Source organism: Saccharothrix sp. BKS2 (assembly GCF_047689505.1).
Taxonomy (GTDB): domain Bacteria; phylum Actinomycetota; class Actinomycetes; order Mycobacteriales; family Pseudonocardiaceae; genus Actinosynnema; species Actinosynnema lopnurensis.
In genome coordinates, this window is sequence record NZ_JAUQOL010000006.1 from 56,658 (window position 1) to 170,125 (window position 113,468).

Annotated in this window: 107 protein-coding genes (1 of these 107 only partly in view); 42 read left to right on the forward strand and 65 right to left on the reverse strand. The window is 73.6% G+C overall.

Annotated features, from left to right (window positions below; all coding sequences use genetic code 11):
- Nucleotides 1-51: 51 nt before the first annotated feature.
- The gene (locus tag Q5530_RS13785) at nt 52-891 is read right to left on the reverse strand and encodes a sulfurtransferase (RefSeq protein WP_415362581.1); all 840 of its coding nucleotides are present in this window, start codon (nt 889-891) and stop codon (nt 52-54) included.
- 62 nt (nt 892-953) lie between these two features.
- Here Q5530_RS13785 and Q5530_RS13790 point away from each other — a divergent pair, with 62 nt between their 5' ends.
- Genes Q5530_RS13790 through Q5530_RS13805 form a run of 4 tightly spaced genes read left to right on the forward strand, consistent with a single transcriptional unit; the run spans nt 954 to nt 5,839 of the window.
- Nucleotides 954-1,646, forward strand: coding sequence for a metal-dependent transcriptional regulator (locus Q5530_RS13790; RefSeq protein ID WP_380636393.1), 693 nt, complete (start codon nt 954-956; stop codon nt 1,644-1,646).
- On the forward strand, nt 1,643-2,812 hold the full coding sequence (galK, locus tag Q5530_RS13795) for a galactokinase (protein ID WP_415362582.1): 1,170 nt from the start codon (nt 1,643-1,645) through the stop codon (nt 2,810-2,812). The genes Q5530_RS13790 and galK overlap by 4 nt, the downstream gene beginning before the upstream one ends.
- A gap of 19 nt (nt 2,813-2,831) precedes the next feature.
- Complete coding sequence (gene galE, locus Q5530_RS13800) at nt 2,832-3,794, forward strand: UDP-glucose 4-epimerase GalE (protein WP_415362583.1); 963 nt, start codon at nt 2,832-2,834, stop codon at nt 3,792-3,794.
- Complete coding sequence (locus Q5530_RS13805; protein ID WP_415362584.1) at nt 3,794-5,839, forward strand: prolyl oligopeptidase family serine peptidase; 2,046 nt, start codon at nt 3,794-3,796, stop codon at nt 5,837-5,839. Before galE ends, Q5530_RS13805 begins: the two co-directional genes overlap by 1 nt.
- A gap of 400 nt (nt 5,840-6,239) precedes the next feature.
- Here the strand turns inward: Q5530_RS13805 and Q5530_RS13810 are convergent, their stop codons facing one another.
- From Q5530_RS13810 to Q5530_RS13820, 3 genes are all read right to left on the reverse strand, one after another.
- Entirely contained in the window at nt 6,240-7,253 is a 1,014-nt protein-coding gene (locus tag Q5530_RS13810) for a DUF4192 domain-containing protein (RefSeq protein WP_415362585.1), read from the reverse strand.
- A 115-nt stretch (nt 7,254-7,368) separates the two neighbouring features.
- Nucleotides 7,369-8,139, reverse strand: a complete 771-nt coding sequence (locus tag Q5530_RS13815) for a peptidoglycan DD-metalloendopeptidase family protein (RefSeq protein ID WP_415362586.1) — start codon at nt 8,137-8,139, stop codon at nt 7,369-7,371.
- 91 nt (nt 8,140-8,230) lie between these two features.
- Complete coding sequence (locus Q5530_RS13820) at nt 8,231-10,075, reverse strand: Xaa-Pro dipeptidyl-peptidase (RefSeq protein ID WP_415362587.1); 1,845 nt, start codon at nt 10,073-10,075, stop codon at nt 8,231-8,233.
- 257 nt (nt 10,076-10,332) lie between these two features.
- On the opposite strand from Q5530_RS13820, the gene Q5530_RS13825 reads away from it, so the two are divergent.
- A complete protein-coding gene (locus tag Q5530_RS13825) occupies nt 10,333-11,565 on the forward strand; it encodes a 6-phospho-beta-glucosidase (RefSeq protein WP_415362588.1) in 1,233 nt (410 codons plus the stop codon).
- On the opposite strand, the gene Q5530_RS13830 is transcribed toward Q5530_RS13825, so the two are convergent.
- From Q5530_RS13830 to Q5530_RS13840, 3 genes are all read right to left on the reverse strand, one after another.
- Nucleotides 11,553-12,185, reverse strand: a complete 633-nt coding sequence (locus tag Q5530_RS13830; RefSeq protein WP_380636380.1) for an endonuclease V — start codon at nt 12,183-12,185, stop codon at nt 11,553-11,555. The genes Q5530_RS13825 and Q5530_RS13830 overlap by 13 nt on opposite strands.
- Complete coding sequence (locus Q5530_RS13835) at nt 12,182-13,117, reverse strand: DUF3500 domain-containing protein (protein WP_415362589.1); 936 nt, start codon at nt 13,115-13,117, stop codon at nt 12,182-12,184. Before Q5530_RS13835 ends, Q5530_RS13830 begins: the two co-directional genes overlap by 4 nt.
- Nucleotides 13,118-13,205: 88 nt before the next feature.
- Complete coding sequence (locus tag Q5530_RS13840) at nt 13,206-13,871, reverse strand: maleylpyruvate isomerase family mycothiol-dependent enzyme (RefSeq protein ID WP_415362590.1); 666 nt, start codon at nt 13,869-13,871, stop codon at nt 13,206-13,208.
- A 63-nt stretch (nt 13,872-13,934) separates the two neighbouring features.
- Between Q5530_RS13840 and Q5530_RS13845 the strand changes: the two genes are divergently transcribed.
- Complete coding sequence (locus tag Q5530_RS13845) at nt 13,935-14,462, forward strand: CGNR zinc finger domain-containing protein (RefSeq protein WP_415362591.1); 528 nt, start codon at nt 13,935-13,937, stop codon at nt 14,460-14,462.
- Here the strand turns inward: Q5530_RS13845 and Q5530_RS13850 are convergent.
- The 5 genes from Q5530_RS13850 to Q5530_RS13870 form a co-directional block, all read right to left on the reverse strand.
- Nucleotides 14,459-15,184 (reverse strand): ATP-binding cassette domain-containing protein, encoded by a 726-nt coding sequence (locus tag Q5530_RS13850; RefSeq protein WP_415362592.1) that lies wholly within the window; start codon nt 15,182-15,184, stop codon nt 14,459-14,461. The genes Q5530_RS13845 and Q5530_RS13850 overlap by 4 nt on opposite strands.
- 25 nt (nt 15,185-15,209) lie before the next feature.
- The gene (locus Q5530_RS13855) at nt 15,210-15,638 is read right to left on the reverse strand and encodes a CBS domain-containing protein (protein ID WP_415362593.1); all 429 of its coding nucleotides are present in this window, start codon (nt 15,636-15,638) and stop codon (nt 15,210-15,212) included.
- A gap of 325 nt (nt 15,639-15,963) precedes the next feature.
- Nucleotides 15,964-16,173 carry a hypothetical protein gene (locus Q5530_RS13860; RefSeq protein ID WP_415362594.1) on the reverse strand — a complete coding sequence of 70 codons (210 nt, stop codon included), beginning with the start codon at nt 16,171-16,173 and terminating at the stop codon, nt 15,964-15,966.
- Nucleotides 16,174-16,206: 33 nt separating this feature from the next.
- A complete protein-coding gene (locus Q5530_RS13865; RefSeq protein ID WP_415362595.1) occupies nt 16,207-16,359 on the reverse strand; it encodes a hypothetical protein in 153 nt (50 codons plus the stop codon).
- A 221-nt stretch (nt 16,360-16,580) separates the two neighbouring features.
- Nucleotides 16,581-17,279, reverse strand: coding sequence for an EcsC family protein (locus Q5530_RS13870; RefSeq protein WP_415362596.1), 699 nt, complete (start codon nt 17,277-17,279; stop codon nt 16,581-16,583).
- A 48-nt stretch (nt 17,280-17,327) separates the two neighbouring features.
- On the opposite strand from Q5530_RS13870, the gene Q5530_RS13875 reads away from it, so the two are divergent.
- Complete coding sequence (locus Q5530_RS13875; RefSeq protein WP_415362597.1) at nt 17,328-18,425, forward strand: Vms1/Ankzf1 family peptidyl-tRNA hydrolase; 1,098 nt, start codon at nt 17,328-17,330, stop codon at nt 18,423-18,425.
- 81 nt (nt 18,426-18,506) lie between these two features.
- On the opposite strand, the gene Q5530_RS13880 is transcribed toward Q5530_RS13875, so the two are convergent.
- The 4 genes from Q5530_RS13880 to Q5530_RS13895 form a co-directional block, all read right to left on the reverse strand.
- Nucleotides 18,507-19,376 carry an amino acid ABC transporter permease gene (locus Q5530_RS13880; protein ID WP_415362598.1) on the reverse strand — a complete coding sequence of 290 codons (870 nt, stop codon included), beginning with the start codon at nt 19,374-19,376 and terminating at the stop codon, nt 18,507-18,509.
- On the reverse strand, nt 19,373-20,020 hold the full coding sequence (locus Q5530_RS13885; RefSeq protein ID WP_380636360.1) for an amino acid ABC transporter permease: 648 nt from the start codon (nt 20,018-20,020) through the stop codon (nt 19,373-19,375). The genes Q5530_RS13880 and Q5530_RS13885 overlap by 4 nt, the downstream gene beginning before the upstream one ends.
- An 83-nt stretch (nt 20,021-20,103) precedes the next feature.
- Entirely contained in the window at nt 20,104-20,991 is an 888-nt protein-coding gene (locus Q5530_RS13890; protein ID WP_415362599.1) for a glutamate ABC transporter substrate-binding protein, read from the reverse strand.
- A 63-nt stretch (nt 20,992-21,054) separates the two neighbouring features.
- A complete protein-coding gene (locus Q5530_RS13895; protein ID WP_415363054.1) occupies nt 21,055-21,783 on the reverse strand; it encodes an amino acid ABC transporter ATP-binding protein in 729 nt (242 codons plus the stop codon).
- Between the two features lie 160 nt (nt 21,784-21,943).
- Here Q5530_RS13895 and Q5530_RS13900 point away from each other — a divergent pair, with 160 nt between their 5' ends.
- Nucleotides 21,944-22,615: a response regulator transcription factor gene (locus Q5530_RS13900; RefSeq protein ID WP_380636356.1), complete on the forward strand. Its 672-nt coding sequence runs from the start codon at nt 21,944-21,946 to the stop codon at nt 22,613-22,615.
- Complete coding sequence (locus Q5530_RS13905; protein WP_415362600.1) at nt 22,616-23,992, forward strand: sensor histidine kinase; 1,377 nt, start codon at nt 22,616-22,618, stop codon at nt 23,990-23,992.
- A gap of 15 nt (nt 23,993-24,007) precedes the next feature.
- Here the strand turns inward: Q5530_RS13905 and Q5530_RS13910 are convergent, their stop codons facing one another.
- From Q5530_RS13910 to Q5530_RS13925, 4 genes are all read right to left on the reverse strand, one after another.
- A complete protein-coding gene (locus Q5530_RS13910; protein ID WP_415362601.1) occupies nt 24,008-24,175 on the reverse strand; it encodes a hypothetical protein in 168 nt (55 codons plus the stop codon).
- A 103-nt stretch (nt 24,176-24,278) separates the two neighbouring features.
- Nucleotides 24,279-25,175, reverse strand: coding sequence for a hypothetical protein (locus tag Q5530_RS13915; protein WP_415362602.1), 897 nt, complete (start codon nt 25,173-25,175; stop codon nt 24,279-24,281).
- 43 nt (nt 25,176-25,218) lie between these two features.
- A complete protein-coding gene (locus tag Q5530_RS13920) occupies nt 25,219-25,533 on the reverse strand; it encodes a hypothetical protein (protein ID WP_415362603.1) in 315 nt (104 codons plus the stop codon).
- 103 nt (nt 25,534-25,636) lie between these two features.
- On the reverse strand, nt 25,637-26,602 hold the full coding sequence (locus tag Q5530_RS13925) for a TAXI family TRAP transporter solute-binding subunit (protein WP_415362604.1): 966 nt from the start codon (nt 26,600-26,602) through the stop codon (nt 25,637-25,639).
- Nucleotides 26,603-26,660: 58 nt separating this feature from the next.
- Between Q5530_RS13925 and miaB the strand changes: the two genes are divergently transcribed.
- Nucleotides 26,661-28,130, forward strand: coding sequence for a tRNA (N6-isopentenyl adenosine(37)-C2)-methylthiotransferase MiaB (gene miaB, locus Q5530_RS13930; RefSeq protein WP_415362605.1), 1,470 nt, complete (start codon nt 26,661-26,663; stop codon nt 28,128-28,130).
- Entirely contained in the window at nt 28,127-28,600 is a 474-nt protein-coding gene (locus tag Q5530_RS13935) for a hypothetical protein (protein WP_415362606.1), read from the forward strand. Before miaB ends, Q5530_RS13935 begins: the two co-directional genes overlap by 4 nt.
- Nucleotides 28,601-28,853: 253 nt before the next feature.
- Here Q5530_RS13935 and Q5530_RS13940 read toward each other — a convergent pair whose 3' ends face one another.
- Complete coding sequence (locus Q5530_RS13940; RefSeq protein ID WP_415362607.1) at nt 28,854-30,188, reverse strand: DUF349 domain-containing protein; 1,335 nt, start codon at nt 30,186-30,188, stop codon at nt 28,854-28,856.
- A gap of 187 nt (nt 30,189-30,375) precedes the next feature.
- On the opposite strand from Q5530_RS13940, the gene Q5530_RS13945 reads away from it, so the two are divergent.
- Genes Q5530_RS13945 through dapF form a run of 3 tightly spaced genes read left to right on the forward strand, consistent with a single transcriptional unit; the run spans nt 30,376 to nt 32,825 of the window.
- Nucleotides 30,376-31,092: a class III extradiol dioxygenase subunit B-like domain-containing protein gene (locus Q5530_RS13945; protein ID WP_415362608.1), complete on the forward strand. Its 717-nt coding sequence runs from the start codon at nt 30,376-30,378 to the stop codon at nt 31,090-31,092.
- 4 nt (nt 31,093-31,096) lie between these two features.
- Nucleotides 31,097-31,999, forward strand: coding sequence for a tRNA (adenosine(37)-N6)-dimethylallyltransferase MiaA (gene miaA, locus Q5530_RS13950; protein WP_415362609.1), 903 nt, complete (start codon nt 31,097-31,099; stop codon nt 31,997-31,999).
- A complete protein-coding gene (dapF, locus tag Q5530_RS13955) occupies nt 31,974-32,825 on the forward strand; it encodes a diaminopimelate epimerase (protein ID WP_415362610.1) in 852 nt (283 codons plus the stop codon). Before miaA ends, dapF begins: the two co-directional genes overlap by 26 nt.
- A gap of 4 nt (nt 32,826-32,829) precedes the next feature.
- Here the strand turns inward: dapF and Q5530_RS13960 are convergent, their stop codons facing one another.
- Together Q5530_RS13960 and Q5530_RS13965 are read right to left on the reverse strand one after the other, a co-directional pair.
- Nucleotides 32,830-33,687 (reverse strand): SMP-30/gluconolactonase/LRE family protein, encoded by an 858-nt coding sequence (locus Q5530_RS13960; RefSeq protein ID WP_415362611.1) that lies wholly within the window; start codon nt 33,685-33,687, stop codon nt 32,830-32,832.
- Nucleotides 33,680-34,921, reverse strand: coding sequence for an MFS transporter (locus Q5530_RS13965; RefSeq protein WP_415362612.1), 1,242 nt, complete (start codon nt 34,919-34,921; stop codon nt 33,680-33,682). Before Q5530_RS13965 ends, Q5530_RS13960 begins: the two co-directional genes overlap by 8 nt.
- Nucleotides 34,922-34,975: 54 nt before the next feature.
- Between Q5530_RS13965 and Q5530_RS13970 the strand changes: the two genes are divergently transcribed.
- Genes Q5530_RS13970 through Q5530_RS13980 form a run of 3 tightly spaced genes read left to right on the forward strand, consistent with a single transcriptional unit; the run spans nt 34,976 to nt 37,992 of the window.
- Nucleotides 34,976-35,464 carry an ArsR/SmtB family transcription factor gene (locus Q5530_RS13970; protein WP_415362613.1) on the forward strand — a complete coding sequence of 163 codons (489 nt, stop codon included), beginning with the start codon at nt 34,976-34,978 and terminating at the stop codon, nt 35,462-35,464.
- A 43-nt stretch (nt 35,465-35,507) separates the two neighbouring features.
- Nucleotides 35,508-36,953 carry a GTPase HflX gene (hflX, locus tag Q5530_RS13975; protein WP_415362614.1) on the forward strand — a complete coding sequence of 482 codons (1,446 nt, stop codon included), beginning with the start codon at nt 35,508-35,510 and terminating at the stop codon, nt 36,951-36,953.
- Nucleotides 36,954-36,957: 4 nt separating this feature from the next.
- Nucleotides 36,958-37,992, forward strand: coding sequence for a hypothetical protein (locus Q5530_RS13980; RefSeq protein WP_415362615.1), 1,035 nt, complete (start codon nt 36,958-36,960; stop codon nt 37,990-37,992).
- 72 nt (nt 37,993-38,064) lie between these two features.
- Here Q5530_RS13980 and lexA read toward each other — a convergent pair whose 3' ends face one another.
- A complete protein-coding gene (gene lexA / locus Q5530_RS13985; protein ID WP_380636327.1) occupies nt 38,065-38,766 on the reverse strand; it encodes a transcriptional repressor LexA in 702 nt (233 codons plus the stop codon).
- Nucleotides 38,767-38,985: 219 nt separating this feature from the next.
- On the opposite strand from lexA, the gene Q5530_RS13990 reads away from it, so the two are divergent.
- From Q5530_RS13990 to Q5530_RS14000, 3 genes are all read left to right on the forward strand, one after another.
- On the forward strand, nt 38,986-39,471 hold the full coding sequence (locus Q5530_RS13990; protein ID WP_415362616.1) for a LysM peptidoglycan-binding domain-containing protein: 486 nt from the start codon (nt 38,986-38,988) through the stop codon (nt 39,469-39,471).
- A gap of 516 nt (nt 39,472-39,987) precedes the next feature.
- The gene (gene nrdR, locus Q5530_RS13995) at nt 39,988-40,443 is read left to right on the forward strand and encodes a transcriptional regulator NrdR (protein WP_344039795.1); all 456 of its coding nucleotides are present in this window, start codon (nt 39,988-39,990) and stop codon (nt 40,441-40,443) included.
- 130 nt (nt 40,444-40,573) lie between these two features.
- Nucleotides 40,574-43,426 (forward strand): vitamin B12-dependent ribonucleotide reductase, encoded by a 2,853-nt coding sequence (locus tag Q5530_RS14000; RefSeq protein ID WP_415362617.1) that lies wholly within the window; start codon nt 40,574-40,576, stop codon nt 43,424-43,426.
- 199 nt (nt 43,427-43,625) lie between these two features.
- On the opposite strand, the gene Q5530_RS14005 is transcribed toward Q5530_RS14000, so the two are convergent.
- The 5 genes from Q5530_RS14005 to Q5530_RS14025 form a co-directional block, all read right to left on the reverse strand.
- The gene (locus Q5530_RS14005; protein WP_415362618.1) at nt 43,626-44,435 is read right to left on the reverse strand and encodes a ComF family protein; all 810 of its coding nucleotides are present in this window, start codon (nt 44,433-44,435) and stop codon (nt 43,626-43,628) included.
- Between the two features lie 126 nt (nt 44,436-44,561).
- Entirely contained in the window at nt 44,562-45,311 is a 750-nt protein-coding gene (locus tag Q5530_RS14010) for a succinate dehydrogenase/fumarate reductase iron-sulfur subunit (RefSeq protein WP_415363055.1), read from the reverse strand.
- Between the two features lie 2 nt (nt 45,312-45,313).
- Nucleotides 45,314-47,185 (reverse strand): fumarate reductase/succinate dehydrogenase flavoprotein subunit, encoded by a 1,872-nt coding sequence (locus tag Q5530_RS14015; RefSeq protein WP_380636320.1) that lies wholly within the window; start codon nt 47,183-47,185, stop codon nt 45,314-45,316.
- A gap of 9 nt (nt 47,186-47,194) precedes the next feature.
- Entirely contained in the window at nt 47,195-47,956 is a 762-nt protein-coding gene (locus tag Q5530_RS14020) for a hypothetical protein (RefSeq protein WP_415362619.1), read from the reverse strand.
- A gap of 126 nt (nt 47,957-48,082) precedes the next feature.
- A complete protein-coding gene (locus tag Q5530_RS14025) occupies nt 48,083-48,379 on the reverse strand; it encodes a hypothetical protein (protein WP_380636317.1) in 297 nt (98 codons plus the stop codon).
- Nucleotides 48,380-48,596: 217 nt separating this feature from the next.
- On the opposite strand from Q5530_RS14025, the gene edd reads away from it, so the two are divergent.
- On the forward strand, nt 48,597-50,462 hold the full coding sequence (gene edd / locus Q5530_RS14030; RefSeq protein WP_415362621.1) for a phosphogluconate dehydratase: 1,866 nt from the start codon (nt 48,597-48,599) through the stop codon (nt 50,460-50,462).
- Nucleotides 50,459-51,082 carry a bifunctional 4-hydroxy-2-oxoglutarate aldolase/2-dehydro-3-deoxy-phosphogluconate aldolase gene (gene eda / locus Q5530_RS14035; protein WP_415362622.1) on the forward strand — a complete coding sequence of 208 codons (624 nt, stop codon included), beginning with the start codon at nt 50,459-50,461 and terminating at the stop codon, nt 51,080-51,082. Before edd ends, eda begins: the two co-directional genes overlap by 4 nt.
- 319 nt (nt 51,083-51,401) lie before the next feature.
- Here eda and Q5530_RS14040 read toward each other — a convergent pair whose 3' ends face one another.
- Nucleotides 51,402-52,043: an HAD family hydrolase gene (locus Q5530_RS14040; protein WP_415362623.1), complete on the reverse strand. Its 642-nt coding sequence runs from the start codon at nt 52,041-52,043 to the stop codon at nt 51,402-51,404.
- A 55-nt stretch (nt 52,044-52,098) separates the two neighbouring features.
- Between Q5530_RS14040 and Q5530_RS14045 the strand changes: the two genes are divergently transcribed.
- Entirely contained in the window at nt 52,099-52,788 is a 690-nt protein-coding gene (locus Q5530_RS14045) for a hypothetical protein (RefSeq protein WP_415362624.1), read from the forward strand.
- A gap of 131 nt (nt 52,789-52,919) precedes the next feature.
- Here the strand turns inward: Q5530_RS14045 and Q5530_RS14050 are convergent, their stop codons facing one another.
- From Q5530_RS14050 to Q5530_RS14060, 3 genes are all read right to left on the reverse strand, one after another.
- Nucleotides 52,920-53,423 carry a regulatory protein RecX gene (locus tag Q5530_RS14050; protein ID WP_415363056.1) on the reverse strand — a complete coding sequence of 168 codons (504 nt, stop codon included), beginning with the start codon at nt 53,421-53,423 and terminating at the stop codon, nt 52,920-52,922.
- Nucleotides 53,424-53,543: 120 nt separating this feature from the next.
- Nucleotides 53,544-54,587: a recombinase RecA gene (gene recA / locus Q5530_RS14055; protein ID WP_415362625.1), complete on the reverse strand. Its 1,044-nt coding sequence runs from the start codon at nt 54,585-54,587 to the stop codon at nt 53,544-53,546.
- Between the two features lie 170 nt (nt 54,588-54,757).
- Nucleotides 54,758-54,952, reverse strand: coding sequence for a DUF3046 domain-containing protein (locus Q5530_RS14060; protein ID WP_380636308.1), 195 nt, complete (start codon nt 54,950-54,952; stop codon nt 54,758-54,760).
- A gap of 185 nt (nt 54,953-55,137) precedes the next feature.
- Here Q5530_RS14060 and Q5530_RS14065 point away from each other — a divergent pair, with 185 nt between their 5' ends.
- Nucleotides 55,138-55,263 carry a hypothetical protein gene (locus Q5530_RS14065; protein WP_380636306.1) on the forward strand — a complete coding sequence of 42 codons (126 nt, stop codon included), beginning with the start codon at nt 55,138-55,140 and terminating at the stop codon, nt 55,261-55,263.
- A 3-nt stretch (nt 55,264-55,266) separates the two neighbouring features.
- On the opposite strand, the gene Q5530_RS14070 is transcribed toward Q5530_RS14065, so the two are convergent.
- Nucleotides 55,267-56,505, reverse strand: a complete 1,239-nt coding sequence (locus Q5530_RS14070; RefSeq protein ID WP_415362626.1) for an MFS transporter — start codon at nt 56,503-56,505, stop codon at nt 55,267-55,269.
- A 113-nt stretch (nt 56,506-56,618) separates the two neighbouring features.
- A complete protein-coding gene (locus Q5530_RS14075; RefSeq protein ID WP_415362627.1) occupies nt 56,619-58,511 on the reverse strand; it encodes an Hsp70 family protein in 1,893 nt (630 codons plus the stop codon).
- Nucleotides 58,512-58,587: 76 nt separating this feature from the next.
- Here Q5530_RS14075 and Q5530_RS14080 point away from each other — a divergent pair, with 76 nt between their 5' ends.
- Nucleotides 58,588-63,234 (forward strand): ATP-dependent helicase, encoded by a 4,647-nt coding sequence (locus Q5530_RS14080; RefSeq protein WP_415362628.1) that lies wholly within the window; start codon nt 58,588-58,590, stop codon nt 63,232-63,234.
- A 247-nt stretch (nt 63,235-63,481) separates the two neighbouring features.
- Here the strand turns inward: Q5530_RS14080 and Q5530_RS14085 are convergent, their stop codons facing one another.
- Both Q5530_RS14085 and Q5530_RS14090 read right to left on the reverse strand, forming a co-directional pair.
- The gene (locus Q5530_RS14085; RefSeq protein ID WP_415362629.1) at nt 63,482-64,477 is read right to left on the reverse strand and encodes a 1-aminocyclopropane-1-carboxylate deaminase; all 996 of its coding nucleotides are present in this window, start codon (nt 64,475-64,477) and stop codon (nt 63,482-63,484) included.
- 1 nt (nt 64,478) lies between these two features.
- Complete coding sequence (locus Q5530_RS14090) at nt 64,479-65,117, reverse strand: GntR family transcriptional regulator (protein ID WP_415362630.1); 639 nt, start codon at nt 65,115-65,117, stop codon at nt 64,479-64,481.
- Nucleotides 65,118-65,478: 361 nt separating this feature from the next.
- Here Q5530_RS14090 and Q5530_RS14095 point away from each other — a divergent pair, with 361 nt between their 5' ends.
- On the forward strand, nt 65,479-65,928 hold the full coding sequence (locus tag Q5530_RS14095) for a hypothetical protein (RefSeq protein ID WP_415362631.1): 450 nt from the start codon (nt 65,479-65,481) through the stop codon (nt 65,926-65,928).
- 280 nt (nt 65,929-66,208) lie between these two features.
- On the opposite strand, the gene Q5530_RS14100 is transcribed toward Q5530_RS14095, so the two are convergent.
- Entirely contained in the window at nt 66,209-66,919 is a 711-nt protein-coding gene (locus tag Q5530_RS14100) for a VOC family protein (protein ID WP_415362632.1), read from the reverse strand.
- A 23-nt stretch (nt 66,920-66,942) separates the two neighbouring features.
- On the opposite strand from Q5530_RS14100, the gene Q5530_RS14105 reads away from it, so the two are divergent.
- Nucleotides 66,943-68,526: an alkaline phosphatase D family protein gene (locus Q5530_RS14105; RefSeq protein WP_415362633.1), complete on the forward strand. Its 1,584-nt coding sequence runs from the start codon at nt 66,943-66,945 to the stop codon at nt 68,524-68,526.
- A gap of 77 nt (nt 68,527-68,603) precedes the next feature.
- Nucleotides 68,604-69,458: a hypothetical protein gene (locus tag Q5530_RS14110; protein ID WP_415362634.1), complete on the forward strand. Its 855-nt coding sequence runs from the start codon at nt 68,604-68,606 to the stop codon at nt 69,456-69,458.
- A gap of 5 nt (nt 69,459-69,463) precedes the next feature.
- On the opposite strand, the gene Q5530_RS14115 is transcribed toward Q5530_RS14110, so the two are convergent.
- Together Q5530_RS14115 and Q5530_RS14120 are read right to left on the reverse strand one after the other, a co-directional pair.
- Nucleotides 69,464-70,600 (reverse strand): hypothetical protein, encoded by a 1,137-nt coding sequence (locus Q5530_RS14115; RefSeq protein ID WP_415362635.1) that lies wholly within the window; start codon nt 70,598-70,600, stop codon nt 69,464-69,466.
- 84 nt (nt 70,601-70,684) lie between these two features.
- Complete coding sequence (locus tag Q5530_RS14120; protein ID WP_415362636.1) at nt 70,685-71,449, reverse strand: maleylpyruvate isomerase family mycothiol-dependent enzyme; 765 nt, start codon at nt 71,447-71,449, stop codon at nt 70,685-70,687.
- A 361-nt stretch (nt 71,450-71,810) separates the two neighbouring features.
- Between Q5530_RS14120 and Q5530_RS14125 the strand changes: the two genes are divergently transcribed.
- Nucleotides 71,811-72,311, forward strand: coding sequence for a YbaK/EbsC family protein (locus Q5530_RS14125; RefSeq protein WP_415362637.1), 501 nt, complete (start codon nt 71,811-71,813; stop codon nt 72,309-72,311).
- On the forward strand, nt 72,308-72,868 hold the full coding sequence (locus Q5530_RS14130; RefSeq protein ID WP_380636288.1) for a GNAT family N-acetyltransferase: 561 nt from the start codon (nt 72,308-72,310) through the stop codon (nt 72,866-72,868). The genes Q5530_RS14125 and Q5530_RS14130 overlap by 4 nt, the downstream gene beginning before the upstream one ends.
- Before the next feature lie 50 nt (nt 72,869-72,918).
- Here Q5530_RS14130 and Q5530_RS14135 read toward each other — a convergent pair whose 3' ends face one another.
- A complete protein-coding gene (locus Q5530_RS14135) occupies nt 72,919-73,545 on the reverse strand; it encodes a CHAP domain-containing protein (RefSeq protein WP_380636286.1) in 627 nt (208 codons plus the stop codon).
- 85 nt (nt 73,546-73,630) lie between these two features.
- The gene (locus Q5530_RS14140; RefSeq protein WP_415362638.1) at nt 73,631-75,310 is read right to left on the reverse strand and encodes a DUF885 domain-containing protein; all 1,680 of its coding nucleotides are present in this window, start codon (nt 75,308-75,310) and stop codon (nt 73,631-73,633) included.
- Between the two features lie 105 nt (nt 75,311-75,415).
- On the opposite strand from Q5530_RS14140, the gene Q5530_RS14145 reads away from it, so the two are divergent.
- Together Q5530_RS14145 and Q5530_RS14150 are read left to right on the forward strand one after the other, a co-directional pair.
- Nucleotides 75,416-76,066, forward strand: a complete 651-nt coding sequence (locus Q5530_RS14145) for an LppM family (lipo)protein (RefSeq protein ID WP_415362639.1) — start codon at nt 75,416-75,418, stop codon at nt 76,064-76,066.
- Between the two features lie 40 nt (nt 76,067-76,106).
- Nucleotides 76,107-76,550, forward strand: a complete 444-nt coding sequence (locus Q5530_RS14150) for a carboxymuconolactone decarboxylase family protein (protein ID WP_415362640.1) — start codon at nt 76,107-76,109, stop codon at nt 76,548-76,550.
- Nucleotides 76,551-76,601: 51 nt separating this feature from the next.
- On the opposite strand, the gene Q5530_RS14155 is transcribed toward Q5530_RS14150, so the two are convergent.
- A complete protein-coding gene (locus Q5530_RS14155; RefSeq protein WP_380636278.1) occupies nt 76,602-77,492 on the reverse strand; it encodes a methylenetetrahydrofolate reductase in 891 nt (296 codons plus the stop codon).
- Nucleotides 77,493-77,595: 103 nt separating this feature from the next.
- Between Q5530_RS14155 and Q5530_RS14160 the strand changes: the two genes are divergently transcribed.
- The gene (locus Q5530_RS14160; RefSeq protein WP_415362641.1) at nt 77,596-78,663 is read left to right on the forward strand and encodes a polyprenyl synthetase family protein; all 1,068 of its coding nucleotides are present in this window, start codon (nt 77,596-77,598) and stop codon (nt 78,661-78,663) included.
- 2 nt (nt 78,664-78,665) lie between these two features.
- On the forward strand, nt 78,666-80,150 hold the full coding sequence (crtI, locus tag Q5530_RS14165; protein WP_415362642.1) for a phytoene desaturase family protein: 1,485 nt from the start codon (nt 78,666-78,668) through the stop codon (nt 80,148-80,150).
- A gap of 116 nt (nt 80,151-80,266) precedes the next feature.
- On the opposite strand, the gene Q5530_RS14170 is transcribed toward crtI, so the two are convergent.
- Nucleotides 80,267-80,632, reverse strand: coding sequence for an Rv2175c family DNA-binding protein (locus Q5530_RS14170; protein WP_380636271.1), 366 nt, complete (start codon nt 80,630-80,632; stop codon nt 80,267-80,269).
- Nucleotides 80,633-80,817: 185 nt separating this feature from the next.
- Here Q5530_RS14170 and Q5530_RS14175 point away from each other — a divergent pair, with 185 nt between their 5' ends.
- Nucleotides 80,818-83,175: a PASTA domain-containing protein gene (locus Q5530_RS14175; RefSeq protein WP_415362643.1), complete on the forward strand. Its 2,358-nt coding sequence runs from the start codon at nt 80,818-80,820 to the stop codon at nt 83,173-83,175.
- Nucleotides 83,176-83,245: 70 nt separating this feature from the next.
- Here the strand turns inward: Q5530_RS14175 and Q5530_RS14180 are convergent, their stop codons facing one another.
- Entirely contained in the window at nt 83,246-84,634 is a 1,389-nt protein-coding gene (locus Q5530_RS14180; RefSeq protein ID WP_380636266.1) for a class II 3-deoxy-7-phosphoheptulonate synthase, read from the reverse strand.
- A 63-nt stretch (nt 84,635-84,697) separates the two neighbouring features.
- On the opposite strand from Q5530_RS14180, the gene Q5530_RS14185 reads away from it, so the two are divergent.
- Entirely contained in the window at nt 84,698-85,708 is a 1,011-nt protein-coding gene (locus tag Q5530_RS14185; RefSeq protein WP_415362644.1) for a DUF2891 domain-containing protein, read from the forward strand.
- A 225-nt stretch (nt 85,709-85,933) separates the two neighbouring features.
- On the opposite strand, the gene Q5530_RS14190 is transcribed toward Q5530_RS14185, so the two are convergent.
- From Q5530_RS14190 to Q5530_RS14200, 3 genes are all read right to left on the reverse strand, one after another.
- Complete coding sequence (locus Q5530_RS14190; RefSeq protein WP_415362645.1) at nt 85,934-86,959, reverse strand: 6-phosphofructokinase; 1,026 nt, start codon at nt 86,957-86,959, stop codon at nt 85,934-85,936.
- Between the two features lie 157 nt (nt 86,960-87,116).
- On the reverse strand, nt 87,117-87,629 hold the full coding sequence (locus Q5530_RS14195) for a polyadenylate-specific 3'-exoribonuclease AS (protein ID WP_380636260.1): 513 nt from the start codon (nt 87,627-87,629) through the stop codon (nt 87,117-87,119).
- A 20-nt stretch (nt 87,630-87,649) separates the two neighbouring features.
- On the reverse strand, nt 87,650-88,381 hold the full coding sequence (locus Q5530_RS14200) for a lysophospholipid acyltransferase family protein (RefSeq protein WP_415362646.1): 732 nt from the start codon (nt 88,379-88,381) through the stop codon (nt 87,650-87,652).
- A 197-nt stretch (nt 88,382-88,578) separates the two neighbouring features.
- Here Q5530_RS14200 and Q5530_RS14205 point away from each other — a divergent pair, with 197 nt between their 5' ends.
- Complete coding sequence (locus Q5530_RS14205; protein WP_415362647.1) at nt 88,579-89,064, forward strand: hypothetical protein; 486 nt, start codon at nt 88,579-88,581, stop codon at nt 89,062-89,064.
- A gap of 164 nt (nt 89,065-89,228) precedes the next feature.
- Here the strand turns inward: Q5530_RS14205 and Q5530_RS14210 are convergent, their stop codons facing one another.
- The 8 genes from Q5530_RS14210 to Q5530_RS14245 are packed head-to-tail and all read right to left on the reverse strand — an operon-like array spanning nt 89,229 to nt 95,201.
- A complete protein-coding gene (locus Q5530_RS14210) occupies nt 89,229-90,158 on the reverse strand; it encodes an anti-sigma factor RsbA family regulatory protein (RefSeq protein ID WP_415362648.1) in 930 nt (309 codons plus the stop codon).
- Nucleotides 90,155-90,976 carry an MEDS domain-containing protein gene (locus Q5530_RS14215; RefSeq protein ID WP_415362649.1) on the reverse strand — a complete coding sequence of 274 codons (822 nt, stop codon included), beginning with the start codon at nt 90,974-90,976 and terminating at the stop codon, nt 90,155-90,157. The genes Q5530_RS14210 and Q5530_RS14215 overlap by 4 nt, the downstream gene beginning before the upstream one ends.
- Nucleotides 90,977-91,003: 27 nt before the next feature.
- Nucleotides 91,004-91,975 carry an ROK family glucokinase gene (locus tag Q5530_RS14220; protein WP_415362650.1) on the reverse strand — a complete coding sequence of 324 codons (972 nt, stop codon included), beginning with the start codon at nt 91,973-91,975 and terminating at the stop codon, nt 91,004-91,006.
- A gap of 23 nt (nt 91,976-91,998) precedes the next feature.
- On the reverse strand, nt 91,999-92,355 hold the full coding sequence (locus Q5530_RS14225; RefSeq protein ID WP_415362651.1) for a hypothetical protein: 357 nt from the start codon (nt 92,353-92,355) through the stop codon (nt 91,999-92,001).
- Nucleotides 92,352-93,560, reverse strand: a complete 1,209-nt coding sequence (locus Q5530_RS14230) for an ArsA family ATPase (protein ID WP_415362652.1) — start codon at nt 93,558-93,560, stop codon at nt 92,352-92,354. The genes Q5530_RS14225 and Q5530_RS14230 overlap by 4 nt, the downstream gene beginning before the upstream one ends.
- Nucleotides 93,557-93,994, reverse strand: a complete 438-nt coding sequence (locus tag Q5530_RS14235; protein WP_415362653.1) for an SRPBCC family protein — start codon at nt 93,992-93,994, stop codon at nt 93,557-93,559. Before Q5530_RS14235 ends, Q5530_RS14230 begins: the two co-directional genes overlap by 4 nt.
- Before the next feature lie 26 nt (nt 93,995-94,020).
- The gene (locus Q5530_RS14240) at nt 94,021-94,809 is read right to left on the reverse strand and encodes a metallophosphoesterase family protein (RefSeq protein WP_380636243.1); all 789 of its coding nucleotides are present in this window, start codon (nt 94,807-94,809) and stop codon (nt 94,021-94,023) included.
- Between the two features lie 11 nt (nt 94,810-94,820).
- On the reverse strand, nt 94,821-95,201 hold the full coding sequence (locus tag Q5530_RS14245; RefSeq protein WP_415362654.1) for a polyketide cyclase / dehydrase and lipid transport: 381 nt from the start codon (nt 95,199-95,201) through the stop codon (nt 94,821-94,823).
- Nucleotides 95,202-95,312: 111 nt separating this feature from the next.
- Here Q5530_RS14245 and Q5530_RS14250 point away from each other — a divergent pair, with 111 nt between their 5' ends.
- Nucleotides 95,313-97,121 carry an AMP-dependent synthetase/ligase gene (locus Q5530_RS14250; protein WP_415362655.1) on the forward strand — a complete coding sequence of 603 codons (1,809 nt, stop codon included), beginning with the start codon at nt 95,313-95,315 and terminating at the stop codon, nt 97,119-97,121.
- Nucleotides 97,122-97,594: 473 nt separating this feature from the next.
- Nucleotides 97,595-100,534: a BTAD domain-containing putative transcriptional regulator gene (locus tag Q5530_RS14255; protein WP_415362656.1), complete on the forward strand. Its 2,940-nt coding sequence runs from the start codon at nt 97,595-97,597 to the stop codon at nt 100,532-100,534.
- A 169-nt stretch (nt 100,535-100,703) separates the two neighbouring features.
- On the opposite strand, the gene Q5530_RS14260 is transcribed toward Q5530_RS14255, so the two are convergent.
- From Q5530_RS14260 to Q5530_RS14280, 5 genes are all read right to left on the reverse strand, one after another.
- Nucleotides 100,704-100,910, reverse strand: coding sequence for a hypothetical protein (locus Q5530_RS14260; RefSeq protein WP_415362657.1), 207 nt, complete (start codon nt 100,908-100,910; stop codon nt 100,704-100,706).
- Between the two features lie 115 nt (nt 100,911-101,025).
- Nucleotides 101,026-102,156: a glycosyltransferase family 4 protein gene (locus Q5530_RS14265; protein ID WP_380636236.1), complete on the reverse strand. Its 1,131-nt coding sequence runs from the start codon at nt 102,154-102,156 to the stop codon at nt 101,026-101,028.
- 9 nt (nt 102,157-102,165) lie between these two features.
- Nucleotides 102,166-103,425 carry a hypothetical protein gene (locus Q5530_RS14270; protein ID WP_415362658.1) on the reverse strand — a complete coding sequence of 420 codons (1,260 nt, stop codon included), beginning with the start codon at nt 103,423-103,425 and terminating at the stop codon, nt 102,166-102,168.
- A 62-nt stretch (nt 103,426-103,487) separates the two neighbouring features.
- Nucleotides 103,488-104,528: an NlpC/P60 family protein gene (locus tag Q5530_RS14275; protein WP_415362659.1), complete on the reverse strand. Its 1,041-nt coding sequence runs from the start codon at nt 104,526-104,528 to the stop codon at nt 103,488-103,490.
- 296 nt (nt 104,529-104,824) lie between these two features.
- On the reverse strand, nt 104,825-106,174 hold the full coding sequence (locus Q5530_RS14280; RefSeq protein ID WP_415362660.1) for an NYN domain-containing protein: 1,350 nt from the start codon (nt 106,172-106,174) through the stop codon (nt 104,825-104,827).
- A gap of 209 nt (nt 106,175-106,383) precedes the next feature.
- Here Q5530_RS14280 and Q5530_RS14285 point away from each other — a divergent pair, with 209 nt between their 5' ends.
- Entirely contained in the window at nt 106,384-108,087 is a 1,704-nt protein-coding gene (locus Q5530_RS14285) for a DEDD exonuclease domain-containing protein (RefSeq protein ID WP_415362661.1), read from the forward strand.
- 39 nt (nt 108,088-108,126) lie between these two features.
- The gene (locus tag Q5530_RS14290; protein WP_380636229.1) at nt 108,127-108,411 is read left to right on the forward strand and encodes an Lrp/AsnC family transcriptional regulator; all 285 of its coding nucleotides are present in this window, start codon (nt 108,127-108,129) and stop codon (nt 108,409-108,411) included.
- Between the two features lie 333 nt (nt 108,412-108,744).
- Here the strand turns inward: Q5530_RS14290 and Q5530_RS14295 are convergent, their stop codons facing one another.
- From Q5530_RS14295 to Q5530_RS14310, 4 genes are read right to left on the reverse strand one after another with little or no spacing between them, the layout of a single operon-like run.
- Entirely contained in the window at nt 108,745-110,418 is a 1,674-nt protein-coding gene (locus Q5530_RS14295) for a cytochrome b (RefSeq protein WP_415362662.1), read from the reverse strand.
- Nucleotides 110,415-111,539 (reverse strand): ubiquinol-cytochrome c reductase iron-sulfur subunit, encoded by a 1,125-nt coding sequence (locus Q5530_RS14300; protein WP_415362663.1) that lies wholly within the window; start codon nt 111,537-111,539, stop codon nt 110,415-110,417. The genes Q5530_RS14295 and Q5530_RS14300 overlap by 4 nt, the downstream gene beginning before the upstream one ends.
- Nucleotides 111,536-112,345, reverse strand: coding sequence for a c-type cytochrome (locus Q5530_RS14305; protein WP_415362664.1), 810 nt, complete (start codon nt 112,343-112,345; stop codon nt 111,536-111,538). The genes Q5530_RS14300 and Q5530_RS14305 overlap by 4 nt, the downstream gene beginning before the upstream one ends.
- A gap of 44 nt (nt 112,346-112,389) precedes the next feature.
- Nucleotides 112,390-112,998: a heme-copper oxidase subunit III gene (locus Q5530_RS14310; protein ID WP_380636223.1), complete on the reverse strand. Its 609-nt coding sequence runs from the start codon at nt 112,996-112,998 to the stop codon at nt 112,390-112,392.
- A gap of 82 nt (nt 112,999-113,080) precedes the next feature.
- On the opposite strand from Q5530_RS14310, the gene Q5530_RS14315 reads away from it, so the two are divergent.
- On the forward strand, nt 113,081-113,468 hold the 5' portion of the coding sequence (locus Q5530_RS14315; protein ID WP_380636221.1) for a hypothetical protein. Its footprint extends 20 nt past the window's final position; 388 of the gene's 408 nt are visible here — the first part of the coding sequence; it begins with the start codon at nt 113,081-113,083; its stop codon lies beyond the right edge, outside the window.

Genomic DNA, 113,468 nt, shown 5'->3' on the forward strand with positions numbered 1-113,468 from the left:
GGGGTCTTGAGCGTTCGACACGGTGGTCCCGAGTGTTCGACTCGCGGGGTCCTAGGGGGTGGGGCCCGTGGTGGCGGGGCGGGTCGGGTCGCCGGACCACTGGGACCAGGAGCCCGGGTAGAGGGGGGCCGGGGCGGTGGGGGACGTGATGCCGGCCACCTCCAGGGCCAGGACCACCGAGCCGGCCGTGACGCCCGAGCCGCAGTAGGCGGCCACCGGGCGGTCGCGGTCCACGCCGATCGCCGCGAAGCGCTCCGCCAGGGCGGTGGCGGGCAGCCAGCGGCCCGCCTCGGTGTGGCCGGCGGTGGGCGCGTTCAGGGCGCCGGGGATGTGGCCGGCGCGCGGGTCGACCGGCTCGGTCTCGCCGCGGTAGCGCTCGGGGGCCCGCGCGTCCAGCAGGGCGCCGGGGAAGGCGGCCGCCTCGTCGGCGGTGATGGTCGGCATCGCGCCGGGGTGGACGGTGATGTTGCCGGGCGCCGGGGCGGGGACGTCGGTGGTGACCGGGCGGCCCTCGGCGGTCCAGGCGGCGAAACCGCCGTCCAGCACCGCCACCTCCGGGTGGCCCGCCCAGCGCAGGAGCCACCAGGCGCGGGCGGCGATGGACCCGTCGGCGTGGTCGTACGCCACGACCGGGTGAGATTCTCGGACGCCCGCGGCGCGCAGCACGGCCTGGAGGGCGGCCGGGTCGGGCAGCGGGTGGCGACCGCCGGCCCCCGGCGGCGCGGACAGGTCCGCGTCGAGGTCGAGGTAGACCGCGCCGGGGACGTGCCCCACCTCGTAGTCTTGGTGCCCCGGGGGCCCGCCCAACCGCCAGCGGACGTCGAGCACGACCGGGGGTTGCGCGCCGTCCAGGGCCGAGGCCAGGGCGTCGGTGCTGATCAGTGGATGCACGGCACCATCCTGCACCCGCAGCCGGCCGACTAGCATTGACGCCATACGTAAGGGGAACGGGTGTGAACGACCTCATCGACACCACGGAGATGTACCTCCGCACTATTTACGAGCTCGAAGAAGAAGGTGTGGTGCCCCTGCGCGCCCGGATCGCCGAGCGGCTGAACCAGAGCGGCCCGACGGTGAGCCAGACGGTCGGCCGCATGGAGCGCGACGGGCTCGTCGTCGTCGCCGACGACCGCCACCTGGAGCTGACCGAGCAGGGCCGCAACCTGGCCATCGCGGTCATGCGCAAGCACCGGCTCGCCGAGCGGCTGCTGGTCGACATCATCGGCCTGGAGTGGGAGCACGTGCACAGCGAGGCGTGCCGCTGGGAGCACGTCATGAGCGAGGCGGTCGAGCGCAAGCTCGTGAAGCTGCTCGGCAACCCCACCACCTCGCCCTACGGCAACCCCATCCCCGGTCTGGACAAGCTGGGCGACGGCGAGCCCGCGCCGCCCGCCGAGGCCGACCTGCTGCGCCTGGACGAGGTCGCGCGACGCGGCGGCGGTCGCGTCGAGGTGCGCCGGATCGCCGAGCACGTGCAGCTCGACCCGGACCTGATGGCGGACCTGAAGGCGGCGGGCGTGGTGCCGGGCGGCACGGTGGAGATCAACGCGATGGCCGGGGCCAGGGTCGTGCGGGTGCGCGGCAACGGCACCACCGCCGAGCTCGACCCGGCGGTCGCGCACGCCGTGCTGGTGCAGGCGCGGTGAGGCCCGCGCGGCGCGCGGCCGCCGCGTTCGCCCGGCTGCACGGCGCCGCGCCGGCCGGTGTGTGGTCCGCTCCCGGTCGGGTGAACCTGATCGGGGAGCACACGGACTACAACGACGGTTTCGTGCTGCCGTTCGCGCTGCCGCACCGGACCGCGGTGGCCGCCTCGCCGCGGGACGACGGCCTGCTGCGCGTGGCGACGCTGGGTGACGACGGCGCGGTGCGCCACGCCGAGCCGATCGCGGTCGCGGACCTGGAGCCCGGTGCGGTGCGCGGCTGGGCCGCCTACCCGGCCGGGGTGGCGTGGGTGCTGCGCGACCAGGGCGTGACGGGCGGTGCGGACCTGGTGATCGCCGGTGACGTGCCGGCCGGCGCGGGGCTGTCCTCGTCGCACGCGCTGGAGTGCGCGGTGGCGCTGGCGCTGCTGGGCCTGGCGAAGCACCCGGTGGACGACCTGCCCACCGTGGCGCGGTGGGTGCAGCGGGCGGAGAACGACTTCGTGGGCGCGCCGACGGGTCTGCTGGACCAGACCGCGTCGCTGTGCTGCGCCGAGGCGCACGTGCTGTTCCTGGACGTGCGGTCCTTCGAGTCCGAGCAGGTGCCGTTCGACGCGGCCGCGCAGGACCTAGAGGTGCTCGTCGTCGACACCCGGGCGAGCCACTCGCACACCGACGGCGGCTACGGCGCGCGGCGGTCCGGGTGCGAGGAGGCGGCCGGGCTGCTGGGCGTGCCGGCGCTGCGGGACGTCGGGGTGGACGGGCTGGACGACGCGCTGGGGCGGCTGCCCGCCGGGCTGCGCCCGCTGGTGCGGCACGTGGTGACCGAGAACGCGCGCGTGCTCGCGGCCGTGGAGCTGCTGCGCGCGAACGCGCTGGCCGAGCTCGGGCCGCTGCTGGACGCCTCGCACGCGTCGCTGCGCGACGACTACCGGGTGTCCGCGCCCGAGCTGGACGTGGCGGTCGACGCGGCGCGGTCGGCGGGCGCGCTGGGCGCCCGGATGGTCGGCGGCGGTTTCGGCGGGTCCGCGATCGCGCTGGTGCCGGTGGCCGAGCACGACGGAGTGGTGCGGCGGGTGCTGGAGGCGTTCGCCGAACGCGGCTGGCAGGCGCCGAGGACGTTCACGGCGGTGCCCTCGGCGGGCGCCGGCCGGGATGAACCGGAAAACTGACGAAAGCGGGGAACTGAAGGTGAAGCTGCTCGTCACGGGCGGTGCCGGCTACGTGGGCAGTGTCTGCGCGGCCAGGATGGTGGAGTCCGGCCACGAGGTGGTCGTGCTGGACGACCTGTCCACCGGGCACGCGGACGCGGTTCCCGAGGGGGCCCGGCTGGTCGAGGCGGGCATCGACGAGGCGATCGGCGGGCTGCTCGCGGAGGGCTTCGACGGCGTGCTGCACTTCGCCGCCAAGTCCCTGGTGGGCGAGTCCATGACCGACCCCGCCAAGTACTGGCACGGCAACGTGGTCACCTCGCTGCGGCTGCTCGACGCCATGCGCGAGCACGGCACCCCGCGCCTGGTGTTCTCCTCCACGGCGGCGACCTACGGCGAGCCGGAGCGGGTGCCGATCCCCGAGACCTCGCCGACGCGGCCGACCAACACCTACGGGGCGACCAAGCTGGCGATCGACCACGCGATCACCTCCTACGCGGCCGCGCACGGCATCGCGGCGGTGTCGCTGCGCTACTTCAACGTCGCCGGCGCGTACGGGCGCTTCGGCGAGCGGCACGGCGTGGAGACGCACCTGATCCCCCTGGTGCTCCAGGTCGCGCTCGGGGAGCGCGAGCGGATCATGGTCTACGGCGAGGACTGGCCGACCGAGGACGGCACCTGCGTGCGCGACTACATCCACGTCGCGGACCTGGCGGACGCCCACCTGCTGGCCGTGGAGCACGCGACGGCGGGCGAGCACCGGATCTACAACCTGGGCAACGGTTTCGGCTTCTCCGTCAAGCAGGTCGTCGACGCCTGCCGCGAGGTGACCGGCCACCCGGTCCCCGCCGCCGTGGCCCCGCGCCGCGCCGGCGACCCGGCGGTGCTGGTGGCCTCCAGCGAGAAGGCCCGCACCGAACTGGGGTGGAAGCCCGAGCGGGTCGACCTGGTCGGGATCGTGCGCGATGCGTGGGAGTTCACCCGGTCGCTGCGGGAGGCGTGATGACGGGCACGATCACCGGGGCCGGGTTCGGGGACCTCACCGCGTTCACCGGGATGCCCCGGCTCTCGTCGCTGGCGCTGTCGCCCGACGGCACGCGGCTGGTGACGGCGGTGTCCACGCCGTCACCGGACGGCAAGACGTGGCAGGCGGCGCTGTGGGAGGTCGACCCCGCCGGCGAGCGCCCGGCGCGGCGGCTGACGCGCGGCGCGAAGGCCGAGGGCTCGCCCGCGTTCACGCCGGACGGCGCGCTGCTGTTCGTCTCGGCACGGCCCGACGCGGAGGCCGGGCCCGGCAAGGACGGGCCGAAGGACCAAGCCGCGCTGTGGCTGCTGCCGCCGGCCGGTGAGGCGCGCGAGCTGTTCCGGCCCGCCGGCGGCGTGTCGGGCTTCGCGGTGGCGCGGGACGCGGGCAGGGTGCTGCTCGTGTCGGGCGCCCACTCGACGGCCGAGTTCGGCGAGCGGGACGAGGAGGTGCGCAAGGCCCGCGAGGACGCCGGGGTGACCGCGATCCTGCACGAGTCCTACCCGATCCGGTACTGGGACGCCGACCTGGGCCCGAGCTACCCGCGCGTGCTGGCCACCACCGACCCGGTCGACGTGGACGCCCCGCGCCTGGGCGCGGCGGACCTGGTCGACCTGACGCCGGGCGCGAACGCGCGCCTGAGCGACTCCCCCGCCATCAGCCCGGACGGGCGGTGGGTGGCGCGCACCCAGGGCGTCGAGGTCAGCGCGGCGTACGGGACGCGGGTGCGCCTGCGGCTCGCCGCCGCCGACGGGTCCGACGACCGCGTGCTGGCCGACCGCGAGGGCCACTCGTTCTCCCAGCCGGTGTTCCTGCCGGACTCGTCCGGCCTGGTCGCGGTGCGGACCGTCGACTCGACGCCGGACCGCCCGTGGCGCAACGGCCTGGTGCGGATCTCGCTCGACGGCGAGGTCACCGACCTGGCGCCGGACTTCCCGGAGGAGCCGGAGCACCCGGTCGTCGCCCCGGACGGCTCGGCGGTGTACTTCACCAGCAGCCACCGGGGGCACCAGCCGGTGTGGAGGCTCGACCTGGCCTCCGGCGAGGTGGTCAAGCTGACCGCCACCGGCTCGTACAACGAGGTCCGGGTCAGCCCGGACGGCACGACCGTGTACGCGCTGCGCAGCGCGTGGGACCACCCGCCGCAGCCGGTGCGCCTGTCGGCCACCGGGGTCGACCAGGACGCGGTGCCGCTGCCCGCGCCCGGCGCGGTCGAGTCCCTGCCCGGGACGCTGACCGAGATCGACGTGGTGGTCGAGGACGGACGCACCGTCCGGGCGTGGCTGGTGCTGCCGACCGGCGCCTCGGCCGAGCGGCCCGCGCCGCTGCTGCTGTGGGTGCACGGCGGCCCGGTGATGAGCTGGAGCGGGTGGAGCTGGCGCTGGAACCCGTGGCTCATGGCCGCGCGGGGGTACGCGGTGCTGCTGCCCGACCCGGCCCTGTCCACCGGCTACGGGCACGACTTCGTGCGCGCCGGCTGGGCCGCGTGGGGCGGCAAGCCGTACACCGACCTGATGGCCGTCACCGACGTCGCGGAGCGGCGCGACGACATCGACGAGTCGCGCACGGCCGCCATGGGCGGGTCGTTCGGCGGGTACATGGCGAACTGGATCGCCACCCGGACCGACCGCTTCAAGGCGATCGTGACGCACGCGTCGCTGTGGCACCTGGACGCGTTCACCGGCACCACGGACGACTCGTACTACTGGATCCGCGAGATGGGCGACCCGCTGCTCCAGCAGGAGCGGCTGGCGGCGAACTCCCCGCACCTGCGGGTCGCCGACATCACGACGCCGATGCTCGTGATCCACGGTGACAAGGACTACCGCGTGCCGATCGGCGAGGGGCAGCGGCTGTACTTCGACCTCCTGCGCCACGGCGTGCCGGCGAAGTTCCTGTACTTCCCGAGCGAGAACCACTGGATCCTGACGCCGGGCAACGCGAAGGTCTGGTACGAGACGGTGTTCGCCTTCCTGGCCGAGCACGTCCTGGGCGAGCCCTGGCGGCGACCGGACCTGGTCTGAGGTGTTCTTCGTTGAGGGCCTCCTGGGGTGCGCTGAGCCGCGCTGGGGTCGTGGTTGGGACGTGATCGGGTTCCGGTCGGACTGTGGCCGGGCCGTGGTCGGGTCGGGTCGTGGTCGGGCCGGCTCGGCTTGGGATCGGGTCCGGTCCGGTCTGGTCGCAGGGTCCGGGTCCTGGTCGAGGTCGGGTCGCAGGGTCTTGGTCTAGGGCCTGGACCCCGGCTTTCGGCGGTCGGTCAGGCCGGGTCGTTCAGGTCGAGCCGAGCCGGGCCGGTCGGATCGAGTCGGTCAGGCCGAGTCAAGCCGGCCGAGCCGAGCCGAGCCGAGCCGGGCCGGTCAAGCCGGCCGAGCCGGGCCGGTCAGGCGGGTCGGGTCGGGTCGGCCAGGCCAGGTCGGGCCGTGGTCAGGTGCCCCCTTCCGGTGGCCGGGACCACTCGGCCCGGCCCGCCTGCTCGGCCAGCAGGCGCAGCTGGTCCGGGGGCAGGCCCGTGTCCAGGGCCTCCCTCAGCAGCTCGCTGAGGCGGTGGCCCGGGTGGGCCTCGGCCGCCCGCTCCAGCGCCAGCGACGCCAGGCTGCCCATCCCCCGCAGGTACGCCGAGAACGCCAGCAGGGTGGCGGGTTCGGCCCGTTCCGGCGCGGGGGACGCCCTGGTCAGCTCCGTCCACAGCACCTCGGCGCCGATGGCGTGGTCCCCCACGCAGTACCCCAGCGACGCGTCGCGGACCAGGGGGTCGGCCAGGGCGTGCGCCAGCTCCGCCACCTCCTCGTCGGTCAGCGGGCGCTTGCGGGTCGCGGCCCGGAGCACCTCCGACCGGATCAGGTCGTGCCGGCGGGCCGGCGGCCCCTCCGGCCCCGTCATCCGGCGGTGCAGCAGGGCGGCCCGGCGGCCCAGGACCTCCGGTGGGTCGGGCCTCAGCACCTCGGCCATCGCCTCGCGGCTGGGGTAGGTGACGTGGCCGTGGGCGGCCGTGGCGGCGGCCAGGGGTGTGCTCGCCGGGTCCGGCGTGGCGCCGCCGGTGCCCGCGTCGTGGTAGTCGAACCACGGCTCGCCCCGGGCGGTGGCCCGGACCCAGACGGCCAGCACCAGGGGGATGTCCAGGGCCATCAGGGCGTCGTCGAGCTCGTCGACCAGGGTGTCGTGCGGCAGGTCCTCCGGCGGGTCGCCCGAGCCGCCGCCGACCACGACGACCGCGGCGGTGGCGCCGCGGTGGCGCGCGGCGGGCAGCAGCAGCCGCTCGACCGGACCGCCCGGGTGGTCGGGCGGCGGGAGGTCGGCGCGCATGGTCAGGGCCACCGCGTGCCGGTCGATCACGAGCAGCACCGCGGAGTCGGTCGGGTGGAAGCCCAGCAGGTGGGGCACGGCGGCGATCAGGTCGCCCGGGTCGTGGAGCCGGGGCGAGGGCAGGAGCTTCGTCATGGCTTCGACTGTGGCCGGGGGCGGCGGTGGGCGCCAGGGCGGGGTCGTCGCCTGTGGACAACTCGGGGACGGCCGCTCCCGACGGGGTCGGGAGCGGCCGTCGACCTGGGGAAACTCAGCAGTTCGGGGCCACCTGGCCGTCCGAACCTGTGTACACGTACGCGTCGGAGATGTAGCCGGAGCCGATCTGGTCCCACAGGGTGGTGGTGCCGTACTTGCCGGTGACGCTCTGGCCGCGCACCTGGCAGCGGATCGTCACCGAGGCGCCGTCGGCCACCGAGCCGACCGCCGCGTACTGGGTGCCGGGCCCGGAGCGCACGGTCACCGAGGCGCCGCTGTCGGTGCCGACCGTGCCGGTCGTGCCGCTGGTCCCGCAGGAGTTCCGGCTGGTGTAGCTGCGGCTGCCCCAGTAGAGGATCTGCGCGCCGTTGAAGTTGATCTTCTGGTCGGCGCCGTTGAGCCGCTGCTCGTAGTGCAGGTGCGGCCCGCTGGACCCGCCGGTCGTGCCGACGCTGCCGATCCGCTGCCCGATGCGCACCGACTGGCCCACCGACACCGCCTGCGCGGACAGGTGCGCGTACCGGGTGCGCCAGCCACCGCCGTGGTCGATCTCGACCCACCGCCCGTAGCTGGTGCTGCCCTCGTTCGCGACCCTGCTCACGGTGCCGCCGGCGGACGCGACGACCGGGTCGCCGTCGTCGTTCGCGCGGTTGAAGTCCACCGAGTTGGCGGGACTGTGGTTGGTGCGCGTCTGCCCCTCCCACACCTGCCCGCACGGGAACGGGAGTTGGAAGTTCGGCGCCGCCGCGGCCTCGCCCTGGGTGAGGGCGAGGCCGACGAGCGGGGCCACCAGGGCCGTGACGAACACGCGCCTGGCTCGGCTCATCTGCCACCTCCTTGACGACTGGGTGGGCATCCGATCACGACCGGCCGCCGAAGTGGAAGACTTACCAGGTTGTCACTTCGTGAATTACTTCCTAACCAACCGAACGGCGCAACGCCCGCGTTCCGCCGACCACGGGCAGCTCCACCACGGTGGAGGTCAGGTCGATGGACAGCCCGGCGCCCGGCTTGGGCCTCAGCGTGTAGTCGTAGTCGCTGGAGATCAGCACGAACTCCACCGAGTGCCCGGCCTCGACCACGTAGTCGGTCGGCTCCAGCTCGACGTCGACCTGGTACCGCTCACCCGGCTCGATCGGCCTGGTGCGGTCGGGCGAGGTCCGGTTCTGCGGGTCGGTCCAGCCACGCGTGATCACGTGCGACGTGCCGTCCGGCGCGCGGTCGACCAGCAGCGCCGTCACGTTGGCCGCCCGCCGGTCGAACGAGATCGCCAGCCGCACCCGCGCCGTCCCGGAGAACCGCAGGTCGGCGGACGTGGCCCCGGTCGCGTAGGACAGGCGGTTGCCCGAGCTCGGCAGGTCGACCAGGTCCTCCGCGAGCACCGACGAGTCGTCCCGCAGGGACTCGACCACCGGCCGGCCGGGCACCGCGGAGGTCCGCAGCGCGCCCTTGGTCGCACCGCCGGCCCACGGGTGCACGCGCGCCTTGGCCGTGCCCGGCGCGGGCCACTCGGCCTCGTCCACCCACGTGCGGTCCTCGCGCTGGACGGTGGACTTCGGCTCGTCCTCGACGCCGTTGTCCACGCCGTACAGGTAGTGGCTGAACCACCGGTTGAGCGTGCGCCGCCACTCGGCCGACCGCAGCGTGTCGGGGTCGGTGTGCGCGGCCTGGTGCAGCCAGATCTTGTGCTCCACGCCGTGCTGCTTGAGCGCCTCGTACCACTGCGCGACGTGCTTGAGCTTGACGTTCCAGTCGCTCAGCCCGTGCACGGCCAGCACCGCGGCCCGCACCCGGCCGGCGTCCTTGACGTAGTTCCGCTCGTCCCAGAAGGCGTTGTAGTCGCCGGTCACGCGGTCCTGCCGGGCCGTCAGCTCGGCGATCACCGGCTTGCAGATCTCCTGGTCGGCACGGGTGTAGACGTACTCGGCCAGCACGTCGGTGTCCTCACCCTGGTACGTGCCGGGCGCGACGACCGCGCCATCCGCCCGGTAGTAGTCGTACCAGCTGGAGATGGCCGCGATCGGCACGATGGCCTCCAGGCCCTCCACGCCGGTGGCGGCCACCGCGTTGGGCAGGGTGCCGTTGTAGGACACACCCATCATGGCGACCTTGCCGGTGGTCCAGTCGGCCTCGACCTCGGCGCCCGCCGCGTCGCGCGCGGTGGCGCGGCCGTTGAGCCAGTCGACCACGGACTTCGAGCCGGTGGTCTCGTTGCGCCCGCCGGAGGTGGGGCAGCCGGTGGACTTGCCGGTGCCCAGCGACTCCGCGTAGACCACGGCGAAGCCGCGCGAGACGAAGTACGCCTCGTAGCGGCCCGAGGTGATCGGACCGGCGTGGGGGCCGACGGCCGCCGCGATCCGCTCGTCCGCCTCGGCCTTGAGCGCCGCCCCGTCGCGCCGCTGGTGGCCGCCGCGCCCGTCGGGCACGTGCAGCTCCACGTCGACGTCGTGGTTGGCCACGTCGTTGCCGCCGGAGAAGTACGGGCTGTTGAAGAACACCACGGGCACCTTCAGCCCGCGGTCGGTGGCCGCCTGGCGCACCACCTCGGTGTAGACCTCGTCGTCGCGCCCGTCGCGGTCGCTGTCGACCGGGGCGCGCACCCACACGCTCTCGCGCACGACGTCCGCGGCGTTGAAGACGGGTTGCGCCTCGCCGTCCCTGAACACCGGGCCCTCGGCGGCCGCGCCCGCCACCACGGGCGGAAGCCCCAGCGGCAGCGCGACCAGAGCCGCGAGCACGGCGGCTCTCCGTGCACCCTTCACGACCGAACCCCCATCATGTGTAGGACAGGTTTCGGGCAGACCCTCCCCCCGCGGCACACCCCTGTCAAGTCCAATGTAGACAGTCCAAGACCCGACGATCGGCCCCTTGACCAGCGCCGGAGACCTGTGCAGGCGCCCTCGGCCGAGGGGGACGCACCGGCGCCGCGCCGGCGCCACGGCGGCGACGAAAGACCTGGTCACGGAGCCGGACCGGCACCGACGCGCCCGCGCGCCGACCGCCGGGCAGGATGGACGGCATGAGGCTGGTCATCCTGGGCGGCGGCGGGTTCCGCGTGCCCCTCGTGCACCGGGCGCTCGACGACCGCGTCACCCGACTCGTGCTGCACGACGTGGACGCGCACCGCCTGGAGGCGATCCGCGGCGTGCTGGGCGGCGACCCGCGCGTCACCGCCACGACCGACCTGGACGAGGCCCTGCGCGGCGCGGACTTCGTGTTCTCCGCGATCCGGGTCGGCGGCCTGGCCGGCCGGGCGATCGACGAGGAGGTGGCCCACCGGCACGGCGTGCTGGGCCAGGAGACGGTCGGCGCGGGCGGCGTCGCCTACGGCCTGCGCACCGCCCCGGTGGCCGAGCGGATCGCGCGCCGCGTCGCCGAACTCGCCCCCGGCGCGTGGGTCGTCAACTTCACCAACCCCGCCGGGCTGATCACCGAGGCGATGTCCCGCCACCTGGGCGACCGGGTGATCGGCATCTGCGACTCCCCGCTGGGCCTGTGCCGCCGGGCCGCCCGCGCGCTGCGCCTGGACCCGGGCGCGCCGGAGTTCGACTACGCGGGCCTCAACCACCTGGGCTGGCTCCAGGGCGTGCGCGTGGGCGGCCGGGACCTGCTGCCCGACCTGCTGGCCGACGACGCGGCGCTGACCTCGTTCGAGGAGGGCCGCCTGTTCGGACCCGAGTGGCTGCGCGCGCTCGGCGTGCTCCCCAACGAGTACCTCCACTACTACTACTCGACCAGGGAGGCGCTGGGCGCCGACCGGGGCGCGTTCCTGCTCGCCCAGCAGCAGCGGTTCTACGACGGCGCGGTGGACTGGGAGACCACCCGGCTGGAGCGCGAGGCCACCTACATGGCGCACGACCGGGAGGGCGAGCGCGACTCGCTGGAGGGCGGCGGCTACGAGCACGTCGCCGCGGCCCTGATGCGCGCCCTCTCCGGCGGCGGGAAGACCACGCTCATCCTCAACGTGCCCAACCGCGACACGCTGTCCGCGGTGGACCACGGGGCGGTGGTGGAGGTGCCGTGCGAGGTGGACGCGACCGGCGCGCGGCCGCTGCCGGTGAGCCCGCTGCCCGACCACGCGGCGGGCCTGGTCACCTCGGTCAAGGCGGTGGACCGGCTGGTCCTGGAGGGCACCCGGGCCGCCGCGCTGAAGGCGTTCGCGCTGCACCCCCTGGTCGACTCGGTGGCCACCGCCCGGAGCCTGCTCGACACCTACGCGCGGCGGCACCCGGAACTGGCTCACCTCAGCTGAGCCCGGCCCAGCGAGTCCGCGCGCCGCGTGGTCTCCGGCAGCCGGGTCACGCACAGCCGCAGCACCTCGGCGCACGCCCGGTCCAGGTCGATCCGGTGCCCCACCGACACGAACACCGGCTTGACCCCCTCGCGGGTGCGCAGCGCCCGCCCGACCACCTCGCCGCCGTCCAGCAGGTCGCTGTGCGCGCCGCGCGCCGCGCCCGGCGGCGTGAACCGGCCCATCGGCGTCTTGGCCACGCCCAGGCTGGGCAGGCCGGTCACCACGCCGACGTGGCAGGCCAGCCCGAACCGGCGCGGGTGCGCCAGGCCCTGCCCGTCGCAGACCAGCAGGTCCGGCGGCACGGTCAGCTTCCCCAGGGCGGTCAGCAGCGACGGCAGCTCGCGGAACGCGAACAGCCCCGGCACGTACGGGAAGTCGGCCCGGCCGGGCACCACGACCTCGTCCACGGTCTCCAGCGACGCCGCGTCCAGCACCACGACCGCCGCGGCCAGCCGGTCGTCCTCGGCGTACGACACGTCCAGCCCCGCCACGTGCCGCACCACCAGGCCGGGGTCGGCGCGCGGCACCACCAGCGGCCGCAGCCGCTCCTGCTCCGCGACGGCCTCCTCCGGCGTCACGCGTGCCCCACCGCGGCCCGGTGCGCGGCGAGCAGGTCCTCGCCGAAGTCGCCGGACCGCCGCCGCCACACCGAGTGGGCGTGGTTGGCGTCGTTGGCCGTGTTGTCGTACTCGATCAGCAGCTCCGGCCCCTGGACGCGGTAGTAGTGGCCCTCGCCGCGCCGGGTCGAGCCCTCCCAGGCGAAGTGCAGCCGGCCGAGGTCCAGGGCGTCGAACTCCTCGTCGGCGAGGTCGCCGGTCAGCCGGTCGAGGTAGTAGCGCACGAGCCCCACCAGCAGCTCGCGCGAGCCCCGGTCGAGCTGCCCGACGGCCACGCCCGCGGGCTCGACGTCGCCGACGCGGGGCGAGTTGCCGGTCCTCAGGTCGGGCGGCGGGGTGTCCGCGACCACGGCCAGCCCGCGCGCCGTGCGGCCCATGCGGTCCAGCAGCTCGCGGGCCAGCTCCTCCTCCAGCCGCAGCGGCTGGGACACCGCGCGGCCCCGGTAGGTGGTGCGGGCCGGGTTCGCGCCCAGGAAGAACGGGGTGGCCGAGACGCGGCCCTCGGCCACCACCACGCTCACCGACAGGTGGTGGCCCTCGACCCGCCACCCGTACGGCTCGTCGCCCGGCTCCCCCAGCAGCACGGTCCAGTAGTCGCCCTGGTGGCGGTCGCGCCCGCCGCCCTCGCGGTCGTCGAGCACGTCCTCCAGCGCCATCACCGCGGTGACCTGCGCGTAGGCGTGCGGGCTGAGCACGCGGGCCAGCAGCCGGTGCACGGCCTTGCGCTGGGCGCGGTCCAGGTCGCCGTAGCGGACGCCGGGCCGCGGACCGGGCGTGTAGGCCCACCGCCGGCGCAGGTCGTCGTCGGAGACGGGGCGCACGGCCGCGGCCCGGAGGTCCTCGTCCAGGGTTCCCAGGAAGCCGCGGGTGACCTCGGCGATCTCGTGCAGCACCACCCGAACCTAGCCGCCGGGACGCGGCCGGGTCACCCGAACAGGGTCACCTGAACCGGATCACCTGAACCGGATCACCTGAACCGGATCACCTGGGCAGGGCCGAGGGCCACGGTCCCAGCTCGGGCCGCGGGCCGACGACCTCGCCCGCCAGCTCGCGGCCGGCCAGCCACGCGGTGAGGTCGGCGGGCGACCCGGTGAGCCGGAACTCCTCCCCCTCCCCGAGCACCCACTCCCGGCCGCCGCCGGACAGCACCAGCCGCACGCCGTCGGGCACGCGCGCGGCCAGGAAGCCGATGGTGTGGTCGCAGAACTCCGGCGACCACTCGACGGCGCCCAGGTCCAGGTCGCGGGCGTGGACCTCGACCTCCCGCCACACCGCCGAGGCGGTGTCGACCAGGGTGCCGCCGCGGTACCGGACCGGGGCGCCCCAGTCGCGCACGCCGGCCCACGCCGCGGCCAACCGGTCGACGGCCGCCGCGATCGCGGCCCGGTGCCGGTCGGCCGAGCGGCCCGCGCCCGCCTCGATCGCGCCGTCGCGGGCGGCCTGCCCGCCGGGGTAGACCTCGACCCCGGTCCCCTCGTGCTCGGCCTGCCGGGCCATGGCCACCGTGACGCCCTCGACGTGCGCCAGCACGTGACCGCGCGTCCAGCCCGGCAGCGCCGACGGCTCCGCCACCCCCGCGTCGGTCAGGTCCCCGATGAGCACGGCCAACCTCGCGTGGGCCGCCAGCGCGGCCTCCTGGATCGCCATGAACTCCCCCTAATGGTCACTGAGATCAAACCCGTTAGGAAACCTAGCACTAGGATCGCCCTGGTGGGACTGGCCCTGGAGTTCGCGAGCACGGTTCGGCACGACGGGCACGGCGGGCTCGTCGACGACCTGGCCACCCCCGAGGGGTTCGCCGCGTGGACCGGGGCCGAGCCGGACGAGCGGCTGCGGCAGCGCGTGGTCGAGCTGCGCTGGGCCGCGCGCACCCTCTACGCGCACGCCGCCCACGCCGGCGAACGGCTCGACGCGCCCCACCTGATGGACCTGGACCGCGCGCTCGCGCTGGTCAACGAGGCCGCCGCGCGCGTGCCCCGGACGCCGCGGCTGGAGTGGGGCGACCCGCCCCGGGTGACCTACCGCGACTCGGCCGGCGCGGGCGACCGGCTGGCCGCCGGGCTGGCGACCGCGGTGATCGAGTTCCTGGGCGGACCGGAGCGGGCGCGGCTGCGGGCCTGTCCGGCGCCCCGGTGCGTCAGGTACTTCGTCAGGGAGCACCCGCGCCAGGAGTGGTGCGGGCCCTCGTGCGGCAACCGCGCCCGGGTCAGCCGGCACTACCACCGGGGCCGCGACTAGCCCTCGTCGAAGAAGCGCCCCGGCGCGTCGAGGAACCGCCGCCACAGGCCGACCAGCTCCAGCCGCTCCCACTCGACCTCCGCCACGCCGTCCTCGTCGAGCTGGAGGACCTGCGCGCCGGGGATCGCGGCGATCACCGGCGAGTGCGTGGAGTAGACGACCTGCGCGTCACCCCGCCGGACCAGGTCGACCAGCCGGTACGCCAGCGACAGCGTGGACTCGAACGACAGCGGTCCCTCGGCCTCGTCGAGCAGGTACAGGCCGGGCTCGGTGAACCGGCCGAAGACCGCCTGGAGGTAGGACTCGCCGTGGCTGACCTCCGCGGCCGGCCGGTCGCCGTACCCCGGCATCCCCATGCCGGTCATGTACTCCAACATCCCGTGCGCGGTCTCCGCGCGCAGGAAGAACCCCTTCGCGTTGCGCCTGGTGAACCCGCTGCCCACGCCCGTGCGGTGCAGCTTCAGGGCCTCGCCCAGCACGCTGCGGCCCAGCGTCGAGCCGTACCTGCGGCCGCCGTGCCCGCCGCGCACGTCCAGCCCGTAGCTCTCCGCGATCGCCTCCAGCAGGGTGGACTTGCCCGTGCCGTTGCCGCCCATCAGCACCGTGATCGGCGAGGTGAAGCGCAGGCCGTGCCGCGCGACGTGCCGGACGGCGGGGACCGTGAACGGCCACCGCCCCGGTTCGTGGGCCGATTCCGGCACGTACACGCCCTCGATCAGCACGGCCGCCAGTCTAGGCAGCCGCGGCTCACCCCTGCGCGATGTAGGCGGTGAGCTGGTCGTGGTCGGTCTGGAGCTGGTCCATGCGGCTCTTGACCACGTCGCCGATGCTGACGATGCCGACCAGCTCGCCACCGTCGAGCACCGGCACGTGCCGGATGCGCCGCTCGGTCATCAGCACGCTGAGGCTGTCCACCGAGTCGCCCGGCGCGCAGGTGAGCACCTCGCCGGTCATGATCTCCGACACGGGGGCGCCCAGCAGGCCGCCGCCGTGCTCGTGCAGCCGGCGCACCACGTCGCGCTCGGACACGATCCCGGCCATGCCGTCCGGCCCGACCACGACCATCGCGCCCACGTTGTGCTCGGCCAGCGCGGCGAGCAGCTCCGCGACCGAGTCCGCCGTCCGCACCGTCGCCACGGTCGACCCCTTGCTCCGCAACACGTCCGCGATCCTCATGGTGCGCCTCCCGATCTCCGCCCGGACCCGGTTCCGCTACCGGGCCCAGGCTAGTTCCCCGGTGGGTCCGGGGGGAGGCCACGCGCCCGATGGGACCACCGGGTGCGCGGTCGGACCAACGCGGTCATCACGCTCGGTGTCACCCGGGTGGAGCAGCGCCGCCACCCACCGGCACCGGGCACTCCACTGTGGACCGGAACTGTCGTCCTCGCCCGGACGGGCGAGGACGACAGCGGCGCGGGGGCCGGCGTGCGCACGCCGACCCCCGCCTCACCGCTCACGGGCACGCCCGTCCCCGATCGACCACCCGACCGGGCGGGGTGCGTCAGCCCGCCTTGCGGCGGAAGACGCGGCGGCCGCCGAAGGTGTTCTGCTGCGGCCTGCCCGACGCCTGGTGCACCGAGCTGGTCTTCTGCGCGTGCCCGCGGCGTTCCCGCCGGTTCGGGACCACGGCCGGCAGGTCCTCGCGCTCGGCCGCGTCGTCCAGGTCCTCGCGCTCGGCCGCGTCGTCCTGGGGGAGTTCTTCGTTGGTCATCGGTCTACCTCCTGGGGTGAGCGGTGTCGCTGGTCAGCGACGCCGCATGGCGTACTGGCGCGGGGTGGCGACGACCCGTCCGCCGCCGAAGCGCGGTTGGGTGGCGCCCGCCCGCCGCGCGCCGCGGCGGGCGGCGCGGTTGGCGGGCACGTCGTCGTTCGGTGGTTCGTCGCGCAGGGTGGGCATGCGTACGCCTCCTCGATGTCGAGGCGTGCGAAAGACAGCGATCCGCCAGAACGGAGGGATCGCTCAAGAGCCGCTGGGGCCACCGGAGAAGAGCGCGGCACGGCCCGTGGCCGCTGCGGCGCTGGAGGAAGAAGTCCTCAGAGGTAGATCTGGAAGAACATGGTCATGACCCTAGCGCGGAACCGCCGCCGTGCCAACCGGGTTGACCGCGGTCGCGCGGCTCACTCCCGGATCTCGACGACCTCGCCGTCGATGACGTCGCCGTCCACCACGGCCGGCGCGTCCTCGCGCTCGGCGAAGAAGCGGGACGCGAAGGCTCCCGCCGCGCGCGTCGTGACCGCGTCGAACGTCCCGCCGATCACGCCGCCCACCAGCGGCACGCCCTTGGCCAGGGTCACCGTCGCCCTGGTCGTGCCGTACTTGGCCAGCAGGGTGAACCCGATGCGCTTGTTGATCTCCCGGATCAGCTGCACCGGGATCTTCTTGATCAGGCTCACGGTGAGCTTCGTGCCCGCCTTGATGCCCGCCTTCTTCAGCACCTCGGTGCCCGCGTTGCCGAGCAGGCAGATCAGGATCGCGGTCTGGACGTCCTCGCCCTCCAGGTCGTGCCCGTGCAGCGCCGCGATCGACGCGATCAGGTGAGTTTGGACCAGGTAGGCGGCGGTCAGGTTCGCGGGCAGCGTGACGGGCAGCGTGATCAGGCCGCCGACGTTCGTCGCGAACCCCTGCACGCCCGCCGCCGCGACGTGCGTCCTGATCAGGTGCTTGACCGCTTCTTCCCTGGTCAGGCCCTTGTCGAGGGACTCCATCGCCATCTGCTCGGCGCCCTTGAACGGCCCGAAGCCGTTGATGCCCACCCGGAGGAGGTGGTCCACCGCGTTCTGCTGCACCCTGCTGATCGCACCCGGTTCCTCCGCCATGCCCCCGAGGTTACGCGGCGCGGCAGCGGGTAAACGTGGCCAATGGACATGTCTTCGTTGGGAGCGCTGGTCAGGGAGCGCGGTCCGTTCGCGTCGGTCTACCTGGACGCCTCGCACGACACCGAGGACGCGGCCAAGGCGCTGGAGCTGCGCTGGCGCGGTGTGCGTGAGGAGCTGGCCCGGCAGGGCGCGGACCAGGCGACGCTGGACGCGCTGGAGGGGCCCGCGCTGGCGCCGGTCGTCGGCAAGGCGGGGCGGGCGCTCATCGCGGCGCACGGGAGGGTGCTGCTGGACCGGGTGCTGCCGCGCCCGCCGGCGCTGGTCACCGCCCGCTGGTCGACGCTGCCGCACGTGCTGCCGCTGGCCGGCTCGCTGGGACCGACCGTGCCGCACGTGGTCGTGCTGGCCGACAAGGTGGGCGCCGACGTCCACGGCTACGCCGGGCAGACCGGCGGCCAGGGCGAGGTCGCGGCCGAGGAGGTGCGGGGCGAGGAGCACCCGGTGCACAAGGTGCGCGGTGGCGGCTGGTCGCACCTGCGGATGCAGCACTCGGTCGAGGAGAACGCCAAGCGCAACGCGGCCCAGGTCGCCGAGGCCGTCGACCGGCTGGTCGGCAAGCTCAACGCGAAGCTGCTCATCCTGGGCGGCGAGGTGCAGGCGCGGACCGCGCTGTGCGAGGAGCTGACCCAGCGGTGCCGGGAGGTGCTGGTCGAGGTCGAGGGCGCGAGCCTGGCCGGCGGGTCGGACGACGAGGCGTTCGACGGCGCCGTGCAGTCGCTGGTGGCCCAGTACCAGTACAACGAGGCCCACGAGGTGGTCGAGCGGTTCACCGCCGAGTACGGCCGCGACGGCGGGCTGGCGGTGCAGGGGTTGGCACCCGTGGTCGAGGCGCTGCGCGAGGCCAACGTGGCCGCGCTGCTGGTCGCCGACCCGGCGCTGGGCGACCGCACGGTGTGGGCGGGCGACCACCCCGCCCAGGTGGCGCTGCGCGAGTCCGAGCTGAGCGGCCTGGGCATCGAGCACGTCGAGCGGCACCGCGCGGACGAGGTGCTGCCCAACGCCGCCGCGGCGACCGGCGCGCAGGTGCTCATCGCCGACGGCACGGACCTGTTCGAGGGCGTCGGCGCGATCCTGCGGCACACCTAGACCACCCGTGCCGGGGGTGAACCCGGACGAAGAGGGGGGAGCGCCACCGGGCGCTCCCCCCTCTTTTCCGCTCGCGCGGACTCAGGCCGACACGTTGGAGAGCACCACGTTCTCCGCCGCGTTGGGACCGTCGCGGTCGATCACCTTCCGGCTGCGCCGGTTGCGCTTCTCCAGCCAGGTCGCCAGCCAGGTCAGCAGCAGGCACATCGCGATGTACATCGCGCCGGCCACGATGGTCATCGGCACCAGCGGGCGACCGAACTGGCCCTGGGTGCCGAGGTACTTCACGTAGTTCAGCAGCTCCTCGTAGTTGATGATGAACCCGAGGGCGGTGTCCTTCAGGAGCACCACGAGCTGGCTGATGATCGTCGGCAGCATGGCGCGCAGCGCCTGCGGCAGCAGCACCTGCACCATGACCTGGGTCTTGCGCATGCCCAGCGCGTACGCCGCCTCGGCCTGGCCGCGCGGCAGCGAGGCCACCCCGGCCCGGAAGACCTCGGCCAGCACCGAGCCGTTGTACAGCGTCAGGCCGACCACGACCGCCATGAACTGCGAGAACCCGAACCCGGCCGAGCCGAGGCCGAAGTACAGCAGGAAGATCATGATCAGCAGCGGGATGGCGCGGAAGATCTCGACGACCACCATCGCGGGCACCCGCAGGGCCGCGTGGTCGGAGAGCCGGCCGGCCGCCAGCACCGCGCCCAGCAGCACCGCGGCGAGCGCGGCCAGGGCGAACGCCTTGAGCGTGTTGCCCAGCCGCTGGAGGAGCTCCACCTGGACCTGCTGGTACTGGACCCACTCCCACATGCGCGGCTCGAACTGGCCGCTGTCGTAGAAGCGGTACAGCACGAAGCCGATCAGCGCGAGCACCGCGGCCCCGCCGAGGACGGCGTACAGCCGGTAGCGCAGCCGGGCGCGCGGTCCGGGGACGTCGAACAGGACCGAGCTCATCGGGCCACGCTCCAGCGCTTCTCGAGGGCGCGTTGCACCAGGGTCAACGGGAACACCAGGACGACGAAGAAGAAGGCCACCCAGGACAGGCCGATGAGCATGTCGGCGCCGTCCTCGGACAGCACGTACGCGATCGAACCCGCGTCCGCCACCGAGAAGCCGGCCGCCACGGTGGTGTTCTTGAGCAGCGCGATCAGGGTGCTGACCAGCGGCGGCACCACCGAGCGCAGCGCCTGCGGCAGCACCACGTCACCCAGCGTCTGCCCGAACGTCAGCCCCAGCGCGCGGGCCGCCTCGGCCTGCCCGACCGGGACCGTGTTGATGCCCGAGCGCACCACCTCGCAGATGAACGCCGAGGTGTAGAGCGTCAGCGCCACGACCGCGCCCTTGAACGGGTCCAGCTGCACGATCCGCAGCAGCGGGTAGGCGAACGCGAAGAAGAAGAACACCAGGGTCAACGGGGTGTTGCGCACCAGTGTCACGTACGTGGCGCCGGCGGCCCGGAACACCGGGACCGGGCTGACCCGCAGCATCGCCAGCACCGTGCCGAGCACCAGCGACCCGACCGCCGAGAACAGGAACAGCTGGATCGTCGTGCCGAACGTTTTCAGGAACAGGTCGTAGTAGTTGGTAAGGACGCTCATCGGGGTTCCTCGCCGGTGGACTTCATAGGGATGGCCGGTGACCCACCCTGCGTGCGCGGGTCACCGGCCACCGTTGGTGGTGCTCAGTAGCGGTCGATCACCGGCTTCTCGGCGGGCGAGCCCGACTTGCCCAGCGTCGCCTCGTAGATCTTGTCCCAGTCGCCACCCGTGATGGCCTCTTCCAGGATGTCGTTCATCTTGTCGCGCAGCGGCTTGTCCTCCTTGGGCAGGCCGATGCCGTAGGGCTCCGCGGAGAACGTCTTGCCGACGACCCTGAACTTGTCCGACTCCTCGGCCGCGTAGCCCTTGAGGATCGCGTCGTCGGTGGTCACGGCGTCGACCGAGCCGTCGGCCAGCTTGCTGACGCACTGCGAGTAGTTCTGGAACTCGGTGATGTTCTCGAGCTCCGTGTAGTTGCCCTCCTTGATCCGCTTGATCGGCGTGGAGCCGGTCACGGAGCAGACCTTCTTGCCCTTGAGGGTCTCGGGGCCGGTGATGGAGGTGTCCTCCTTGCGGACCAGCAGGTCCTGCCCGGCGGTGAAGTACGGGCCCGCGAAGCCGATCTTCTGCTTGCGGTCGTCGTTGATCGTGTAGGTGCCGACGTAGTAGTCGATGTCACCGTTGATGATCGCCTGCTCGCGACCCTGCGAGGCGATCGCCTTGTACTCGATCTTGGTCTCGTCGAAGCCGAGCTTGGCGGCGACCAGGCGGGCGATGTCGATGTCGAACCCGCTGTACTTGCCGGTCGTGGCGTCCTTCTGACCGAGGAAGGGCTGGTCCTCCTTGACGCCGATGATGACCTTGCCGCGGCTCTTCATCCGCTCGAACGTGGTCGAGCCGTCGACCGTCACGTCGGCGGCGGCCTGCTGGGAGGGGGCCGCGCCCGCGTCCGTGTGGCTCCCCTCCTTGCCGCACGCGGTCAGGGCGAGGCCGCCGGCCAGCAGCGCTACCGCAAGGGTGCGAACCCTCATCGTCTTTCTCCTGCTCTTCTTCGGGTCGTGCGGCGCCAGGCTCAGCGCCGCGGTCTGGGGACTTCAGTGGGTCAGGATCTTGCCAAGGAAGTCCTTCGCGCGGTTGGACTTCGGCGCGGAGAAGAAGTTCTCCGGCGTCGAGTCCTCGACGACCTCACCGTCGGCCATGAAGATCACGCGGTCCGCGGCCTTGCGGGCGAAGCCCATCTCGTGGGTCACCACGAGCATGGTCATGCCCTCCTTGGCCAGCGTGGTCATCACGTCCAGCACCTCCTGGACCATCTCCGGGTCCAGGGCGGAGGTGGGCTCGTCGAACAGCATCACCTTGGGCCGCATCGCCAGGGCGCGGGCGATCGCCGCGCGCTGCTGCTGGCCGCCCGACAGCTGGGCGGGGAACTTCTCCGCCTGGTTCGCGATGCCGACCCGCTCCAGCAGCTCCATGCCCTCCTTGCGGGCCTGGGCCGCCGGCACCTTGCGGACCTTCACCGGCGCGAGCACGACGTTGTCGACGATGCTCTTGTGGGCGAACAGGTTGAACGACTGGAAGACCATGCCCACGTCGGCGCGCAGCCGGGCCAGCTCCCTGCCCTCGGCGGGCAGCGGCTGGCCGTCGACCTCGATGGTGCCGGAGTTGATCGGCTCCAAGCGGTTGATCGTGCGGCACAGCGTGGACTTGCCGGAGCCCGACGGACCCAGCACCACGACCACCTGCCCCTTCGGCACCTCCAGGTCGACGCCCTTGAGGACGTGCAGGGGTCCGAAGAACTTGTCCACGCCCACCATCCGGATCATCGGCGGAGCAGGAGTGGCGGCGGTCATCAGTCCTCCAGTTGGGGGTTCCTGAGCGATGGCGGAAACCTAGGTGTGAAGCACCACACCAGTCCAGGCGGTTGAGCAAGACTTAGGGTCTCAACTCTGTCACAGGCCGGCGACATTATCGGGAGGCACCACGGTGCGCGTGCTGTTGGTCGAGGACGACGACCGGGTGGCGGAAGCGCTGGTACCGGCGTTGACCCGACGCGGGTTCACCGTCGATCGCCAGGCGACCGGTCGGGGGACCCTCGATCGACTGGCGGGGGTCGACGTGGTGCTGCTGGACCTGGGCCTGCCCGATGTGGACGGAGTCACCCTGTGCCGGCACATCCGGGCCGCCAGCGACGTGGCGATCATCGTGGTGTCGGCCCGCGGCGAGATCGACGACCGCATCCTGGGCCTGCACGCCGGGGCGGACGACTACCTGGTCAAGCCCTACGACGTGGGCGAGCTGGTGGCGCGGGTGCACGCGGTGCGGCGGCGGCGCGGCGACCCGGTCGGGGTCGGCGGCACGGGCACCCAGGTGTTCGAGGTGGCGGACGTGCGGGTCGACCTGGGCCGGCACGAGGTCACCGTGGCGGGCGAACCCGTGACCCTGTCGCGCAAGGAGTTCCAGGTGTTGGCGCTGGTCATGGCCGCGGGTGGCGCGGTGTGCACGCGGGAGCGCATCCTGGCGGAGGTGTGGGGACGCACCTGGGCGGGGGCCAACCGGACCCTGGACGTGCACGTGGCGACGCTGCGCACCAAGCTCGGGCGTCCGGCGTTGTTGGAGACGGTGCGCGGGGTCGGGTACCGGTTGAGCGGGGGCTGAGTGCGGTCGCGGCTGCTGGGGATCGTGGTGACGCTGGTCGTGCTCGTGCTGCTGGGCATGGGCGTGCCGCTGGGGCGCGGCATCGCCCAGGCCGAGCAGCAGGAGATGTTCCTGGACCGGCTGACGGACACCACGCGGTTCGCGTCGGTGGCGCAGCGGCCGTTCATCGACGACCAGCCCACGGTGCTGCGGGGCGAGCTGGAGCGGTACCAGGAGCTGTACGGCATCCGGGTGGCGCTGCTGGGCCGGGACGGGCGGGTGGTGGCGCAGTCCGGGCCGGTGGACCTGGCCCCGCCCGAGGTCGCGGACCTGGTCAACGGGGCGCTGGCCGGGCGGCAGCCCAGCGCGCCCGAGCTGATCATGCCGTGGGACTCCACCGAGCTGGTGCTCGCCGAGCCGGTGCTGGAGGCGGGCGAGGTGCGCGGGGCCGTGGTGACGTTCTCGCCGACCTGGAAGACCCGCTCCGAGGTGCTGGTGTGGTGGGCGGTGCTGCTGGCGGCCAGCCTGCTGGTGCTCGTCGCGGCGGTGTTCGCGGCGTTGCCGCTGGTCGGGTGGATGCTGCGGCCGGTTCGGCGGCTGGACGACGCCACCGGCGAGCTGCTGTCGGCGGTGGTGTCGGGGCAGCCGGTGGAGCCGGTGGGCTCCTCGTCCGGGCCGCCCGAGCTGCGGCGGCTGTCGCGGTCGTTCGACCAGATGGCGGCCAACGTCGGCGACGTGCTCGCGGCGCAGCGGGCGTTCGTGGCCGACGCCTCCCACCAGCTGCGCAACCCGCTGACCGCGTTGAAGCTGCGCCTGTCGAACCTGGAGGACCACGTGGTCGGCGAGGGCGTGGCGCACCAGGTCGCCGCGCTGGACGAGGCCAACCGGCTGAACCGGATCCTGGACGAGCTGCTGACCATGGCGCGGGCGGGCGCGTCGTCGGTGGACCCGGTGCGGGTGGACGTGGACCGGGTGGTGGCGGGGCGGCTGTCGGCGTGGCAGCCGGCCGCGGCGGCGCGGGAGGTGCACCTGGTGCTCGACGGCGAGCCGGGCGGCGCCGCGCTGGCGCCGCCCAGGGGCGTGGAGACGATCCTGGACGCGCTGCTGGACAACGCGCTGAAGTTCACCTCCGACGGCACGCTGGTGCACGTCGACGTGCGGCGGCGGGACGGCGTGGTGCGGCTGTCGGTGCGCGACGAGGGGCCGGGGCTCGACGCCGAGGAGCTGGAGCGGGCCACCGACCGGTTCTGGCGCAGCCCGGCGCACCAGAACGTGCAGGGCTCCGGGCTGGGGCTGGCGCTGGCGCGGCAGGTCGTGGAGCGGGTGGGCGGCTCGATCCGGCTGGAGTCGCCGGAGGGCGCCGGGCTCACCGTGACGGTCGAGTTCCCCGCCGCGTGAGGCGGTGCCCACCCGTCAGCTGACGAGCAGCGCCACGAGCAGCGCGCCGGCCGCGGCGATGACCACGAGCAGGGCGACGCGCAGCCCCGTGCTGCCCGGGAGCCGGTCCCGGCGCACGATGCCCAGCACGAAGGCCAGGGCGAGGAAGGCCAGGCCGATGAGGATGGCGGTGTTCTGGGACAAGGTCGGTGCTCCTCGGTTCGCGGGGTGGGTGGTGCGGCGGGCGCGGGGTGGTGCGGTCGCGGCCGACCGCACCACCCCGCGCCCGTGAGCGTCGTGCGGGTGATCAGTGGCAGACCTGCTCCACGTTCGTCACGCGGGGCGGCACGTAGCCGATGGTCACCTCCAGGTCGCAGTTGTCCTTGACCGCGTACTCCTTGATGGCCTCGAAGACGATCTCGCCGATCACGGCGCCGCCGATGGCGCACAGCGCCGCGCCCGGACCGGAACCGGAGCAGATCAGCGCGCCCAGCAGACCGCCCGCCGCGACGCCGCCGCCGGACAGGATGATCCGCTGGTCCTTCGGGTTCAGCGTGATCGTGGCGGAGGTCAGGCCGAAGTCGATGCTCGGGTCCGCCACCACCGGGTAGGCCGCGCCGCCGTGCTCCACCCGCTGGACCAGCACGGAGCCCTCCACCCGGTAGCGGGTCGGGACGGCGGCGCCGGTGGCGTCGAACGCCCACGGCTTGTTGATCGACGCCACGACCCGGCCGGCCGGGTCGACCACGTCGACCGACCCGTTCGCCCGCGGCAGCGGCGCCGAGCCCTCGGGCAGGCTCAGGGCGAAGCGGAACTCCTCGGGCGCCCGGCCGTCCTTGAGCACCGTGGTCAGGCGCAGGCCCGAACCGGTGCGCTCCACCCCGGCGTCGGTGGCCGGCAGCGCGTCCCGGAACACCGTCCGCCCGTCGCCGGCGCGCCCCGCCGCCGGGGAGGCGCCGACCAGGGCCGCGCCGATGCTGCGCCCCCGGCGGTCGGTCAGGGTGGTGCGGTCGTCGGCCTCGTCGGCCAGGTCCGCCGTCGCGGTGGTCCACGCGCGCACCCGCTCCGCGCCGGTCACCCGCTCCACGGCCGCCTCGATGACCGCGTTCGGGTCCGGCGCGGCCCCCGCCCCCGCCACCGCCGGCACCGCGCCGGCCACCGCCACGGCGATCAGCACCGCCGCCACCTTCGATTTCACGTTCACCACGAATTCCCCCCTGAAATAGTGGTTCGGAAACGACACCGGACTACGCGCACGGCACCAGGGCGACCAGGTCGGCCAATTGCCGGGCCACCCCGCCGATCTGCCTGACCACTCCCGCGCTCGGGTCGCGTTCGAGTTGCGCCCGCAGGTCCTTCAACTGCGAGACCAGCGCGTCGTAAACGGGCAGCAGGAGCACCGGAACCCCCGTGCGGATCTCCTCCAGCGTCTCGATGACCACGTCGACGCGGTCCTTCACCGCGCCGGGGTCCGAGGTCGCCGCGAGCTCGCGCAGCGACGACTCCAACTCGTCCAGCGCCGCGCACGGCAGCAGTTCCTGGGCCGCGACCTGCGGCGACACCGGTTCTTGGGCGGCCGCGACACCGGCCGGGCCACCCAGCGCGGCCGGCCGAAATTCACACTGGGACGATCAGGTGATACCGGATTTCACCGGCGGGCCGGGCTCAGACCTTGACGTCCCGGTAGTAGCGCATGGCGCCGGGGTGCAGCGGCACGGGCGTGGTCTCGATCGCCGAGCGGACCTCGATCGACCGGGCCACCGGGCTCGCCGAGACCAGCGCCGGCTGGGCCTGGAACAACCCCCTGAGCAGGGCTTCCACCACGTCGTCCGGCACCGTGTCGTTGACCAGCAGGAAGTTGCGCACGACCAGGGTGACCACCGGTCCGCCGTCGAGGAGGTTCCCCGCCGGGTCCCCGTCGAGCCGGTAGGCCGAGGCGGGCAGCGTGGCCGTGCCGTAGACCGGGAACCTCTCGCGCAGGGCGGGCAGGGTGTCGCTCAGGTCGAGCATCCGCATCCGCACCGTCGTGGCGAGGTCGGTCACCGCGTCGGTCGGCACGCCGCCGGACCAGAAGAACGCGTCCAGCGTGCCGTTGCGGATGGCGTCGACGCTGGGCTGGAGACCGAGCGACTGGACCTTCAGCCGGTCCGTCATGCCCGCCTCCGCCAGCAGTCGCCTCGCGATCACCTGCACGCCCGAGTCCGGCGCGCCCAGGCTCACCCGCAGGCCCTCCAGCTGGGCCAGCTCGGTCACCGGCAGGTCGGCCCGCACCAGCAGCTGGAGGTAGTCGTCGTGCATCCTGGCCAGCGCGAACACCCGGTGCCCGGTGTCGCCCCGCTCCAGGTCGGCCGCGTCCGCCGCCGAGAAACCCACCTGGGCCTCGTCGGTGCGCAGCAGCCGGAGGTTGTCCACCGACCCGGAGGTCTTCTCCACCTCGGGCGGCGCGACGCCCGGCGACCTGGTCCACGCCTCGGCCAGGGCCGTGCTCAGCTTGTGGTAGACGCCACCCTCGTTGCCCGCGGCGATGGTCAGCCGGACGTGCCCGAAGTCGTCGGCGCACCCGGTCAGCGCCGTGGCGGCCAGGGCCAAGAGCACCCCGACCGCGCGCAACCTCCGCAGCCCTACCGACACCTGCGCATCGTCGCACGTCCAGGCTCTACCCTGGGAGTCGACGGAAGGACGAGGTGCAGTGACCCGCAGTTACCAGATCCGCACGTTCGGTTGTCAGATGAACGTGCACGACTCCGAGCGCCTGGCCGGCCTGCTGGAGGACGCGGGCTACGCGCCCGCCGAGGGCGAAGCGACGCCGGACGTGGTCGTGTTCAACACCTGCGCGGTCCGGGAGAACGCCGACAACAAGCTCTACGGCACGCTCGGCCACCTCGCGCCCGCCAAGTCCGCGAACCCCGGGATGCAGATCGCGGTCGGCGGCTGCCTGGCCCAGAAGGACCAGGGCGAGATCGTCAAGCGCGCCCCGTGGGTGGACGTGGTGTTCGGCACGCACAACATCGGCTCGCTGCCGGTCCTGCTGGAGCGCGCCCGCCACAACCGCGAGGCCCAGGTCGAGATCCTCGACGCCCTGGAGACCTTCCCCTCGACGCTGCCCGCGCGCCGCGACTCGGCCTACTCGGGCTGGGTGTCGATCTCCGTCGGCTGCAACAACACCTGCACGTTCTGCATCGTCCCGTCGCTGCGCGGCAAGGAGCGCGACCGCCGACCCGGCGACGTGCTGGCCGAGGTCCAGGCCCTGGTGGACGAGGGCGTGCTGGAGGTCACCCTCCTGGGTCAGAACGTCAACTCCTACGGCGTGGAGTTCGGCGACCGGTACGCGTTCGGCAAGCTGCTGCGCGCCACCGGCGCGGTCGACGGCCTGGAGCGCGTCCGGTTCACCTCGCCGCACCCGAAGGACTTCACCTCCGACGTGATCGCGGCGATGGCCGAGACGCCCGCGGTGTGCCACCAGCTGCACATGCCGCTCCAGTCGGGCTCGGACCGCGTGCTCAAGGCGATGCGCCGGTCGTACCGGACCGCGAAGTACCTGTCCATCCTGGACGAGGTGCGCGCGGCCATGCCGGACGCGGCCATCACCACCGACATCATCGTCGGCTTCCCCGGCGAGACCGAGGAGGACTTCCTGGCCACCCTGGACGTCGTCCGGCGGGCCCGCTTCTCCTCCGCGTTCACCTTCCAGTACTCCAAGCGCCCCGGCACGCCCGCCGCCGACCTGCCGGACCAGCTGCCCAAGCAGGTCGTGCAGGAGCGCTACGACCGGCTGGTGGCGCTGGTCAACGAGATCGCCCACGAGGAGAACCTCCGCCAGGTCGGCCGCCGGGTCGAACTGCTGGTCGCGGCCGGCGAGGGCCGCAAGGACAGCGAGACCAACCGGATGACCGGCCGCGCCCGCGACGGCCGCCTGGTGCACTTCACCCCCGGTGCCGCGCGCGTGCGCCCCGGCGACGTGGTGGAGACCACCGTCACCTACGGCGCGCCGCACAACCTCATCGCGGACGGCCCGCTGCTGTCGCACCGGCGCACGAAGGCGGGTGACCGGTCCGAGGCGGGCGTGAAGCCGAAGACCCCGGGCGTGACGCTGGGCCTGCCGTCGTTCGGCGAACCGGCCCCGCTGCCCGCGGCCGTCGGCGGGTGCGCGGTCCGATGAGCGACGAGCACGACGACCTCGCCGGCCTGCGCGAGGAGATCGACGGCGTGGGCCGCACGGCCGCCAAGCGCTTCGACCCGGGCGCGGGCGCCCTCACCATCGCGATCGCGGCCCTGGCCGTCCTGATCTCCCTGGTCCTCCCCTGGACCGAGGGCCGCCAGGGCTTCTCGATCCTCTTCGGCGACGCCCAGGCCCTGCCGAAGTTCTTCTCCTGGGCGGCCGTGCTCACCGGCGTCCTGCTCCCGGCCGTCACCCTGGCGACCCGCCGCTGGACCCTGGCCTGGGTCTGCGCCCTGACCTCGTTCGCCACGAGCATCGCCGGCGTCCTGTCCATCTGGACCACCCAGACCACCACCAGCCACACCCCGGGCCCGGGTCCGGGCTTCGGCCTGGTCGTGGCCGCCATCGCCGCGGTGGTCCTCCTGATCAAGTGGCTCCAGATAGCAGCCTCCCGCCCCCCACTCCCCTAACCCCACGCGAGTCGTACCTCCAGACCCCGCGAGTCGTACCTCCAGAACGCGCGAGTCGTACGTTCAGGACCACCGTGTCGTACGTTCAGGACCCCCGAATTCGTCATTCGCGCACCCCTCGGCCACGGCTCCGGGGTACCTGAACGCTGAACTCGGGGGTCCTGGACGTACGACACGCGAGGTCTGGACGTACGACTCGCGAAGAGGTGAGGGGCGGGCCCTGGTGGGCCCGCCCCTCGTTCGAGCCAGGTGGTCAGCGGCTGGCCACGGCCTGTTCGGCGGCTGCCAGCCACTCGCGCCACTGCTGGGCCTGGGCCTCGGCCTGCTCGGCGCGGCGCTTGTCGCCGGACGAGCGCGCCTTCGCGGCCTGGGCCTCGAACTGCTCCACCCGCTCGCGGAACTGGGCCACGCGGGCCTCGGCCTCGGGGTCGGACCGGCGCCACTGGGCGTCGACCGCGCCGCGGACCCGCTCCTCGATCGTCCGCAGCTTGCCCTCCAGGTCGCGGACCCGCTCGCGCGGCACCTTGCCGATCGCGTCCCACCGCTCCTGGATGCGGTACAGCTGCTGCCGCGCCGTCTCCAGGTCCAGCGACGGGTCGATCCGCTCGGCCTCCGCCAGCAGCTCCTCCTTCAGCTTCGCGTTGGCCGAGAACTCGGCGTCACGCTCGTTGAACGCCTCGGAGCGGCGGGCGAAGAACGCGTCCTGCGCGGCCCGGAACCGCTGCCACAGCGCGTCGTCGGCCTCCTTGGGCGCACGCCCGGCGGCCTTCCACTCGACCATCAGGTCCTTGTACCGACCGGCCGTGGGACCCCAGTCGTCCGACTCGACGAGCTTCTCGGCCTCGTCGACCAGCTCCTGCTTGCGGTTCTTGGCCACGCCCCGCTGCCGGTCCAGGTCCGCGAAGTGCGAGCCCCGCCGCCGGTTGAACGCGTCCCGGGCCTTGGAGAACCGGCGCCACAGCTGCTCGTCGGTCTTGCGGTCCACGCCCCGGATGGTCTTCCACTCGTCCAGGATGGTCCGCAGCCGGTCACCGGCCGACTTCCACTGCGTGGACTCGTTGGCCAGCACCTCGGCCTCCTCGACCAGCGCCTGCTTGCGCGCGGCGGCCGCGGCCCGGGCCTCGTCCTTGGCGATCTTCGCCGCCTCCAGGCCCTGCTCGGCCAGCGCCAGCACGTACTCGACGCGCGTGGCCAGCGCCGCGAGGTCGCCGACCGCCGCCGCCTCGGGCAGGCTCTCCTGGACGTGCTTCGCGCTGGTCATCGCGTGCTTCGGGTCACCGGCACCGGAGGTCAGCCGGGTGACCAGCAGCTCCACCTCGGTGCGGATGTCGTCGAACCTGCGCGCGAAGTGCGCCAGCCCCTCGACGGGCTCACCCGCCTGCCAGGACCCGACGACGCGCTCGCCGTCGGCCGTCTTGACGTAGACGGTGCCGTCCTCGTCCACGCGCCCCCAGCGGTCAGGGTGGTCCGACGCCACGGGGACCGTGGGTGGCGCCGTAACCGGCTTCGATGCCACCTGGGTCTCCTCGACCACCGCCCCCGCCCCACTGTCGCCAGTGGTCCCCGGTGTCGTCTCGTGCTCCGTCATCGCCGGCTTCCTCCTCGCCTGCCCACTTCGTGGTGCCCGTGCCGACCACGGGCGCCCCGCCGATGGCGGGGCCCAGCACCCGGGTGCCGCTCGACCCGTCTCAGGGGTCGCCGGTACCTCGCGCGCATTCAAACAGGTCAAGGCTCGCATCGGTACCGGTGGTGGCCGATGAGTAGCGTGGGTTGCCATGTTCTCGCGACTAGCGGTCGTGCCGCACCCCCCGCTGCTGGTGCCCGAGTTGGTGTCGGGAGCGGTCCCGGAGGCCGAGCAGGTGCGCGCCGAGTGCCTGGCCGCCGCCCGTGACCTGGCCGCGCACGCGCCCGACTGGGTGGCCGTCGGCGTGCACCCGTCCGGTCCGCGCACCCTCGACGGCGTGGCGGGCACCTTCGCCGGCTTCGGGGTGGACGTTCGGGTGGCCCTGACCGAAGACACCGCAGACACCGCAGACACCGGAAAAGCCGTGGACCCCGACCTGCCGCTGCCCGCCCTGGTCGCGGGCTGGCTGCGGCAGCGGGCGGGCGCGCGGCGGGTGCGCGTGCACCTCGTGCCGCCGGACCTGCCGCCCGCCGAGTGCCTCGCGCTGGGCGCCCGGCTGGCCGACGAGGCGCGGCCCGGCCAGGCGCTGCTCGTGCTGGGCGACGGCTCCCACCGGCACGGCGAGCTGGCCGTGGGCAGGCCGGACGAGCGGGCCGGCGCGTTCGACGAGGACGTGCGCCGAGCGCTGGCCGCCGCGGACGTGGACGCGCTGCGCGCGCTCGACCCCGACCTGGCCGCGGAGCTGGGCGCGGACGGGCGGGCCGCGTGGCAGGTCGCGGCGGGGGTGCCGGGCGCGTGGCGGTGCGCGCGGTCGGCGTTCCTGGCGCCCTTCGGCGTCGGCTACCACTGCGCCGTCTGGGAGGCTTGACCCCGTGAACACCCCCGTGGCCGTCGTCGGGCCCACCGCGACCGGCAAGTCCGACCTGGCCGTGCGGCTCGCCCTCGAACTGGGCGGCGAGGTGGTCAACGCCGACGCGATGCAGCTGTACCGGGGCATGGACATCGGCACCGCCAAGATGACCCCCGAGGAGCGGCGGGGCGTGCCGCACCACCTGCTCGACGTGCTGGACGTGACCGAGACCGCCTCCGTGGCCGCCTACCAGCGCGAGGCGCGCGCGGCCGTGGAGAAGGTGCTGGCCGACGGCCGCACGCCGGTCCTGGTCGGCGGCTCCGGCCTGTACGTGCAGGCCGTGCTGGACGACCTGCGCTTCCCCGGCACCGACGAGCGCATCCGGACCCAGCTGGAGCAGGAGCTGGCGGTGTTCGGCGCGGAGACCCTGCACGGGCGGCTGGCGCAGCTCGACCCGGCCGCGGCGCTGGCGATCCTGCCCAGCAACGGCAGGCGGGTGGTGCGCGCGCTGGAGGTCGTCGAGCTGACCGGCGAGCCCTTCTCCGCGACCCTGCCCAGGCCCGGTCCGGCCCGCTACGGCACCGTGCTGGTCGGCCTGGACCGGGAGGTGTCCGAACTGGACGAGCGGGTCGACGCCCGGGTGGCGCGGATGTTCGCGGCGGGTCTGGTGGACGAGGTCCGCGAGCTGGCCGCGCGCGGCCTGCGCGAGGGCCGCACGGCGTCGCGCGCGCTGGGCTACCAGCAGGTCCTGGCCGCGCTGGACGGCGAGCACCCGCTCGCGGACGCGGCGGCGCTGACCGCCCAGGGCACCCGGCGGTTCGTGCGCAGGCAGCGGTCCTGGTTCCGCCGCGACCGGCGGGTCACCTGGTTCGACGCGGGCTCGCCCACCCTGGCCGAGGATGTGCTCGACCTGGTCGCCACGTAGCCTGGTGGTCGTGGGGATCGAGTTCCTGAAGGGCCACGGCACCGAGAACGACTTCATCGTGCTGCCCGACCCGGACGACGTGCTGGACCTGACCGAAGCGCGCGTGCGGGCGCTGTGCGACCGGCGGCGCGGTTTGGGCGCGGACGGCGTGCTGCGGGTCGTGCGCCCCGACCGGGGGCCCTGGTTCATGGACTACCGCAACGCCGACGGGTCGATCGCGGAGATGTGCGGCAACGGCGTGCGCGTGTTCGCCCGCTACCTGGTCGAGGCCGGCCTGGAGCACGAGGGCGGGTTCGTGATCGGCTCGCGGGCGGGCGAGCGCCCGGTCCTGGCCCACCCGGACGGCTCGGTCACCGTCGACATGGGCCCCGCGCTGGTCACCGGCACGGGCACGGCGACGCTGGGCGGTGGTGCGTCCGACGGGGTCGCGTTCGACGGGGTCGCGGTGGACGTGGGCAACCCCCACCTGGCGTGCGTGACCGACGTGCCGGTGGCCGAACTGGACCTGGGCTCCGCGCCCGGCCACGACCCGGCGCTGTTCCCCGACGGGGTGAACGTCGAGTTCGTCAACGTGCTGGGTGACGGCGCCCTGCGGATGCGCGTGCACGAGCGCGGCGTGGGCGAGACCCGCTCGTGCGGCACGGGCACGGTGGCGGCGGTGGCGGCGTGGCTGCACGGGACCGGCCAGCAGGCGGGCAAGGCCACCGTGGACGTCCTCGGCGGGCAGGTGACCGTCGTGGTCGAGGAGGAGACGGCCACGCTGACCGGCCCGGCCGTGCTGCTCGCGCGCGGCGAGCTGGACCGGGACTGGTGGAACTCCCTCTGAAGCCCTAGAGGTCGAACACCTCCAGCTTCCCCAGCCTCGCGCCCGCCACCACCTCGGGCTGCGACGTGGGCGCGGTGCAGCAGACCAGCGTGCCGTCGACCACGGCCACGGCGAAGCACGCCTGGCTGGTTTCCACCTTCCGGGTGATGCGCCCGCCCTCCTCGACGTGGAACGCGAACGGCTGGAGCGCGGGGGCCACCCACAGACCGCCCCCGGGGTCCACCGCGATGCCGTCCGGGGCGATGAGGTGCTCGCGCAGCTCCGCCCACACCCGCCGGCCGGACAGCGCGCCGTCCTCGGCCACGTCGAAGCGGGTCAGCCGGAACGCCAGGGTCTCCGCGACGACCAGCCCGCCGTCGGCGAGCAGCACCGTCCCGTTGGGGAACTTCAGGTCCTCGGCCGCCACGCCGACCGCGCCGTCCGGCCGGACCAGCGCCAGCGGGGTGCCGGGCGCGGTCCAGCCCGGCTCCAGCAGCGCGGCCTCGCCACCGGCCGCGAGCGCGGCGTGCAGGTCGAAGCCGAAGTTGCCGACGTAGGCGCGGCCGTGCGGGTCGACCAGCATGTCGTTGGCGTGGAAGGTGGCGATGCCGCCCAGGTCGGCGTGCTCGACGAGGCCGCCGTCCTCCAGCCGCAGCACCCGCCGGTCGGTCATCGACACCACGAGCAGCCGGCCGTCCGGCAGCCACCCCAGACCGGAGGGCTGTCCGGGCACGGCGCACACCACCTCGTCCTCGCCCGTGGCGAGGTCGATCGCGTGCACCTCGCGGTCGTAGAAGTCGGAGTAGAACAGCCTGCCGTCCGGCGCCCGGCGCGGTCCCTCGCCGAACCGGAGGCCGGCGCGCAGGACCCTGGTGTCAGCCACGACTGCCGACCGTAGTGCCCCCCGGCACGTCCCGCATCGTCCTGAGCGGTGACAGCAGCACCCACAGCACCGCCACGGCCTGGCCGCCCGCCGCCACCCACAGCGTCGGCGTGATGCCGATGCCCCCGCCCAGGGCACCGCCGATCAGGCCGCCCAGCGGCAGCGCGCCCCACACCACGAACCGGATGCTCGCGTTCATCCGGCCGAGCAGCCGGTCCGGGCAGATCGACTGCCGGTAGCTGACCTGCGCGATGTTGTAGACGATCACGCCGTAGGAGGACCCCGCCTGGCCCAGGACCAGCAGCCCGATCCGCCAGTCCGCGCCGCCGAGCGGGACGAGCAGCCCGAACGGGAACGTGACCAGCGCGGACAGCCAGATCGTCCGGACCTGCCCGAACCGCCTGGTCCACCACCCCGTGGTGAGCGCGCCGAGCACGCCGCCGACGCCCGCGGCGCTGAACACCAGGCCCACCACGCCCTCGGACAGGCCCAGCTCGCGGACCAGGAACAGCACCGTGACGGCGGTGCCGAGGCCGCCGAAGAAGTTGGCCGTGCCCGTGCAGCCGACGACGGCGCGCAGCGAGCGGTGCCCGAACACGAACCGCAGGCCCTCGGCGATCTCGCGCCGCAGACCGGGCTCCTCCGGGCGCTCCGGGCGCGGCTCCGGCGTGCGGACGCGCAGCAGGAACAGGGCCGAGACCAGGTAGCCCAGGCCGGTGGCCAGCACGCCGTTGGCCGCGCCGAGCCCCTGCGCCACGCCGCCCGCCACCGCCGGTCCCGACACCTGGGCGACGGCCCGGCTGGACTCCAGCTTCGCGTTGCCCTCGACCAACCGGTCCCGACCGACCAGCGACGGCAGGTAGGACTGGTAGGCGACGTCGAACATGACCGTGGCCGCGCCGACCAGCAGCGCCACCACCACGAGCTGGACCAGCGTGAGCACGCCGAACCACCACGCCACGGGCACCGACAGCATCAGCGCGGCGCGGGCGAAGTCGGCCACGAGCATCACCGGGCGCCTGCTCAGCCGGTCCACCCACACCCCGGCGGGCAGGCCGATGAGCAGGAACGCGGCCGAGCCCGCCGCCGAGAGCACGCCCATCTCGAACGGCGTCGCGGCCAGCGCGCCCGCCGCGAGCAGGGGCAGGACGGTGCGGCCCACCGTCGCGCCGAACTGGCTGGTGGTGTTGCCCACCCAGAGCAGGCGGAAGTCGCGGTGGGACCACAGGGACATGCCCGGGAGTCTCGCGGGAGTGATTGGAAAGTGTCAATCACTTACTCTGCACGGGTGTCCCGACGCCTCGCCACCTCCCTGGAGGTCGCCGCGCTGTCCTCGGACGTGCGGCTGCGCATCATCCGGCTGACCCACGACACCCCGCTGACCAACAAGGAGATCGCCGAGCGGCTCGGCAAGGACCCGGCCACCACCCTCCACCACGTGCGCAAACTCGTCGCCGCGGGCTTCCTGGAGGCCCAGCCGGCGCGCACCGGCAGGCGCGGCGCGCGCGAGCTCCCGTACCTGTCGACGGGCCTGCCCTGGCAGCTCACCGGGAAGGACCGGCCGCCGGCCGCCGAGGAGGCCGTGCTCCAGGCGTTCCTCGGCGAGGTCGCGGACGTGGGCGTGGCCGCGCTGCGGCAGATCAGGCTGGTGGTGCGCACCGATCCCGGGGAACTAAAACGGCGCCTCCAGGCGTTGTTCGATGAGCTGGCAGCAGAGCCGGCCGACCCCGACGACGAGCGGGTGGCGATCTACCTGGCGATGTACCCGGGTGATTAACCACTCGGTCCGGTCGGGGTCACCGTGGGACGATGAAGGGCAAATGACGGAAAACACGTACCGAACCAACGACCGGCTCGACCAAGACGACGAGCTGTCCACCGGCGAACTGGCTCTTGAGGAGCGCGCGGCACTGCGGCGCGTCGCCGGGCTGTCCACCGAACTCGAGGACGTCACCGAGGTCGAGTACCGCCGGCTGCGGCTGGAGCGGGTCGTGCTGGTCGGCGTGTGGACCGAGGGCACGGCGGCCGACTCCGACGCCTCCCTGGCCGAGCTGGCGCTGCTCGCCGAGACCGCGGGCTCCGAGGTGCTCGAAGGTATCGTCCAGCGGCGCGACCGGCCCGACCCGGCCACCTACATCGGCTCGGGCAAGGTCACCGAGTTGCGCGACATCGTGATCTCGACCGGCGCGGACACCGTGATCTGCGACGGCGAGCTCTCCCCCGGCCAGCTGCGGCAGCTGGAGGAGCGGCTCAAGGTCAAGGTCATCGACCGCACCGCGCTGATCCTGGACATCTTCGCCCAGCACGCCTCCACCAAGGAGGGCAAGGCGCAGGTCGAGATGGCCCAGCTCCAGTACCTGATGCCGCGCCTGCGCGGGTGGGGCGAGTCGCTGTCCCGGCAGGCCGGCGGTCGCGCCGGCGGCGGCAACGGCGGCGTGGGCCTGCGCGGTCCCGGTGAGACCAAGCTGGAGACCGACCGCAGGCGCATCCGCGCGCGCATCGCCAAGCTGCGCCGCGAGATCGCCGGGATGAGCGTCGTCCGGGAGACCAAGCGCCACCGCCGCGTCGCCAACGCGGTGCCGAACGTGGCCATCGCGGGGTACACGAACGCGGGCAAGTCCAGCCTGCTCAACGCGCTGACCGGCGCGGGCGTGCTGGTGCAGGACGCCCTGTTCGCGACCCTCGACCCGACCACGAGGCGCACCGAGACGCCCGAGGGCCTGCCCTACACGCTGACCGACACGGTCGGCTTCGTGCGGCACCTGCCGCACCAGCTGGTCGAGGCGTTCCGGTCGACGCTGGAGGAGGTCGCCGACGCGGACCTGCTGGTCCACGTGGTCGACGGGTCCGACGCGATGCCGGAGAAGCAGGTCAAGGCGGTGCGCGAGGTGATCGGCGAGATCACCGAGCGGCGCGACGAGCCCATGCCGCCCGAGCTGCTCGTGGTCAACAAGATCGACGCGGTGGGCGAGCTGGGCCTGGCCCGGTTGCGGCACCTGTTCCCCGGCGCGGTGTTCGTGTCCGCGCACTCCGGCGAGGGGATCCCCGAGCTGCGCGAGCGCATCGCGACCATGACACCCCGACCTGAGGTCGTGGTGGACGCGATGGTGCCGTACGCGCGGGGTGAGCTGGTCGCGCGCGTGCACCGGGAGGGCGAGGTGCTCAAGGAGCGGCACACCGAGGAGGGCACGGAGCTGTCCGCCCGGGTGCGGCCCGACCTGGCCGGCGCGCTGGAGCAGTTCGCCGTGGACGGAAGCCGCGCCTGAGCCGGTGCGCGCCGTCCTGGTGGTGTTCGGCCTGCTGACGGGGGCCGGTTCCGCGATCGCGGAACCGGCCCCCGTCGCCGTGTGCTCGGTGACCGACGAGCGGCTGTCGGAGCTGTCCGGCCTCGCCGCGCGTGGGGACGAGCTGTTCGCGGTGAACGACAGCGACAACGGCCGGCTGGCCGTTCAGGTGATGGACCGGAATTGCGCGATCACCCGGACGACCACCACGTCGATCAACCCGTTCGACGTCGAAGATCTTTCCCTCGCGCCTGACGGAACCCTGTGGGCGGCGGACACCGGCGACAACGGCAAGACCCGCGAGACCGTGGCATTGCACGCGGTGTCCCCCGACGGCACGGCCCGTTTGTACCGCCTCACGTATCCTGACGGAAAGCACGACGCCGAGGCGTTGTTGTTGGACGGCTCGGGAATTCCGCACATCATCACCAAGGAAACGATCGGCTCGGCGTTGGTGTACCGGCCCGTTTCCGGGTTGATCGAGAACGCGCCGACCCCGCTGGAGCAGGTGGCGCGGGTGTCGATCAGGGGCACGGAGACGCCCGGCGGACCGTTGACCAACCCGGTGGTGACGCGGGTGGTGACGGGCGGGGCGATGAGCGCGGACGGCCGGGTGGCCGCGTTGCGCACCTACACCGACGCGTACCTGTTCCCGGTGCCGGACGGCGACCTGGCGAAGGCGCTGGAGGGCGACCCGGTGCGGGTGCCGCTGCCGGACGAGCCGCAGGGCGAGGCCATCGCGTTCGACGGGGACGGCGCGCTGCTGTCGGCCTCGGAGTTCGGCAACGGCGGGGTGTCCTCGCAACTGCGCCGGGTGGAGGGCGCCGTCGCGGCGGCCGTGCCCCCGGAGCCGACCCCGACCACCGCGCCCACCTCGGACGCGGACCAGGCGGCTCCACCGGCCACCGCCGCCCCGGCGTCGCCGGAGCCCACCTCGCCGTGGCCGGTGGTGGGTGGCGGCGCGGTGGCACTGGTGCTGGTGGGGGCGCTGGTGCGCCGCTCACGCCGCCGCAGGGCATGACAGAACGGCGCGGGGCCCCGTTTCCGGGCCACCGCGCCGTTCGCCTTCAGCAGGTTCGCGCCGGGTTCGCCCTCAGAGGCGGCGCAGCACCGCGACGACCTTGCCCAGGATCGACGCCTCGTCACCGAGGATCGGCTGGTAGGCCGGGTTGTGCGGCAGCAGCCACACGTGGTCGTCCCGGCGCTTGAACGTCTTCACCGTGGCCTCGCCGTCGATCATGGCGGCCACCACGTCGCCGTTGTCGGCGGTCGGCTGCTGGCGGACCACCACCCAGTCACCGTCGGTGATGGCGGCGTCCACCATCGAGTCACCCACGACCTTGAGCAGGAACACCTCGCCCTCGCCGACCAGGTCGCGCGGCAGCGGGAACACGTCCTCGATGGCCTCCTCCGCCAGGATCGGCCCGCCGGCGGCGATGCGGCCCAGCATGGGCACGTACGCGGGGGTGGGCCTGGAGGTGGGGGCCAGGCCGGTCACGATCTCGGTCGGCAGCACGCCCACCGCGCGCGGGCGGTTCGGGTCCCGTCGCAGGAAGCCCTTCTTCTCCAGCGCGCGCAACTGGTGGGCGACCGAGGACGTGCTGGTCAGGCCGACCGCCTCACCGATCTCGCGCACGCTCGGGGGGTAGCCGAACCGGTCCAGCCAGTCGCGGATCACGTCGAGCACCTTGCGCTGGCGCAGGGTGAGCCCGGCGTTGCCCGCGATGTCCGTCGGCTCGGGCGTGGAGGGCACCTCCGCAACGATGCTCAGGTCGTCGTTGGTCTTGCGTGCCACGGCGCTTTCCCCTCCTCACCGGCTCCGATTCCCAGGCCGGTTCTGCGTCGATCTTCGGGTGTGGACGGTAGTCGGGTTGCGCGTCCAGATCAAACACCTGTTCGAAGTAAGTATCGGCGTGTCGTGGCGATTATGCGGCACTTAGTGGTAGACATTCGCACGGACGTTCGATCGAACACAGGTTCGATCGTGATCGGATGACCTGCGATGGAGGGCATCATGGCGGTGGTCATTGGCACCCGGAACAGCTTCGAACTGGTCGACGGGGCCGGGGTCGAGGACGTCGCCCTCGGCGCCGGGCTGCGACCGGGACCACGCGTGCTGCGCCGGTTCGACGTGCCGGACCGGGACCGCCGCCCGTCCACCCGCCGCGCCCCCGTCCCGGCCCGCGAGACCCCGCCCGACGCGGCCGCCTGCCGGGTGCGCCCGGAGCGGCACCCGGCCGTCCAGTTCGCGCTCTACGCGCTCGCCATCGCCGCCCTGGCCGCCGCCGTCACCTTCGGCTACCTCTACGCCTCGGGCGCCACCACCGTCCCCGAGCGCACCGCCGTGGTCCACGTCCAGGTCGGCGAAACCCTCCACGACCTGGCCAAGCGCAGCGCCCCCGCCAGCGACCCGGACGCCGTGGCGGCCCGCATCCGCACCCTGAACAACCTCACCACCGACGACCTGACCCCGGGCCAACCCCTGACCGTCCCCCACTAACCTCCGCGCGCCACACCTCCACCCCACGCGAGCCACACGCGCAACCCGCGCGAGTCGTACGCCCAGACCCCGCGAGTCGTACGCCCAGACCCCGCGAGTCGTACGTTCAAGTCGCGCGAGTCGTACGTTCAGACCCACCGTGTCGAACACTCAGGACCCCCGAGTTCAACGTTCAGGTACCCCAAGGCCGTGACCGAGGGGTGCGCGAACGTTGAACTCGGGGGTCCTGAACGTGGGACACGGGGGTCCTGAACGTACGACTCGCGAGGTCTGGAGGTACGACTCGCGAGGTTCGGGGGTGGGGGTAGGGTGCAGGGCCGTTCGGGGGTGGGGGCGGATACAGCCGTACGGGTGACACGCCGAGGGCCTGTCCGAGTTGCGGCTCCGTAGGCCCAGGGCATAGGTTGACCCCTACATCTAGTGGTTGCACCGACGAAGTTAGTCCACAGGTTGGGGTATTCCCCCTCCCGAGGACTAATGCGATGGGTGCTGCGCTCAAGCAGGGGGAGACCAGCCGTGCGATGCCCGTTCTGCCGGAACTCGGACTCGCGCGTGGTCGACTCGCGTGAGGTCGACGAGGGTCAGGTGATCCGCCGCCGGCGGTCCTGCTCCAGCTGCGGCCGCCGGTTCACCACCGTCGAGGAGGCCGTGCTCGCGGTGGTCAAGCGCTCCGGCGTCACCGAGCCCTTCAGCCGTGACAAGGTCGTCAACGGCGTCCGCCGCGCCTGCCAGGGCCGCCCCGTCGACGAGGACGCCCTCCAGCACCTCGCGCACCGCGTGGAGGAGTCGATCCGCTCCGGCGGCGTCGCCGAGATCCCCAGCCACGAGGTGGGCCTGGCGATCCTCGGCCCGCTGCGCGAGCTGGACGAGGTCGCCTACCTCCGCTTCGCCAGCGTCTACCGCTCCTTCTCGTCCGTCGAGGACTTCGAGAAGGAGATCGCCGACCTCCGCGACGCCCAGCGCGACGACTAGCCCCGTCGCCGCGGCGCGGAACAGCGGAGCAGCGGAACACCAGAACGTCACAACACCAGAGCGACCGCCTCGGACGGGGAGCCCGGACGTGGTCGCGCCACCACACCACCTGATCGAGAGGGAAACCCGGATGACCGAGACCGTCGGTGGCTCAGGGAAGAAGACCGCCACCCGCAACGGCGCGGGCGCCAAGAACGCCAAGCTGAAGGTGGAGCGCGTCTACACCACCGAAGGCGTGCACCCGTACGACGAGGTCACCTGGGAGCACCGGGACGTCGTGATGACGAACTGGCGCGACGGCTCGGTGAACTTCGAGCAGCGCGGTGTGGAGTTCCCCGATTTCTGGTCGGTCAACGCGACCAACATCGTGACCAGCAAGTACTTCCGCGGCGCGGTGGGCACGCCGCAGCGCGAGCACAGCCTGCGCCAGCTCATCGACCGCGTGGTGCACGCCTACGTCAAGGCGGGCGTCGAGCACGGCTACTTCGGTGCCGACGGCGACGCCCTGGTGTTCGAGCACGAGCTGACCTGGATGCTGCTGCACCAGGTGTTCAGCTTCAACTCCCCGGTGTGGTTCAACGTCGGCACGACCTCCCCGCAGCAGGTCAGCGCCTGCTTCATCCTGTCGGTCGACGACACGATGGAGTCGATCCTGAACTGGTACCGCGAGGAGGGCCTGATCTTCAAGGGCGGCTCCGGCGCGGGCCTGAACCTCTCGCGCATCCGCTCGTCCAAGGAGCTGCTGTCCTCCGGCGGCACGGCGTCCGGCCCGGTGTCGTTCATGCGCGGCGCCGACGCGTCCGCGGGCACCATCAAGTCCGGTGGCGCGACCCGCCGCGCGGCGAAGATGGTCGTGCTGGACGTGGACCACCCCGACGTCGAGGAGTTCATCGAGACCAAGGCGCGCGAGGAGGACAAGGTCCGCGCGCTGCGCGACGCCGGGTTCGACATGGACCTGGGCGGCAGGGACATCGTGTCCGTGCAGTACCAGAACGCCAACAACTCGATCCGCGTGTCCGACGAGTTCATGCACGCCTACGAGACCGGCGGCCAGTTCGGCCTGCGCGCCCGGATGACCGGCGAGGTCATCGAGCACGTCGACGCGAAGTCCCTGTTCCGCAAGCTGGCGAAGGCCGCGTGGGAGTGCGCCGACCCGGGCATCCAGTACGACGGCACGATCAACGACTGGCACACCACGCCGGAGTCGGGCCGGATCACCGCGTCCAACCCGTGCTCGGAGTACATGCACCTGGACAACTCCAGCTGCAACCTGGCGTCGCTGAACCTGATGAAGTTCATGTCCGACGACGGCTCGTTCAACGCCGAGCTGTTCGCCAAGTCGGTGGAGATCATCATCACCGCGATGGACGTCTCCATCAGCTTCGCGGACTTCCCGACCCCCGCGATCGGCGAGACCACGCGCGACTTCCGCCAGCTGGGCATCGGCTACGCGAACCTGGGCGCGCTGCTCATGGCGACCGGCCACGCCTACGACTCCGAGGGCGGCCGCGCCCTGGCCGCCTCCATCACGTCGCTGATGCAGGCCGTGGCCTACCGGCGGTCCGCGGAGCTGGCGGGCGTCGTCGGCCCGTACGCGGGTTATGCCCGCAACGCCGAGGCGCACCAGCGGGTCGTCCGCAAGCACGCGGCGGCCAACGACACGATCCGCACCCTGCACGCCAACGACGCGGCGGTCCGCTCGCTGGCCACCAGGGAGTGGCAGCGGTGCCAGGAGGTCGGCAACCGCCACGGCTGGCGCAACGCGCAGGCCAGCGTGCTCGCCCCCACCGGCACCATCGGCCTGATGATGGACTGCGACACGACCGGCATCGAGCCGGACCTGGCGCTGGTGAAGTTCAAGAAGCTGGTCGGCGGCGGCTCCATGCAGATCGTCAACCAGACCGTGCCGCGCGCGCTGCGCGTCCTGGGCTACCAGGAGGAGCAGGTCGAGGCGATCGTCGAGTACATCGGCGAGCACGGTCACGTGGTGGACGCGCCGGGCCTGCGGCCCGAGCACTACGAGGTGTTCGACTGCGCGATGGGCGACCGCTCGATCGCGCCGATGGGCCACGTCCGGATGATGGCCGCGGTGCAGCCGTTCCTGTCGGGCGCGATCTCCAAGACGGTCAACATGCCGGAGACGGCGACCGTCGAGGAGGTCGAGGAGATCTACTACGAGGGCTGGAAGCTGGGCCTGAAGGCGCTGGCCATCTACCGCGACAACTGCAAGGTCGGCCAGCCGCTGTCGGCGGGCAAGTCGGCCAAGGCGACCGAGACCAAGGCCGTCGAGCCGGTCGTGGAGTACCGGCCGGTGCGCAAGAGGCTGCCGAAGAAGCGCCCGTCGCAGACGGTGTCGTTCACGGTCGGCGGTGCCGAGGGCTACCTGCACGCGGGCTCCTACCCGGACGACGGCCTCGGCGAGATCTTCGTCAAGCTCGGCAAGCAGGGTTCGACGCTGGCCGGCGTGATGGACGCGTTCTCCATGTCCATCTCGGTGGGGCTCCAGTACGGCATCCCGCTGGAGTTCTACGTCTCGAAGTTCCAGAACCTGCGCTTCGAGCCGGCGGGCATGACCGACGACCCGGACGTGCGGATCGCGACCAGCGTGCTGGACTACCTGTTCCGCCGGCTGGCGCTGGACTACCTGCCGCTGGAGAAGCGGGCCCAGCTGGGCATCTTCACCGCCGACGAGCGCACCGCGCAGGTGGCGTCGGACTACAACGGCGGTGACGTGGACCTGGAGGGCCTGCGCACCTCGGTGGGCTCGGCCGAGCAGGCGGCGCCCGCGAACGCGCCGTCGCCCGCGCCGGAGGCGAAGGCCAAGCCGCAGGACGTGAGGGTCGGCAGCTCCACGGAACTGCTCGAACTGCACCTGGGCAAGGCCGCCGACGCGCCGCTGTGCATGACGTGCGGCACGAAGATGCGCCCGGCCGGCTCCTGCTACCTGTGCGAGGGCTGCGGCTCGACCTCGGGTTGCAGCTGACGGACGAGCGGAACCGCGCTTGACGCGACCGCGGTCGCGTCAAGCGCGGTTCCGCAGACGCTGGTGGGTGGTGGCGAGCAGCGCGTCTCGCCACCACCCGAGCCGTCAGCCCTGCCGGATCCACCTGGAGCCGGCCTGACGCGGTGGTGCGTTCACCGCGACGCCCGAGGTCGAGTACGTCAGGTGCCGCGCGAAGGGGTCAACGCCGCGAGTTGCGCGTGACGGTCAGGCCGAGCACGGTGTCGGCGCCGGCGCGGCGGGCCGCGTTGGCCACGCCCGCCAGGGTGTACCCGGTCCGGTGGGTGTCGTCGACCACCAGCACGGTCCGCCCGCTCAGGTCCTCGTCCACCCGGAACGCGGTGAGCAGGTCCTCCCGCTCGCGCGGCGTCATCTGCCTGGCCGGTTTCCGGACCCGCCGGTCGTCGGCGACCGGGGTGACCTCCAGCCCCAGCTCTTGCCCCAGCGCCAGGCCCAGCAGCACGCTGGTCGCGGGGCGCCCGGGGTCGTGGCCGGGCACCGGCAGCAGGCGGGTGGACCGGACGAACCACTCGTGCCGGAGCACGACCTCCGCCAGCTCGGCGCACAGCCGCCGCCCGGCCCGGTCGATCTCGGCCCGCGTGCCGACACCGTGCTTGACCAGGTGCAGCAGGCCGCCGTGCTCGGTGCGCGCGAGTTCGGACGAGCCCTCGCGGACCGGCCGCGCGTGGTCGTCGAGCGCCACCGCGCCGTCCACGCCGCCCGGTGACCCGACGGGGATGACGACCACCTCGCCGAGCAGCCGCAGGAAGTCCTCCAGCCCGTCGGGCGGCGCGAAGTCCATCCGGACGCGGTGGGGCCACCGGTGGTCGGCGGTGGCGTCGGCCAGCGCCCTGGCCCGGGGCAGCGCGCCGACCACGTGGTCGGCGATCCCCCGCGCGCCGCGGAACCTCAGGAACCAGGACGACCCGGACGGTTCGAGCTTCCACTCCTCCAGCCGGTCGAACCGGCGGTGCGGTGTCGGCGCGGGCAAGCGAGTACCCCCAGGCAGCAGGTGGAACAGGCAGCGTGGCACGGCGGAGGCCCGTCGCGCACGGCATTTTCCGCCGGCCGCGCGGGGGCGGGTGCCCGCCCCGGCGAGGGGGCGGGCACCGCGCGGTCACCCGCGGCGGAACAGCTTGTTGCCCAACCACACGATCGGGTCATAACGCCGGTCCGCCACGCGCTCCTTCATCGGGATCAGCGCGTTGTCGGTGATCTTGATGTGCTCGGGGCACACCTCGGTGCAGCACTTGGTGATGTTGCACAGCCCGAGCCCGTGCTCCGACTGCGCCTGCCCCACCCGGTCCGCCGAGTCCAGCGGGTGCATCTCCAGCTCGGCCACCCGCATCAGGAACCGCGGCCCGGCGAACGCCTCCTTGTTCTCCTCGTGGTCGCGGATCACGTGGCAGGTGTTGTTGCACAGGAAGCACTCGATGCACTTGCGGAACTCCTGCGAGCGCTCCACGTCCACCTGCTGCATCCGGTACTCCCCCGGCGCGACCCCCTCGGGCGGCCGGAACGCCGGGACCTCCCTGGCCTTGCGGTAGTTGTACGACACGTCCGTGACCAGGTCCCGGATCACCGGGAACGTGCGCATCGGCGTCACGGTGACCGTCTCGTCCTCCGCGAACACCGACATCCGCGTCATGCACAGCAGCCGCGGCCTGCCGTTGATCTCGGCCGAGCACGAGCCGCACTTGCCCGCCTTGCAGTTCCACCGCACCGCGAGGTCCGGGGTCTGGGTGGCCTGCAACCGGTGGATCACGTCGAGGACGACCTCGCCCTCGTTGACCTCCACGGTGAAGTCCTCCAGGCCGCCGCCCTCGGCGGACCCGCGCCACACCCGGAAGTGCCCCTGGTAACCCACCGTCACGCCTCCAGTTCGCCCGCGGTCAGGTACTTCTCCAGCTCGGTGCGCTCGAACAGCTCCAGCAGGTCGGCCCGGATCGGCACCTGCGGCTCCTCGACCACCTCCACGTCGTCGCCGGACACCCGGCACACCAGCAGCTTGCGGCGCCACTCGGGGTCCATGCCCGGGTGGTCGTCGCGGGTGTGCCCGCCGCGGCTCTCGGTGCGCAGCAGCGCCGCCCGCGCCACGCACTCGCTGACCAGCAGCATGTTGCGCAGGTCCAGCGCCAGGTGCCAGCCGGGGTTGAACTGCCGGTGCCCCTCGACGACCACGGCCGCCGCCCGACGCTTGAGCTCGTCGAGCCGCTCGACCGCCTGGCCCATCTCCTCGGCCCGCCGGATGATGCCCACCAGGTCGTTCATGGCCTGCTGGAGCTCCATGTGCAGCGTGTACGGGTTCTCGCCGCCCTCGCCGGCGAACGGGGCCACCGCCGTGCGCTCGGCCCCGGCCACCGCCTCGTCGGAGCACACCGGCCGCTCGCCCAGCCCGGCCACGTAGGACGCGGCGCCCGCGCCCGCCCGCTTGCCGAACACCAGCAGGTCCGACAGCGAGTTGCCGCCGAGCCGGTTGGAGCCGTGCATCCCACCGGACACCTCGCCCGCGGCGAACAGGCCCGGCACCGAGGACGCGCCGGTGTCCGGCTCGACCCGCACGCCGCCCATGACGTAGTGGCAGGTCGGCCCGACCTCCATGGGCTGGGCGGTGATGTCGACGTCGGCCAGCTCCTTGAACTGGTGGTGCATCGACGGCAGCCGCCGGATGATCTCCTCGGCGGGCATCCGGGTGGACACGTCCAGGAACACGCCGCCGTGCTCGGACCCGCGACCGGCCTTGACCTCGGAGTTGATCGCCCGCGCCACCTCGTCGCGCGGCAGCAGCTCCGGCGGGCGCCGGTTGGTGTCCGGGTCGGTGTACCAGCGGTCGGCCTCGGCCTCGCTGTCGGCGTACTTGTCCTTGAACACCTCGGGGACGTAGTCGAACATGAACCGCTTGCCGTCGGAGTTGCGCAGCACGCCGCCGTCGCCGCGGACCGACTCGGTGACCAGGATCCCCTTCACCGACGGCGGCCAGACCATCCCGGTCGGGTGGAACTGGACGAACTCCATGTTGATCAGCGACGCGCCGGCGCGCAGGGCCAGCGCGTGACCGTCGCCGGTGTACTCCCACGAGTTCGACGTGACCTTGAACGACTTGCCGATGCCGCCGGTCGCGAGCACCACGGCGGGCGCCTCGAACAGCACGAACCGGCCGGACTCGCGCCAGTAGCCGAACGCGCCGGCCACGCGGCCACCGTCGAGCACCAGGTCCGTGACGGTGAACTCCTGGAACACCCGCAGCCGGGAGTCGTGGTCGCCGGTCTCGGCGAAGTCCTCCTGCTGGAGGGACACGACCTTCTGCTGGAGGCTGCGGATCAGCTCCAGCCCGGTCCGGTCGCCCACGTGCGCGAGCCGCGGGTACTCGTGGCCGCCGAAGTTGCGCTGGCTGATCCGGCCGTCCTTCGTCCGGTCGAACAGCGCGCCGTAGGTCTCCAGCTCCCACACCCGGTCGGGGGCCTCCTTGGCGTGCAGCTCGGCCATCCGCCAGTTGTTGAGGAACTTCCCGCCGCGCATGGTGTCGCGGAAGTGCACCTGCCAGTTGTCGTTGGAGTTCACGTTGCCCATGGCCGCGGCGATGCCGCCCTCGGCCATGACGGTGTGGGCCTTGCCGAACAACGACTTGCACAGCACCGCCGTGCGCATCCCGTGTTCCCTGGCCTCGATCGCGGCGCGCAGCCCGGCGCCGCCGGCACCGATCACGAGCACGTCGAACGAATGCCGTTCCAGCTCGGGCAAAACCACTCCTCAGTTCACGAAGCGCAGGTCGGTGATCGTCCCGGAGGCGACCAGGGCGATGTAGAGGTCCGTGAGGCAGACGAAGATCAGCGACGCCCACGCCAGCTGCATGTGGCGGGCGTTGAGCTTGGAGATCTGCGTCCACGTCCAGTACCGCACCGGGTGCTTGGAGAAGTGCTTGAGCCGTCCGCCCGCGATGTGCCGGCACGAGTGGCACGACAGCGTGTACGCGGCCAGCAGCCCCACGTTCACCAGCAGCACCACGTTGCCCAGGCCCACGCCCGCGCTCAGCGCGTAGAAGGCGTCGTAGACGTTGATCAGCAGGAGCAGCGAGGCGGCGTAGAAGAAGTAGCGGTGCAGGTTCTGCACGACCAGCGGGAAGCGGGTCTCGCCGGTGTACTTGGCGTGCGGCTCGGCGACCGCGCACGCGGGCGGCGACAGCCACGCCGCCCGGTAGTACGCCTTGCGGTAGTAGTAGCAGGTCAGCCGGAAGCCCAGCAGGAACGGGATGATGATCACGGGTGGGGTCAGGAACCCCGGGAACTCGGGCAGCGGCCGGCCGAAGTGGGCCGCACCGGGCACGCACTCCTGGCTCAGGCACGGCGAGTACATGGGCGTCAGGTAGCGGTACTCGTCCACCCAGTAGTGGTCGCCCATGAACGTGCGCACACCCGCGTAGATGGAGATTAAGAGCAGGCCACCGAACGTGACCAGCGGTGGGAGCCACCACCGGTCCGTCCGCAGTGTGCGCCGGGCGATCTGCGCCCTCATACCTCACCTCGTTCCACTTCGTTGTGGTGGGACAGTTCGGGATCGGTCCCGGAACCGGGGTGTTCCGGGAAAACCGAACCGGCCCCCGCGTGGTGTTGGTTCACGCGGGGGCCGGTCGGGGGTCGGTCAGGTCCGGTGGCTGCGGTAGCCGCCGAGCCCTTCGTCGTCTGCGTCGTGCCAGAGCTGCGGGTCGTAGGGCGTGTCGGGCACGACCACGACCTCGCGCTCGACCCGGGGCGCTTCCCGCTGCCGGGGCGTGCGGTCCAGGTCGACCAGCTCGGTCGCGTCGATGTCCATGCGCTCGACGTCGTTGGCCAGCCTCTGCACCGCGGCCACGTCGCCGTACCGCGCGCGCAGGCCGCCGACGCACTGGCGCAGCTGGCCGAGCGCCCGGCGCAGCGCCACGATCTCGGAAGACGTCATGGTCAGCACCTCCTTGGGTCCGGTGCCGACTCTGCCAACTCAACGCCCTTGTGACAAGAACCACAGGCACCGACGGCGCGTCTCAGCAGCTGAATCGTTTTTGTAATGATCATGAGTCGTGACATAGTGTGCGGGTTGTCACGTCCTTCGTGCGACGCCAGCGCTGCCGTCCCACCGGGCCACACGGCCCGTGATCACCACCGGAGACAGCGAAACCATGAGCGTGCATCCCGTCGTCGCCCGAGTGACGACTCGAATCGCCGCCCGCAGCGCCGCCGGTCGGGCCGCCTACCTGGAGCGGATCGCCGAGGCCCACCAGGAGGGGCCCGCCCGCCGCGACATGGCGTGCAGCAACCTCGCGCACGGCTTCGCCGGCATCACCGGCGGCGACAAGGACCTCCTTCGGGCGATGCGTCGCCCGAACGTGGCAATCGTGTCCTCCTACAACGACATGCTGTCGGCGCACCAGCCCATGCAGGAGTACCCCGCGTGGATCAAGGACGCGGCGCGCGCGGTGGGCGGCGTGGCCCAGTTCGCGGGCGGCGTGCCCGCCATGTGCGACGGCATCACCCAGGGTCGCGCGGGCATGGAGCTGTCGCTGTTCAGCCGGGACGTGATCGCGATGTCGACCGCCATCGCGCTGTCCCACGAGATGTTCGACGCCGCGCTGCTGCTCGGCGTGTGCGACAAGATCGTGCCGGGCCTGCTGATCGGCGCGCTGTCGTTCGGGCACCTGCCCGCGGTCCTGGTGCCTGCGGGCCCCATGCACTCCGGCCTGCCGAACTCGGAGAAGTCGCGGGTGCGGCAGCTGTACGCGGAGGGCAGGGCGACCCGCGAGGACCTGCTGGAGGCCGAGTCCGCCTCCTACCACAGCCCCGGGACCTGCACCTTCTACGGCACCGCGAACTCCAACCAGCTGGTCGTGGAGGTCATGGGCCTGCACCTGCCGGGCGCGAGCTTCGTGCCGCCGGGCACCAGGCTGCGCCGGGCGCTGACAGAGGAGGCCGCGCGCCGGGCCGTGGAGATCAGCCGCGGCGCGGACTACACCCCGGTCGGGCACGTGGTGGACGAGAAGTCCGTGGTCAACGGCCTGGTCGCACTGCTGGCCACCGGCGGCTCGACCAACCACACCATGCACCTGGTGGCCATCGCCTCGGCCGCGGGCATCGAGCTGAGCTGGGACGACTTCGCCGAGCTGTCCTCGGTGGCGCCGCTGCTGGCCCGCGTCTACCCCAACGGCTCGGCCGACATCAACCACTTCCAGGCGGCGGGCGGCGTGCAGTTCCTGGTGCACACGCTGCTGGAGGCCGGCCTGCTGCACGAGGACGTGCAGACCGTGGCCGGGCCCGGCCTGGCGCGCTACACCGAGGAGCCGGTGCTGGTCGAGGGCGTGCTGACCTGGCGCCCCGGCGCGGGCCGCTCGCTGGACACCGACGTGCTGCGGCCCGCGTCCGAGCCGTTCGCGGCCGACGGCGGCCTGCGGATGCTGTCGGGCAACCTCGGCCGCGCGGTGATCAAGGTGTCGGCGGTCGAGGCGCGGCACCGCGTCGTGGAGGCGCCCGCGCGGGTGTTCACCACGCAGGAGGCGTTCAGCGCGGCGTTCAAGGCGGGCGAGCTGGAGCGCGACGTGGTGATCGTGGTCCGGCAGCAGGGCCCGCAGGCCAACGGGATGCCCGAGCTGCACAAGCTCGTCCCCGCGCTGGGCGTGCTCCAGGACCGCGGCTTCCGGGTCGCGCTGGTCACCGACGGCCGGATGTCCGGCGCGTCGGGCAAGATCCCGGCGGCGATCCAGCTCACCCCGGAGGCGGCCGTGGGCGGCCCCCTGGCGCGGGTGCGCGACGGCGACGTGCTGCGGCTGGACGCCGAGACGGGCACCCTGGAGGTGTTCGTGGACCCGGCGGAGCTGGGCGCGCGCGAGCTGGTGGACTTCCCCCCGGACGCGCAGGCGTGGACCGGCACGGGCCGCGAGCTGTTCGCCGCGCTGCGGCGGGCGGTCGGGCCGGCCGACCGGGGCGCGAGCGTGTTCGGACCCATCGCGGCCTCGCACTTCGAAGGCCGGTTCAACCAGGAGGTGTCCCGGTGACCACCAGCTCTGACCTGCTGGAGCTGTCCCCCGTCATCCCGGTCGTCGTCGTGGACGACGCCGAGCACGCCGTGCCGCTGGCGCGGGCGCTGCTGCGCGGCGGTGTCCGGGTGATCGAGCTGACCCTGCGCACGCCGGCCGCCCTGGCGGCCATCGAGCGGGTCGCCGCGGAGGTGCCGGACATCGTCATCGGCGCGGGCACGGTCACCCGGCCCGAGCACGCCGAGCAGGCCGCGAAGGCGGGGGCGGCGTTCCTGGTGACGCCCGGCTCCACCGACCGGGTGCTCGACGCCGCCGAGGACACCGGGCTGCCGTTCCTGCCGGGCGCGGCGACCGTGTCGGAGGCCATGCGGCTGGCCGAGCGCGGCCTGACCGCGCTCAAGTTCTTCCCCGCGGAGGCCGCGGGCGGTGTGGAGTACCTGAAGTCCATCGGCGGCCCGCTGCCCGGCCTGCGGTTCTGCCCGACCGGCGGCATCACGCCGGGGAGCGCGCCGAGCTACCTGGCGCTGCCCAACGTCGGCTGCGTCGGCGGGTCGTGGCTCGCGCCGAAGGACGCGCTGGCCGCGGGTGACTTCGGCCGGGTCGAGGAGCTCGCCCGCGCGGCGGCCGCGCTGGGGTAGGACGGGCGGGGTCGGGCTGGGCGGGTCGGACTGGTCGGGGTGGACTGGTCGGGGTGGAGCTGGCCGCGGGTCGAGCTGGCCGCGGGTCGAGCTGGCCGCGGGTCGAGCTGGCCGGACGCGGTTCGCCGGTGGCCGGCCCCGGCCGGGTCTTGGCGCGCTTGCGGCCCTCCCGGCTATGGCCGGGTGCTGCCGCGCTTGCGGCTCGCCCAGCTACGGCCTGCCCGGCTACAGCCGGCCCGGCTGCGGCCAGGTCTTGGCACTCTTCCCGCCCGCGCGGCTGCGGGGCGCTGCCGGTGTCGGCCGGCGGCGCGGGCCCGCGTCACGCCAGGTGGGCCAGGGCCTCCGGGATGGAGTCCGCGACCGGCACGCCCGCCCGCTCCAGGACCCGGCGCGAGCTGACGCCCGTGGCGACCAGCACCACCCGGGCCCCCACGTGGCGGGCGGCGTCGGCGTCGTCCACCACGTCGCCGATGACCACGACCTGGTCGGGCCGCAGCCGCTGCGCGTCGAGGTGCGCGGCCAGGTGCTCGGCCTTCGAACCGCCGCCCACCTCCGCGCGCAGGCCGTCGACGCGGGTGAACAGGTCGGCCAGGCCGAGTTCGGTGATCGTCGGGACCAGCTCGTCGTGGAACCACATGGACAGCAGCGACTGGGTCCGGGGCAGGGACCGGAGGAGGTCCGGCACGCCGTCGGCCAGGCCGCACCCGTGCAGCGCGGCGCGGTACTCCTCGTGGAAGACGAGGTCGATGCGGGCCCAGTCGACCGCGGTGAGGGTGCGCGCGAGCAGCCGCTCGTAGCAGTCCTTGAGGGGGCGGCTGTAGGTGTCGCGCCAGTGGTCGAGGGTGACGGCGTCGCGGCCGAAGTCGCGGCAGATCCGGTTGACCGCGGCCAGGACCGCGTGGTTGTCGGCGAGCAGGGTGCCGTTCCAGTCCCAGACGACGTGCTCGGCCCTGATGCTCACGCGCGCAGCGTACGGCGATAGGTTGGGCGCTCACTTCGGGGGAGGTAAGCGGGGGATGGACGCACGGCGGAGCACGGTGGTGACCGAGCCTCGTTCGCAGGTGGCCCTGGTGTCGGTCGGGTTCCCGGTGCTGGGCGCGGCGGTGCTGTTCGGGCTGAAGTCGATCGCCGGGTGGGTGGCCGGCCTGTCGTGGGCGCCGATGCAGGGGCCGTTCCGGCTGGTGGCCTCGGTGCCGGAGCCGTGGGCGACGGTCGGGTCACTGGGGATCGGCGTGCTGGGCGGCCTGGTGATCGTCGGAATGGCGGCCTACGAGCGGCTGGCGGTGGAGGTCTTCAACGAGGGCGTGGAGTTCACCCGCGGCGGGAAGTCGCGGAACTTCGACCGGACCCTGGTGTCGGGCGTCTTCGTGGACGGCAAGAAGGTCGTGCTGCTCGGGGTGGACACCGGTGAGCTGGCCAGGGAGAGCAGCGACCTGAGGACCGAGGACCTGGCCGAGGCTTTCCAGACGCACGGCTACCAGTGGCTGGAGAAGGACCCGTACGAGGACCGGTACCGGCGGTGGGCGGCGGGGACGCCCGACCTGCCGCCCGGGGCGGACGCGCTGCTGAAGGTGCGGGCGGAGGCGCTGCGCAAGGGCGACCACGAGGACGCCGCGCAGCTGCGCGAGGAGCTGAGCCGGCTCGGGGTCGTGGTGCGGGAGGACAGGAAGCGCCAGTTCTGGCGCCTCGCCCGCCCCGCGTCCTGACGCTCGCCAACACTCGGGCCGAGAACGCACGACGGTTCACCCCGGTCCTCGGTGGACCGACCGGAACCCCTGCGCCCCAGGGCTTTCCCACCGACGCCGAGAGGACCACGCGGCACCGACCCGGGGGCCGCTCAGTCCCGGGTCAGCTCGTCCAGCGCGTCGGTCTCCTCGCCCGCGCGGCGCAGCTCGTCGCGGACCACCCGGTAGGCCAACCCCTCCGGGTAACCCTTGCGCGCGAGCGCGGCGACCACGCGGCGGATCTTGGTCGTGTCGTCCAGGCCCCCCATGGTGCGCAGCTTCTTGCGCACCAGCTCCCGGGCCCGCTCCTCCTCCGCCTCGTCGTCGACCGCCGCGACGGCCTCGGTCACCACCTCGTCCGCCACGCCCTTGCGCCGCAGCTCCACGGCCAGGGCACGCCGGCCCAGGCCCTGGTGGGCGTGGCGGGAGCGGACCCAGACCTCGGCGAACGCCGTGTCGTCGATCAGCCCCGCCCGGTCGAACTTGCCGAGCACCAGTTCGGCCGTCTCCTCGCGGATGCCCTTGCGCAGCAGGGCATCGCGTAGCTCAACCCTGGTCCTCGCCCTGGCGGCGAGCAGCGCGTAGCACAGGTCGGTCGCCTTGCGCTGCTCCTTCACCGGGTCGACCGGGCGCGGCTCCTCGACGTCGGAACCCGGGTCCGGGCCGAAGCCGGAGTCGTCGGCCGAGCGGCCGCGGGACGCCCCGCGACCACGACCGCCTCGTCCTGCCACGTCCGCTTAGAACTCGACCGGCGCGGCCGCGGTCTCCTCGGTGTCGAGGGTGGCCCCGATGCCGAGCTTCTCCTTGATCCGCTTCTCGATCTCGTTCGCCACGTCCGGGTTCTCGCGCAGGAACTTCCGCGCGTTCTCCTTGCCCTGGCCCAGCTGGTCGCCCTCGTACGTGTACCAGGCGCCGGACTTGCGCAGGATGCCCTGGTCGACGCCCATGTCGATGAGCGAGCCCTCGCGGCTGATGCCGTGGCCGTAGAGGATGTCGAACTCGGCCTGCTTGAACGGCGGGGCCACCTTGTTCTTCACGACCTTGACGCGGGTGCGGTTGCCGACCGGCTCGCCACCGTCCTTCAGGGTCTCGATCCGCCGCACGTCGAGGCGCACGGAGGCGTAGAACTTCAGCGCCTTGCCACCGGTCGTGGTCTCGGGCGAGCCGAACATCACGCCGATCTTCTCGCGCAGCTGGTTGATGAAGATCGCCGTGGTGCCGGACGAGCTGAGCGCACCGGTGATCTTCCGCAGCGCCTGGCTCATCAGGCGGGCCTGGAGACCCACGTGGTTGTCGCCCATCTCGCCCTCGATCTCGGCGCGCGGCACGAGCGCCGCCACCGAGTCGATGACGAGGATGTCGAGCGCGCCGGAGCGGACCAGCATGTCCGCGATCTCCAGCGCCTGCTCGCCGGTGTCCGGCTGCGAGACCAGCAGCGCGTCGGTGTCGACGCCCAGCTTGCGCGCGTAGTCGGGGTCCAGCGCGTGCTCGGCGTCGATGAACGCGGCGATGCCGCCGTTGCGCTGGGCGTTGGCCACGGCGTGGAGCGCCACCGTCGTCTTACCGGACGACTCCGGGCCGTAGATCTCCACCACCCGGCCGCGGGGCAGGCCACCGATGCCGAGCGCGACGTCGAGCGCGATCGCGCCGGTCGGGATCACCTCGATCGGGGCGCGGCCCTCCTCGCCGAGCCGCATGACCGAGCCCTTGCCGAACTGCTTGTCGATCTGGGCCAGGGCCAGCTCGAGGGCCTTGTCCCGGTCGGGAGCCTGGGGTGCCATCTTGAGGTCCACCTCGGTTGTCTTGGGTCGCTGTGCGATGTCGGGGCCGACGTTACGGGTGGGGTCCGACATTTTTCGGCGGGGACCAGGTCACCAGGGGAAGGGGGTCACCCGGTCGTGTCGGGCAGTGTAGCCGAACAGGTGTTCGACCAGCCGGTCGCCACGCCGGGTCACCGGCGTTGTGCCGGCACGTCGAACGCGTCGCAGACGGCGAGCCAGACCTCCTTGGCCGGGAACCCCGCCTCCAACGCCTCGTCCGCGGTCCGACCACCGAGGCCGGACATCACGTGGTCGCGGGCGATCATCTCCCCGCGGACCTGGCCGAACTCGTTCGCCATCAACTTGCGGAACACCGTGTTGCGCATCGCGCCCAGGCTAGCGCGCCCCGCCGGGCGCCCTCAGCCCGGCGGCGGGCGGCGGCGCGTCCTCCGCGACGCCGGTCGGCAGCCGGTGGACCCGGGGCCGGCCGGCCCGTCGAGCGACCGGTGCGGCGAGCGACCGGTGCGGCGAGGCGGGCGCGAGCTCACCGCCGCCGCGCTAACCTCAAGGGGTGCTGCTGTTGCAGGAGGACCCCACGGGCCTGTCGTCGCCGATCGGGACCGTCGTGGTGATCGCCGGGCTGGTCGCGGCGATCGTCGTGGGGCTGCGCGCGTTCTGGCACAACCGCAAGCGCTGACCCTCAGCGCACCCGCGGCAGCGTCGAGAACAGGCACGCCACCAGCAGCGGCAGCGCGGTGAACCCGACGAGCAGCCCCAGCGCGGCGTAGGACCACGTGCTCACCACCACGCCCGCCACGACGCCGCCGACCGCGCCGCCGGCGTTCATGCACAGGTCCGACAGGCCCTGCGCGGCCGGCCGGTCCGCCGCCGGCACCGACTCGGTGAGCAGCGCCGACCCCGCCACCAGGCCCGCCGACCAGCCGAAGCCCAGCAGCGCCAGCCCGGCGGCCAGCTGCGGGGCGTCGTGCGCGGGCGCCATGCCCGCGATGCCCGACGCGGCCACCACCAGCGCCGCGCCGATCGCCAGCACGGGCACCCGGCCCAGCCTGTCCGCCATCCACCCGAACAGCGGGCTGGCCACGTACATCGCGGCAACGTGCAGGCTGATCACCAGACCCACCACGCGCAGCGACGAGCCGGCGTGGTCCATGTGCACCGGGGTCATCGACATCAGCCCGACCATCGCGGTCTGGCACAGCGCCACGCCGCTCAGCGCGAGCCTGGCGGCGGGCGTCAGCGACCGCCACAGCGCCGCCGCGCCGCGCGTGTCCGCCACCCCGCCCGAGCAGCAGGCCGCGGGCTCGACGGCGGCGCGGGCGACGACCAGCGGGTCTGGTCGGAGGAACCGCAGCACGACCAGCGCGGCCAGCCCGAACAGCACCGCGGACAGCAGGTAGGGACCCGTGCCCGCGGGCAGGCCCAGCCGCGCGACCACGAGCCCGGCCGGGTCGGCCAGGTTCGGCCCCAGCACCGCGCCCGCGGTCGCCGCCCACACCACCAGCGCCACCGAGCGCGCCCGGCGGTGCGGGTGGGCCAGGTCCGCGCCCGCGTACCGGGCGGAGAGGTTCGCGCTGGACGCCGCGCCGAACAGCACCAGGGCGCCCAGCAGCAGGTGCCACGAGCCGAGCACCACCGCGCACGCCGCCACCGCCGCGCCCACCGCGCCGACGCCGTAGCCGAGCACCAGCGCCGGTCGGCGCCCGCTGCGGGTCGCCAGGCGCGCCGCGGGCAGGGCGAACGCGGCCGCGCCGAGCACCGCGGCGGTCTGCGCCAGGCCGCCCACCACGTCGGCGTCCGCGAGCGCGGCCGCGATCAGCGTGCTCACCGCCAGACCGATGGTGACGCCCGCCGCGCCCAGCACCTGCGTGGTCGCCAGCACCCGCAACACCCTGCGCTGCACGACGTCCACGACGGTCATGATCTTGATCGTGCCAAAGGACCGCTGGTCCGAACAGCCGCCGACCGGGTCAGGTGGTGGGCCGACCAGGTACGGGGCCTACCGGGTACGGGGCCGACCAGTCCCCGGGTCGCTCAGGTGCCCGGCTGGACGGAGCGCTCGAAGAAGTCCGCGACCGCGTCCGCGGTCAGGTCCTCGCCGCCGCTGCTCCTGGTCACGATGCCCAGCAGCGGCAGCCCGTCGGCGGTGAACACGAGCAGCCCCAGCCCGCCGTCCGCGGCGGCCCGGTACTCGCCGGCCAGGCCGTTGCCCTCCCACCGCGCCTCGACGACGTCGCTCTTGATCGACCGCACCACGGCCTCCGCGCCCTGGTCGGCGCCGGTGACCGTCTCGGTGAGCACGTACTGGACCGAGTAGTCGTCCTGGACGGAGCAGCTGACCGCGGTGCCCTTGATGCCGCTGACGCCGCCCACCCCCGGCGCGCCGCCCGACCTGCAGGTACCGGTGTCCGGGACCGCGCCCGCGAGCAGGCGCAGGCAGCCGGTGAAGCCCTTGTCGTCCAGTTCGACGTCGGTCTTGCACTCCTGCGCGTCGGGCGTGCCCGGCGTGTTGAGCGCGAAGATCCCGCCGATCGCCGCCAGCACGAGCACCACGGCCGCGCCCGCGGCGATCAGCACCCTCTTGTCGGGCCGCCGCTTCGCGGGCCGCTGCGGGGCGACGCTGGGGAAGTTGAACTGCTGCGGCCCGGTCTGCGGGTAGCCGACCTGGTAGGGCCCGCTGGTCGCCGGGTTGACCTGGTAGGACCCGCTCGTGCTCGGGTTGACGGGGTGCGCGCCGCCGAGGACGGGGTTCGGCCCGCTCATCGGCGCGCTGACCTGGTAGGGGCCGCTGACCACGGGGTTCACCGGCCGGGTGACCACGGTGTCGGGCTCCCGACCGGGCAGCGTCAGGTCCTGGGAGCGCGGGGTGATGCCGTCCTTGGGCACGTGGTGCGCGCCCAGGGCGACGGCGGTCTCCGGCTGGTCCTGGCTCGTCGGCACCACCCGCACGTGCTCGGCGATCATGTTCGCCACCAGCGGGATGCGGCTCGCGCCGCCCACCAGGTAGATGCCCGCGAGCTGGTTGGGCGCCAGGCCGGTGGAGCGGATCGTCGAGGCCAGCAGCTCCACGCTGCGCAGCATGCTGGGCCGGACCAGCGCCTCCAGGTCGGACCGGTTGACCAGCACGTCCTCGAACGGCTCGGGCATCGGCACCTCGGTGTGCGCGTGCCGCGACAGGGACTCCTTGGCGGCCCGCACGTCCTCCTGGAGCGCGCGCCGGGCCCGCCGGTCGGCCGTGGACTCCGGGCGCAGCAGCCGCTGCCACGAGGCCGGGTCGCGGTGCGAGACCTGCCGCCCGACGTGCTCCAGCAGGGCCTGGTCGACGTCCAGTCCGCCCAGGTCGGGCAGGCCGTCCTCGGCGAGCACGGTGAAGCCGCTCTGGGTGGCGGCGACCACGGCCACGTCGAACGTGCCCGCGCCCAGGTCGTACACGGCCAGCGCCTGGCCCACGGACAGCGAGGCGTAGTGGGACGCGGCGGCGACCGGTTCGGGGACCAGGACGACCTCGCCGGGCGCGCCCGCCAGCCGGGCGGCGGACAGCAGCACGTTGCGGCGCGTGGGTCCCCACTGGGCGGGGTGGGTGAGGCGGATCTCGTCCAGCGCCTCGCCGCCCAGCTGGCGGGCGGTCTCCTCGAACACGCGGCGCAGGACGGCGGCCAGCGCGTCGGTGACCGGGACGACGTTGTCGCCGAGCAGCAGCACGCCGTCGTCCACGCGGCGCTTGGGGTTGGGCTCGAAGCGGGCCGGGTCGAGGCGGGCGCGGCGCTCGGCGTCGCGGCCCACGACCAGGGTGCCGTCCTCCTCGCAGTAGACCGCCGACGGCATGGTGGCGGAGCCGTCCACCTCGACGACCCGGGGCGGCCTGCCGTGCGCGGCGAGCACCGCCACGGTGTTGGAAGTGCCCAGGTCAACGGACAGCACGCGCACGTTTCACCCCTTCGGTTGGACGGGGTGATCGTGCCACAACCAAAAATTGTCGGACCCGTGGTTCAGCATGGTGGGCATGAACGTCCTGGACCGCTTCTCCCCCGCCACCCGGCAGTGGTTCGCCGGGGCCTTCGCCGCGCCCACGGCGGCGCAGGCGGGCGCGTGGGAGGCGGCGGCCGCGGGCGAGCACGCGCTGGTCATCGCGCCCACCGGCTCGGGCAAGACGCTGGCCGCGTTCCTGTGGGCGCTGGACCGGCTGGCCTCCGCCACCCCGCCGGAGGACCCGAAGCGGCGGTGCCGGGTGCTCTACGTCTCCCCGCTCAAGGCCCTGGCGGTGGACGTGGAGCGGAACCTGCGCGCGCCGCTGGCGGGCATCCGGCAGGCCGCGCACCGGCTGTCGCTGCCCGAACCCGGCACCACGGTCGGCATGCGCACCGGCGACACCCCGGCGGACGAGCGGCGGGCGTTCGCGCGCACCCCGCCGGACGTGCTGGTCACCACCCCCGAGTCGCTGTTCCTGGTGCTCACCTCGGCGGCGCGGGAGTCGCTGCGCGGTGTGGAGACCGTGATCGTCGACGAGGTGCACGCGGTGGCCGGCACGAAGCGCGGCGCGCACCTGGCGCTGTCCCTGGAGCGGCTGGACGCGCTGCTGGAGCGGCCCGCCCAGCGGATCGGGCTGTCCGCGACGGTGCGCCCGGTCGAGGAGGTCGGCGCGTTCCTGGCGGGCGGGCGGCCCGTGACGGTCGTGCAGCCCAGGACGGCCAAGACCATCGAGGTGGGGGTCGAGGTCCCGGTCGAGGACATGTCGGTGCTCGGCCAACCGACCGGGGAGGTCTCCGGCTCGGCGGCGGGCGCGGAGCAGCGGGCGTCGATCTGGCCCTCGGTGGAGCGGCGGGTGCTGGAGCTGGTGCGGCAGCACCGGTCGACGATCGTGTTCGCCAACTCGCGGCGGCTGGCCGAGCGGCTGACCGCGCGGCTCAACGAGCTGGCCGAGGAGGAGGCCCAGGGGCTCCCGGACGCGGGCCCGGCGGGCCCTGCCGGCCCCGACCGGTTCCCGGCCGAGGCGCCCGGCCAGTCCGGGACCACCACGCAGCGCACGGCCGCCGTCGCCCGCGCCCACCACGGCTCGATGTCGCGGGAGCAGCGCGTCACCGTGGAGGAGGAGCTCAAGTCCGGGCGGCTGCCGTGCGTGGTGGCCACCTCGTCGCTGGAGCTGGGCATCGACATGGGCGCGGTCGACCTGGTGGTGCAGGTGGAGGCGCCGCCGACGGTCGCGTCCGGGCTCCAGCGGGTCGGCCGCGCCGGGCACCAGGTGGGCGCGGTGTCGCGCGGGGTGATGTTCCCGAAGTTCCGGGGCGACCTGGTGTCGTGCGCGGTGGTCGCGGAGCGGATGCGGGACGGCGCGATCGAGGCCGTGCGGTACCCGCGCAACCCGCTGGACGTGCTGGCGCAGCACGTGGTGGCCATGGTGGCGATGGAGACGTGGACGGTCGAGGCGCTGGCCGGGCTGGTGCGGCGGGCGGCGCCGTTCGCGGCGCTGCCGGAGTCGGCGCTCCAGGCCGTGCTGGACATGCTGGCGGGCCGGTACCCGAGCGAGGAGTTCGGCGAGCTGCGGCCGCGCATCACCTGGGACCGGATCAGCGGCGAGCTGCGCGGCCGGCCGGGCTCGCAGCGGCTGGCGGTGACCTCGGGCGGCACCATCCCCGACCGGGGCATGTTCGCGGTGATGACGCCGGCCTCCGAGGACCGGCCCGGCTCGCGGGTGGGCGAGCTGGACGAGGAGATGGTCTACGAGTCGCGGGTGGGCGACACGTTCCTGCTCGGCACCTCGTCGTGGCGGGTGCAGGACATCACCCACGACCGGGTGATCGTGGTGCCCGCGCCGGGGCAGCCCGCGCGGATGCCGTTCTGGAAGGGCGACGCGCCGGGCCGGCCGCTGGAGCTGGGGCGGGCGCTGGGCAGGTTCCTGCGCGAGGTGTCCACCGCGGACCCGGCCGAGGCCCGCGAGCGCACCGCGGCGGCCGGGCTGGACGAGTGGGCGACCTCGAACCTGCTGGCCTACCTGGACGAGCAGCGCGAGGCGACGCGGCACGTGCCCAACGACCGGGTCGTGCTGGTCGAGCGGTTCCGGGACGAGCTGGGCGACTGGCGGATGGTGGTGCACTCGCCGTTCGGCGCGCAGGTCAACGCGCCGTGGGCGCTGGCGGTCGCGGCGCGGCTGCGGGAGCGGCGCGGGATCGAGGTGCAGGCGGCGCACTCCGACGACGGGATCGTGGTGCGGCTGCCCGACGCCGTGGACGCCGACGGCGCGCCGGTGGTGGTCGGCGCGGAGGACGTGCTGCTCGACCCCGAGGAGGTCGAGCAGGTCGTGGTGACCGAGGTGGGCGGGTCGGCGCTGTTCGCGGCCCGGTTCCGGGAGTGCGCGGCGCGCTCCCTGCTGCTGCCCCGGCGCGACCCGCGGCGGCGGTCGCCGCTGTGGCAGCAGCGGCAGCGGGCGGCGCAGCTGCTGTCGGTGGCGGCGAAGTACGAGAGCTTCCCGGTGGTGCTGGAGGCGATGCGCGAGTGCCTCCAGGACGTCTACGACGTGCCCGGCCTGCGCGAGCTGATGACCGACGTGCGGGCGCGGCGCGTGCGGGTGGTGGAGGTGGAGACGCCGTCGCCGTCGCCGTTCGCGCGGAGCCTGCTGTTCGGGTACGTCGGCATGTTCCTGTACGAGGCGGACGCGCCGCTGGCCGAGCGGCGCGCGGCGGCGCTGTCGCTGGACTCGGCGCTGCTGGCCGAGCTGCTCGGCTCCGAGGCGATCCGCGAGCTGCTCGACCCCGAGGTCGTGGAGGAGGTCGAGCGCACCCTCCAGCGGCTCGCGCCGGACCGGCACGCGCGCGACGTCGAAGGGGCGGCCGACCTGCTGCGGTTCCTGGGCGACCTGTCCGAGGCCGAGGCCGCCGAGCGGGGCGTGCGGCCGGAGTGGCTGACCGAGCTGGTGTCGCAGCGGCGGGCGATCCGGGTGCGCGTCGCGGGCGCGGACCGGGTGATCGGCATCGAGGACGCGGGCCGGGTGCGGGACGCGCTGGGCGTGGCGCTGCCGGTCGGCGTGCCCGAGGTGTTCACCGAGCCGGTGGCCGACCCGCTGGGCGACCTGCTGTCCCGGTACGCGCGCACCCGCGGGCCGTTCCCCGCGGCGCAGGCGGCGGAGCGGTTCGGCCTGGGCGTCGCGGTGGTGACGGGGGTGCTGGAGCGGATGGCGGGCGCGGGTCGGCTGGTGCGCGGCGAGCTGCGGCCGCTGGCGTTGCAGCCGGCGCCGTCGCAACCGGCGCCGTCGCAACCGGCGCCGTCGCAACCGGGTGCGGGCGGCACGCACACCGAGTACTGCGACGCCGAGGTGCTGCGCCGGCTGCGGCGGGCGTCGCTGGCCCGGCTGCGCGCCGAGGTCGAGCCGGTGGAACCAGCGGCCCTGGGCCGCTTCCTGCCCGGCTGGCACGGCATCGGCAGGCGGCTGCGCTCCGCGCCCACCGCGGACGACGTGTACGCGGTGGTCGAGCAGCTGGCCGGCGCGCCGCTGCCCGCGAGCGCGGTGGAGTCGCTGCTGCTGCCCGCGCGGCTGCCCGGCTACAGCCCGGCGCTGCTGGACGAGCTGACCGCGGCCGGCGAGGTGACCTGGACCGGCTGCGGCTCGCTGGCCGGCGGCGACGGCTGGATCGCCCTGGCCCCGACCGACGTGGCCGACCTGCTGCTGCCGGACCTGGTGCCGGAGGCCGCGCCGGACTCGCCGCTGCACCGGGCCGTGGTGGAGTCGCTGGCGGGCGGCGCGCTGTTCTTCCGCCAGGTCGTCGACCGGGTCTCGCTCCAGGGGCCCACGACGGACGGCGAGGTGGTCGGCGCGCTGTGGGACCTGGTGTGGGCGGGTGTGGTCACCAACGACACGCTGGCGCCGCTGCGGGCGCTGGTCGCGGGCGGCGGCACCGCGCACAAGCCGCGCCGGTCCGCGCCGCGCGGCCGCTACGCCCGGATGCGCGCGGGTCGTCCCGAGGCGCCCAGCCGCGGTGGGCCGCCGACGGTCGCGGGCCGCTGGTCCCTGGCCGTCGTGCCCGCGCCCGACGCGACGCGCCGGGCGCACGCGCGGGCCGAGGCGTTCCTGGAGCGGCACGGCGTGCTGACCAGGGGCGCGCTGGACACCGAGCGCGTGACCGGCGGGTTCAGCGGCGTGTACCGGGTGCTGCGGGCGATGGAGGAGTCCGGGCAGGTCGTGCGCGGGTACGTGGTGGAGGGCCTGGGCGCGGCGCAGTTCGCCGCCCGGGGCGCGGTGGACCGGCTGCGCGCCCTGTCCCGGCCGGTGGGGCAGGACCACGCGGGGGCGCCGCAGGCGGTGGTGCTGGCGGCCGCGGACCCGGCCCAGCCGCACGGCGCGGCCCTGGACTGGCCGGAGCCGCTGGGCGAGGGCAGGCACCGGCCGGGTCGCAAGGCCGGCGCGCTGGTGGTGCTGGTGGACGGGGTGGTCGTGCTGTACGTGGAGCGGGGTGGGCGGTCGCTGCTGTCGTTCACCGAGGAGGAGGTCCCGCTGCGGGCCGCCGCGCAGGCGCTGGGTCGGGCGGTGCGCGACGGGTGGCTGGGGCAGCTGGCGGTGCAGCGGGCGGACGGGGAGGTGGCGCTGGGTTCACGGCTCGCGGGCGTGCTCCAGGATGCGGGGTTCCGCGCGACGCCGAAGGGCTTGCGGCTGCGGGCCTGAGCCCCGCCGGGTGGTGGAGGGCCTGTGGTGGCCTGGGCTCCCTCCGGTGCCGGGAGCCGGCGGCGGCTTGGGCTCCGCGCGGTGCTGGAGGCCCGGCAGCAGCGGCTTGGGCTCCGCCCGGTCCGGGAGCCGGCACCGGCCTGCGGCGGCAGTCCTCCCACCGCAGTCCTCCCACCACAGGCGCCGGCCTCCACTGACCTTCCACCACAGGCCGGCTTCCGCACCGCGTGCGGGCGCTCGGCGGAACTCAGCGGAACAGCGCGCTGTAGGCGTTGAGGGCCGGCTGCCCGCCCAGGTGTGCGTAGAGGACGGTGGAGTCGCGCGGGATCTCGCCGTTCGACACCAGTTCCACCAGGCCCGCCAGGGACTTGCCCTCGTAGACCGGGTCGGTGATCATGCCCTCCAGCCGGGCGCCGAGCTTCATCGCCTCGATCGTGGACTCCCCCGGCAGGCCGTAGACGCCCTCGTGGAAGCGGTCGTCCAGCTCCACGTCCGCGTCGGTCACCTCGACCCCGAGGTGCTCGGCGGTCCGCCGCGCGATCCGGAGCACCTGGGCGCGGGTCTCGTCCGGCTTGGCCGAGGCGTCGATGCCGAGCACCCGCCGCCCGCTGCCCGCGAAGCCCGCGACCATCCCGGCCTGCGTGCTGCCGGTCACCGAGCACACCACGACCGTGTCGAACCGGACACCCAGCTCGGCCTCCTGCCGCTCGACCTCGGCCGCCCAGCCCGCGAAACCCAGGCCGCCCAGGGGGTGGTCCGACCCGCCCGCCGGGATGGCGTACGGCTTGCCGCCCGCCGCGCGGACGTCCTCGACGGCCTGCTCCCACGCGGGCTTCACGCCGATGCCGAAGCCCGCCTCCACCAACCGCACCTCGGCGCCCATCAGCCGGCTCAGCAGGATGTTGCCCACCCGGTCGTACACCGCGTCCGGCCAGTCCACCCAGCTCTCCTGCACCAGCACGCAACCCAACCCGGCCCGCGCGGCGGCGGCCGCCACCTGGCGGGTGTGGTTGGACTGCACGCCACCGATGGAGACCAGGGTGTCGCAGCCCTGCGCCACGGCGTCGGCCACCAGGTACTCCAGCTTGCGGGTCTTGTTGCCGCCGTAGGCCAGTCCGGAGTTGCAGTCCTCCCGCTTGGCCCACACCCGGGCGCCGCCGAGGTGCGCGCTCAGGCGCTCCAGCGGGTGCACCGGTGACGGCCCGAACAGCAGCGGGAACCGGGGGAAGTCGGTCAGTGCCACGTCAGTTCTCCTCCAGCAGGTCGGCCAGGGTCGCCCAGTTGCGCTCGACGAGCCGGGCCGCCAGGTCGGCGTCGGCCGCCGCGCAGGCGGCGATGATCTCCTCGTGCATCGCCACCGAGTGGCGTCCCACCGGCGCGGCGAAGCGCAGGCGCTCCAAGCGGCGGACCAGCGGCGTGTAGCGCTCGATCGTGGCGATCACGGCGAAGTTCGCGCTGCGCCGCACCGCCACCGCGTGGAACGCGTCGTCGGCGGCCAGCGCGGCGGGCACGTCCCCGCCGGCCAGCGCCTGCGCGAAGGCCGCGTTCGCCTCGCGCATGGCCTCCAGGTCCGCGGGCACCAGATCCGGCACGGCCAGCCGCGCAGCCAGGGCGTGCACGGTTTGGACGAGGACGTGCGCGTCGCGCACCGCGGCGGTGTCGAGCGGCGTGACGCGGGTGTAGCTGTGCGGCTTGGTCTCGACCAAGCCCTCCTCGGTGAGCCGGGCCAACGCCTCGCGCACCGGGGTGCGCGACAGCCCCAACCGCTCGGCCAGCTCGACGTCCCTGATCGGCTCGCCGGGCGCGAGGTCGCCGCCCAGGATCGCCTCGCGGATCGCGGTCAGCGCCTGGTCGCGGAACAGCGCCCGACTGATATATTGCATATCGGCACTGTAGACGACGAGGTGCCGAAGCCACCAGGGGCGCTCGTGACGGCCACCCCCGTGCGTGCTCGACCGGAACGCGCCGAACGACGCCTCGACGCGGCCGGGGCCGATGAACCGTCAGGGCAACGCAACGCACCATTGCGAAAACCCGGTCGCTCCACCTGTTCCACCGACCGAGACCAATCACCCTGACGGGGAATTCGCGGCACACGGGTGACGAGACACTCGATCGCATGATTCGCCGCCGAGGAACTGTACTTCCCGGGCAGGTCGGAGCACGATCGAACCAGGGGGAAAGCGGTAACCGGCAACGGGGAAACCACTGCCCCCGATCAATTCGAGGGGAATTGAGGGGGAAATGCGCAGAGCAGTGAAGTCCGTGTGCTCATTGCTGGCCACGGTGGGCATCGTGCTGGCCCTGGGGGTCGTCTCGGCGGCACCGGCGAACGCGGCGGTGTCCTGTTCGGGGACGGTGAGCTACAGCGACACCATCTCCGGCGTCGGCGAGTTGACGATCTTCTACAACAGCACCAGCAACGGGACCAACAGCGCCTGCTTCTACCACCGGGGCGCGGCCTACGGGGTGTCCGCGCCGACCTACGTGCGGGCCTACCGCTGCGTCGAGACCAGCGGCGAAGGTCAGCCCTGCACGATTGACACCTCGTCCAGCCCGGACCTGGGCAACTACGCGTACTACGCGGGTCCCCGGGGTGTCACCGGCACGAACAACCGCTGCGTGGCCGCGATCGGCTACATCGACTGGAACGGCAATCGCCACCTGATCAGCAGCGGCAGGCAGGGCTGCTGATCGTGCCGGGCGCCGCCGAGCAAGGGTGACGGTGCGCTCCTGGCGCGCGGCGCCGGGTGTGCCGCCGGCCTCACCGAAACCGGTGCGCCGGTGGCCCCGGTGCGCCGAGTGGAGCGGGCGCACCGGGGCCACCGCCTGGCCTACCTGTCCGAGGCGCCGGTGAGTGGACCGGGCACACCGGGTGGACCGGGCCCACCGGGTTAAGCGGCTGCCCTCTCACGCGGCTGCCCTCTCACGCGGCTGCCCTCTCACGCGGCTGCCCTCTCACGCGGCTGCCCTCTCACCGAGGCGTCACCACGCAGAACTCGTTGCCCTCCGGGTCCGCCAGCACCACCCACGTCACCCCGCGCTGCCCGACGTCCGCCCGCACCGCGCCGCACGCCTCCAACCGCGCCACCTCGGTCGGCAGGTCACCGTCCGCGGGCGGCGCGACGTCCAGGTGCAGCCGGTTCTTGCCCCGCTTCGGCCCGGCCACCCGGACGAACTCCACCGCCGGCCCCGCCTCCTGCCGCAGCGACGCGTACCCGGGGTGCTCACGCGCCACCGGCAACCCGGTCGCCGCCGCCCAGAACACCGCCTGCGCGACCGGGTCCGCCGCGTCCACCACCACCGCCGCCACCGGACCGGTGCGCGCGTACTCGTCGCGCTGCTCCAGCACGCAGAACTCGTTGCCCTCGGGATCCGCCAGCACCACCCACGGCACGTCCCCCTGCCCGATGTCGACCCGCCGCCCGCCCAGCTGCTCCGCGCGGGCCACCAGCGCCGCCTGGTGCTCCGCCGAGGTCGAGGCCAGGTCCAGGTGCAGGCGGTTCTTGCCGGTCCTGGGCTCGTCCACCGACACGAACGTCAGGTCCAGGCCCTCGACGAGCGTGACGCAGACCTCGTCCGCGTGCTCCTCGGCGATCCCCGTCCCCAGCAGGGCCGACCAGAAACGGGCCTGCTCAGCGGGGTCGGCGGCGTCCAAGACCACGTCGTACAACCTGGTTGCCATGGCACGAAGGTAACGTCTGCGCCATGGCGGAGCTGGTCCTTGGTCCTGTGCTGAGACACGTCGACTCCACCTCGGCCACGGTGTGGGTCGAGACGGACGCGGCGTGCGAGGTGACCGTCGCGGGGCACGCGGCACGAACGTTCCAGGTGGGCGAGCAGCACTTCGCCCTGGTGGTCGTCGAGGGGCTGGAGCCCGGCACGACCACGCCCTACGACGTGCGGCTGGACGACGAGCAGGTGTGGCCGCAGCCGGGGTCGGCGTTCCCGCCCTCGCGGATCCGCACCACGCCCGTGCGTCGGCTGGTGTTCGGGTCGTGCCGGGCGGCGAAGGAGGTCGGCGACCCGCTCAAGCCCGACAAGCTCGGCGTGGACGCGCTGGACTCCTACGCGCTGCGGATGAAGGACGAGCCGCCGGAGCAGTGGCCCGACGCGCTGGTGCTGCTGGGCGACCAGGTCTACGCCGACGAGCCGACCAAGCGGATCACCCGGTGGCTGGCGGAACGGCGGCCGGAGCCCAAGGGCGAGGTCGTGTCGTTCCGGGAGTACGCCGAGCTGTACCACGAGTCGTGGGCCGACCCGGAGATCCGCTGGCTGATGTCGGTGGTGCCGACCTCGATGATCTTCGACGACCACGACATCCGCGACGACTGGAACACCTCGCGGACGTGGCGCGAGCAGATGTCGCGCAAGCGGTGGTGGCCCGAGCGCATCCGGGCGGGCCTGGCCTCGTACTGGGTGTACCAGCACCTGGGCAACCTCAGCCCGGCCGACCTGGCGCACGACCCGCTGTACGAGAAGGTCCGGTCGGCGGGCGGCGACGTGCAGCCGCTGCTGGAGGACTTCGCCGAGCAGGCGGACCAGGAGGTCGACGGCGGCAAGTCGACCCGGTGGAGCTACCTGCGCGACTTCGGCCGCATCCGGCTGATGGTGATCGACACGCGCAGCGGCCGCATCCTGTCCGGCCCGGAGCGGCTGATGGTGGGCGAGGGCGAGTTCCGGTGGATCGAGGAGAACTCGGTCGGTGACTTCGACCACCTGCTGATCGGCTCGTCGCTGCCGTGGCTGATGCCGCACGCGCTGAGCCACCTCCAGTCGCTCAACGAGCGGATGGCCGGCCTGCCCGGCTGGCGCGGCCGGGTCGGCGAGAAGGTGCGGCAGGTGGCGGACCTGGAGCACTGGCCCGCGTTCCGGGCGTCGTACGAGCGGTTGGCGCGGCTGGTCGAGCGCGTCATGAAGGACGAGCAGGCGCCGGGGACGGTGTGCGTGCTGTCCGGGGACGTGCACCACAGCTACGCGGCGCGGGCGTCGTTCGCCACGCGGGTGGAGGCCAAGATCTACCAGCTGGTGTGCTCCCCGGTGCACAACGACCCGCCGTGGGTGTTCCGGCCCGCGTTCCGGGCTTCGTGGTCGCGGCCGGTGGCGCGGTTCCTGCGGTGGTGGGCCGACCGGCGGGGCATCTCGCCGGACCCGGTGGCGTGGCGCAAGCTCAGCGGGCCGCACTTCGGCAACTCGGTCGGGGTGCTGGAGTTCGAGGGCCGCGAGGTCCGCTTCCGCCTGGAGACGGCGGGGAAGGACGGGCTGCGCGAGGTCACCTCGATCCCCCTGTGAGGGTGCGGGCTGTAGCGAAACCGCCCGTGCGGCCGACAGCGGGGTGAGCGGCGGTCACGGCCCGAGGAGGACCACTCGTGGAGCAGCACGGCGACGACGACATCCGGGGCGGGGTGCCGTCGCGGCCGTTCGTCAACGACATGAGCGGGCAGGCGAACGTCGTCTTCCAGACCGGGACGATGCACGTCGGCCGGAGAAGCGGCCCGCCCGGCTGGGTGCTGCCCGCAGCCTTGGCCGCCGCGGCCGCCCTGGTCGCGGGCGGCATCGTCGCCTACAAGCTCATGTCCGGGCCGGACCTGCCGCCGTACTCCCTCGGCGTACACCCGCAGACCTCGCGGCTGCCGTTCTACCTGGCGTTCCCGACCGGGAGCGTGGCCGGGCTGCCCGCCCCGGTCGACGACCAGTGCCTGACCCCCTACGAGCACGGCGAACCGGAGGAGCGCGGCGCCCAGGGCGTGGTGTTCACCATCGCGGCGCACGAGCACCCGGTGCGCGTCAACGACGTGGACCTGGAGGTGGAGCGCGTCGAGGGCACGCCGGAGCACGACGCCATCGCCTGCCAGGGCCAGGTGGGCGGCCCGATGTCCACCTCCGTGCTGTTCCTCGACCTCGACCGCCGCGCGAAGAAGTACGTCTACCCCGCGGACGGCGACACCCTGGTCTCGACCGACGGGTTCCCCCGCGACGCCGGGCAGCCCGGCGTGCCGCTGGCGCTGGACGTCCCGGCGAGGACCGTCGAGCGCGTCCACGTCAGGGCCGACTCGCGGAACTGCCACTGCCGGTGGCGGCTCGTACTGCGTCTGGAGGTCGCCGGGCGGGAACTGGACGCCGTGGTCGACGACGGCGGCGAACCGTTCGAACTGCTGCCCGAGGCCGGGCCGTACGCGGCCCACTCCTACGACCCGGCCGCGGGGCGCTGGACCCGGGGCTGAAGGGGTCACGGCGCCGGGACGACCGCCGCCACGGACCGCGCCACCTCCGTGCGCGTGCCGTCGTGCTCGAAGTACAGGCCGAAGTCGGCGTCGACGAGCACCCGGGTGGTGGGCGAGAGCTCCCGCTCCACAGTGAACTCCCCCGGCACCTCGACCCACCGCCCGTCGCGCAGCTCCCACGGTGACGGCCGCGGCGGTTCCTCCTGCCCGCCGAACACGTCACCCGCCCGGTGCCCGCAGGACCGGCTGTGCACCGAGGCCCGCAGCGCCCCCGAGGCCGTCCACCACACGTCGTGCACGACCCGGGGCCCGGCCGGCACGCCCGGCATGGCGAACCCGGACGCCAGCCCGCCGTCCGCGGTGAACAGACTGACCCCATCGAACTCGTTGCAGGCGTCGAGGCGGTACCGCGCGTGCACCGCCCGCCCGCCGGCGCCGGGCACCACGGCCAGAGCCGCGGGCTGGAAGTTCATGCCGTCCGAGATGTCCGCCATCTCCGGGAAGTCGAACTTGATGTTCTCCTCCGACAGGAACAGGTCCGTCACCTCGTCCCCGGGCCCCACCGAGTAGAAGCGGCTGTCGAGGCCGCCCGCCGACCCGGTTGCGTACAGCCGGTCGTCCACGTGCCCCACGAGCACCTGGTAGGGAGTCGACGTGGCGCCGGGGAGGGGGCCGGTCCCGACCCGCCACTCCCCGTCGGACAGCTCGGCGTGGTGCACCTCCCCCGCCTCGGCCCAGGCCACCCGCGCGCCGCCGAGGGGCACCGCGCCGGTGCACCCGCACGGCCGCGACGACGTCTCGTGCGTCGTCGCCTCGATCCAGACCAGGGAGCCGTTGGCCACGGAGAACGCGAACGCGCCGTCGTCGGTCCACCGCACGGGCTGGTCCGGGATGCCGAGCGGCACCGAGGCCACCACCCGCTCCCCCACGGCCAGCGCGAACTGCTCGCCGGACATGAAGGCGTAGGGGCGTTCAGCGCCGATCCCCTGACCCTCGTCCCCTTGGCCCTGGTACCCCCGCCCCGGTCCACCCGGCCCCGGTCCACCCGGGCCCGGCTCCCACCACAGCGCTCCGGCCACCAGCGCCCCCGCCACGAGCACGGCGACCGACCACGAGAGCCGGCTGCGGCTCGGGTTTCCCATGCCCTTTTATCACCGCTCCACGACACCCGTTACGGGTGCGCCCGCCGCCGGGTGGGGTCCGGAGAGCCGGCGGCGGGCGCACGTCTACCTGGTGGCCAGCCGCAGCAGCGCCCACAGCTGGGCGATGGCGTCGTGGTCACCGGTGGTGGGCGGCAGGTCCCGGTCGGGGATGCGGCCCCACAGCCAGCGGTACAGCTGCATGGGGGTGCCGCGCACCTCGGCAGCCGCCGTGGGGCTCTCGTCGGGCAGCAGCAGGTGCGCGGTGGCCGGTTCGGGCCCCGTGGTGGCGATCCAGGTGCGGCCCGGCGTGCGGACGGCCACCGTCCCCGCGCGGGTGCCGCGCACGCCCAGGAGGTCCAGCCGGTGCCCGAGCCAGAGCGTCAGGACCTCGTCGACGCCGTCCTCGGCCACGTCGTCGTCCACCGGGTCGACCGGCAGCCCGGCCGCGGCCTGGACGTCCATCCGGTGCACGGTCGACTCGTGCGCCAGCCGCCGCGCCCAGAAGTTGTGGTTGCGCTCGGCGGGCCACCAGGTCTCGCACGGGTCGTCCGGCTCGCGCACCCGCAGCGCGCGCACGAGGTCCCGCACCCCGCCGCGCACGTACTCCGGCAGCTCCTGCCCCTCCACCGGGTCCTGCTGCCACACCAGGGGTTGGCTGCCCTCCGCCAGCCAGGTCGACACCATCCGGTAAGTGCTGCCCACGTGCCTCGCGGCCTCCCCGAGGTTGAGCCCGGGGCAGGCGGGCACCTGCCGCTCGGGTCGCTGCCCCTCCGCGGCCGCGGCCAGGCGTTCGGCTTCCAGCTCCACAACGTCGATCAGGCGGTCGTAGGCGACCAGTCCCCTGCTCACAGTCCGTCCTCGTACGTGATCTCGTCGAGCGAATGGGTGAACCGCGCCACGGGGCGCGCCGGGTCGTCCACCGCGGGGGGAGTGGTCCGGCCGCCGGAGCCCGCCCACGACGGGGGACGGGTGGGCGGGCGGACCGCCGACGCCGGCGCGGGGGTGAGGGGGGAAGGTCGATGTCACTCTCGCGGCCTCCTCGCGGCGTCTCCAACGGCGACGACCGCCGCGGGGAGACGGCGGCACTTGGCGGTGGGGCGCTTCCCCCGCCCCACCGCCAAGGCATTGCTCGAACAAACGTTCGAGCACCGCAAGCCTATCCTGCGAGCCCGGCAGTCCTCAACCCGACGGCGCGTGGTCTCATGAACGGGTGAGCGCACTCGACCACCCCGGCATCCGCAAGGTGGCCGCCACCCTGGCCGAAGCGGGCCACCACGAGGCGGCGGACGGGATCCGCGTGCTGGCCGACGCCGTCCGCACCGCCGCCGAGGCGGCCGCGGCGATGGGCGTGCCGGTGGGCGCGATCGCCAACAGCCTCGTGTTCCAGGCGGTCCGCGACGGCGTCGCCGCACCGCTGCTCGTGCTCACCTCCGGCGCGCACCGCGCGGACCAGGACCGGTTGGCCGTGCTGGCGGGCGCGGACCGCGTCGAGCGGGCCGCACCGGCGTTCGTGCGCGAGCACACCGGCCAGGTGATCGGCGGCGTCTCGCCGGTCGGGCACCCGGCGCCCGTCCTGACCTTCGTCGACACCGCGCTGGCGGGGTACGAGGTGGTGTGGGCCGCCGCCGGCCACCCGCACGCCCTGTTCCCCACCACCTTCGCGGGCCTGGTCGAGCTGACCGGGGGCACGCCGGCGGAGGTCGCCCGGTGACCGCCGCGCCGGCGAGGCGAGTGGTCGAGCTGTCCGCCCGCGAGCTGAACGCCCGGCTCGGCGAGGCGCTGGCGCTCTACGTCAGCGCGATGGACTACCCGCCCGGCACGGCCGAGCAGCGCGCGCCCATGTGGCTGGCGCACATGCTGCGCGACGGCTGGCGGTGCGTGGTGGCGCTCGGCGAGGAGGACGAGCTGATCGGCATCGGCTACGGCTACCGCGGCGCGGTGGGCCAGTGGTGGCACGAGCAGGTGCGGCACGGGCTGACCATGGTGGCCGGGCCCGGCGCGGTCGAGCAGTGGATGCGCGACTACTTCGAGCTGACCGAGCTGCACGTGCTGCCCGGCGCGCAGGGCCGCGGCATCGGGGAGCAGCTGCTGCGCACCCTGCTGGCGGGTGTGCCGAACTCGCGGGTGCTGCTGTCCACCCCGGAGGGGCCGAGCAAGGCGTGGCGGCTGTACCGGCGGGTGGGGTTCGCGGACGTGCTGCGGCACTACCAGTTCACCGGCGACCCGCGGCCGTTCGCGGTGCTCGGCCGCGCCCTGCCCCTCGGCTGAACCGGACGGGCGCGGGTGGCGCCCCGAGGGGTGCCACCCGCACCGGACGCCTAGAAGGGCGAGACGAAGCCCGACGCCTTCAGGTACCTGCCCGCGTTGAGGCCCTCGATCGGGCGCAGCTTGGAGTACACGACCCGCTCGCCGAAGTTGCCCTCGACCGTGCGGACGTGCGTGGCCCTGCGGCCTGTCCGGTCGTACTTCACCTCGACCACGAGGCCGACGTGCGCGTGCATGTCGGGGTAGTTGCCGTAGACCACGGCGTCACCGGGCTCCACGTCCCGCTCGGCGATGTCCTTCCAGCGGCCGTTGGACCGGCCCCACTTCTGCCAGTACGTCGCCCAGTGCCCCTGGTCGAGCACCGACCCGCCGGGCGCCGGGCGCATCGACGGCCGGTCCGGCACGCCGGCGGTGGTCCAGGCCCAGTTGACGAACACGCCGCACCACTCGGCCGGGCGCAGCACGCCCTGGCCGACCTGCTGGTACTTCTCCGGGTAGTAGTTGCCCCGGCCCTCGCGCTGGCCGACCTCGCGCAGCGCGTGGTCCACGATGTCCTGCCGGACCCGCCACTGCTCCCGGTCCGAGACCGCGCCCGGCTGCGCGTACGCCGGGGACGCGCCGAACAGCAGCGCGCCGGCCAGTACGACGCCGAGCGCCGACCGCACGGGACGTCTGCTCATCCCTCCCCCTCTCCTCCGCCCGCACATCCAACACCGGATCGGGTGACCTCGACGTGAGGTCGGTCCCACTGCCCACCCGTCCGGGTCAGAGCTCCGCGAGCCGCTCCCGAAGAGTGTCCAGCCCCATGGCCCCCATCTCCAAGGCGCGGGAGTGAAAGGTCTTGAGGTCGAAGGTGCCGGCGTGGCGCTCCCTGGCCTCGTCGCGGGCGGCGAGCCAGAGCCGCTCCCCCAGCTTGTACGACGGGGCCTGGCCGGGCCAGCCCAGGTAGCGGTCGATCTCGTCGCGCACGTGCGCCGCGTCGGTGATGGTGCGGGTCAGCATGAACTCCAGGCCCAGGTCCGGGGTCCAGCGCTCGCCCTCGTGGAAGCCGGTGCCGCGCGGGATCTCCAGCTCCAGGTGCATCCCGATGTCGACGATCACGCGCGCGGCCCGGAACAGGTGCGCGTCGAGCATCCCCAGCAGGTCGCCGTCGTCCTCCAGGTAGCCCAGCTCGCGCATCAGCCGCTCCGCGTACAGCGCCCAGCCCTCGCCGTGGCCCGACACCCAGCACATCAGGCGCTGGAACTCGTTGAGCCGCTCGGACTGGTGGACCGCCGTGGCGACCTGGAGGTGGTGGCCCGGGACGCCCTCGTGGTAGACGGTGGAGACCTCGCGCCAGGTGGAGAACTCCTGCTTGTCGTCCGGCACGGACCACCACATGCGGCCCGGCCGGGAGAAGTCCGGGGTGGGGCCGGTGTAGTAGGCGCCGACGCCGCCGCCGGGGGGCGCGATGCGGCACTCCAGCCTCATCAGCTCGTCGGGCAGCTCGAAGTGCACGTCGCGCATCTCTTCGAGGGCCCGGTCCGACAGCTGCTGCATCCACGTCCGGAGCCCGTCCTTGCCCCGCACCAGGTAGCGCGGGTCGGCGTCGAGCGCGGCGGCGGCCTCGGCGAGCGTGGCGCCGGCCTTGATCCGGTTCGCGACCTGCTTCATCTCGGTCTCGACGCGGGTGAACTCCGCCCAGCCCCACTCGTACGCCTCGGCCAGGTCGAGGCGGGAGCCGGTGAAGTAGCGCGACTGGAGGCGGTAGACGTCCTCGCCGACCGCGTCCTTGGTCGGGGCCTTCGGCGCGAGGTCGGCGCGCAGGAACTCGGCGAAGTCGCCGTACGCCTGGGCGGCGGCCTTGGCGCCCGTCTCCAGGTCGGTGCGCAGCGCGCCGCCCGCGCCCGCGCCGGCGATCATCTTCGCGAAGAACGACGCGTCCCCGGAGCGGCCCGCCCAGGTGTCGCACTGCGCGGCGACCTTGGTGACCTGCCGCAGCGCCGCCACGTGGCCGGAGTCGGCGGCGTGGGCGAGACCGGCGCGCAGGTCGGCCAGCGCGTCGGGCACCGCGGCCAGCCGGCGGGCGATCACGGCCCAGTCGTCGGCGGTCCCGGTCGGCATCATGTCGAACACCTCGCGCATCGACTGCACGGGGCTGGCGATGACGTTGAGGTTGCTCTCGGTCAGACCCGCCTCGTGCAGCTCGACCTCCAGGCCGATCCGCTCCAGGAACACCGCCTTCGCGTCGGCCTCGGACTTGTCCGCGGGCTCGGCGGCGGCGACCGCGGCGAGCGCCTTCTTCGAGAGCTCGTGGCGGGCGGCGTGTCCCTCCGGCGAGAAGTCGGTGAGCCGGTCGTCGTGGCCGGGCTTGCCGATGAAGGTCGCGGTCAACGGGTCCGCCGCCGCGTAGTCGGCGACGAACTGGTTGCTGATGCCGTGCACGCCGGCCGGGGAGGTTGCCATGCGCCGCACGTTACCTGCGGGTCAGGTCACCCCGACAGGTATTTAGCGAAGCGTACGATCGTGTCCCGGCGGTCAACTTTTGACGAATGCCGGCAGGATGGCCGGGTGCCAAGGGCCTCCGCGCTCCTCCTGCCCGTGCTCCTCCTCGCGGCCTTCGCGCTGACGGGGTGCGTCCGGCTGCACGCCGCGATGGCGGTGTCGCAGGACGACCGCGTGTCCGGCGAGATCACCGCCGCGACCCCGCCCAGCCGGGACAACGACCCCGGCCCGCAGCTGAAGGTGCCGGAGGAGCTGGCCACCCGGGTCACCACCAAGCCCTACCAGGTGGACGACTACGTGGGGACGCAGCTGTTCTTCAGCGGGCTCACCTTCGACGAGGTCAGGGTGCTGGCCACGGCCACCAGCGCGTCGTCCAGCCGGTACCAGCTGACCTTCCGGCGCTCGGGCGACCTGGTGACGCTGTCCGGCTCGGTCGACCTGACCCAGGTGCCGCCGGAGCGCGCGGACGTCCAGGTGAAAATCGCTTTTCCGGGTGAGATCATCGACACGAACGGGCGGGAGGAGGACGGGGCCACGATCTCCTGGGCGCCGAAACCGGGCCAGGCGTCGATGCTCACCGCGACCGTCCGGTACGCCGGGGCCAACTCGGTGTCCTACTTCGGGTGGACCATGCTGGTGGCCGGGCTGACCGGCGGGGCGGCGCTGATCGTGCTGGTCCTGGCCCTGGTCTCGCACCGGCGGAGCCTCGTCGCCTGATCGGCTGTCACACCCGGCCCGGCAGCACCGTCCTGGTGGCATGAGGATGAACTTCGCCGCCGTGGCGCCCGAGGCGTACCGGCTGATGATCGAGCTGAACTCCTACGTCACCCGGCACGTCGACCACACCCTGCTGGAGCTGGTGAAGCTGCGGGCGTCGGTGCTCAACGGGTGCGCGTTCTGCGTGGACATGCACACCTCCGACGCGGTGCGGGCGGGCGAGAACCCGCAGCGGCTGTTCGCGGTGTCGGTGTGGCGGGAGTCGGGGTTCTTCAGCGAGACCGAGCGGGTGGCCCTGGAGCTGACCGACGCGGTGACCCGGCTCGGCGAGCACGGCGTGCCGGCGGAGCTGTGGGAGCGGGCGGCCGGGACCTTCACCGAGAAGGAGCTGGCCGACCTGCTGGCGCTGATCATCGGCATCAACGGCCTCAACCGGCTGGCCGTGGCGCTGGAGTCGGCCACGGAGCGCGAGCTCAGGCCCTGAGAAGAGCCCGGCCCGTGGCCGGCTAGCGGTTCCCGCGTCCGGCGGGAACCGCTAGCCGGCCACCCGGTCCGGCACCAGGCCCAGCCTGCCCACCACCTCGCGCGTCGCCCTGGACCGGTTGAACGTGTAGAAGTGCAGCGCGGGCACGCCCTCGGCCAGCAGCCGCGCCCCCATCTCGGTGACCAGGTCCACGCCCGCCGCGCGGAACGCCGCCGGGTCGCCCGCCAGCGGCTCCAGCCGGCGCGCCACCGCGGGCGGCACCGGGGCGCCGGACAGCTCCACCGACTTGGCCAGCGTCCGGGGCGTGGTCAGCGGCATCAGGCCGGGCAGCAGCACCGTCTCGCAGCCGGCCGCCGCGACCCGGTCGCGCAGCCGCAGGAAGTCCTCGACGTCCAGGAACAGCTGGGCGATCGCGAAGTCCGCGCCCGCCCGCAGCTTGCGCACCAGGTACTCGGTGTCCTCGTCGAGGTCCCGCGAGCGCGGGTGGCCGTAGGGGAACGCCGCGACGCCCACGCAGAAGTCGCCCAGCTCGCGGCACAGCCGGACCAGCTCCTCGGCGTAGGCCAGGCCCTCGGGGTGGCGCACCCACTCGCCGTGGGGGTCGCCGGGCGGGTCGCCCCGGACCGCGAGGATGTTGCGCACCCCGACGGCCGCGTACCAGCCGATCACGTTGCGCAGCTCGGCCACCGAGTGGTCGACCGCGGTCAGGTGCGCCATCGGCACCAGCGTCGTCTCCTGCACCACGCGGCCGGTGGTGCGGATGGTCCGGTCGCGCGTGGAACCGCCCGCTCCGTAGGTGATGGACACGAACGCCGGGTCGAGGGCCTCCAGCTCGCGGATCGCCCGCCACAGCACCGCCTCGTCCGCCGGGTCGCGCGGCGGGAAGAACTCGACGGAGAACACGGGGTTCCCCCCGCTGAGGCGTTCGATGACGGACGTCATGCCGACCAGCGTAGAGGCACGCTCGCAGCGTGGGACATCCCTTCCACCTGCTGGACCACCCCCCGGTTGGGCGGCCGGGCGGCGCAGAGGTGACGATAGAGCCGTGCCGCCCCACCCGTTGGACCTCGAACTGCCCAAGCACGTCGACGCCGCCCTGGCGGGCTACCTCGCCGACCGCCGGTCCCTGGGTCAGCGCATGGAGGAGAACTTCACCGAGGCGGTGGACGCGCTGGCGGACTTCGTCCTCGGCGGCGGCAAGCGGATCCGGCCCACCTTCGCCTGGTGGGGCTGGCGCGCGGCGGGCGGCGCCCCCGACGGCGAGCTCGCGGGCGCCGTGCTCACCGCGGTCAGCTCGCTGGAGCTGATCCAGGCGTGCGCCCTGGTGCACGACGACCTGATGGACGCCTCCGAGACCCGCCGCGGGATGCCGACCGTCCACGTCCGGTTCGCCGGTCGCCACCGCGAGGAGGGCTGGCTGGGCGCGCCCGAGCGGTTCGGCCTGGCGGCGGCCGTGCTGATCGGCGACGTGGCGCTGGCCTGGGCGGACGACATGCTGTTCGCGGCCGGGCTGCCCACCGACGCGCTCCAGCGGCTGAGCCTGCCGTGGCGGGACATGCGCACCGAGATGCTGGCCGGTCAGTACCTGGACGTGCTGACCCAGGCGCGCGGCGACGCCTCCCCGGACGCGGCGCTGCGCATCGACCGGCTCAAGACCGCCGCCTACACCGTGGAGCGGCCGCTGCACATGGGCGCGGCCATCGGCGGCGGCTCGCCGGAGCTGGTGGCCGGGCTGCGCTCGTTCGGCGCCGACATCGGGGTGGCGTTCCAGCTGCGCGACGACCTGCTGGGCGTGTTCGGCGACCCGGCGGTGACCGGCAAGCCCGCGGGCGACGACCTGCGCGAGGGCAAGCGGACGCTGCTGGTCGCGCTGGGGATGCAGCGCGGCGCGGACGTGCTGCACGACGCGCTGGGCCGCCCCGACCTGGACGCGGGCACGGTGGCCGCGGCGCGGGCGCAGCTGGAGGAGGTGGGCGCGGTGGCCGCCGTCGAGGAGCGGATCGCCGGGCTGACCGCCTCGGCGCTGCGGGCCCTCGACCGCGCCCCGGTGGCCGAACCGGCGGCGGAGCGGCTGGCCGAGCTGGCGGTCAGCGCCACGAAGCGGGCCTACTGACCATGTGGGGCTCTGCCGGGCGAGGGGTCTCGGGCCGCACCGACCACGTCGTCGTGGTCGGCGCCGGGCTGTCCGGGCTGTCCGCGTCGCTGCACCTGCTCGGCGCGGGCAGGCGGGTCACCGTGGTCGAGCGGGACGACGTGCCCGGCGGCCGGGCCGGGCGGCTGGACCTGGGCGGCTACCGGTTCGACACCGGCCCGACCGTGCTGACCATGCCGGAGCTGGTGGACGAGGCGCTGAACGCGGTCGGCGAGTCGCTGGCCGACCGGCTGGACCTGCTGCCCGTCGAACCCGCCTACCGGGCCCGGTTCGCCGACGGCGACACCCTGGACGTGCACGCCGACGCCGAGGCGATGGAGGCCGAGGTGCGCCGGTTCGCCGGTCCCCGCGAGGCCGCCGGGTACCGGGCGCTGCGCCGCTGGCTGACCGAGCTGTACCGGGTGGAGCGGGACGAGTTCATCGGCGCGAACTTCGACTCGCCGCTGGACCTGCTCACGCCGCGGCTGGCGCGGCTGACCGCGCTGCGCGGGTTCGCCCGGCTCGAACCGTCGGTGGCGCGGTTCATCTCCGACGAGCGGCTGCGCCGGGTGTTCACCTTCCAGTCCCTGTACGCCGGGGTGCCGCCGCGCCGCGCCCTGGCCGCGTACGCGGTGATCGCCTACATGGACACGGTCGCGGGCGTGCACCACCCGCGCGGCGGGATGCGGGCGCTGCCGGACGCGCTGGCCGCCGCCGCCCAGGACGCCGGGGCCGAGTTCCGCTACGGGACCCGGGTGGCGTGGCTGGAGCGGATCGGCGGCCGGGTCACCGCCGTGCGCACCGCCCACGGCGAGCGCATCCCGTGCGACGCGGTGGTGCTCACCCCGGACCTGCCGACCTCCTACCGCCTGCTGGGCCACCACCCGCGCCGCCCGCTGCCGATGACCTGGTCGCCGTCGGCGGTGGTGCTGCACGCGGGGGTCACGCGCACCTGGCCGGAACTGGCGCACCACACCCTGTTCTTCGGCGCCGCGTGGGAGCGGACCTTCACCGAGCTGACCCGCCGCGGCACCCTGATGAGCGACCCGTCGCTGCTTGTCACCGCCCCGCCGGAGCAGGGCATGTTCGTGCTGGCGCCCGCGCCGAACCTGCGGCGGTCGGCGATCGACTGGGAACGCGTCGGCCCCGCCTACCGCGACGAGCTGGTGCGCACGCTGGAGGCGCGCGGCCTGACCGGGTTCGGGGACTCGATCAAGGTGGAGCGCCTGGTCACGCCGCGCGACTGGGCCGCCATGGGGCTGGCCGCGGGCACCCCGTTCTCCGCCGCGCACACGGTCGCGCAGACCGGCCCGTTCCGGCCGCGCAACCTGGTGCTGGACAACGCGGTGCTGGCGGGCTGCGGCACCACGCCGGGCGTGGGCGTGCCGCCGGTGCTGATCTCCGGCCGGCTGGCCGCCCAGCGGATCACCGGCGCGGCCACCCGGCGACGGGCGGTCGTGCGCACGTGACGGCCCCCGCCGCCGTCCGCCACCCGCTCCCGCGACCCGGCCCCGGCAGCACGACGTCCGGGCAGCCCGTGCGGGCTGCCCGGACGCGGGGCCGGTCGTTCTCGGGTGGTGTGGTGTCAGAAACCCATCGACTGCGCGCGCCGCTTGATCTCGCGGCCCCGGTCGCCGCGCAGCGCCTCGATCGGCGTGCCCGGCAGGGTGTCGTCCTCGGTGAACAGCCACCGCAGGATCTCGTCGGTGGAGAAGCCGGAATCGCGCAGCACCGTGATGGTGCCGGGCAGTCCCTTGACCACGCCTCCGGCGGCGAGGAACTGGGAGGGGACGACGAGCACACCGTCGCGGCGCTCGGCGAGCAGTTGACCGTCGCGCAGCAGCTGGTGGACTCGGGTGATGGGCAGGCCGAGGCGCTCGGCGACCTCCGGCAGGTTCAGGACCTCCAGGTCGGGAGCCAGCACGTCGGCAGCGGCAGGAATCGCACTCACGTGCGTCACGATGCCACAACGACGAGAACGATGCCCTGCGCCAACCGGGTGGTGGCCGGACACCGTCGGGTTACCTGCTCGACACCCCCTGTTCCGTGCGACTTTGACGCGGAACCCACACGCGCGCGTGGGACCATCCGGCGCACGGGATTCGGTCGGCACCACCCACCGTACGATCCACGGCTGTGGAAAGGTCGGCGACGAACGTGATCGGCGGGCTGCTCGAACAACGCTACCGGGTAGGCGCCCTGGTGGCGCGGGGCGGCATGTCCGCCGTCTACCGGGGCGTGGACACGCGCCTGGAGCGGGACGTGGCCATCAAGGTCATGGACCCCAGGTTCTCCGCGGACCCGCAGTTCGTCGCGCGGTTCGAGCGCGAGGCGCGCGCCGCGGCGAAGCTGCACCACCCCGGCGTGGTGCAGGTGCACGACCAGGGCGTGGACGAGGACCGCGTGTTCCTGGTCATGGAGCTGGTCGAGGGCGGCACGCTGCGCGACCTGATGGTCGACCGCGGCCGGCTCGACGTGCCGCTGGCCCTGACCGTGCTGGAGAAGGTGCTCGCGCCGCTGGCCGCGGCCCACCGGGCGGACCTGGTGCACCGGGACGTGAAGCCGGAGAACGTGCTGATCGGGCGCGGCGGCGCGGTCAAGGTCGCCGACTTCGGCCTGGTCCGGGCGATGTCCGCGGCGGGCGTCACCAGCGACTCGGTGATCCTGGGCACGGTCGCCTACCTGTCACCCGAGCAGGTGACCACGGGCAACACGGACGCGCGCAGCGACGTGTACTCCGCCGGCGTGCTGCTGTACGAGATGCTGACCGGCGCGCCGCCCTACGTGGGCGACAACGCGATCTCGGTCGCCTACCGGCACGTGAACGACGAGGTGCCGCCGGTGCCGGACGTGCCGGCCGAGGTGGCGGAGCTGGTGCGCCGGGCCACCCGCAAGGAGCCGTTCCTGCGGCCCGCCGACGCCGACTCGTTCCTGTCCGAGGTGGAGGCGGTCCGGGCCAGGCTCGGCCTGATGAGCGCGGACGTGCCCACCCCCGTCGCCGCGCCGGTCCGGCAGCCGACCGGCACGCCGCCGGGCGGGACACCGCTGCCGGGGTCTCCGCTGCCGGGGTCTCCGCTGCCGGGTGCGCCCCTGAGCGGAGTGCCCCTGCCCGGAACCCCGCTGCCCGGGACTCCCCTGAGCGGAGTGCCGCTGGGCGGAGTGCCGCCGGCCGGGATGCCCCCGGGCGGGTTGCCGCTGGGCGGCGTGCCTCCGGGCGGGTTGCCCCTCGGCGTGCCGGCCCTCGGCGTGCCGCCGCTGGGCGAACCGGCCACCCAGCACCTCGCCGTCGGGGACCCGCTGACCCAGCGCGTCGTCCTCGGCGACCCGGCCACCCGCCAGGTGCCCGCGCCGAGCGCGGCCGAGCAGACCGTGCGCGTCGCCCCCGTGGGGGTGGGCGTCGCCGCGCCCACCGCGTTCGCCGAACCGACCGTGCCGGTGCACCGCCCGCACCCGCTCGCGGCCCCCGCCGCGGGCCCGCAGGGCACCCGGGCGATCCCCCGCGCCGCCCTCGTGCCGCCGGCCGAGGCCCCGCTCACCGCACCCCGCCCCCGCCCCCGGCGCCCACCGCGCAAGAAGAAGACGCCCGAGCAGCTCCAGCAGGAGCTGCGGGCGCGCGGCAAGCGGCAGTTCGTCACCTGGCTCAGCGTCGTGGTCGTGGCGGCGGTGCTGATCGGCATCACCACCTGGTGGTTCTCCATCGGCCGGGTCACCAGGGTGCCCGAGCTGATCGGCAAGGACGAGGCCACCGCCGTCGCGCTGATCGAGGGTGCCTCGCTCAAGCACACGCCGGCCATCGAGAAGAGCGACACGGTCCCGGCGGGCCAGGTGATCAGCGTCGACCCGCCGGCCGGCACCGAGGCCAACCGCGGCGACCTGGTGCGGATCGTGGTGTCCGGCGGCAAGCCGGTGGTGCCCCAGGTCCAGCCGGGCGTGGACGTCGCCGCGGCGGAGCGCGAGATCGCCTCGGTGGGGCTGAAGTCGCAGGTCAACCCCGCTCGGGACCAGTTCAGCGACCGCGTGCCCAAGGGCAAGGTGCTCACCCTGGACCCCGCGCCCGGCACGCCCGTGCCCATCGGCTCGACGGTGACGGTCGTGCTGAGCAAGGGCGTGGAGCCCAAGCCGGTGCCCAGCGTGACCGGCAAGTCGAAGGACGAGGCGTTCGCCGAGCTGACCGCGGCCGGGTTCGAGCCGGTCGAGGGGCCGGAGGAGTTCTCCGAGTCCGTGGACAAGGGCAAGGTGGTGCGCACCGACCCGGCGGCGGGCTCGAACGTCTCCTCCGCCGACCGGCGCGTGACCGTGTTCACGTCCAACGCGGTGACCGTGCCGCAGGTCGAGGGCAAGCGGGTCGACGAGGCCAAGCGCGAGCTGGAGGGCGCCGGGCTGAGGGTGGACGTGCAGTTCAACGAGCGGGGCCGGGCGCGGGTGGTCAACCAGTCCGTGCGCGCCGGGCAGCGCGTGCCCAAGGACACCCAGGTCGTGCTGATCGCGCTCTGACCGGCCCACCAGCGGGAACGGCCCCCGACCTCGTCGCGAGGTCGGGGGCCGTTCCACTTCGTGGTCGCGCTCAGCCGCGGAGCATCTCCGCGACGAGGAAGGCCAGCTCCAGCGACTGCTGGGTGTTCAGGCGCGGGTCGCAGGCGGTCTCGTAGCGGCCGGCCAGGTCGGTGTCCGAGATCTCCTGGGCGCCGCCCAGGCACTCGGTGACGTCCTCGCCGGTCAGCTCGATGTGGATGCCGCCCGGGTGCGTGCCGAGCCGGCGGTGCACCTCGAAGAAGCCCTGCACCTCGTCCACGATCCGGTCGAAGTGCCGGGTCTTGTAGCCGGTGGACGACTCGTGCGTGTTGCCGTGCATCGGGTCGCACTGCCAGATGACCTGGTGGCCGGAGGCGGTGACCTTCTCCACGATCGGCGGCAGCACGTCGCGGACCTTGCCGTTGCCCATGCGGCTGATCAGGGTCAGCCGGCCGGGCTGGTTGTGCGGGTCCAGGCGCTCGACGTACTCGACCGCCATCTCCGGCGTGGTCGACGGGCCGATCTTCAGGCCGATCGGGTTGGACAGCAGCTCGGCGAACGCGATGTGCGCGCCGTCCAGCTGGCGGGTCCGGTCGCCGATCCACAGGAAGTGCGAGGACAGGTCGTACAGCTTCGGCTGGTCGCTGTTGGTGTCCAGGCGCAGCAGGGCCCGCTCGTAGTCCAGCAGCAGGGCCTCGTGCGAGGCGAAGATCTCCGTGGTGTGCAGCGAGACGTCGTTCACCCCGCACGCCGACATGAACCGCAGGCCGCGGTCGATCTCGCCGGCCAGCGCCTCGTACCGCTCGCCGGCGGGCGAGGTGCGCACGAAGTCCTTGTTCCAGTCGTGCAGGCGGTGCAGGTCGGCCATGCCGGCCGAGGTCATCGCGCGCAGCAGGTTCATCGCCGCGCCCGCGTTGGCGTAGGCGCGGATCAGCCGGGAGGCGTCCGGCACGCGCGCCTCGGGCGTCGGCACCAGGGAGTTGACGATGTCGCCCCGGTAGGACGGCAGGCCGAGCGCGTCGATGCCCGACGAGCGCGGCTTCGCGTACTGCCCGGCGATGCGGCCGATCTTGACCACCGGCAGGCTCGCGCCGTAGGTGAGCACGACGGCCATCTGGAGCAGGGTCCGGATGTTGGCGCGGATGTGCGGCTCCGTGTTGTCCGCGAACGTCTCCGCGCAGTCACCGCCCTGGAGCAGGAACGCCTCGCCCCGGGCCACCTCGGCCAGGTGCTCGCGCAGGCGGTCGACCTCGGCGGGCACGGTGATGGGTGGCACGCTCTCCAGCACCGCGCGCACGCGGCGCACCTGCTCGGCGTCGGGCCACTCCGGTTGCTGGGCGGCGGGGCGGGCGAGCGCGTCGTCCAGCCGTGCGCGCATCTCGGGTGGGAGGGGCGGAAGCTCGGGAAGCGTGTCCACGGGCACGTCCACGGTCCAGTTCACACGTTAAAGATAGCCGTCCACACTCCAGGACGGACTCGGGTCCACCTGGGCATGATGTGGCTCATGCCTGACACCCGGTTGGATGATGGGACGGCCGCCCGGTTGCTGTCGGTGGCGGTGGAGAACCTGCGGCGCGACCACCCCGCGCACTGGTCGCACGTCATCGCGGACGACGACGAACTGGTGCCGCAGCGGGTGCTGCACCCGATCTTCGCCGGGTCGTTCGACTGGCACTCGTGCGTGCACCAGACCTGGTTGGCGGTGCGCCTGCTGCGGCTGCGGCCGGACCTGCCGGGCGCGGACGAGGCGCGGCGCACGCTGGACTCGCTGGTCACGGCCGAGCACGCGCGGGTCGAGGCGGCGTTCTTCGACGGGCCGAACGGCGGGTTCTGGGAGCGGCCCTACGGGTGGGCGTGGCTGCTGGTGCTCGACGCGGAGCTGCGCACGTGGGGCTCGCCGTGGGCGGGGGAACTGCGGCCGTTGAGCGCGGTGCTGCGGGACCGGTACCTGGTCAAGGTGGCCGGGTCGCGGCTGCCGGTCCGCACCGGGACGCACGGCAACACGGCCTTCGCCACCGGTCTCGTGCTCGACGCGGCGCGGGCCGTGGGCGACGAGGAGCTGGCGGCGGCGTGCGCGGCGGCGGCGCTGCGCTGGCACCGGGAGGACGCCGGGTACGGCGGGTTCGAGCCGAGCGCGGGCGATTTCCTCTCCCCCGGCCTGACCGAGGCCGACCTGGTGCGCCGGGTGCTGCCCCCGGCCGACTTCGCCGCCTGGTTCGAGGCGTTCCTGCCGGACCTGGAGGAGGCCCGCTGGAAGTCGCTGCGCGAGCCCGTGCCGGTCGACGAGCCCGGCGACCCGTACGGCTCCCACCTGGTCGGGCTGGCCCTGTCCCGGGCCTGGCAGTGGCACGCGATCGCCGACGCCCTGCCCGCGTCCCACCGCTGGACCGACCTGGCCCGCACGGCGGCCGAGGCGCACCGCGAGGCGGGCCTGAGGCACGTCTTCGGCCACGGCTACTACGCCGAGCACTGGCTGGGCACCTTCGCCGCCTACCTGGACCTGAAAGCCTTCTAACCGCGCGAGTCGTACGTCCAGGTCGCGCGAGTCGTACGTCCAGGACCCCCGAATTCAGCGTTCAGGTACCCCTCGAAGGGGCGCGAACGTAGAACTCGGGGGTCCTGGACGTACGACACGGTGGTCCTGGACGTACGACTCGCGGGGTCTGGACGTACGACTCGCGGGGTTGCTTGTGCAACGGCACCCCGGGGTGAGCCGGGGTGCCGTAAGTGGGGGTGGGGGTTAGCCGAAGAAGACTTCGGCTTCCTGGTAGCGCTCCAGCGGCACGGTCTTGAGCTCCGCGGTCGCCTCGGCCAGCTTCACGCGGACGATGTCGGTGCCCTTCAGGGCCACCATGACGCCGAAGTCGCCCTCGGCGACCGCGTCCACGGCGTGCAGGCCGAAGCGGGTGGCGAGCACGCGGTCGTAGGCGGTCGGGATGCCGCCGCGCTGCACGTGGCCCAGCACGACCGCGCGCGACTCCTTGCCGGTCCGCTGGGCGATCTCCTCGGCCAGCCAGGTGCCGACGCCGCCCAGGCGCACGTGGCCGAACGCGTCCTTCTCACCGGAGTGCAGCACCTCGGCGCCGCCCTCGGGGATCGCGCCCTCGGCGACCACGATGATCGGGGCGTACTGGCGCTCGAAGCGCCGCTCCACCCACTCGACGACCTTCTCGACGCTGAACGGCCGCTCGGGCACCAGGATCACGTTCGCGCCGCCCGCGAGTCCCGAGTGCAGCGCGATCCAGCCCGCGTGCCGCCCCATGACCTCGACGACCAGGGCCCGGTGGTGCGACTCGGCGGTGGTGCGCAGCCGGTCGATCGCCTCGGTGGCGATGTGCACGGCGGTGTCGAAGCCGAACGTGTAGTCGGTGGCGCCCAGGTCGTTGTCGATGGTCTTCGGCACGCCCACGACGCCGATGCCGTCGTCGGTGAGCCGCTTCGCGACGCCCAGGGTGTCCTCGCCGCCGATGGCGATCAGCGCGTCGACGCCGTTCTCCTTGAGCACCTGGCGGATCTTGTCGACACCGCCCTCGACCTTGTACGGGTTGGTGCGCGACGAACCGAGGATGGTGCCGCCCCGGGTCAGGATGTCCTCGACGTCGGCGAGCCCGATCGGCCTGGTCAGGTTCTCGATCGGTCCCTGCCACCCGTTGCGGAACCCGAGGACCTCCCAGCCGTGCGCCTCGACACCCTTGCGGACCACGCCGCGGATGACGGCGTTGAGGCCGGGGCAGTCGCCACCGCCGGTGAGCACACCAATGCGCATTTGCTTAGCCAATCTCTTCTCGTGGCGTGGGTCACCCAAGACTGACACGTGCTGGATCGGTGCAGCAAGCGAGGGTCCACCAACCGGACGGAGAACACACCGCGAACGCACCGCGACGTCCCCGGCACGGCAGCCGGACGCACCCGGACGCACCCGGTCAGCGCGAGGAGAAGCCGCGCTTGCGCCGTTCGGCCTCGATCACCTTCCACCGCTCCAGGTTGTGCCGGGCGTCGGCCAGCGCGTCGTGCGCGTCGGCGGGCGGCTGCGGCAGGCGGGGCTTGCCCACGTCCTCCCAGCGCTGCCGCAGGTCCCGGGTGAACCGGGGCAGGCAGCGCGGCAGCGCGGGCATCGGGCCCCACAGCTGCGCCAGCGCCACGTGGTCGTAGGCCGCGAACCACGCCCACAGCTCGATGTCGTCCCGGTTGGCCTTGCGCCCGCCGAGGAACTCCAGCAGGTCGGCCTTGATCCGGTCCCGACCGCGCCACGCCCGGTCGGCGGGCGGCGGCAGCTGGTTGAGCACGTTGGCCCGCACCCACGGGCCGGCCTTGGCCGGGTCGAACTCCGTGGAGACGGCGTAGAACTCGCGACCCTCCTCGTCGACCACCCCGATGGAGACGAGGTCGATGGTGACCCCGTCCTCGATGAACTCACAGTCGTAGAAGAACCGCACCGCACCACCCTAGGTGGCGATCAACCGGCCTTCGCCTCGGGCAGGCGGTCGGGGCGCTCCGGGGTGGTCCCGTCGCCCTGCACCTCCTTGGCCTTGGCCGCGTAGACGTCCACGTACTCCTGCCCGGACAGCTCCATCAGGGCGTACATGATCTCGTCGGTGATCGAGCGCAGCACGAACCGGTCACCGGACAGGCCCGCGTACCGGGAGAAGTCCAGCGGCTTGCCGATCTTGATCCGGATGGGGTGCGGCTTCCACATCCGCGAGCCGATGGGGTTGGCCTTGTCGGTGCCGAACATCGCCACCGGGATGACCGGCGCCCCGGACTCCAGGGCGATCCACGCGACGCCGACCTTGCCCTTGTAGAGGCGGCCGTCGGGGCTGCGGGTGCCCTCGGGGTAGATGCCGAGCAGCTTGCCCTCGCGCACGATCCGCACGCCCGTGTCCAGCGCGCTCTGGGCCGCCGACGCGCTGGACCGGTCGATCGGCACCTGGCCGACGCCGAAGAAGAACCAGCGCTTGAACGCCCCCTTGAACCCCGTGCCGGTGAAGTACTCGATCTTGGCCGGGAAGGTGACCCGGCGCGAGAGCTTCAGCGGGAGGAAGAACGAGTCGGAGACCGCGAGGTGGTTGCTCGCCAGGATCGCGCCACCGCCCTCGGGGATGTTCTCGGCACCCTCGATGATCCTGGGCCGGAAGAACAGGTTCAGGAGCGGCCCGAGAAAGATGTGTTTCATCAACCAGTAGAGCACCGCTGGGAGCGCCTCCTCGACGTGCTTGATCCCCGCTGTCAGCCTACGGAGCCGACGGCCCAAACCACAACGAAGGCCGGCGCGCACGGGGTACGGTCGTAGTCGTCGTCCGGCTGTCGTACCGCGACATCGCGGGTACGTGGGACGATGGAACTCCTGGACCCGCCTGTCACGGCTTCGGAGGGTGGAGCACGCCGATGAACTCCCGACGCGACTCTACCGACGGCCCCGAGGACGTCGACGCCACCTTCGCCGAGATCGTGGCGGGGCTGGAGCGGGAGGGCGTGGGCAAGCGGGCCTGGTTCGACGAGGCTGACGAGTCGGACGAGCAGGACGAGGAGGCCGAGCCCGCCCGCCCGGTGCGGCCCGAGGGCCAGCCGGCCGTGGCCACGGTCGAGGAGGACCCCGCCGACGCCGACGACGACCCGGACGACCCCGACAACCACTACGTGCCGCCCGACCCGCCGCCGCTGCCCGCGCTGCGGCCCGGCACGATCGCCGCGCTGCTGGTGATCCTGCTCGGCGTGGTGGTGCTGCTGTTCCCCGGCCTGTTCGGGCTGAGCGGCGCGATCGGGACGCCGCTGGCGCTGATCGTCCTGTGCTCCGGCGCCGGGTGGCTGGTGCTGCGGATGCGCAGCGGCCCGCCGCCGGACTCCGGGTGGGACGACGGGGCCGTGCTCTAGGAGCGGTGCCCCGGGCGCAGAGGGCCCCGGAGCGACGCGCGGGGGCGACGGGTTCCGCGGCCGACGCCCGGCGGCTGATACCCGGGGACCGACACCCGGCGGCCAACGCCCGGCGGCCGGGGCCCGGGGCCGGTCACCACCCGCGCGATCAGCCACCGGCGCGATCAGCCGCCGACGACCAGCCGGATGGTGAAGCCGTTCTCGTCCCGGCCCAGGGACACCTCGCGGCAGGTCCGGTGGGTCAGCCACAGGCCCAGGCCGGCGGTCGTGGTCCGCTCGGTCGGCACCAGGCCCGCCGCCGGCGAGGTCGGTCCCTCGCCCCGGTCGGAGACGGCCACCACGACACGCGCGCCGTCCGCCCACGCGCGCAGCCGCGCCGGCGGTTTGCCGTGGATGAGGGCGTTGGTCACGGCCTCGCTCGCGGCGTAGACGATGTCGTCCAGCTCGTCCCTGGTCAGCCGGGTCGCAACGCAGGCGGCCGACACCGCGTGCCGCGCCTCGGCCGGGCTCGGGTCCAGCAGGTCCACCAGCGGGTGCCCGGTCTCCAGCGGGTCCGGGCAGGCCCGGGGCCAGGTCCAGGTCTCGCGGTAGTCGGGGTTGACGAGGTGGCCGCCCGCGCCCGCCACCCTCGGGTGGGCGCGCAGGACGTCGGCCAGCACGTCGGCGGACGTGGTCCGCAGGTCGTACGGGCACAGCCCCCACAGGGGGAACTCGGCGAAGAGGTCGTTGACCGCGGCCTCGTAGCGGGACCACCAGTCCCACGGGGCGCCCGTGCCGGGGTGCGGCACGTCGCCCACCACGCGGATCTGCGCGACCCCGGCGTACTCGGCGAACAGCTTCCGGTACTCCAGGATCGTCTCGGTGGGGCGGGCGTACTGGTCGGCGCCCGGCAGGAAGCGCACGCCCGAGGGGTCGGCCACCCGGTCGCGGACGAGGCGCTCGTTGACCGCGCCGCACGCGACGAGGACCGGCTCGCCCGCCGACACGCCCTCGTCGAGGAACGGCACCACCAGGTCCTGGAAGTCGGCGTCGCTGCCGTAGAACGCGGTCTCGTGGTAGTAGCCCTCGTGCCCTCGGGCCGCTCCCGTCCTCATTCGGTCTCCACCCTCAGGCCGGGGACCCCGACCAGCTCGGCCAGCCGCGCCGGCGCCGAGCGCCGGGTGCGCAGCACCACGTCACCGCCGCCGGCGCGGGCCAGGGCGAACAGCGCGTGGTGGTCGACGAAGTCCAGCGACGACCCGTCGACCACGACCTGGCCGCCGTCGGCGCGCAGGTCGGCGCGCTCCAGGGCGCGGGCGAAGTTCTCGCGGCTGTCCAGGTCCAGCTCGCCGTCCAGGGCGACCCGGGCGCCGGGGACCGCGTAGAGCCGGAACGGCGAGGCGCCCGCGCCGCCGGCCGGGTGCAGGCACGCCAGCTGGCCGATGGCCGACCCGGGCAGCCGGGTGCGGTCGTAGGCGCACATCGCCGCGAACGGCCGGCCCGCCATGTACCGGTCGACCAGGTGCTCGTACCGGCAGAACGCGTCCAGCGCCTCGTCGCCGAGGGCCATCGGGGTGGCCTCGGCGGCGACCCGCAGGCCCGAGTACCCGGCCGCCAGGGCGGCCTCGGTGGCGGCGGCGTAGGTGGCGACCTGCTGGGCCGGGGTCACCGCGCCGCCCTCGCCGTAGGTGTCGTCGATCGACACCACGCGCAGCGCGCCGGACGACAGGGCCTCGCCCAGCTCGGCGACGTGGGAGAGCAGCTCGTCGGTCGACCCCTCGGAGACGTACCAGCACTGCTGGCCGAGGACCAGTCCGTCGGCCAGGAACTCGACGACGCGTCGACGGAACTCCGCGGGGTCGTCGTAGGGCCAGCAGACGTGGTCGTGCAGCCCGAGTCCCCTGGTGGCGTGGATGACGCCAGAGGTGCGCATCCCGCGATGCTACGCCCGGGGCACGGGTCAGCGGACCTGTCCGTTGCGCGAGGCCCGCGGCGCCACCTCGCGCGCGAGGGTGGCCACGCCGACGATGCCCGCGTCGTCGCCGAGCTGCGCGGTGCGGATGCGGGCCAGCGGGCGGTGGCCCGCGCCGGTCACCACCTCCGCGTAGCGCTCGCGGGCGTCGTCGAGGAACAGCGGCGCGGACTCCGACACGCCGCCGCCGATGACCACCACCTCGGGGTCGTACACGTCCGCGACCAGGGCCAACCCCTCGCCCAGCCACCGGGCCAGCTCGGCCATGGCGCGCTGGGCCAGCGGGTCGCCGTCGCGGGCCGCGCCCGCCACCCGGCGGCCGGTCACCGAGCGCGGGTCGTCCAGGGACTCCCGGGCCAGCACGGTGGACACGCCGGGGTTGCCGGCCAGCAGCTCCACGGCCGTGGTGCCCAGGGCGGTGCCGCTGCAGTACCGCTCCCAGCAGCCCTGCTTGCCGCACGGGCAGGGCCTGCCGTCCGGCACGAGCCGCAGGTGGCCGAGTTCGGGCGCGACGCCGTGCGCGCCGCGGAAGACCTCGCCGTCGACCAGCAGCGCTCCCCCGATGCCGGTGCCCAGGGCCACCAGGGCGGCGACCCGCGCACCGCGGGCGGCGCCGAAGCGGTGCTCGGCCAGGGCGGCGGCGTTGGCGTCGTGCTCCAGGACCACGGGCACGCCCACGCGCCGGGCGATCCGCTCCGCCACGGGGGCCCGCCGCCAGGCCAGGTGCGGCGCGAACAGCACGGTGCGCCGGTCGGGCGCGACGAAGCCCGCGACGGCCAGGCCGACCGCGGCCACGGGGTGCCGGGACGCCAGTTCGGCCACCGCCGCGCCGATCGCCTCCTCCAGCGCCTCCTCGCCGGCGGGCGTGCCCGCGCGCGCCGTGTCGAGCACCGAGCCGTCGCCGTCCACGACGCCCGCGCGCACGCTGGTCCCGCCGACGTCGACGCCGACGGTGAGCACCGGTCCGCCCGGCCCCGACCCGCCTAGCACCGGTTCCGCCGCACGACGGGGATGTGCTGGACGCGCGGCGGGGCGGGGCGCCCGGGTTCGGGCTCACCGGCCTCCCGCGCGGGGGCCGCCGGTTCGGACAGCGCGGCCCGCAGCACTGCGATCAGGCCGGCCACGTGCTCGGCGGCCTTGGCGGCCAGCTCCGAGCGGTCGCCGCGCACCAGCGCCACCGCGTTGCACAGCGGGCACCAGCCGCAGCCCCCGGCGTCGTGCCCGCCCTGCTCGGCCACCCGGTGCAGCCACGGCTGCGCCCGTTCGGCGGCGGCGTCGAGCAGCAGGCGCAGCTCCTCGGCCAGCCTCGGGTCGGTGGGCTCCCGGTCCACGTGCCTCACCGCATCCACAGCTCGGGGTCGGGTGCGAAGCGCACCGCCAACCCGGTGTCGTCCAGTTCCGCGCCGGTCACCGCGCAGCGCTTGAGCAGCGACGGCAGCGCGACCAGCTTGCGCCTGCCGTCCACGGTGACGGCCAGTTCGTCGCCCACGCGGGCCAGGTCCAGGTCCGAGTCGCCCACGCGCAGCGCCAGGCGCAGCGTGTACTCCAGGTCGCCGGTGCGCTCGACCGCCAGCAGGGGGCCGCCCGGGGCGGTGCCCTCAAGGGGGTCGCGGCCCCGGTAGAGCCCCTCGGCGACGTCCAGCAGGGCGGCGGGGCCGACCGGTTCGGCCGCCCGGTGCTCGACCGCGCGCACCTCGCCCAGGTCGGCGAGCTCGGCCAGCACGGCGTCCTGCTCGGCGCGGCGGGTGCGCAGCCAGTCCGCGGCCGGCCCGGCGCCCGCGCCGGGGTGCGGCACGACCCGGTTGGCGACCACGCCGTCGACCCGGATGCCCTGGAGGGCGAGCGCGGTGACGGTGCGGCGGGTCTCCGCGGCGACCACCCGCTCGGGGGTCAGCACGAGCCGGACGCCGGTGTCCGGGGAGGCCAGCAGCGCGCGCAGCTGGTCCAGGTTCTCCGCGAGCCTGCCGAGCGCGTCGGCGGTGGCGTCCCAGCGCTCCACCGAGCCGCTGCCCGCGACACCCGCCAGCAGGCCGCGCACCACGCGCCGGTGGGTGGGGAACAGCCGCTCCAGGTAGGAGGCGAACGCCTCGGGCAGGGCGAGCAGGCGCAGGGTCTCGGCGGTGGGCCCGCAGTCGACGACCACCACGTCCCACGTGCCGGCGCGGACCAGGCGCTGCACCTCGGTCAGCGAGAGCAGCTCCTCGACGCCGGGCAGGACGGTCAGCTCCTCGGCGTCCAGCTCGTCCACGCCCGCGCCCGCGAGCACGGTCCGCAGGTGGCCGCGCAGGTCGCGCCACGCCTCGTCGACGAGGGCGCGGGGGTCGACCTGGGCGGCGTGCAGGCTCCCGAACAGGTCGGCCCCGTCGACCTCGGCGGCCTGCCCGGACAGCGGCACGCCGAGCGCGTCGCCCAGCGAGTGGGCCGGGTCGGTGGACACGACCAGGGTCTTGCGGCCGCCGGCGGCGAGCGCGGCGGCGGTGGCGGCGGCCAGGGTGGTCTTGCCGACCCCGCCCTTGCCGGTGAACAGCAGCAGACGAGCGCTCACCGCGCGTTTTCCACCCGCCGCTTGAGCTCCTTGAGCGCCGTGTCCATGATCATCTTCTCGGCTTTGCGGCGGAACAGGCCGATCATCGGCACCACCAGCTGCACCGACAGGGTGTAGGTGACCTCGGTGGAACCGCCCCGGGAGGTCAGCACGTAGGCGCCCTCCTGGGACTTCTGCATCTGGCCCTTGACCAGGTGCCACGAGATGCGGCCCGGCGACCACTCGTCGTAGGCGAGCACGTACTCGTCCTTGATGGGGCCCTGGTCGATGTTGAACTTCACCTGGGCCGCGCGGCCGTCCGACCCGGTCTCCAGCACCTCGGTGCGCTTCACGCCGTTGGCCCACTCCGGGTAGGCGTCGAAGTCGGCGATGACCGCCACGATCTCCTCGGGCGTCGCGTCGATGACGATGGACTGGGTGGACTCGTCGGCCATGCGGGGAGGTTACCCGGTGGTCGGGCTCACCAACGCAGCACGTGGGGCGTGCCGGTGCGCTGGAAGTGGCCGACGTTGACGCACTCCGTCCAGCCCAGCCGCACCCGCCTGGCCAGCGGCTGGTGGACGTGCCCGAACAGCGACCACCGGGGCCGCGCGCGGCCGATCAGCTCCACCAGCGAGGTGGAACCGCGCTCGGGCCTGCGGGCGACCACGTCGTAGGTCAGCTCGGGCACCGCCGGCGGCACGTGGGTGCACAGCACGTCCACCTCGCCCAGGTTCGCCAGCGCCGCGCCGAACTCCTCCTCGGTGCGCAGGTAGGGCCGCCACGGACCGCGCCGGTTCGGCACGAACCCCCGGTCGAGCAGGGCGCCGCCCGCGAAGCCGAACCGCAGGCCGCCGATCTCGACCGCCTCCCCGTCGAGCACGCGCACGCCGTCGCGGGCGAACAGCGGCCACAGGGTCGGGTCGTCGACGTTGCCCGGCGTGGCGTAGGTGGGCGCGCTCATCGCCGCGAACAGCTCGGTGTACTGCTCCACCACCGCTTCCCGGACCACCTCGGCGGCGTTGTCCAGGCCCTCCCACAGCGACCGCATGTAGCGGACGGTCTCCGCGCCGACGTGCCCGCGCCGCAGCCGGGCGAACACCTCGACCTTCTCCCGGCCGAAGACCCGGCCCAGGATGCCCCGGCCGTGGTCGTGGTAGTCGACGAAGTCGACCAGGTCACCCAGCACGACCAGGGCGTCGGCGCCGTCACCCGCGCGGGCGAGGGCCTCCGCGTTGCCGTGGACATCGGAGACGACGTGAACCCGCACGGGTGAGGAATCTACGGCAGGGCCGGCGCGACGCCCGGCGGCCGACCGGCCTCCAGGGTCGTCTTCAGGCCCAGCGAGACCTCCTTGGCGGCCAGCTGGCGCCGCCGCACCTCCCGCCGCACGCGCCGGGCCGGCGGGTCGCCCGGCAGGTCCGCGCGCAGGAAGTAGTGCAGCAGGGTGCCGTCCAGCACCGGCTCCAGCCACACCTCCATCGTGCCGACCAGCGCGCCGGCGACCGTCCAGCGCAACCCCTGCGCGCCCCGGTCGGCGTAGACGTCGAGGGAGAGGTCCGGCCAGAACGCGCGCCACGCCGCCGGCTCCGCGAAGGCCGCGGCGATCACGGTCGGGGGCACCGCCAGGAAGGTCTCGTCCACGACGTCAACGCTGGGCACGGGGAGGAAGAGTGCCACGACACGGTCACGGAACCATCGCCCGGCCTGGTGTATCGCCGGAATCACAGGCTAGGTTTCCCCACCGGTAACAACCAACGTCCGGAGGTCGACGTGCGCGAGTTCAGCGTCCCCGCCACAGCCACTGTGGCTGCCGAGGAGAACCTCACCGACATGGTGTGGGCGAACGCGGAGCGCTTCGGCAACGCCGTCAGCTTCCGCCGCCGGGTCGACGGCACGTGGGTGGACCTCACCGCCCGCGACTTCGCCGCCCAGGTCCTCGCCGTGGCCAAGGGGCTCATCGCGGCGGGGCTCCAACCCGGTGACCGGGTCGGCCTGATGTCGAAGACCCGCTACGAGTGGACCCTCTTCGACCTGGCCATCTGGCACGCGGGCGCCGTCGTGGTGCCCATCTACGAGACCTCCTCGGCCGAGCAGGTCGAGTGGATCCTGTCCGACTCCTCGGCCAAAGCCGTGGTCGTGGAGGGCCCGGCGCACCGCGCGCTGGTGGAGGCCGCCTCCGGGAACCTGCCGGAGCTCGACCACGTGTGGCAGGTCGAGGGCCCGACCGGCGACGCGGGCGGCGCGGTCGACGAGCTGACCGCGCTGGGCGCGTCGGTGACCGACGAGGACGTGCACACCCGCCGCAAGGGCGTCGGCGCGGACGACACCGCGACCATCGTCTACACCTCCGGCACGACCGGCCGGCCCAAGGGCTGCGAGCTGACCCACCGCAACCTGCTGTCGGAGATCCGCGCGGACATCACCGCGTTCCCGCGGCTGATGCAGGCGGGCAACTCGCTGCTGCTGTTCCTGCCCCTGGCCCACATCCTGGCCCGCGCCATCGCGCTGACCAGCGTCTACGCCCGGGTCACGCTGGGGCACACGCCGGACGTGACGAACCTGGTGGCGGACCTCCAGTCGTTCCGGCCCACGTTCGTGGTGGCCGTGCCGCGCGTGTTCGAGAAGGTCTACAACGGCGCGAAGCAGAAGGCGCACGCCGGCGGCAAGGGCAAGATCTTCGACGCCGCCGAGGCGACCGCGGTGGCCTACAGCCAGGCGCAGGACGGCGGGGGCGCGGGCCTCGGCCTGAAGGTCAAGCACGCGGTGTTCTCGAAGCTGGTCTACAGCAAGCTCCAGGCGGCGCTGGGCGGGCGGTGCTTGGCGGCGGTGTCCGGCGGCGCGCCGCTGGGCGAGCGGCTGGCGCACTTCTTCCGCGGCGTCGGCGTGCCGGTGCTGGAGGGCTACGGCCTGACCGAGACCAGCGCGGCGGCGTGCGTCAACACCGAGGCGGCGTTCCGGGTGGGCACGGTCGGCCGCCCGGTGGGGGGCACCTCGGTGCGCATCGCCGAGGACGGCGAGATCCTGATCAAGGGCGAGGTCGTGTTCCGCAGCTACTGGAACAACGCGGGCGCGACGGCCGAGGCCCTGGAGGACGGCTGGTTCCACAGCGGTGACCTGGGCAAGCTCGACGACGACGGGTTCCTGCGGATCACCGGCCGCAAGAAGGAGATCATCGTCACCGCCGGCGGCAAGAACGTCTCCCCCGCCGTGCTGGAGGACCGGCTCCGGGCGCACCCGCTGATCAGCCAGTGCATGGTGGTCGGGGACTCGCAGCCGTTCATCGGGGCGCTGATCACCATCGACCCCGAGTTCTTCCCGACGTGGAAGGAGCAGAACGGCAAGCCGGCGTCGGCCACCGTGGCGGACCTGCTGGACGACGCGACGCTCAGGGGCCAGGTCCAGGCGGCCGTCGACGAGGCCAACGCGGCGGTGTCCAAGGCGGAGGCGATCAAGAAGTTCCGCATCCTGCCGGTGGACTTCACCGAGGCGGGCGGCGAGATGACGCCGAGCCTGAAGCTGCGCCGCTCCGTGGTCGCCACCACCTACAAGCAGGACATCGAGGCGATCTACACAACCTGACCCGCCCCACCCGAGCCGCACACCCACGCGCCCGGTCCACCCCTCACGCAGGGTCCCACCCCCACGCGAGGCCGCGTCGGTCGTTCGTGACTGGTTTCCGGTGATCACGCCCTTCGATCGCCGGAAACCAGGCGCGAGCGGCCGACTTCCAGGCGGCCGAGCCGCCGTCTGCGGAGCAGCGGCCAAAAATACAGACGGGTGGCCCGCACCTTCCGGTGCGGGCCACCCGACCCCCAGTGATCGCGTATCCGCTGACGCGGACCCGATGAGTTGAACGTCCCGGTCCCCCAACCGGGACGTTCAAAAGATTGCCGTAGCGCGCTGTCGTATCGCTGACGCGGCGATGACTCGTGCCGTCAGCGCTCGCCCTAGGCTGTACCCGGCGAGGTACGACGAGGGGACGCGAGCGGATGGGGTCTGGGCCGTGGTTCGGTCTTCTCGGCCCGCTTGAAGTGCGCATACAGGGTGAGCCGGTGCCCGTGCGGGCCGGGAAGCACCGCGCGCTGCTGGGTGCGCTGGCCCTCCGCGCGGGCCGCGTCGTCTCAATTGGCGAACTGGTGGCGTTCCTCTGGGGCGAGGACCCGCCGGCGCGCACGCGCGGCACCCTCCAGACCTACGTCATGCGGCTGCGGCAGCTGCTCGGCGATCCCTCGCTGATCCGGACCACCTCCGACGGCTACCGGTTGGTCGTGCCGCCCGAGCGGGTGGACGTGCACCGGTTCACCGCCACCGCGAGCCGGGCGCGGCAGGCCGCGCGGTCCGGGCGGCTGACCGAGGCGGCCGACCTCTACGCCGAGGCGCTGGGCCTGTGGCGTGGTCCCGCGCTGGTGGACGTGCCCTCCGACGCGCTGCGCGACGACGAGGTGCCCAGGCTGGCCGAGCGGCTGCTGGTGGCGCAGGAGGAGCGCATCGACGTCGAGCTGGCGCTGGGCAACCACGAGCGCGTGGTCCCGGTGCTGCGGGCGCTGACCGCGGACCACCCGCTGTGCGAGCGGTTCTGGGCGCAGCTGATGATCGCGCTGTACCGGGGCAGCAGGCAGGCCGAGGCGCTGGAGGCGTTCCGGCTGGTCGACCGGGTCCTGGACGAGCAGCTGGGCGTCGAGCCGGGCGCGGCGCTGCGCGAGCTGCACCAGGCGATCCTGGTGGGCGACCCGAGCCTGGCCGCGCCCGCCGGGCGGGTGGCGCCGGACGTGCCGGACCAGCTGCCGCCCGAGGTGCCCGGGTTCGTGGGGCGCGCCGAGCCGGTGGAGCGGATCTCCCGGCTGGTCGCGCCGGACGGGGCGCGCACCGCCGTGCCGATCGTGGTGGTCTCCGGGGTGGCGGGCGTGGGCAAGACGGCGCTGGCGGTGCACGTGGCGCACCGGCTGCGGGACCGGTTCCCGGACGGGCGGCTGTACGTGGACCTGCGCGGGTACGCGGCGGGGCCGCCGACGCCGGTGGTCGAGGTGCTGACCCGGTTCCTGCGGGCGCTGGGCGTGCCGCCGGAGCAGATCCCGGTCGACCCCGACGAGCAGAGCACGCTGTTCCGGTCGCTGCTGGCCGGGCGGCGGATGCTGCTGGTGCTGGACAACGCGGCCGCGCCGGACCAGGTCCGGCCGCTGCTGCCGGGGGCGGCGAGCTGCCCGGTGCTGGTGACCAGCCGGGACGACCTGCGCGGCCTGATCGCCGTCGACGGCGCCCGCCGGGTCGGGCTGGACGTGCTGGAGCCCGCCGAGTCGCTGGCCGTGCTGGGGCGGTCCGGGCCGGCGGCGGAGGAGCTGGCGCGGCGGTGCGGGCACCTGCCGCTGGCGCTGGCCGTGGCGGCGGCGTCGGTCGGCGGCGGGTCGGTGGCGCGCTACCTGGAGCGGTTGGCCGACCGGGACCCCTTGCACCTGGCCCACGACGCCCTGCCGCCGGCGGCGCGGCGGCTGTTCGGGCTGCTGGGCGTGGTGCCGGGACCGGACTTCACGCCGGAGGCGGCGGCGAGCGTCGCGGACGTGCCGGTCGACGTGGCGGCCTCGCTGCTCGACCGGCTGGCCGAGGCGCGGCTGGTGCGGTCGGTGGGCGGCCGGTACTCGTTCCACGACTCGCCGGCCCGGTTCGCCGCCTCGGTCGAGGGGGACGTGGCGGCCGCGCGCCTGCGGCTGCTGGAGTTCTACGTGCGGGCGGTGGACCACTGCGCCGACCTGCTGTACCCGGACCTGATGCGGCTGCCGTCGGCGGGGGTGGACCCGACCGGAGTGAGCCCGACTGGGGTGGCCCCGACCGGGGTGGACACGGCGGCGCGGGCACGGGCGTGGCTGGACGCGGAGCGGGCGAACCTGGCCGCGGCGATCCGGTCGGCGGCCGAGCACGGGCCGGCGGCGGTGTCGTGGCGGCTGGCCGACGGGCTGCGCGGGTACCTGTGGATCGGCAAGCACGTGACCGAATGGCTGCTGACCGCGCAGTACGGGATGGACGCCGCGCACGAGCAGCGGGACGTGGCGGCCGAGGCGGCGATGCACCAGAACCTGGGCACGCTGCACTGGCGGGTGGGCGACTTCGCCAAGTCGATCGCGCACTACACGCGGGCCGTGGAGCTGCACCGGGTGACCGGTGACCTGGCGTCGGAGGCGGGGGTGCGCGGGAACCTCGGCCTGGTGCGGCTGGAGTCGGGCGACCTGGCGTCGGCGCGCAACGACCTGGAGACGTGCCTGGCGCTCAAGCGCGAGGCGGGCGGACCGCGCTCGGGCGAGACGGGGGTGCTCACCGGGTTGGGGGTGCTGGCCGTCGAGACCGGCGAGCTGGCCGAGGCCGTGGACCTGCTGGGCGAGGCGCTGGCGGTCAGCGTGGAGCACGGGTTGCGCAGCAGCGAGATCACGGCGCTGACGCTGCTGGGCGTGGCGGCGCAGTCGATGGGTGAACCGCAGCGCGCGCTGTCGCGCCTGGCCGACGCGGTGCGGTTGGCGACCGAGGCCGGGTTCCGGGAGGCGGCGGCCAGGGCGCTGGAGGTCACCGCCTCGGTGCGGCTGGACCTGGGGGAGCACGCGGAGGCGCTGGACCTGGCGGACCGGGCGCTGGGCGAGCTGCGCGAGGGCGGTGACCAGCGGATCACCACGAACGTGCTGGTGGTGATGGCGTCGGCGAACCGGGGCCTGGGGTCGCTGCGCGCGGCGGACGAGCAGTTCCAGCAGGCGCTGACCAAGGCCCGCCGGATCGGCTACCCGCCGGGCGAGGCGCGGGCGCTGGTGGGCCTGGCCGGCGTGCGGCGGCTGCTCGGCGAACCGGCGGAGGCGCGGGCGCTGGCCGAGCAGGCCGTGACCCTCACCGCCCGCCTGGGCTTCCGCCTGCTGGAACGGGCGGCGCGCACCGAGTTGGCCGCCGTGCACCGGGCGCTGGGCGACGACCTGGCCGCCGCCGCCGAGGCCGACCACGCCGCCCACCTGCCCCCCTGACCGCGCGAGTCGAACACCCGGGCCCACCGTGTCGAACGCTCAGACACCCCGAGTTCTACGTTCGCGTCGCCTCACGGGGTGCGTGAACGTGGAACTCGGGGGTCACGAGCGTTCGACACGGTCGTTCCGAACGTTCGACACGGTTGTCACGAGCGTTCGACTCGCGGGGTCAGAAGCTGTTCGGGTCCGCGGGGTCCTCGGTCAGGGGGACGGCGCGGAGCTGGTCGGCCACGTCCGCCGGGTCGGCTTCCAGGACGTCGGCGGGGGTGGCGTCGTGACCGACGGCGGCTTCCTCGTCCAGGTCGGCGTCCTCCGCTTCGGGCACGGCGGGGCGGAGCTGGTCGGCCGCGTCGTTCGACGGCGTCTCCGGGCTCATCGGTGGTCCTCCCAGGGTGCGCGGGGATGGGTTGCTGCCAACGTAGGCGGCAGTGGGTGCGCTCGCACCTCGTGGTGCGGCCGCGGCCCGCGCCGGGAGAGGCAGGCGACCGGGCTCAGCCGTTGATCAGGCCGGCCAGCCGGTCCGCCAGGGCGTCCCACCGCCAGTTCCGGGTGACCCACTCGCGACCGGCCTCGCCCATCTTCGCCGCGGTACCGGGGTCGGCCAGCAGGTCGGCCACCGCCCCGGCCACCTCCGCCACCCCGCGGCCGTCCACCACGCGCCCGGTCACGCCGTCCAGCACCGTCTCCGGCGCGCCGCCCGACCGGCCCGCCACCACGGGCAGCCCGCTCGCCGACGCCTCCAGGTACACGATGCCCAGCCCCTCGACGTCCAGGCCGCGGCCCCGCGTCCGGCACGGCATGGCGAACACGTCACCCGCGTTGTAGTGCGCGGGCAGCTCCTCCCACGGCACCGAGCCGGTCAGCACGACGTGCTCCGCGACCCCCTCCGACACCGCCAGCCGCTCCAGCCTCGCCCGGTACGGCCCGCCGCCGACCACCAGCAGCGCCGCGCCCGGCACCCGGCGGCGGATCTCCGGCAGCGCCCGGACCAGCACGTCCTGCCCCTTGCGCGGCACCAGCCGGGACACGCACACCACCACCGGCCGGTCACCGAGGCCGTGGCGGGCGCGGATCTCGGCCCCCGCCGCCGGGTCCGGCCGGTAGACCGAGGTGTCCACACCGGACGGCAGGTGCTCCAGCGCCGCCATCGGCCCGAACGCCGCGGCGAACCGGGAGCGCGTGTACCGGCTCACGAACGTGACCACGTCCACACCGGACCCGATCCGGCCCAGCGCCTGCCGCGCGCCCGGCAGCATCGACCAGCCCACCTCGTGCCCGTGCGTGGACGCCACCACCCGCTCCGCGCCCGCCGACCGCAGCCACGGCGCCGTCAGCGCCAGGGGCGCCGCCGCCCCGAACCACACGGCGTCGCAGCGCTCGCCGCGCAGGACGTCCGCCGCCCGCCGCACCACGTCGGGCGTGGGCAGCATCAGCGTCCCGGGGTGCCGCACCACCGGGAACGGCTGCGCCGCGTCGAACTCCGGGTGCGAGCCGGCGGGCGAGCTCCACGACGGCGCGTACACCACCAGGTCCGGCAGCCGCACCGCCAGGGCGTGCAGGTAGGACTGGATGCCACCGGGCCGGGGCGGGAAGTCATTGGTCACCAGGAGGGTCCGACGCACGCGCACACGTTACGGGAACGTCGCCGCCAGGTACCCGCGCCAGCCCTCGACCAGCTCCGCGACGCCCCAGCCGGTCAGCTCCGGCAGCAGGTCGTCCACCTCGGACGTCCGCGCCCGCGCCAGCCGCCGGTACAGCTCCACCAGGCCCGGTTCGCCCAGCACCGACGCCAGGTACGCGGTGAGCGACCACGCCTGCTGGTAGGCCAGCTCCAGGTCGGGTCCGCGGAAGTCCTCGTCCCGGGGCAGCCCGGTCGGCGGCGCCTCCCGCACCGCGGCGGCCAGCAGCGGCGCGGCCCGCTTCGGCGGCACGTCGCTGTTCCGGTAGCCCACGTAGTCCGCGAACCCCTCCAGCAGCCACATCGGCGCGCCGTCCGCGGTCTCGCCGCGCACCGCGACGTGGGTGATCTCGTGCCGCAGCAGCACCCGCAGCGCGATCGGCGACAGCGCGCCCGCGCTGTCCGGGTTGAGCACGACCCGCTGGCCGCGCGCGGTGCGCGTGGCGGGGTCCACCCGGTCGGCCACCGCGACGCCCGCGATCGCCCCGGTGGCGAACCCGGGCCCGACCAGCGCGCGCATCTCCTCGACGCCGGAGGGCACCAGCACGGCCACCTGCCGGGCCCACGCCTGCCCCCACACCTCGGTGACCGCGCGCACCGCGCCGTCCAGCTCGGCCAGCGCCCGCCGCGCCAGCACCTCGCCGCCGGGGTGGCTGAGCACGAACCCGCCCGGCCCGCGGTGCACCACGCAGGGCCCGAAGTCCCACGGCCCGCGCCAGGTGCGCCTGCCCAGCGGTTCCAGCGCGGTGTCGGAGTTGAGGTACCAGCGGTCGCCGCGGCGGGTGAACAGGTAGGCCATGCCCTGGTCGCTGGGCTCGACGTCCACGCCGCGCAGCCGGTAGGACAGCCGCACGCCCGGCGCCCACGCCTCGTCGGCGGGCGGGGTCGGTTCGGCGGGCGGGGTCAGCGAGGACAGGTCCGTGCCGTCGTCCCCCAGCCGGTACCCCCACTCGGCCAGCGGCACGGCGGCGAGGTTGTGGAACAGGTCGCGCTGCCGCTGCCGGAACCCGGCGTCGGCCAGGGGGTCGAGGTCGGCGGTGAACGCCGCCTCGTCGCGGGCCAGCAGCGCCGCGGCCCGCCGGTCGAGCAGCGACCGGACCTCCGCCGCGCGCGCGGGCGCGGTCCCGGGCCGGTCCGGCACCGCGGCCGCGGTCAGCCCGCCCAGGAAGGTCAGGACGACGAGCAGGGCCAGCGGCGTCCGGTGGCGGCTCATGGGCCGGGAGGAGGTGTCGGCGGGACCATCGACGTCCAGGATGGCCCCGCCGGACCCGTCTGTCAGCCCGCGATGCGGCGCATCGCGTAGATCTGGCCGGGGTTGTTCAGCGGCACGACCTTCACCGGCACGCCGTCGGTGGAGGCGTGCACGACGTTGGCGTTGTCCACCGCCATGCCGACGTGCATGCCGCCGTTGTAGATGATCAGGTCGCCGGCGCGGACCTCGGCGCGGCTGACCGCGCGGCCCGCGCCCGCCTGGCCCTGGCTCGTGCGCGGGATGCTGACGCCCGCCGCCGCGTAGGACTTCATGGTCAGGCCGGAGCAGTCCCACACGCTGGGGCCGGTCGCGCCGTACTGGTACATGTCGCCGACCTGCTGGAGGGCGAACTGGAGGGCTTCGCCCGCCGAGCCCGCGGGCACGGTCACGTTCGGCACCGTGCCCACCGACTGGAGCGTGGTGCGCTCCTGCGCGGTCAGCCGGTCGAGCTGGACCTTGACCTCGGACTTCTGCTTGTCCAGGTCGTTCTTGCGCGCCTTGATCTCGTCGGCGATGCGGATCGCCTCGTCGGTCGCGGCCTGCGCGTCGGTCTGGGCCTGGGAGGCTTCCTCGCGGGCGTTCTCGGCGGCGTCGACGGCACCGGAGAGCCTGCTGAGCGCCTCGTCGTTGTCCGAGGCCAGCACACCCAGCGCGGACATGCGGTTGAGGAAGTCCTGCTGGGACTCCGCGACCAGCAGCGCCGACAGCTGGCTGAACCGCGCGCCCTCGAAGGACGCCTCGGTCAGCTTGTCGACCTGGCCGCGGAACTCCTCCTCCGCGGCCTTGGCCCGCGCACCCTCGTCGGTGGCCTGGGCCAGGTCCTGGTTGGCCTGGTCGAGCTTGCCCTGGTTGAGGTCGCGCTGCTCCTCGGCGCGCAACAGCTCCTCGTTGAGCTTCGTGGCCTGCTCGGCCAGCTCGTTGTACTTCTTCAGCGCCTCGGAGGCGTTCGCTGGGGTGTTCGGCTGAGCTCCGGCCGGTACGGGCAGAGCGCCCACCGCCGCAGCGGCCACCGCCGTGGCCGCCATCGCCCCGCGCAGTCCGCGCTTGAGTCGTTGCGACGCCACAGTCGCGCGTGTCTCCTTCGTGATGAACCGCCTACCGGTCCGGGCACGTGCGCGTGCCCGACAGCTCAGCTCCACGTTTCCGGCACGGCTCCCCGACAGGCCGATGCGGCGGTGAACTCGCGCCACCGTCCAGGATGGTCGGCGGTCTGCCACGAGATCTCGGCTAGGTTACGAAAAGTGAGTCCAGTCGTCCACTAGCGGGGGGTGTAAAACCGCAAGAGTTCACGTCCGGTCGCAAATTGCCGTCCTCTGACCTCTTAGTGTGACCCCCGGTGGTGTTAAAAACACGATCTGTGTCATACCCGGACAAGACGTGCCAGGAGCACCGCGGAGGGCACCGGGTGGGCGCCCCGCCGCCGGACGGAGTCCGCGACCGCCCGGTCGGAGGTGACCACGACCACCGGACGGCCCTCCGGCTCGGCGGTCACCAGCGCCCGGATCACGTCGTCGGCCAGCACACCGGGATCGCTGAACAGCACCCGCACCCCGCGCGGCGCGGCCGCCGGCACGGCCACCACGCCCGCTCCGTCGAACACCAGCGTCACCTCCGCGCCGGTGCGCGCCCCCAGCACGGCCAGCTGGTGCACCAGGCGGTCGCGCTGGTCGGACAGCGACAGCTCCGGGTAGCCCGTCTTGGTCACGTTGTAGCCGTCGACGATGAGGTGGACCGCGGGCAGCGCGAGCAGCCGGTCCAGCGCCGCCGGGTCCTCCACCCGGCCGACCACGCCCTGCGCCGCGCTGGCGCCCCGGACGAGGTCCGCCGGGCGCGGTCCCGCACCGCCCAGGGCCAGTTCGCGGCGCAGGCCGTTCACCGCGCCGTCCAGGGTGTCCACCAGCAGCGCCAGGCGCACCTCGTCGGCCTGGCGCGCCTCCTTGGCGGACTGGCGCGCCACCTCGGCGTCGGCCACGGCCCGCCGCGCCTTGGCGCGCTCGGTCTCGGCGCGCTCGCGCTCCCGGTCGCGCTCGGCGGACAGCCTGCGCACCTCGGCCCCGGCCTCCACGCGCACCCGCTCCACCTCGGCCGCCGCCGACTCGGCCCGGTCCTTGGCCTCGCGCAGCCGCACGCCCTGTTCCCGCAAGCGCTTGCGCAGCCGCTCCAGCTCGACGTCGGCGCCCTGGCGGACCTGGTCCACCGCGCCGTCCAGCTCGGCCCGCTCGGTCCGCAGCCGCTCCAGCTCGTGCTCCAGGCGCTCGACGCGCTGCGCGGCGGCGTCCCGCTCGGCCCGCAGCGCCGCGTCCGCCCCGCGCCGGGCGACCAGCTCGACGAAGTGGTGCGCGACCTCCTCGCCCTGGAGCACCGCCGCCGCGCCCGCCGCCACCGGGTCCGGCGAGGTGACCTCCAGCGAGGCCGGCCGGTTGCGCTGGAGCCACTCCACCACGGCCGCGCGGAAGTTCGCCGACGACCGCAGCCCGGCGATGAGCGCCCCGCTGCCGAGCCGGGCGCGCTTGGTGGGCGCGAACCGCGCCACCGCCCGCAGCGACTGCGGGACGTCGACCTTCGCCAGCCCGCCCAGGGCGTCGGCGCTCAGCTCCGACAGCCGCGCGCGCAGCGGTTCGGGCAGCGCACTCCAGTCCACAGTGGACTCGACGGGCTCGGCCGGGTCACCGGTCTCCAGCTCGTCCAGGGGCGCGGTCGGGTCTTGCACCCGTACAGGCTACGGCCCACCCCACCCATTCACCGATCCGGTAACACGAGGGATCACCCTTGACTCCCAGTACCGATCCACCGCGGCCCGGCTCCCACGATCGGGAAATCCCCGACACCGGCTACCCCCGCCCGCCACCGCCCGTGATTCCCTCTCCTCCCCCGTCCCGTCCCCCGGTTGTCGGTGGTGGCGGCTACCGTGCCGAGCTGATGACCAGTCAACTCACGTTCGACGAACTGGGCACCCCGCTCCGCGAGATCACGTTCGTCGTGTTCGACCTGGAGACCACGGGTGGTCGGGCGGGCGAGGACGCGATCACCGAGATCGGCGCGGTCAAGGTGCGCGGTGGGCGGGTGATCGGGGAGTTCGCCACCCTGGTCGACCCCGAGCGGGGCATCCCGCCGCAGGTCAGCGCCCTGACCGGGATCACGCAGCTGATGGTCACCGGTGCGCCCCGGCTGACCACCGTGCTGCCCGCGTTCCTGGAGTTCGCCGCCGGCGCGGTGCTGGTCGCGCACAACTCGGGCTTCGACGTGGGCTTCATGAAGGCCGCCTGCGAGCGCCACGGCTACGCCTGGCCCAAGGCCACCGTGGTCTGCACGGTGCGCCTGGCCCGCCGCGTGCTGACGCGCGACGAGGCGCCCAGCTGCCGGCTGTCGGCGCTGGCCGCGCTGTTCGGCGTGGCCGAGCAGCCGAACCACCGGGCGCTCACCGACGCCCGCGCCACCGTCGAGGTGCTGCACCGCCTGCTGGAGCGGGTCGGCTCGGTGGGGGTGCACTCGCTGGAGGAGCTGCTCGCCTACCTGCCCGAGGTGACCGCGGCGCAGCGGCGCAAGCGCACCCTGGCCACGGACCTGCCCTCGACCCCGGGCGTGTACCTGTTCCGGGGCCCGTCGGAGGAGGTGCTGTACATCGGCACGGCCTCCGACCTGCGAAGACGCGTTCGGCAGTACTTCACCGCCAGTGAGGGCCGCAAGCGGCTGCGGGAGATGGTCGCGCTGGCCACGCGGGTGGACACGGTCGAGTGCGCCCACCCGCTGGAGGCCGAGGTGCGGGAGCTGCGGCTCATCACCGCGCACAAGCCCGCCTACAACCGGCGCTCCAAGAACTCCAAGGGCGTGTGGTGGCTCGTGCTGACCGACGAGGCGTTCCCGCGCCTGTCCGCGGTCCGCGCGCCGCGCGACGGCGCGTTCGGCCCGTTCCGGTCGCGCCGACTGGCCGAGGCGACCGCGGAGGTCCTGCTGGAGGCCGTGCCGCTGCGGGCGTGCGCCCAGCGCATCCCGGCGCGCAACCCGTCGGGCACGCCGTGCGCGCTCTACGAGCTGGGCCGCTGCAAGGCGCCGTGCGCGGGCCGGCAGTCGGTGACCGAGTACGGCCCCGCCGCCGACGCGTTCCGCCGGCTCGTCGCGGGCGTCGACACGGAGCCCCTGGGCGTCCTGGCGGCCCAGCTGGACGCCCTGGCCGAGGCGCACCGCTTCGAGGACGCCGCCCAGCGCCGCGACCGGGTGTCGTCCCTGGTGCGGGCGCTGGACCGGGCGCAGCGCCTGGCCGCCCTCGCCGCCCTGCCCGAATTGGTGGCCGCCCGGCCCGACGGCTCGGGCGGCTGGGAGTTCGCCGTCGTCCGGCACGGGCGGCTGGCCTCGGCCGGGGTGGCGCGGCGCGGCGTGCGGCCGATGCCGGTGGTGGACGCCCTGGTGGCCGCGGCGGAGACCGTAATACCGGGCCCCGGGCCCCTGCTCGGGGCGCCGGCCGAGGAGGTGGGCGTGGTGCTGCGCTGGCTGGACCGCCCCGGCACGCGCCTGGTGCGCTGCGACACCCCGTGGGCCTCGCCAGCGGGCGCCGCGGGCTCGTGGCGCGGCTGGGTCGCCCTCGCCGACGCCGGTCGTGACCAGTACCGGGACGCGGGCCACTAGCATGTGGACGGTCGAGACCCCCGACCGAGGAGGACCGCTGTGATCACCGCGATCGTGCTGATCCAGGCCGCCGCCGACACCATCCCGGACGCGGCGCAGGCGATCGCCGACATCGAGGGCGTCACCGAGGTCTACTCGTGCGCGGGTGACGTCGACCTGATCGCCCTGGTCAAGGTGGCCCGGCACGAGGACCTGGCCGACCTGGTGCCCGGCCGCATCTCCAAGGTGCCCGGCGTGCTGAACACGGACACCCACATCTCGTTCCGCTCGTACTCGCGCCGCGACACCGACGCCGCCTTCTCGATCGGCCTGGAAGACGCCTGACCAAGCGCGAGTCGTACGCCCAGACCCCGCGTGTCGTACGTCCAGACCTCCCGAGTTACACGTTCAGCCCGCGCGAGTCGTACGCCCAGACCGCGCGAGTCGTACGTTCACGACCACCGTGTCGAACACTCAGGACCCCCGAGTTCCACGTTCAGACCCATGCCGTGGTTACCAGCGGGTAACCGCTGACCAGGCACGGAGCGACCTGAATGTTGAACTCGGGGGTCCTGAACGTACGACACGGTGGGCCTGGGCGTACGACTCGCGGTGGGTTGACCAAAGGGCCCGGCGGCCCCCTGAAGTGAGGGGGCGCCGGGCCCTGGGTGGTCGTGGTCAGTCCTCGGGCTGGGCCGGCTTGCCGGCCAGTTCGCCCGCGGCCTTGTTCTCGCCGCTCAGCGCGTCGTTCGAGGAGACGCCCCGCTCGGCCCGCGCACGGGCCAGCGCCGCGGTCTCCTCCGGCGCGTCCGGGGTCAGGAAGCTGCCCGGCACCGGGTGCCCGGCCGACCCCAGCTTGTTCATCTTCTTCGGCACCGGCGCCGCCTGGTACTCCAGCGGCAGCGGGTGGCCGTGGCCGTCCACCGGGCCCAGCGGCTGGTGGACCTCGATGAACTCACCGTGCGGCAGGCGCTTGATGATGCCGGTCTCCACGCCGTGCTCCAGCACCTCGCGGTCGGCCCGCTGGAGGCCGATGCAGAGCCGGTAGGTGAGGAAGTACGCCAGCGGCGGCAGGAGCAGCAGCCCGATGCGCCCCATCCACGTCGTCGCGTTCAACGAGACGTCGAACTTGTACGCGAAGATGTCGTTCGCGCCCATGACCAGCAGCACCATGAAGTACGTGATCGCCATGGCGCCGAGCGAGGTCCGGACCGGCACGTCGCGCGGGCGCTGGAGCAGGTTGTGGTGCGCGTAGTCCTTGGTCAGCTTCCGCTCGATCCACGGGTAGGCCGCCGCGATGCCGGTCAGCAGCGGCAGGCCCAGCATGAACGGCAGGAACGGCTCCGGCACCGTGTAGTTGCCCAGGTAGAGCTCCCACGCGGGCCAGATGCGGACCAGGCCGTCGGTCCAGCCCATGTACCAGTCGGGCTGCGAACCGGCCGAGATCTGCGCGGCGTTGTACGGACCGAGGTTCCAGATCGGGTTGATCTGGAACACGCCGCCCATGATCGCCGTGACGCCCACGACGATGGCGAAGAAGCCACCGCCCTTGGCCGCGAACACCGGCATGATGCGCACGCCGACGACGTTGGTCTCCTTGCGGCCCACGCCTGGGAACTGCGTGTGCTTCTGGTACCAGACCAGCGCCAGGTGCGCCGCCACCAGCGCCAGGATGATGGCCGGGATGACCAGGATGTGCAGCGTGTAGAACCGCGGGATGATCTCGGTGCCCGGGAACTCGCCGCCGAAGGCCAGCCAGTTCAGCCAGGTGCCGATGACCGGGATCGACAGCAGCAGCGCCGCCATCACCCGCAGGCCGGTGCCGGACAGCAGGTCGTCGGGCAGCGAGTAGCCGAGGAAGCCCTCGATCGCGCCGAGCATGAACAGCACGATGCCGATGACCCAGTTGATCTCGCGCGGGCGGCGGAACGCGCCCGTGAAGAAGATCCGGAACATGTGGACGACGATCGCGCCCATGAACAGCAGCGCCGCCCAGTGGTGGACCTGCCGCACGAACAGGCCGCCGCGCACGTCGAACGAGATCTCCAGCGTCGACTCGTACGCGCGGGACATCGGGATGCCCTGGAGGTTCTGGAACGTCCCGTCGTAGATGATCTCCTCCATGGAGGGATCGAAGAACAACGCCAGGTACGTGCCGGACAGCAGCAGGATGATGAAGCTGTAGAGGGCGATCTCGCCCAGCAGGAACGACCAGTGGGTCGGGAAGACCTTGTTCAGCTGCTTCCGCATGCCCGAGGCCATGTGGAACCGGTCGTCGGCCCACTTCGCGGCACCGCCCGTGACCCGGCCGGCCGCTCCTTGCCGCTTGGTCGGCGTGGTGATGCCGCTCATGACTTACGCTCCCAGAACGCCGGACCCACAGCCTCGATGAAGTCGCTGCGGGCAATCAAGTATCCATCCTCGTCCACCGTGATCGGAAGCTGAGGAAGGGCGCGGGTCGCCGGGCCGAAGCGCGGCTTGCCGTAGTGGAAGACGTCGAACTGCGACTGGTGGCACGGGCACAGCAGCAGACCGGTCTGCTGCTCGTACAGCGACGCCGGGCAGCCCAGGTGCGTGCAGATCTTCGAGAAGGCGTACAGGTCGCCGTAGTTGAAGTCCTCCTGGCCGGCCCGCTTGACGATCTGCTGACCGGGGCGGAAGCGCAGCAGCAGGACCGGGTTGTCCACCCGCTTGGTCGCGATGATGAGGGCGTGCTCGTCCTCGCGCTCGCTCTCCCGGAACGGGAAGACGGTCATGTAGCCGCCCGCGTCCAGGTCCTCGGGGCGGACCAGCTGCACCTCGTGCGGGTCACCCGTGTAGTTGCGCAGGTAGACCTTCTCGCCGTTCTCCGACTTCCAGCCGGTGTGCCACAGCGAGTCCTTGTTGTCGCTGTCCTTCCACGGGTCGCGGATCAGGCTGCCCAGGGGCAGCGCCGCCACGCCGATGCCGAACACGCCCGCGCCCAGGCCCGCGGTGCGCTTGATGAGCGACCGGCGGGCGATGGTGCTGCGGTCGCCCGCGTCGGCCAGCTCGGCCAGCACGGTCGCCTTGTCCACCTCGGTGGAGCCGCCGTCGTGGCGCTGCTGGACGGACAGCTCCTCGGGGATGAACTTCTTCGTGTAGAGCAGCGCGCCCACGCCCAGCGCCGTGACCGCCAGGCCCAGGGTGAGGCCGATGATCGGCGTGTACAGGCTGTACAGGAAGTGCGCGTCCGTGCGCGGGGTCTCGTACTTCCACGGCCACCAGATGAAGGCGACCAGGAAGGCAATGCCGGCGAGCGCGGAGATCAGGAACCAGAGGGCGACCAGGCGCTCGGCGCGCTTCTCGGCGCGCGTGCCCTTGACCGGCCACCGCTCCTCGTAGTGGACGATCTCCACGCCGTCCATGGTGGTGCCGAGCTTGACCAGCTCGTCCCTGCTCATCGCGGCCAGCTCGGCCTCGCTGGGCAGGTTGGTCGGCTTCTCGCCGCTCATGCCTTGGCTCCGATCCAGAGGGTCACGCCGATCAGGGCGGCGATACCCACGATGAACGCGATCAGACCCTCCGATACCGGCCCGAGGCCGCCGAGGGGGGCGCCGCCGGGGTTGTTGTTCCCGTCGGACACCGACTTGATGTAAGCGATGACGTCCTGCTTCTCCTCCGGCGTGAGCTGCCGGTCGGAGAACTTCGGCATGTTCTGCGGACCCGAGAGCATCGCGGTGTAGATCTGCTCCTCGGTGACGCCCTCCAGCTCGGGTGCGAACTTGCCGGACGACAGCGCCCCGCCGCGACCGGTGAAGTTGTGGCACGCCGCGCAGTTCAGCCGGAACAGCTCGCCGCCGCGGGCCGGGTCCTCGCCGCGCAGGTCGGCGCCGGTCTCCTCGGGGGACACCGGGCCGCCGCCGCGGGACTGGATGAACGCGCCGAGCGCGTCGATCTGCTCGGGGGTGAACTTGGCGGGCTTGCGCAGGGCCTGGGCCTCCTGCCGCGCGAGCGGCATCCGACCGGAGGAGACCTGGAAGTACACCGACGCCTCGCCCACGCCGATCAGGCTCGGGCCGCGGCCCTCGACGCCGTCGAGGTTCTTGCCGTGGCAGCTGATGCAGGTGTTGTTGTAGAGCTGCTCGCCCAGCCGCACCTGCGCCGGGTCGTCCTGCGCCTGCGCGGTCTGCGGCTGCGGCGCCAGGGCGCTGAACAGGAAGCCCGCGGACAACAGCGCGAAGCCCAGCGCGAGCAGGCCCGAGATCCGCCGGCGCAGCTTCGTGCCGCGCTTCCGGGCCCGTGTGGTGTTGGTGGTCATGTGTGCGGCAACCCTTGCTGGTGTGAGTTCGGGGTTCTTGCTGGTCAGGGCACGATGTAGATGACGGCGAACAGACCGATCCAGACGACGTCGACGAAGTGCCAGTAGTACGACACGACGATCGCGGACGTCGCCTGCGCCGGCGTGAACTTGCTCAGCTTCGTGCGGACCAGCAGGTAGCCGAACGCGATCAGACCGCCGATCACGTGCAGGCCGTGGAAGCCGGTCGTCAGGTAGAAGACCGTGCCGTAGGCGGACGACGGGATGGTCGTGCCGTGCTCGACCAGCTCCATGTACTCGTACGCCTGGCCGCCCACGAAGATCGCGCCCATGATCAGCGTCAGGAGGTACCAGCGGCGCAGGCCGAAGACGTCACCCCGCTCGGCCGCGAACACACCCCACTGGCAGGTGAACGACGACGCCACCAGGATGGTGGTGAACACCAGGGCGTAGGGCACGTTCAGGTGGGTGGGCGCCGGGGGCCACGGGCCCTCGTTCTGGGCCTTCACCGTGAAGAACATGGCGAAGAGCCCCGCGAAGAACATGAGCTCACTGGACAGCCACACGATCGTGCCGACGCTGACCATGTTCGGGCGGTTCAGCGAGTGCACGCGCTGGCCGATTGAGGGCGCTGCCGTTGTCACACGACGCATTATTGCTTGCAGGTTTTCGCCCCGCCCATCGGGTCCGGGCGGGTGCGCTGGTCATCTGGGTCACACGGGCGGTGGAGCGGTCATGGGGTTGTTGAGCCGGTTGCGGGACCGACTGCGCGGCGGGGGTGAACCGGCCCTGCGGATCGATTCACCGGGACTGGTGGTGGTCGTCGAGGCGTTCGACCTCGCGGAGGCCGATTCGGCGGCGCTGGCGCGGTCGCCGGGGTGGCGCGCCGAGGAGCCCGCGGTGCTGCGCCACCACCTCGAACTACCCCCTGACCAGGTCGAACGGGCCCGGGAGCTGCTCACGCCGGACGGCTGGGAGCTGCGCGTGGGCGAGCGCGTGCACGCCCTGCGGGTGCAGCGGCTGGACGCGCTGCACTGCGCCCAGGAGCGGGCCCGGATGGCGGGGCTGGCGCAGCGGCTGGGCGGCGACTGGATCGGGTGGGATGCGCTTCAGGTCACAGCGG

Excerpts from the sequence above, each read along its gene's own strand:
- Q5530_RS13805 (WP_415362584.1), top strand. The coding sequence starts at position 3,794 with ATGACGGGCACGATCACCGGGGCCGGGTTCGGGGACCTCACCGCGTTC.
- Q5530_RS13810 (WP_415362585.1), bottom strand. The coding sequence starts at position 7,253 with ATGACGAAGCTCCTGCCCTCGCCCCGGCTCCACGACCCGGGCGACCTG.
- Q5530_RS13815 (WP_415362586.1), bottom strand. The coding sequence starts at position 8,139 with ATGAGCCGAGCCAGGCGCGTGTTCGTCACGGCCCTGGTGGCCCCGCTC.
- Q5530_RS13825 (WP_415362588.1), top strand. The coding sequence starts at position 10,333 with ATGAGGCTGGTCATCCTGGGCGGCGGCGGGTTCCGCGTGCCCCTCGTG.
- Q5530_RS13840 (WP_415362590.1), bottom strand. The coding sequence starts at position 13,871 with ATGGCGATCCAGGAGGCCGCGCTGGCGGCCCACGCGAGGTTGGCCGTG.
- Q5530_RS13855 (WP_415362593.1), bottom strand. The coding sequence starts at position 15,638 with ATGAGGATCGCGGACGTGTTGCGGAGCAAGGGGTCGACCGTGGCGACG.
- Q5530_RS13860 (WP_415362594.1), bottom strand. The coding sequence starts at position 16,173 with ATGACCAACGAAGAACTCCCCCAGGACGACGCGGCCGAGCGCGAGGAC.
- Q5530_RS13865 (WP_415362595.1), bottom strand. The coding sequence starts at position 16,359 with ATGCCCACCCTGCGCGACGAACCACCGAACGACGACGTGCCCGCCAAC.
- Q5530_RS13870 (WP_415362596.1), bottom strand. The coding sequence starts at position 17,279 with ATGGCGGAGGAACCGGGTGCGATCAGCAGGGTGCAGCAGAACGCGGTG.
- Q5530_RS13875 (WP_415362597.1), top strand. The coding sequence starts at position 17,328 with ATGTCTTCGTTGGGAGCGCTGGTCAGGGAGCGCGGTCCGTTCGCGTCG.
- Q5530_RS13880 (WP_415362598.1), bottom strand. The coding sequence starts at position 19,376 with ATGAGCTCGGTCCTGTTCGACGTCCCCGGACCGCGCGCCCGGCTGCGC.
- Q5530_RS13885 (WP_380636360.1), bottom strand. The coding sequence starts at position 20,020 with ATGAGCGTCCTTACCAACTACTACGACCTGTTCCTGAAAACGTTCGGC.
- Q5530_RS13890 (WP_415362599.1), bottom strand. The coding sequence starts at position 20,991 with ATGAGGGTTCGCACCCTTGCGGTAGCGCTGCTGGCCGGCGGCCTCGCC.
- Q5530_RS13895 (WP_415363054.1), bottom strand. The coding sequence starts at position 21,783 with ATGATCCGGATGGTGGGCGTGGACAAGTTCTTCGGACCCCTGCACGTC.
- Q5530_RS13935 (WP_415362606.1), top strand. The coding sequence starts at position 28,127 with ATGAGCGACGAGCACGACGACCTCGCCGGCCTGCGCGAGGAGATCGAC.
- Q5530_RS13940 (WP_415362607.1), bottom strand. The coding sequence starts at position 30,188 with ATGACGGAGCACGAGACGACACCGGGGACCACTGGCGACAGTGGGGCG.
- Q5530_RS13945 (WP_415362608.1), top strand. The coding sequence starts at position 30,376 with ATGTTCTCGCGACTAGCGGTCGTGCCGCACCCCCCGCTGCTGGTGCCC.
- dapF (WP_415362610.1), top strand. The coding sequence starts at position 31,974 with ATGTGCTCGACCTGGTCGCCACGTAGCCTGGTGGTCGTGGGGATCGAG.
- Q5530_RS13965 (WP_415362612.1), bottom strand. The coding sequence starts at position 34,921 with ATGTCCCTGTGGTCCCACCGCGACTTCCGCCTGCTCTGGGTGGGCAAC.
- hflX (WP_415362614.1), top strand. The coding sequence starts at position 35,508 with ATGACGGAAAACACGTACCGAACCAACGACCGGCTCGACCAAGACGAC.
- Q5530_RS13990 (WP_415362616.1), top strand. The coding sequence starts at position 38,986 with ATGGCGGTGGTCATTGGCACCCGGAACAGCTTCGAACTGGTCGACGGG.
- Q5530_RS14000 (WP_415362617.1), top strand. The coding sequence starts at position 40,574 with ATGACCGAGACCGTCGGTGGCTCAGGGAAGAAGACCGCCACCCGCAAC.
- Q5530_RS14020 (WP_415362619.1), bottom strand. The coding sequence starts at position 47,956 with ATGAGGGCGCAGATCGCCCGGCGCACACTGCGGACGGACCGGTGGTGG.
- Q5530_RS14025 (WP_380636317.1), bottom strand. The coding sequence starts at position 48,379 with ATGACGTCTTCCGAGATCGTGGCGCTGCGCCGGGCGCTCGGCCAGCTG.
- edd (WP_415362621.1), top strand. The coding sequence starts at position 48,597 with ATGAGCGTGCATCCCGTCGTCGCCCGAGTGACGACTCGAATCGCCGCC.
- Q5530_RS14045 (WP_415362624.1), top strand. The coding sequence starts at position 52,099 with ATGGACGCACGGCGGAGCACGGTGGTGACCGAGCCTCGTTCGCAGGTG.
- recA (WP_415362625.1), bottom strand. The coding sequence starts at position 54,587 with ATGGCACCCCAGGCTCCCGACCGGGACAAGGCCCTCGAGCTGGCCCTG.
- Q5530_RS14060 (WP_380636308.1), bottom strand. The coding sequence starts at position 54,952 with ATGCGCAACACGGTGTTCCGCAAGTTGATGGCGAACGAGTTCGGCCAG.
- Q5530_RS14070 (WP_415362626.1), bottom strand. The coding sequence starts at position 56,505 with ATGACCGTCGTGGACGTCGTGCAGCGCAGGGTGTTGCGGGTGCTGGCG.
- Q5530_RS14080 (WP_415362628.1), top strand. The coding sequence starts at position 58,588 with ATGAACGTCCTGGACCGCTTCTCCCCCGCCACCCGGCAGTGGTTCGCC.
- Q5530_RS14090 (WP_415362630.1), bottom strand. The coding sequence starts at position 65,117 with ATGCAATATATCAGTCGGGCGCTGTTCCGCGACCAGGCGCTGACCGCG.
- Q5530_RS14095 (WP_415362631.1), top strand. The coding sequence starts at position 65,479 with ATGCGCAGAGCAGTGAAGTCCGTGTGCTCATTGCTGGCCACGGTGGGC.
- Q5530_RS14100 (WP_415362632.1), bottom strand. The coding sequence starts at position 66,919 with ATGGCAACCAGGTTGTACGACGTGGTCTTGGACGCCGCCGACCCCGCT.
- Q5530_RS14105 (WP_415362633.1), top strand. The coding sequence starts at position 66,943 with ATGGCGGAGCTGGTCCTTGGTCCTGTGCTGAGACACGTCGACTCCACC.
- Q5530_RS14115 (WP_415362635.1), bottom strand. The coding sequence starts at position 70,600 with ATGGGAAACCCGAGCCGCAGCCGGCTCTCGTGGTCGGTCGCCGTGCTC.
- Q5530_RS14135 (WP_380636286.1), bottom strand. The coding sequence starts at position 73,545 with ATGAGCAGACGTCCCGTGCGGTCGGCGCTCGGCGTCGTACTGGCCGGC.
- Q5530_RS14140 (WP_415362638.1), bottom strand. The coding sequence starts at position 75,310 with ATGGCAACCTCCCCGGCCGGCGTGCACGGCATCAGCAACCAGTTCGTC.
- Q5530_RS14150 (WP_415362640.1), top strand. The coding sequence starts at position 76,107 with ATGAGGATGAACTTCGCCGCCGTGGCGCCCGAGGCGTACCGGCTGATG.
- Q5530_RS14155 (WP_380636278.1), bottom strand. The coding sequence starts at position 77,492 with ATGACGTCCGTCATCGAACGCCTCAGCGGGGGGAACCCCGTGTTCTCC.
- crtI (WP_415362642.1), top strand. The coding sequence starts at position 78,666 with ATGTGGGGCTCTGCCGGGCGAGGGGTCTCGGGCCGCACCGACCACGTC.
- Q5530_RS14185 (WP_415362644.1), top strand. The coding sequence starts at position 84,698 with ATGCCTGACACCCGGTTGGATGATGGGACGGCCGCCCGGTTGCTGTCG.
- Q5530_RS14190 (WP_415362645.1), bottom strand. The coding sequence starts at position 86,959 with ATGCGCATTGGTGTGCTCACCGGCGGTGGCGACTGCCCCGGCCTCAAC.
- Q5530_RS14205 (WP_415362647.1), top strand. The coding sequence starts at position 88,579 with ATGAACTCCCGACGCGACTCTACCGACGGCCCCGAGGACGTCGACGCC.
- Q5530_RS14210 (WP_415362648.1), bottom strand. The coding sequence starts at position 90,158 with ATGAGGACGGGAGCGGCCCGAGGGCACGAGGGCTACTACCACGAGACC.
- Q5530_RS14215 (WP_415362649.1), bottom strand. The coding sequence starts at position 90,976 with ATGCGCACCTCTGGCGTCATCCACGCCACCAGGGGACTCGGGCTGCAC.
- Q5530_RS14235 (WP_415362653.1), bottom strand. The coding sequence starts at position 93,994 with ATGGCCGACGAGTCCACCCAGTCCATCGTCATCGACGCGACGCCCGAG.
- Q5530_RS14260 (WP_415362657.1), bottom strand. The coding sequence starts at position 100,910 with ATGAGCCCGGAGACGCCGTCGAACGACGCGGCCGACCAGCTCCGCCCC.
- Q5530_RS14270 (WP_415362658.1), bottom strand. The coding sequence starts at position 103,425 with ATGAGCCGCCACCGGACGCCGCTGGCCCTGCTCGTCGTCCTGACCTTC.
- Q5530_RS14285 (WP_415362661.1), top strand. The coding sequence starts at position 106,384 with ATGACCAGTCAACTCACGTTCGACGAACTGGGCACCCCGCTCCGCGAG.
- Q5530_RS14295 (WP_415362662.1), bottom strand. The coding sequence starts at position 110,418 with ATGAGCGGCATCACCACGCCGACCAAGCGGCAAGGAGCGGCCGGCCGG.
- Q5530_RS14300 (WP_415362663.1), bottom strand. The coding sequence starts at position 111,539 with ATGAGCGGCGAGAAGCCGACCAACCTGCCCAGCGAGGCCGAGCTGGCC.
- Q5530_RS14305 (WP_415362664.1), bottom strand. The coding sequence starts at position 112,345 with ATGACCACCAACACCACACGGGCCCGGAAGCGCGGCACGAAGCTGCGC.
- Q5530_RS14310 (WP_380636223.1), bottom strand. The coding sequence starts at position 112,998 with ATGCGTCGTGTGACAACGGCAGCGCCCTCAATCGGCCAGCGCGTGCAC.